Source organism: Kribbella sp. VKM Ac-2569, from assembly GCF_004216905.1.
Classification (GTDB): Bacteria; Actinomycetota; Actinomycetes; order Propionibacteriales; family Kribbellaceae; genus Kribbella.
Map to the genome: position 1 here is coordinate 1 of NZ_SGXJ01000002.1, position 111,139 is coordinate 111,139.

Sequence of the window (111,139 nt, forward strand, 5' to 3'; positions counted from 1 at the left end):
GAAGAAAATGCCCAATGCCTGTGAACGGGGATACTTCAATTTCGGCATTGACTTTCGGCACGCTGTTGAGTTCTCAAGAATCGGACGCACACCGCAGCTTGGCCTTACAGCCAGGCTCCCGGGGCAACCTGCGTTACTTTACCGGACCAGATCCACCGAGTCAAGACTCAATTTTTCTGACCCTCCACCCGCGTCCAGTCGACCGACCCGAGTCCGAGGACACGTTTCGGCTGCTCTAGCCTTGGGGGGTTCGGAGCGGCCGGCCGCTTTCGCGTCCCGCGCTTCGCTCCAACAAGAACAACATTACGTGGCCCGCAGGTGACCGGTCAAATCGGCTCCCGGTGTGCTGAATCACAGGCTTGTAATTTGCCTTCGGCAACCCGGTTGTGGGAGTGGAGCCCACTCCCACACCGCAGCCGTCAGCCCTGTGCCTGCGACACCAGAACCCCTGCAAATGAACGCTTCCCACGGCGCAGCACCAGCACGCCACCCGGCAGCAGGTCCTCCCCGGCCGGCACGTATTCCGCGTCCTTCACCTTCTCGTTGTTCAGGTACGCGCCGCCTTCGGCGACCGTCCGCCGTGCGGCCGACTTACTCGCCACCAGGCCCGACTTCACCAGCAGGTCGCCGTACGTCGGCATCGGTTCGCCGGCGCCCAGCTCCACATGCGGTGCTTCGCGTAGTGCTGCTACGAGCGTGGAGCCGTCCAGCGACCCGAGCTCCCCCTGGCCGAACAAGGCCTTCGATGCCTCCTGCACCCGCCGAGTCTCCTCGGCGCCATGGACCAAGGTCGTCACGTCCTCAGCCAGCACCCGTTGCGCTTCCCGAGCCTGTGGCCGTTCCGCGGTCGCCTGCTCAAGTGCGGCCATCTCCTCCGCCGTACGGAACGTGTAGAAGCGCACCAGCTGCATCACGTCGCGGTCGTCGCTGTTGAACCAGAACTGGTAGAACGCGTACGGCGTCGTCAGCTCCCGGTCCAGCCACACGGTCCCGGACTCGGTCTTCCCGAACTTCGTCCCGTCGGCCTTGGTCACCAGTGGCGTCGCCAGTGCATGTGCCTTGCCGGCGTCGGTACGACGGATGAGCTCAACACCCGCCGTCAGGTTCCCCCACTGGTCGCTGCCACCGGTCTGCAACGTGCAGTTGTGCCGCCGGTACAGCTCGAGGAAGTCCAGGGACTGCAGCAGCACGTAGCTGAACTCCGTGTAGCTGATCCCCTGCTCCAGCCGCGCCTTCACCACCTCGCGGCCGAGCATCCGGTTCACCGGGAAATGCTTCCCGATGTCCCGCAGGAAGTCGAGCGTGTTGAGGTCCTTGGTCCAGTCGTAGTTGTTGACGATCCGGGCCGGGTTCGGCAGCGACTGGTCGAAGTCGACGAACTTCTCTACCTGGCCGCGCACCCTCTCGACCCACTCGTGGACGATGTCCTTCGGGTTCAGCACCCGCTCGGACGTCTCCTTCGGGTCACCGATCAAGCCGGTGGCGCCGCCAACGAGCCCGATCGGGTTGTGGCCGGCCAGCTGGAGCCGCCGCAGCGTCAGCAGCTGCAGCAGGTTGCCCATGTGCAGGCTGGGCGCGGTGGGGTCGAAACCGACATAGGAGGTGATCGGTCCCGCCGCCATCGAGGCCCGGAGGGCATCCGGATCGGTGGAGTGGGCGATCAGGCCACGGCTCTCCAGGTCGTCAAGCACCTGAGTGCGGCGTTCGGTCACTAGTTCTCTCCTCGAGTACGTCGGTCAGTACTAGTGTCCTGTACGGCGAGGTGAGGCGACTCAGGTGGGTTCGGGACGCGTCAGCACAGAGCGGAGCTGTGGACGGAGCGCATGTCCGTCCGGACCTTGCACCGTCACGGCAGTCGGCCGGTGTGGGTCGTGGGCACCAGGGTCCGGGTTAGGGACCGGTAGACCGTGCGACAGGACCTGCTCGGCCGGGGTGAGCTGGCGGATGCCGATGGCGAGCACGTGGTCGGGGTGCGTCTGCGCGAAGTCGCCGTACAGCTGCGGGTCGTGCTGGCCGTCGTCACCGACCAGCACCCAGCGCACGTTGGGGAACTCACGCGCCAGCCGGCGCAGGGCGGTCCGCTTGTGCTCCTGGCCGCTGCGGAACCAGCCGGTGTTCGTCGGTCCCCAGTCCGTCATCAGCAACGGTCCCGGTGGGTACCCGTGCCGTGCGAGGAAGCGAGTCAGCGTCGGTGCGGTGTTCCACGCTCCGGTGGACAGGTAGAACATCGGCGCACCGGGGTGGTCCGCCAGCAACTCCTCGTACAGGCCGGCCATTCCTGGTACGACGCGGCGCGCCTGCTCGTCGCGGACGAACGTGTTCCAGGCCGCGATCATCGGACGCGGCAGCATCGTCAGGATCACCGTGTCGTCGATGTCGCTGACCAGACCGAACGTGGCCTCCGGATCCGGGACGAAGATCCGCGCCCGCGCCTGCCGGTCGCCATGGACGCCCAGGACGATCTCGTGCCAGCCCGGTGGCAGCACCACCGGCACGTTGAGGTCGATGAACCCGCCGCGATCGGTCACGGCGTCGAACGTCTGCCCGCCGACGATCACCGTCACCGGCACCTTGGTCGCGGGCGCGGTCACGAACACGCGCCAGCCACGCATCACCTGGTCCTCGTCGTACCGCGGCTGGTTGCGGGGGTCGCGCCCGAGCACAACGCGGGCCAGCACCCGGACGAACTCGGTATTGCCGTAACCGACCTGCGGGATGATCCGCTCCTGCCAGCCACGACGCCGAAGTACCGCCTGCACCCCGAGGTTGAACCAGTCCTCGAGACGGGACGAGTAGTGCGGACGGGCCATACCAGAAACCTACCCGCAGCACGGGCCGCTAGTCGCCCTCCCTCGCGGTCCACGGACACGTTTGACCCGTCCGTCACGAACTGTCGGTCCTCTCCCCTACCGTCTCCTCATGACCGCTCTAGGAATGTGCTTCCCGCGTACTTACCCGGCCGCGCTCGTCACGGACGTGGCTCGGCGGCTCGACCGTGGTGGCGCGGACGAACTGTGGATCATCGAGGACTGCTTCTTCACGGCTGGTCCCTCGCTGGTGTCGGCCGCGCTGACGTCGACCGAGCGGCTGACGGTCGGGCTCGGGATCGTGCCGGCGGTTGCCCGCACGGCCGCGGTGACCGCGATGGAGTTCGCGACGCTGGAGGCGCTCGGGCCGGGGCGGTTCCTGCCCGGCATCGGTCATGGCGTGCAGTCGTGGATGGGCCAGATGGGGGTCCGGCCGAAGTCTCCGCTGACGGCGCTCGAGGAAGTGACCACCAGCGTCACCCGGCTGCTCGCCGGCGAGGAGGTCAGCTTCGAGGGCAAGACGGTCTTCCTCGACAAGGTGAAGCTGGACGCGCCGCCGGCGGAGGCGCCGCCGATCCTGCTCGGTGTCCAGGGTCCGAAGTCGATGGCGCTCGCCGGGCGGGTCGCGGGCGGTGTCGTGCTGGCCGAGCCGGCGACCGCGCCGTACGTGCGTCAGTCGGTGGAGTACGCCGGATCGCCCGAGGGGTTCGTCGTCGCGGTGTTCGCCGCGATGTGCGTGCGCGAAGACCGCAAGACGGCGTACGAGTGGACCGCGCCGTGGCTCGGGTGGCGGATCGGTGAGCGGCCGCCGCAGCTGACCGCGCTGCCGTTCTTCGACGAGATGAAGAAGCTGTACGACGCCTCGGGCGAGGCGGGCCTGGTGGGGATGCCGAGCGACTGGTGGACCGCTATCGGGGCGATCGGCACGCTCGACGACGCGGCGGCGCATGTGGAGACGCTGGAGGCGGCCGGGGTGCACCACATCGGGCTGTTCCCGGATCCAGAGGTGGAGCACGGGCTGCCGCAGCTGGACTACGTGCTCGAGTTGGCGAACCGCTAGCGCCGCTTCTTCGGGACGTGGGGGCGGTACGGCGAGACGGTTGGGTCGTCGGGGATCCAGTAGCGCCATGGGCGGTCGGCTGCTTCGCGCAGACCGACGCGTGGGCCGGTGGCGGGTACGCCGTCGAAGCCGGGGCCGTCGAGCAGTTCGATGGGTGAGGTCTTCGCGAGGAGGTCGGCGCCGTTGCCTTCACGTCCGATGCCGAGGGCAACACACAACCGAGCCGGACCGCGCGCAAGATCGCGATCGGTTCGCTTCGAGGCGGGTTGGTTGCGGCGGAGGCGGGCCAGCTCGATGCCTTCGATCACCTCGCCGGCTCGGAGTAGGACAGCGGACGGCTGGCCTTCCGGGCCGGCGACGACGTTCATGCAGAAGTGCATGCCGTAGGTGAAGTACACGTACAGGAAGCCGGCCGGGCCGAACATCACCGCATTGCGGGGCGTTTGACCCCGGTACGCATGCGAGCCGGGGTCGGTCGGCCCGTCGTACGCCTCGACCTCGGTCAGCCGAACCGCGACAGTCCCCTCGGGGGTGGTGCTGCGCAGCACCATCCCCAGCAACCTGGGCGCCACCTCCAGCACAGGACCAGCAAGCAGCGAGCGGCGCATGCGCAGCACTTTAGGCGAGGCGGGTGCTGTGCTCCCCTGCCCGGGTCCGCAGTTCCGCGAGTTGTTCGGTGACCCGCTCCTGCGCCGTACCGCCGCGGGTGTTCCGCGACGCCAGCGAGCCTTCGACCGTCAGGACCGAGCGGACCTCCGGAGTCAGATCCGGCGAGATGGCGGCCAGGTCCTCGTCGGTCAGATCCCACAGTTCGATGCCGCGCTTCTCGCACTCCTGGACGCAGGCGCCGGCCAGTTCGTGCGCGACCCGGAACGGAACCTTCTGGCGGACCAGCCACTCGGCGATGTCGGTCGCCAGCGAGAAGCCCTGCGGTGCCAGCTCCTCCAGACGGTCCGCGTTGAAGCGCAGCGTGTGGATCATCCCGGTGAACGCGGGCAGCAGCACCTCGAGGGTGTCGATGGAGTCGAAGACCGGCTCCTTGTCCTCCTGCAGGTCCCGGTTGTACGCGAGCGGCTGCGCCTTCAGCGTCGCCAGCAGACCGCTCAGGTTCCCGATGAGCCGCCCGGCCTTGCCGCGGGCGAGCTCGGCGATGTCCGGGTTCTTCTTCTGCGGCATGATGCTCGACCCGGTCGAGAACGCGTCGTCCAGCTCGACGAACCCGAACTCCTTCGTCGCCCAGAGGATCACCTCTTCGGCCTGCCGGGACAGGTCGACGCCGATCTGCGCGGTGACGAACGCGAACTCCGCCACGAAGTCCCGCGACGACGTACCGTCGATCGAGTTCGCCGACGAGTTCGTGAACCCCAGCTCAACAGCGACGAACTGCGGATCCAGCCCCAGCGAGCTACCGGCCAGGGCTCCCGAGCCGTACGGCGAATCCTCGGCAACCCGCGCGTCCCAGTCGGCGAGGCGATCCAGGTCCCGGATCAGCGGCCAGGCGTGCGCGAGCAGATGATGCGACAGCAGAACGGGCTGCGCGTGCTGCAGATGCGTCCGCCCCGGCATCGCGACACCCAGATGCCGCTCGGCCTGATCCGCCAGCGTGTTCACCTGCGCCAGCAGCAACCGGCCGATGATCCGGCCGTGTTCGCGCAGGTAGCTCTTGAACAGCGTGGCGACCTGGTCGTTCCGCGACCGCCCCGCACGCAGCCGCCCACCCAGCTCGGCACCGAGCCGAACGAGCAGACCGTGCTCCAGCGCAGTGTGCACGTCCTCGTCCTCCGCAGCCGGAAGGAACTCTCCGGACAGTACGTCGGCCAGCAGCCCGTCGAGACCGTCCAGCATCGCAGCCAGATCGTCGTCCGTCAGCAGACCCGCGCGGTGCAGCACCTTGGCGTGGGCCTTCGACCCGGCAATGTCGTACGGCGCCAACCGCCAGTCGAAGTCCGTCGACTTACTCAACGCCGCCAACGCATCAGCGGGTCCGCCCGAGAACCGGGCTCCCCACAACGCCGATTCCCGGGCGCCGCTCTCTCCAGTACTCAAGACACTTCCTCTACTTCGGTTCGCGGGCTGCGAGGGACAGGAAACGGGCGGCCAGGGCCTCGCCTCCGATGGGGTTGCGGGAGACGACCATCACGGTGTCGTCGCCGGCGATGGTGCCGAGGACGTCGTCCAGTCCCACGTGGTCGATCGCCGACGCGAAGTACTGGGCCGCCCCCGGCGGGGTTCGCAGGATGACCAGGTTGGCGCTGCCCTCCGCCGACACGAGCAGCTCGGAAGCCACCCGGGCCAACCGGGCTTCGAACGCAGCAGCCTCTCCAGCACGCGGCGTACGGTCACCGCCCTCACCTGGTACGGCGTACACGAGCTGGCCGGACGAGTCGCGGACTTTCACCGCACCGATCTCGACCAGGTCCCGTGACAGCGTCGCCTGCCCGACCACCAGACCGGACGCGGCGAGCAGATCAGCCAGCTCGGTCTGCGAGCGCACCGGCTGCCGCCCGAGCAGATCGACGATCCGCTGCTGCCGCGCGGTCTTGGTGGTCGGTACGGCGATGCTCATTCGTGAAAACTCCTTGCCAACAGCCACGACAGCAGCGCCTTCTGCGCGTGCAGCCGGTTCTCGGCTTCGTCCCAGACGACCGACTGCGGTCCGTCGATCACGGCCGCCTCGATCTCCTTGCCACGATAGGCGGGCAGGCAGTGCAGGACGATCGCATCCGGCTTCGCCTTGCCGAGCAGTTGCTCCGTCACGGCGTACGGCACGAACGGCGCCTCACGGTCGGACGCCTCGGACTCCTGCCCCATCGACACCCAGGTGTCAGTGGCAATCACGTCCGCGCCGTCGGCCGCCGCGATCGCGTCCTCCGTCCAGGCGACGGATCCGCCGGTCTTCTCGGCGATCGCCGCTGCGCTCACGACCACGTCCGGATCCGGCTGGTAGTCGGCAGGCGATCCGATCACGACGTGCATGCCGGCGGTCGCGCCACCCAGCAGGTACGAGTGAGCCATGTTGTTGGCGCCGTCACCCAGGTAGACCAGCTTCAGCCCGGCCGTCGAACCCTTGTGCTGCCGCACGGTCTGCAGGTCGGCCAAAATCTGGCACGGGTGGAACTCGTCGGTCAGCGCGTTCACGACCGGCACCGACGAGGCGGCCGCCATCTCCTCGATCCGCGATTGACCGAACGTCCGCCACACGATCGCCGCGACCTGCCGGTCCAGCACCCGCGCGGTGTCCGCGATCGGCTCGCCCCGGCCGAGCTGCGAGGTCTGCGCGTCGATGATCAGCGGTACGCCGCCCAGCTCCGAGATCCCGACCGCGAACGAGATCCGCGTCCGCGTCGACGTCTTGTCGAAGATCACCGCGACGGTCTTCGGACCCTCGAGCGGCTTGTGCCCGTGCCGATCCCCCGCCAGCTGCGCAGCCAGCGTCAGTACTTCGTCCTGCTCGACCGGCGACAGGTCGTCGTCCCGCAGGAAGTGCCGCACTGTCATCACGCCTCCACCTTGTCGAGCAGCCCCGGGAGGGCCGCGACGAAACTGTCCGCGTCAGCCTTGCTGAGGATGTACGGCGGTGCCAGCCGCAACGCGTCCGGAATCGGATTGTTCACCACGAACCCGGCCTCGAGCGCCAGCGCCGCCACCTGGTCCGACACCGGCTTGGTCAGCTGGATCGCGAGCAGCAGCCCGCGACCGCGGACGCCGGCGATCAGCGGGTGGTCGAGCGCGATGATCGACGACGCGAGGTGGTTGCCGACGGCATTCACCTGGGCGAGCAGGCCGTCGCGCTCGATCACGGTCAGCACCGCCAGCCCGGCGATCGCCGCGACCGGGTTGCCGCCGAACGTGGTCCCGTGGTTCCCCGGCTGCAGCAGGTCGGCGGCCGCGCCGAGACCGATGCACGCACCGATCGGGATCCCGGCGCCGAGGCCCTTCGCGACAGTCACGAGGTCCGGCGTGATCCCGTCGGCCTCGTACGCGAACCAGGTCCCGGTCCGGCCGATCCCGGTCTGGATCTCGTCGATCCACAGCAGGGCGCCGTGCTCGGACGTGATCCGCCGCGCCGCCTGCAGGTATCCGGCCGGCGGTACGACGACGCCGTTCTCGCCCTGGATCGGCTCGAGCACCACGGCCGCGGTCTGGTCGTCGACCGCCGCGGCCAGCGCCTCTGCGTCGCCGTACGGGACGAACTCGACGTCGCCCGGCAGCGGCGCGAACGCCTCCCGGTACGCCGGCTTCCAGGTGATCGCGAGCGCGCCCATCGACCGCCCATGGAACGCGCCGACGGTCGAGACGATCTTGGTCCGGCCGGTACGCCGGGTGATCTTGAACGCGGCCTCGTTCGCCTCGGTGCCCGAGTTCGTGAAGAACACCTTGCCCGGGACGTCGAAGAGGCCGAGCAGCTTCTCGGCGAGCGCGATCTGCGGCGCGGAGGCGAAGAAGTTCGAGACGTGGCCGAGGGTGGCGAGCTGCGACGTCACCGCGGACACCACGAACGGGTGCGCGTGCCCGAGGCAGTTCACCGCGAGCCCGCCGAGCAGGTCGAGGTACTTGTTGCCGTCGGCATCCCACAGGTACGCGCCCTCGCCGCGGACCAGCACCCGCTTCGGCGCGCCGAACGTGTTCATCAGCGCGCTGGAGTACCGCTCGGTGAGTGCAGCCTGCGTGCCGTCGACAGTGAGCAGTTCGGTCATGACGGGATCACCTGGGTTCCAACTCCGGCATCGGTGAAGATTTCGAGGAGCAGCGAGTGCGGCACACGCCCGTCGATCACGGTGGCTCGGGAGACACCGGACTCGACCGCGCGCAGGCAGGCTTCCATCTTCGGCACCATGCCCGACGCCAGCGACGGCAGCAACTCGGCGAGCTCGGTGGTGTCGATCTGGGTGATGATCTCGTCGCTGTCCGGCCAGCTCCGGTAGAGCCCGGCAACGTCGGTCAGTACGACGAGCTTCTCCGCACCGAGCGCCGAGGCCAGCGCCGCGGCCGCGGTGTCCGCGTTCACGTTGTGCGCCTGGCCATCCTCGTCCGGCGCGATCGTCGACACCACCGGGATCCGGCCGGCGTCGATCAGGTCGACCACCGCCTCCGGCCGCACCTCGACCACGTCACCGACCAGCCCGATGTCGACCTGCTCGCCGTCGACCAGCGCCGTACGGCGTTCCGCGGTGAACAGGCCCGCGTCCTCACCGGACATCCCGACCGCGAACGGGCCGTGCGCGTTCAGCAGCCCGACCAGCTCCCGGCCGACCTTGCCGACGAGCACCATGCCGACGACGTCCATCGCCTCGGGCGTGGTGACCCGGAGCCCGCCGCGGAACTCGCTGTCGATGCCGAGCCGGCCGAGCATGTCGCTGATCTGCGGTCCGCCGCCGTGGACGACGACGACACGCACCCCGGCGTACCGGAGAAACACGATGTCCTCAGCAAACGCTCTCTTGAGTTTCTCGTCGACCATCGCGTTCCCGCCGTACTTCACCACGACGGTCTTCCCGTGGAACTGCTTCAGCCACGGCAGGGCCTCGGTCAGTACGGCGGCCTTCTCGACCGCTTCCGGGAAGATCATGACGAGTACGCCGAGTTCTCTTCGACGTACGCGTGCGAGAGGTCCGTGGTGAGGACGGTCGCCGACGCGGGCCCGGCGTGCAGGTCGATGACCACGTCGATCTCCAGACCGCTGAGGTCGGCCTCGGAGCGGTCCACGCCCTTGCCGCCGGCGACACAAATGGCAGCGCCGTTCAGGGTGATGTCGAGCAACGACGGATCGAACGCGGTGGGCGCGTTACCGACGGCCATCGCGATCCGGCCCCAGTTCGGGTCGGCGGCGAAGAACGCGGTCTTGCACAGGTTGTCTTCGGCAACGACCTTGGCGGCGGCCAGCGCCTCCGCCTCGGTCGCGGCGCCCTGCACCGTGATGCTCACGTGCTTGGTGACGCCCTCGGCGTCGGCCTGCAACTGCTTCACCAGGTCAGCAGCCAGGGCCGTGAGGGCCACCTCGAACGCCTCGGGGGTGACCGTGACACCGGACGCGCCCGAGCTGAGCAGCAGGACGGTGTCGTTGGTCGACGTACCGCCGTCGACGTCGAGCCGGTTGAAGGTCTTGCCGACCGCGTTCCGCAGTACGTGGTCGAGGTGCGGCTGGTCGAGGACGGCGTCGGTGGTGATCACGCTGAGCATCGTGGCCATGTTCGGCGCGCACATCCCGGCGCCCTTCGCGAACCCGCCGATGCTCCAGCCGTCCGGGTGCTTCAGCACGGCCTGCTTCGGCACGTTGTCGGTCGTCATGACCGCGGTCGCCGCTGCGAGACCTGCCGCGGTGTCATTGCCGAGTGCCGCGACGGCCGCGTCAATGCCCGGAAGCAGCTTGTCCATGGGGAGACGCTCGCCGATCAGGCCTGTCGAGCAGACGCCGATCTCGGCCGCCCCGACTCCGAGCACGGACGCCAGCTTCTCGGCGGTCTTGTGCGTGTCCTGGAAACCCTCGGGTCCGGTGCAGGCGTTCGCGCCACCGGAGTTCAGCACGACGGCCTTCAGCTTGCCGGGGGACAGGACCTGCTGCGACCAGAGCACCGGCGCGGCCTTCACCTTGTTCGTGGTGAAGACTCCGGCGGCGACGTCGTGCGGACCGTCGTTGACGACCACGGTGAGGTCCGGCGTACCGGCTGGTTTGATCCCGGCGATCACCCCGGCCGCGCGGAAGCCGGCCGGCGCGGTAACCCCGGCGCTCCGATCGACTTGGGTGGCTGGGGTAACTGCGACGGTCACGGGGCTACTCCTACGAGGGGCAGGGCCAGGGTCTCGTCGAGACCGGTGGCCAGGTTCATGCACTGCACGGCGGCGCCGGCAGTGCCCTTGGTGAGGTTGTCCATTGCGGCCACGACGACGGCGCGGCCGGTGCGCTGGTCCAGGGCAATCTGCAACTGCACGGTGTTCGCGCCGAGGGTGGCCTGCGTCTGCGGCCATTGCCCCTCGGGCAGCAGGTGGATGAACGGCTCGTCGGCGTACGCGTCCTCGTAGGCCTTCCGGAGCGCGGCGTAGTCGGTGCCGTCGGCAACCGGCGCGCTGCAGGTCGCGAGGATGCCGCGAGCCATCGGCGCGAGCACCGGCGTGAACGAGACGCTCACCGGCGCGTCGGCGTACGGCGTGAGGTTCTGCTCGATCTCCGGCGTATGGCGATGCACGCCGCCGACGCCGTACGCCGAGGCGGATCCCATTACCTCGGCGCCGAGCAGGTGTGCCTTCGGGGCCTTGCCCGCGCCCGACGTACCGCTGACGGCGACGACCACCAGCTGGGTGGCGTCGACGAGCCCGTTCTGCACGGCGGGGAGCAGGGCCAAGGTGGAGACGGTGGGGTAACACCCCGGTACGGCGACCCGGTTCGACCCGCGGAGCTTGTCTCGTTGACCGGGGAGCTCGGGGAGTCCGTACGGCCACGCGCCGGCGTGCTCGCCGCCGTAGAACTCGACCCACACCTCGGCCTCGGTCAACCGGAAGTCCGCGCCGCAGTCGATCACGGTGACCTCATCTCCGAGCTGCTCGGCAATGACGGCGGACTGTCCGTGTGGCAGGGCCAGGAACACCACGTTGTGACCGGCGAGGTTCTCCGCCGTGGTCTCGACCAGGATGCGCCCGGCCAGCGGCACGAGGTGCGGGTGGTGCACGCCGAGCGCCGTACCGGCGTTCCCGCCGGCGGTCAGCGCGCCGATCTCCACCTCGGGGTGGCTACTCAGCAACCGGAGCAGCTCGCCCCCCGCATACCCACTGGCACCGGCCACCGCCACCGTCACACTCATGTGAATGAGTATGCCACGAACCGGATGAATATCCAACCCTCGGCCAACTTGCCCGCCCACTGAAATACCCAATCCCAGTAGAACCACTCAGGCGCCGGCCCCTCCCACCGCACAGACTCAGGCGGTATGAGGTCACGGCAGGTGCGGAGCTTCGGGGTCTTCCTCGGGTGGATGGTCGTGACGGTGATCGGCTACGGAGTGTGGTACCTCGCAGCTCCGGACGTTCCGCCCTGGGGATGCCGTGGGATCTGCGCGACCGAGCGGGACAGGGTGGTGTTCCTGGGGTGGTTCGTCCTGGCGCCCTGCCTGCTGGTGCAGGCGCTGCTCGGGCTGCTGGTGAACGCGAGGTACAGCGAGGAGTACTGGGGTGAGTTCGCGACCGGGACCGCCGCGTTCTTCACCACCGTGCCGTTGCCGGTCTTCATGCTGCTCGTCGCCTTCCGGTGATGTGACACGGGTCATGTCACAGCTGCTGGGACGACGCGTGTCCAAGGGGTCGACGACGAACCTTGGAGGTTGAGATGGCGCGGGTCGGTATGGAGCATCGGCGGTCGTTGGTGGTGCGGCTGGTGGAGTGGGGCAGCCGGCGGAAGTTCCGGAAGGTGCCGGATCCGGTGAAGGTGGCGCTGCACAACCGGCGGGTGTTGCTGTCGACCACCTTGATGGAGGCGACTGCGGAGCGGTGGAATGCGCTGGATCCGGAGCTGAAGGCGCTGAGTGTGATGGTGGCGTCGGCGCGGATCGGATGCAGCTGGTGCATGGACTTCGGGTACTGGGAGTTCCACCACCAGGGGATTGACCCGGCGAAGCTGCACGATGTGCCAATGTGGCGGAACAGCGACGTCTACTCGGATCTGGAGCGCGCGGTGATGGACTACACCGAGGCGATGACGGCCACTCCGCCGGAGGTCACCGACGAGCAGGTCGAGCGGCTGCGGCAGGACCTGAGTGAGGAGCAGCTGGTCGAGCTGACCGCGATCGCGGCGCTGGAGAACTACCGCTCCCGGATCAACGCCGCCCTTGGACTCACCAGCCAGGGCTACAAGGAGTACTGCGAATTGAGGCCGGTGCAGTGACCGACGAGCAACTGGCCCGCGAGTTCGCCGAGCACCGGTCCGTTCTGGTCGGAGCGGCGTACCGGGTTGTCGGCAGTGTGAGCGACGCCGAGGACGTGGTCCAGGAGGCGTGGTTGCGCTGGGCCGCCATCGACCACGACGACATCCGCGACACCCGGGCGTACCTGATCCGCATCACCACGCGGCTGGCGCTGAACCGGTTGCGCGAGCAGAAGTCGCGGCGGGAGCAGTACGTCGGCCCGTGGCTGCCGGAACCGCTCGCGACCGACGACGACCCGGCGGCTGCGGTCGAGCTCGCGGACTCGGTCAGCATGGCGATGCTCGTCGTACTCGAGACCCTCTCCCCGCTCGAACGCGCCACGTTCGTCCTCCGCGAGGTCTTCGATCTGCCGTACGACGAGATCGCGGACACCCTCGGCCGGTCCGAGGCCGCCGTACGGCAGCTCGCACATCGGGCCCGCGGACATGTGCACGCGCGGCAGCCGCGACATCACGTCGACAAGGCGCGCCACGACGAGCTGACCATGCAGTTCATGCGGGCCGCCGGGTCCGGCGACTTCGACCAGGTGGTCGCGCTGCTCGCGCCGGACGCCGTACTGATCAGCGACGGCGGCGGGAAGAAGAAGGCCGCGCTCCGGCCGATCCACGGCGCGGAGAAGATCGCCCGCTGGCTGTTCGCGGTTCTCGCGGAAAACCCGGGGTTCGAGATCCGGATGGCGTCCCTGAACGACGAACTCGCCTACGTCGCGTACTACGACGACGAGCCGGACACGGTCACGTTCATGAAGAGCACCGACGGCCGGATCACCGAGCTGTACCTGATCCGCAACCCGGACAAGCTCACCACGATCCCGACGCGTCCCGCAGCCGACTGAGGAAGGGCCGGATCCGCGCGACCACCTCCTCGAGGTGCGTCTCGAGCAGCCAGTGGCCGCCGTCCTCGAACAGATGCAGGTCGGCGTCCGGTACGTCGGCCAGGTACGCCCGCGCCGACTCCGCGGGCATGTAGCCGTCCTTCGGGCCCCAGACGATCAGGGTCGGCGGCTGGTGCTCGCGCAGGTACGCCTGGTACTGCGGGAAGCGCCGTACGCTGTCCGCGATCTCGGCGAAGAACCCGATCATGACGTCGCGGTGCTCGCGCATCAGCGGCCAGGCGAGCTGCCAGAGATCGGGGCTGATCCGCGCAGCCACCTTGGGCGCGACCTCGCCGAGCACCTCCTCGCGGAGGCCGTCGAAGGTGACCGCCTGGGCGAGTTCGTCGCGGCGCTCGTCGGTCGGGTCGGTCCAGTACGCCTTCAAGGCGTCGTACTTCGGTCCGAGCGTCTCCTCGTACGCGTCACCGTTCTGGATGATCAGGGCGACGATGCGCTCGGGGTTCTTCAGCGCCAACTGGAATCCGGCCTGGGAGCCGTAGTCGAAGAGGTACAGCGCGAAGCGGTCGACGTTCAGCGCGGCCAGGAAGCCCTCCAGCAGCTCCGCATATCCACGGAAGCTGTAGTCGAACCCGTCCGGCGCGTCGCTGTAGCCGAACCCGGGGAAGTCGGGCGCGAGCAGCCGCCACTCGTCGGCGAGGGCGGGCATCAGCGCGCGGTACTGGAAGGACGACGACGGATATCCGTGCGGCAGGAGGACGACGGGAGCGTCGGGCGGACCGGCCTCGCGGTAGAAGATCTCGACGCCGCCGACGTCGACTGTGCGGTGTGTGACGGTGGCCATGTACGACGGTGTACCCAGCCTCTCCGGGCTTAGACTATCTGCAACTCAGTCGCAGATGGAGGTGCGTGTGAAGTACCTGGTGACGGAACCGGAGGAGGCGCTCGGTCCGGGGTTGCGGGCGGACCTGCTGGACACCTGGGTGGCGGCGACGAACGCGGGCGGCGCGGTCGGGTACACCGCGCCGGCGCCGGTCGAGCAGATCGCGGAGAACCTCGACGGCGCCCTCGGCCGGGTCGCGGCGGGGCTTGATCTGCTCGGCGTGCTCCACAACGGTGAGCGGTACGTCGGGATGGGCATGCTGGTGAACCGCGGCAGCGGGCTGCAGGCGCACTGGCGGACGGTGCTGCGGGTGATGGTCCACCCGCAGTGCCAGGGCACCGGCGCCGGCCGGATCCTGATGGAAGGTCTGCGCGGGTCCGCCGTCGACCTCGGCCTCGAGCAACTGCAGCTCACCATCCGCAGCGGCCTCGGCCTGGAGAAGTTCTACGTCCCCCTCGGGTACCGAGTAGTCGGCACCCACCCCCGCGCGATCCGCGTATCCCCGACCGACTACCGCGACGAAATCACCCTCGTGATGGACCTCTGATCAACTTTGGGCCCCCACCAACCGTTTTCGAGGCTCCGAGATGGTTGGTAGGGGCCCAAAGATGGTCACTTTCGGGTGCGGGCGAGGATTACGAGGGTTGCGCCGAGGGCGGCGAGGAGGGTGCCGAGGGTGAGGATGATGGGCGGGGGGCCACCGGTTGGGTGGAGTTCGGCGCGGTTGAGGGTGCGGGGGGTGTCGGTGGGCTCGGCGCCTACGGTGAACTTGACCGGCGCGGTGACCGTCTCGCCGGTTTCGTCGGTCCGCTCGTAGGTGACCTTCGCGGTCCCGGTGAAGGCGGCGACAGGCTTGAGTGTGACGGTGCCGTCCGTGCCGACCGACCAGGTTCCGGCGCCGTTCGTGACGCGCTTCGCGCAGGTGCCGGCCGGCGTACGCAGGCAGACCGAGCTCGGCTTGATCGTGCCGCTGTCGTTGAGCAACGGGTTCACCGCGACCGGGTTGCCCGGCGTACCGGTCGCCGTATCGGGTGCAGCCTTCGCGAGCAACGGTCCCGCGACCGTGACGTCGAGGAGCGCGGTGTCCGACGTACCGTTCGCGTCGGTGACGCGGTAGGCCAGCGCACGCGTCGTACCGACGAAATCCTTCGCCGGTGTAAACGTGACCGAGGTGCCGACCACGAACGTGCCTTCGTGCGGCACGGTCACGGACTTCTTCTCCTTGCCGTCCGCCGGATCCCGCAGTACGACGGAACTCGCCCGGAGCGGCGCCGACGGGTCACCGGCCTTGTCGTTGGCGAGCACGTTCACGTCGACCGCCGTACCGAACGCCGTCTCCGCGCTGTCGTCCGTGACAACCGGCCGCACCGGAACGACCGTGACGGTGATGGTCGCGCGGGCCGAGTTCTGATTGCTGTCCTTTACGTCGTACGCCGCCGGGCGCGCGGTGCCCGTGAACGTCGCGTCCGGGGTGAACGTGACCTTGCCGTCGTTAACGACGTACGTGCCCTGCCCGGCGATCGTGACTCGGTCGACCAGTGCGCCACCCGGCCCGACCAGCAGCACCGAAGCCGGGTCGAGCGTCGCGCCCGGGCCGGGCTTGTCGTTCGCGAGCGGGTCGATCGTCACCGCAACGTGCTGCTTGGTCCGCGCCTCATCCGGTACGGCGACCGGACGCGCCTGCACCGTGACCGTCAACGAACCGGAGCCGATCGTGCCGTTGCGGTCGGCAACCTGATACCCGACCGGCACCGCGACTCCGGCGAACCCGTCCACAGGCGCGAACCGGATCGCACCGGTCGGCTGCACGGTGAACGTCCCCTCCCCCGGCACAGCTAGCGCTGCTAGCGGATCGCCCTTCACCGGATCGATCAGCCGCACGCCGCCCGCGACGAGCGGCGCACTCGCATCCCCGGGCTTGTCGTTCATCAGTACGGCGACCGTGATCGCGGCCTCGTACGGCGTGGTCGCCACGTCGTCCTTGATCACCGGAACGACCGGCGCGACCGTGACCGTGACCGACGCGCTCGCCTTGTTCCCGGTCGTGTCGCTGACCCGGTACGCGACCGAAACGACCCCGCGGTACGCCGGCTCCGGGTCGAACATGATCTTCCCAGCCTTCACCCTGAACACGCCCTGCCCCGGGACCACCGCCTTCTGTCCCCACGTCCCGCCGTACACCTGGAGCGATGCCGGATCGAGCTGCGCGCCCGTCCCCGGCTCGTCGTTCGCCAGCGGATCGACGGTGACCGTCACGTTCTGCTTGGTGCCGACCGGATCCGCGACCGCCTTCGGGCCCTTGCCGACCGTCAACAGCAGCAGGCCTTCCGCGGTCGTCCCGTTAGCGTCGGCGATGCGGTACGTCGTCGGCGTCGTAACACCCTGGAATCCCATAGCCGGCGTGAACTTCACCGCGCCGTAAGCATCAACTGCGTACGTGCCTTCACCGACCCGCGTCATCGTCTTGCCGTACTGACCGGCCGCGTCCTTCACCACGACGCTCGCCGGTTTCAGCGGCGCCGACGCGTCACCGGGCTTGTCGTTCGCCGGCACGTTCACCGTGATCACATGCTCGTACGGCGTGATCGCCGAGTCGTTGACCGTGACCGGGTTGACCGGTGTCACGGTCATGCTCAACGTCGAGGTCGCGACAATGCCGTCCGAGTCCGCGACCCGATACTGCACCGGACTCGCCTTGCCCCGGAACGCCGGCAGCGGATCGAACTCGATCGAACCGCTCGGGAGCACCGCATACGTGCCCTGATAAGGAACCGTCACCTTCTTGGCGGACCCGTTCAGCCCGACGGAGCCCTTAGAAAGCTGCGCGTCGGTGCCCGGCCGGTCGTTGGACAGCACGTTCACCGTCACGGTCACGTTCTGCAGCGTCGAGGCGTTGTCGGCGATCGCGACCGGCGGCTCGCCGACAGCGACGGTCAACCGAGCGCTCGTCTTCGTCCCGTTGCTGTCGGCCACCTGGTACGTCAACGGCGTACCAGGCCCGCGGAACGTCGCCCCTGGGTCTACGCGAACCGCTCCCCCGGCCGCGGTGTAGACGCCCTCGTTCGGGATCCGCACCGATGCCTTCAACACCCCATCAGCCGGATCGACGAGCAGCAGACTGGCCGGCACGAGCGGCGCCGTCGGGTCGCCCGGCTTGTCGTTCGCGAGCACCTGCACCGTGACGCTCTTGTCGTACGGCGTCCGCGCGGCGTCGTCGGCCGCGACCGGAGTGATCGGCGTGATCGTGACCGTGATCGTCGATCGAGCCGTCTGACCGAACAGGTCGGCGATCCGGTACGTCACCTTGGTCGCCGTACCGGTGAAGCCCGGCAGCGGGTCGACGGCGACGGTGCCGTCCGGGTTGACCTGGTAGTCGGCCTGCCCCGGGATCTTCACGAGCTTCTTCAGCGAGCCGTCGGCCGGGTCCACGAGCGTGAGGCTGCGCGGATCGAGTGCTGTCCCGAGGCCGGCTTTGTCGTTGGCGAGCGGCATGACCCGAAGCGGGAGGTTCTGCTTGCCGGTCGCGATGTCGGGTGCGGTCGTCGGCGCGGGCGGTTTGGCGACCGTGACGGTCAGCGTTGCCGTGGCCGTCGTACCGTTCACATCCGAGACGCGGTACGTGACCGGCGTCGCGGCGCCGGTGAACTTGGGCAGCGGGTCGACCTCGACCTTCCCGTCCGCCTTCGTCGTGTACGTCGCCTGACCGGGGATCACGAGCGTCGCGGTCGGCAGCTTCGTGGTCGGGTCGATCATCCGCACGGTGCTCGGAACCAGCGGGACCGACGGGTCGCCGGCCGTGTCGTTCGCGAGCACTGGCACGCTCACGTTCGTGTCGTACGCCGTACCCGTGGTGTCGTCGGACGCGTCGGGCTGCACCTTGGTGACCCGCGCGGTCAACGTCGACTTCCCGATCGCATTGTTGCTATCGGCCACCTGGTAGCCGACCGCTGTCGCGGTGCCGCTGAACGTCGGCAGCGGCTCGAACAACACCCTGCCGTCGGCCTTCACCGAGTACTTGCCCTGACCCGCGATGACGAGCGAAAGCACAGGTTGCGTGGGTGTCACCAGGCGCACACTGCCGGTCTTCAGTGCGGCACCCGTCGGCCCCGGCTTGTCGTTGGCGAGGACCGCGGCCACCACGGGACGGCCCTGCACCGTGGTGATCGTGTCCGGGTTCGCCACCGGTGGGCCGGGTACGGCGACGGAGACGGTCAGCTCGGCGCGCGCCGCCGTGCCGTTCTTGTCGAGCACCTGATAGGGCACCGGCGTACCGACTCCGGTGAAGCCGTGCAGGGGCTGGAAGGTCACCTTGCCGGCGGCGACCAGGTACGTGCCTTGCCGGGCGATCGTCACCTTGTCGACGAGCTTCTTGCTGACCGGGTCGACGAGCCGCAACGTCGCGGGCACGAGCGGCGCGTCCGGCGAACCCGGGCGGTCGTTGTCGAGCACAGGTACGACGAGGTCGGTGTCGAACGCGGTCGAGACCGAGTCACCGTTGGCAGTCGGCGTCACCGGCGTGACCGTGACGGCGAGCGTGGATTCGGTGGTCTGGTGGGTGGTGTCGGTGACGCGGTAGCCGATCGACGTACCGACGCCGGTGAACTGCGGTTGCGGGACGAAGTCCACGCCGCCGTCAGGCTTCACGACGTACTCGCCCTCGCCCGCGATCACGACCTTCTTCTTGAACGCGGCATCGGCCGGATCACGCAGTACGACGGAACCGGGCACGAGCTGCACGCCCGCGGCCGCGTGGTCGTTGGCGAGCGGCTTGACGGGCACGCTGACGTTCTGCGGCGTGGTCGCCGTGTCGGGCGTTGCCACCGGGCGATCCGGGAGCGAAACGGTCACGGTCAGCTTGGCAAGCGCCGCCGTACCGTTGCTGTCGGCAACGCGGTAGCCGACCTGCTTGGCCGTCCCGACGAAGCCAGGCACCGGTTCGACGCGGACGGTGCCGTCGGGCTTGGCGACGTACTTCGCCTGGCCGACGACGTTCACCATCTGCACGCACTTGGCGCCGTCGACGAGGCACAGGGTCGCAGGCGCGAGCGGCGTACTCGGGTCGCCCGGCTTGTCGTTGCCGAGCACCGGTACGACGACTGCCGTGTTGAACCCGGTCGTCGCGGCGTCGTCGGTGAGGACCGGCGGTGGCGGCGGCGTGATCGCGAACGGGTAGTCCTCGACCTCGCCGGCATCGGACGCGCCGGTCGGCTTCTCGACCTGCGCACTGGTGTACCCGACCCGCACCCGTGCGTACGACGCCCCCGCCTTCGGAGCGAGCTCGGCCCACCGCAGCATGACTGTCGTCTGCTTGGCGGCGAACGGGGCGCAAGCCCGCTCGCCCGAGTCGAAGGTTCCGTTGCCGTTGACGTCGATCCACGCACACGCCCGCACGGCCTTCGACGTACCGGCCAGCTGCAGATCGGCCGTGTACGTCGTCTGGTTGGTGCGAAGCGGTTTGAAGACGACACCGTCATCGGCCTGATCCGGTGTGGCCGGCCCGGTCGTCCCATTCGCAACGCTCGCGTTGTCCTCGGTGACATCCTTGCCGAGCTGTACGTCGCTCAGCACCGACCATGCCGCGCCGTACGACGCCGGTGCGTCGCCGAAGTCCTCGGGCGCAGACGCGACGATCGAGAACGCGTCGCCGGACGATCCGTTGTTCAACGCGGGCAGCTTCGGATGCTTCGTGAACAACGCCGACACGTCGAAGCTGACCTTGGTGACAACACCGTTCACGCGAACCGATCCGCAGGCAGCGGGCGCGGAGGTGTCGAGACCCGACGGGGACTTGGTGTTCACGCAGTTCGGGCCGGTGTCGTGGTTCGCGGCGGTGATCGTGTCGCTGGTGACCGCGAGGTTGTTGCCCTGACCGAGCTTCGTGAGGCTGAGGCCGGCGGTGGTGAGCTTCAGGACCGAGTGCAGTTCGGACTGCGCGGTCGGCTTGCCGTTCACGGTCCGGGTGACGGATCCGCCGAGGCCGCCGAGGTGCAGGACGGGGTTGCGGACGGGCTGCGAGAACGCGATCGTCACCGTGCCGCGGTCGCCGCAACCGCCGGTGGACGCACAGTCGCCGGTGTTCACCACCACGTCCTGCGCCGGAGCGTCCTTGCCGATCGCGGGCTGGTAGGTGGTCGGCCCGGCAGTGCGGAAGCCGGCCGTCGTCGGGTCGCCGAGCTCGGTGAGCCCGCTCGCGGTGATCGTCTGCTGCAGGCCGGAGCCGGGCATCACGGTGGTGGCGCTGTCCGTGAAAGGTGCCGTTGGCACCTGATACGCGGTCGCGGTGACGGTCCCCAGGCTCAAGAGGCCGGTGGCAAGAAGAATGGCCCCCGGTCGGGTTGCCCGCATGTGTCCCGCCCTCCCGAGCAATTCAGGTGCATTGCTGCGGCCGCGTGGCGGGCGGGCCTGCGTAGACGTTAACGGCCTGCGCGGACCCAATGTTACGGGACAATCACTCTCCGAGGTCGTAGATCAGGACCTTGCCCACGCTGTGTCGTCGTACGGCGAGCTGGTCGAGCGCCGGCGACACGGGTCCGTTGCGTGCGTCGGCGTACAGCCAGCGAACGCCGTACTCGTCGCGCAGCCTTCGCAGCACCTCGGCGGTCGGTGCGGTGAGGGCCTGGTTGGTGAGAGCGACGCGGTCCGGCCACGGTGACGGCTGCTCGGTGTAGCGGCGGCCGCCGTCACCTTGCTTGGCCATCGCCTGGTTCGTGTACGCCCAGCCCTCGATCAGCGTGCGGCGTCCGGCGATCCCGCTGACCAGATACCCGCGGGCGTCGCATCCTGGCGCGGGCGGGCCCGCCGGACGGCACCAGGTGTTCGCCGCCACCACATCGGTCGGCGCTGAGTTCTGCCCGAGCCAGAGCGCGGCCTCGGCCTCGTCCGGGTACACCCACCACCGCGCGGCCCGGTACGTCGGCGCCTTCTCGGTGTCACCACGTAGTTCGCTCTGCAAGAAGGAGCTGATCGGCGCAGTCGAGAGCAGCACCAGTACGACGAACATGCCGCCACCGGCTTGTCGCAACGTCAGGCGCCATACGAGCAGGAGGAAGAGCGTGATGCCGAGGACAACGAGCAACATCCGGGTGCTCAGCCACAGCTGGCGACCGGTCGAGGCCGCCGGCACACCACGAGCCCAGACGATCAGACCGGCGTAACCGATCGACAGGACGAAGGCAGCGATCGCGATGGGGACTGGGCGACCAGAAGCGCGTGCACTGGTTGCTGCGAACCAGCCGGCTCCGGCCAGGCTGAACGGTGCGGCGGTGTAGACGAAGTACGACTCGCTCACCGACGGGTGGTCGATCAGCAGGTAGCCCGCCCATCCCGCGATCATCGCGCCGAGCAGGAACCACGCGACCGGGTCCTTCTGGCCGACGACGCCGAATCCGGCCCAGGACATCGCCTGCAGAGTCAGCAGCAGTCCGAGCAGCAGACTGAGCGTTCCGATCACCTCGCCGTGCGCCAGCGCCGGCAGGATCAGCCCGCCGTCCCCCGGCTGCGTCTTGTCACCAGTGGCTGCGGTGTAGACGGGCAGCGACTTCAGTACGGCGAGGAACTGCAGCCGCGACCCACTGGTGCTTCCGGCCACGGTCAGGAAGGTGATCGACCCGACAACCAGCAGCACCCCTGTCGTACCGATCAAACGCCACGGCAACCGCCGTGTCGTCACGAGTAGGTACAACGCCGCAAGCCCCACCCCTCCCACCAGCAACGGCAAGACGGTCGGCTTAGCCCCACCCCCGACCCCCGCGACGGCCACCGCCACAACCGCGCCCCACAACTCCTTACGTCTGAAGAAGTGTGTTCTTCGGAAGAGGAGGTCGATCAGGAGGGTGGCCGCTGTGACGGCGGCGACCATGCCGAAGGTTTGAGACGGGCTGAGGAGGCTGACGGGCGGTGCGAGGTTGACGCTCGTGTCTACGAGCAGGAACAGCTGTGGCGCAGCTAGCGCTAGTGCTGCGAGTACGCCGGTCCACCAGGTGCGGCTGACGACGCGGGCGAGTGTGGCGCAGACGAGCAGCGAAACGACCAGCCACGGCAGGACCCAGAGCCGGAACAGCACGACCATCGGCGTGAGTCGCGTGACATCGACAGCCGCGGCCATGTCGGCGTTCGCGAACCAGTGGTACTCGAGCCGCTCGTTGACGACCTGCGGGATCTCGGGCGGCACGGTGCGGGTCAGCTCCTGCACCATCGACAGGTGGTACAGGAGGTCGGGGTAGTACGCCTCGCCGTACGGCGGCATCGGGTGGTACGCCATCACGCCGAAAGTGGCTGCGCCGACCATCACCGCCGCGGACACCGCCAACCCGACCGTCCACGCGACCGGTAGCGGTCTGGGCTCGGCGATCCGGAAGTACTGCCTTCCTAGAAGAGCGAAGCCGACCAGGACGAGGACCGGCCACACGATCAGCCAGCGCTGCCAGCCGAGCGCGGTGAAGATCGCCCAGCCGATCAACTGCCACGTCGCGCCGACGACCGACCCGAGTCCGAGATCCTCGGCCCAGTTACCGGTACTGCGCCACGCGGCCCGCAGCAACAACGTGCCGGGCAGCGCGATCGCTCCGGCGAAGTAGACGGCGTACTTGACGAGCGGACCGAGTCCGACGTCGCCGAGCGATATGAACCCACCGACCGCCACCAGGATCGGCAGCAGCCACGGGGCAGCTCGCTTCATCTGCCAGAGGATGTCTTGGTCGGAGTGCTCTCGTGAACGGGCTCCTGATGCCCGTGGTCCGTGAGGCTGTCGTATCCGACGAGGAACTGCGGTCTGCGCTGGCTCGACTGGAACAAGCGGGCGACGTACTCACCCAGCAGGCCGAGGCACAACAGTTGAATCGCGCCGATCACGCTGACCGCGAGGACCGTCGACGTCCAGCCAGGGATGCTTCGCCCGGTCAGCTTGATCACGAGCGCGCCGACCACGAACAGCCCGGACATCCCGCCACCGAGCAACCCCAGCCATGTCGCGAGCCGCAGCGGGGCGGCCGAGAACGCGGTCACGCTGTCGAACGCGAGCCGGACCATCTTGGAGACGCTGTACTTCGTCGTACCGGCGGCCCGCTCCGCCCGGACGTACTTGACCTCGGCGCTCGGGAAGCCGAGCCACGGGATCACCAGACGAAAGACCCGGCCGTCGTCGGGGAGCGCGTTCACCGCGTCCACCACCCGACGGGTCACCAGCCGGAAGTCGGCCGCGTCGAACGGGATGTCCTTACCGACCAGGCGGCACATCAACCGGTAGTACAGCCGCGCCGACGTACGTTTCGCCCAGGAATCGCTCGAGCGGTCGGAGCGTACGCCGTACACGACATCGACGTCCTGCTCGCGGACGGCCTGCAGGAACTCGGCGATGACCTCCGGGGGATCCTGGAGGTCGGCGTCGATCGTGACGACGTACTTCCCGCGGGCGCGGCGGAAGCCGGCCGACTGGGCGGCCTGGTGACCGCTGTTGCGGAGCAGGCGGACGACGCGGAGCTGCGGCCAGTCCTTGGCGGCGTCGAGGAGCAGCGCAGCGGTCCGGTCCCGGCTGCCGTCGTCGACGACCAGCAGTTCGTAGGTGATCCCCAGGCCGTCGAGCAGCGGGTGCATCCGCTCGAAGAAGATCGGCAGCACCTCTTCCTCGTCGTACATCGGTACGACGACGGAGAGCTCGGGGTGGGTGTCCCGCATCGGCTGCCTTTCGGATCCTGGTGGCCTGACCTTACTAGCGTGATCAGGGGGAGATGGCCACGGCACCGGTTCGGCGCGGGTCGCCGACGGCGAGGAGGCCGTCGGCCGGGTCCCAGAGCGCGGCCGCGACGCCGCCGAAGTACATCGAGTGCGGCGGCATCGGGCGGGTCGGCAACGCGGTCGAGCCGGAAACCGGCAGGTCGTCCTCGTAGTCGACGACCACGTCCTCGCGGACGCGGACGTGCAGCCGCGGGTGCTCGACGGCCTCGCGGAGCCGCAGACCGCCGTGGGTGTAGAGCGCGTACACCTGGGCGAGCGCGGTCGGGATGCGGTCCGAGCCGGGTGAACTGATGGCGAGTACGGCGCCGTCGCTCTCACGGTGGGCGACGCTCGGGGCCATGTTCGAGGTGAGGCGGGTGCCCGGCGCGAGGCTGTGCGGGCCGCCGTGGAGAAGCTCCTGCTCGCCGAGCGCGTTGTTCAGCCAGATCCCGGTGCCGGGCGTGAGTACGCCGGACCCGTAGCCGGACGAGACCGTGATCGCGCACGCGTCGCCCTCGTCGTCGACGACCGAGACGGTCGCCGTACTCGGTGAGGTCAACGCGCGGAGGTCGCCGGCCGCGGCGAGGTCGAGCAGCTTCTGGCCTTCCAGCTTGCGCACGTTTTCCTCGTCGAGCTCGGCGAGCCGCTGGCCGAGTACGGCGTACTGGACCTCGATCAACCGTTCCAGCTCGGACTGGCTCCAGCTGCCGTCGGACGGTACGCCGTCCAGCAGCGCGAGCATCGCGGCGACGGCCACTCCCCCGACCGCGGGCGGTGGGTTGGTCGCCAGACGCCAGCCGTTCTGCTTGACGATAAGCGCCGGGCGTACGACGGCCTCGTACGCGGCCAGGTCCGCGGCGGTGAGGATGCCTTCGTTCGCGGCCATGTCGTGGATCAGGAGCTGGGCGAGCTGGCCCGTGTACATCGTCTCGGCGCCGTCGCGGGCGATGAGTTCGAGCGCTTCGGCGAGCTCCGGGATCACGATCGTGCTGCCGGCCTTGAGCACCACGCCGTCGTCGTCGTGCACGACAGCGTGGCTCGGCTGGTGCCAGCCGAAGATGATCTCGTGGGTGAAACCGAGGTAGTAGCCCGAGGTCCGGCTCAGCGGGAAGCCGTTGCGGGCGACATCGATCGCGGGCTGCACGACCTCGCGCCAAGGGGCCTTGCCGGAGCGGCGGTGGGCCAGGTCGAGGGCCTTCATCCCGCCGGGGGTTGCCACGGAGCCGTGGCCGACGGTGGTCGTCGTACCGCCGCCGTAGTCGGTGGTGATGTCCCAGACGCCGCGCCCGAACCGGTCCGTCGGCAGGCCGCGGCCGGGCATCTCCACCCAGCCGTCGATGGTGACCGCCTCACTACCCGCGGCCTGCAACGTGACGAACCCGCCCGAGGCCGGCGACACCACCCCGATCTCGTTCACCATCGTGACGAGCGTGGCGGCAATCGCGGCATCTACCGCGTTCCCACCCTCAGCAGCCACCCGCACCCCGGCCTCGGCAGCAGCCGCATTCGGCGCCGCCACCGCCACCCGCGGGTGACTGCCATTCATGGTTTTCAGCCGACCCGTTGGACTGCGCCGAAGCGGTCCACGGTGACCTGGACCGCTGCCTGGCGGGCGTCGGCGACCTCGTTCTCCTTCAGCGTCCGGTCGGGCGCCCGGAACCGCAGCGCGAACGCGAGCGACTTCTTGCCCTCGCCGATCTGCTCACCGGTGTACACGTCGAACAGCCGGACCGACTCCAGCAGCTCACCCGCGCCCTCGGCCAGCGCCGCCTGTACGTCGGCCGCCGCCACGTCGGCCGGGACGATCAGCGCCACGTCCTCCTTGGCCACCGGGTACGACGAGAACGGCTGCGCCGTGATCGACTCCGGACCCGCCGCGATCAGCGCGTCGAGATCCAGCTCGACCGCACTCGACCGAGCCGGCAGGCCGAACGCCTGACACACCTTCGGGTGCAGCTCACCCGCGTGCCCGATCACGGTGTTGTCGACCGAGAACTCCGCGCACCGCCCCGGATGCCACGGCGCGAGCTCCACGTTCTTCACGACCGGCTCGACACCGACCACCGACGCGATCAGCCGCGCGATCTGCACCGCGTCGGCCCATCCGGCCGGGCGACCCTTGCCCCACCAGCCGGCCGGGGCCAGCGCACCGGTCAGCACGACGCCGACGTGCAGCGGCTGGTCCGGGAGTGCGTCGTACAGCGACTGGACCTCGGCATCGCTCGGCCGCTGCGCGACCGACGGGAGCGGCGCGGGCTTCGTCTCCGCCTTCGGCAGGAACACCAGGCCGGTCTGGAAGATCGCCAGGTCGTTCGCGCCTCGGCCGACGTTGCGCTCGGCCGTCCGGAGCAGCGTCGCGAGCAGGGTCGTCTGCATCGACGGCTCTTCGTCGGAGATCGGGTTGACGAGCTTGACCGTCGCACGGCGTGCGTCGTCGGCCGGAAGACCCATCGCGTCGAAGTCGGCGGCACCCGTGAACGGGTACGACACGACCTCGGTCAGCCCCGCACCGACGAGCGCGGTCGCCACTCGGCGACGCCGACGCTGCGAGACCGTCAGCCCCTGCCCACCCGGCGCGGCCGGCAAGACCGACGGCACATTGTCGAACCCGAACAACCGGATGGCCTCTTCGGCAAAGTCGTTGGGATCACGAAGATCCGGCCGCCACGACGGCGGCGTGACCGTCAACAGATCGCCACCCTCGACGTGGGTGGACCCGACGGTGGTGGCGCCGACCTCGGCCAACCCAGGAGCGTGCGCACCCGCAGCCAACGGAGCCGCGACCGCATCCGTCGCTGCAGCCTCAATCGTGCAGCCCACTGAAGCCAGGTGCCGAACCGTCTCATCGAGCGTGATCACCGCACCCGCGACGCGGGCGGCGTGGTCGGCGCGGATCGTGACGGGAGCCGGCTTCGGGTGGGTGTCGACGACGGTCTCGTCCGGGAGGACCGTGCCGCCCGCGTACTCGGCCAGCAGGTCCGCGACGCGCTGGGCGGCGTACCGCGGCAGGTTCGGGTCGACCTCGCGCTCGAACCGGCGCGACGCCTCCGACGACAGCTTGTGCCGGCGCGACGCCCGCGCGATCACGATCGGGTCGAAGTGCGCGGCCTCGATCACCACGTCCGTGGTGGCGTCCGAGATCTCCGTCGACGCACCACCCATCACACCGGCGACACCGATCGGACCGGAGTCGTCGGTGATCAGCAGATCCTCGGCGTCCAGCTCACGCGTCTGGTCGTCCAGCGTCATCAACTTCTCGCCGGCGTTCGCCCGCCGTACGACGATCTCCCCGGACAGCCGCGCCTGGTCGTACCCGTGGATCGGCTGACCCAGCTCGAGCATCACGTAGTTCGTGACGTCGACCCCGATCGAGATCGGCCGCATCCCACTCGCGAGCAGCCGCTTCTGCATCCACCGCGGCGACAACGCCTTCGCGTCGATCCCGGTGACCGTCCGCGTCACGAAGACACTGCACGCCTTGGAGTCATCGACCCGCACCGGGTAGCCGTTGGAGCCGGAGCCGGTGAGCGCCAGATCGGCCGGGTCCTTCAGCGCGACGCCGTACGCCGTCGCCGCCTCGCGCGCGACGCCACGGATCGACAGGCAGTACCCACGATCCGGCGTCACCGCGATGTCGAGTACGTCGTCCCGCAGCGCCAGCAACTCGATCGCGTCGTCGCCCGGCGTGCCCTCGCCCGGCTCCAGGACGACGATGCCGTGCGTGCCGTCGTCACCGAGGCCGAGCTCGGCGCTCGAGCAGATCATGCCGTTCGACACGTGCCCGTAGGTCTTCCGCGCCGAGATCGCGAACCCGCCCGGCAGCACCGCACCCGGTAGCACGACGACCACGAGATCGCCGACCTCGAAGTTGTGCGCGCCGCAGACGACCCACTGCGGCTCGTCCTTGCCGATGTCCAGCGAGCACCAGCGGATCGTCTTGCCGTTCTTCTGCGGCTCGTTCTCGTACGTGAGCACCTTGCCGACCACGAGCGGGCCGGTCAGGTCGGACTCCTCGACGGTCTCCACCTCGAGGCCGGCCCGGATCAGCTGCTCCGCCATCTGGCGGCCGGTGACGTCACCCGGCAGGTCGACGTACTCACGAAGCCATGACAGTGGGACCCGCATCAGATCTCCATCCCGAACTGGCGGCTGAACCGCACGTCACCCTCGACCATGTCCCGCATGTCCTCGACGCCGTTGCGGAACATCAGCGTCCGCTCCAGACCCATGCCGAAGGCGAAACCGGAGTACCGGTCGGTGTCGATGCCGTTGGCCTGCAGGACCCGCGGGTTCACGACGCCGCAGCCGCCCCACTCGATCCAGCCCTCGCTGCCACAGGTCCGGCACGGCCGGTCCGGGTTGCCGACGGACGCGCCGCGGCAGACGAAACACTTCAGGTCCACCTCGGCCGACGGCTCGGTGAACGGGAAGAAGTTCGGCCGCAGCCGCGCCTCCAGGCCCTCACCGAACATCGAAACGACGAAGTGGTCGAGCGTGCCCTTCAGGTGCGCGAGCGTGATGCCCTCGTCCACGACCAGGCCCTCGACCTGGTAGAAGACCGGCGTGTGCGTCGCGTCCAGCTCGTCGGTGCGGAACACGCGGCCCGGGCAGATCACGTAGATCGGCGGCTTCCGGGTCAGCATCGACCGCGCCTGCACCGGCGACGTGTGCGTCCGCAGGACCTTGCCGGAGCCGGCCGGCTCGACGAAGAAGGTGTCCTGCATCTGCCGCGCCGGGTGGTCGGGCTGGAAGTTCAGGGCGTCGAAGTTCAGCCACTCGGCCTCGACCTCGGGGCCTTCGGCGACGTCCCAGCCGAGCGCGGTGAACACGTCCGCGACCTGCTCGGAGATCAGCGACAGCGGGTGCCGCGCGCCGAGCTGCGGGGCGTGCCACGGCAGCGTCACGTCGACACGCTCGGTGTCCAGCATCCGCTCCTCGTGCTCGGCCTCGAGCACCGCGAGCCGCGACGCGAACCCCTCGTTGATCGCTTTCCGGGCCGCGCCGATCCGCTGCCCGGCCTCTTTCCGGGCCTGCGGCGGCAGCGCGCCGATCTCCCGGTTGGCCAGCACGATCGGCGACTTGTCGCCGAGGTGCACGGTCTTGGCCTCCTGCAAGGCGGCCAGATCGGCCGCCCCGGTAAACGCCGTCAGCGCCTCGTCGCGGGTCCGCTCCACCTCTTCGGCATGCAGCGGCGTCACTTCGACCGGGTCGTAATCAGTGTTGGGACCGGACATGGCTCGCTCTCGGGTTGATACGTCTGCGGATTGCAGTCTAGAAACCCAACGCCCCAGACCGTGAATCGGCCGTCCACAACCGCCCGCGGATCAGCCCAGGCGGTGTCTGGCTCGGACTACTCCGACGAGGATCCCGGCGCCGGCGAGGAGGGCGCCGACGCCGATCGGGAGGAAGAACTCCGGGTAGTCCACGACCGCGGCAGGGTCGGCCCATGGTTCGTGGCCCGGCTCGGGCTCGGCGAGGAGCAGGTACACCGCGCCGGCCACGTCGTACGCGACCGCCAGGACGATCGTCAGGATCGCGAGACCGCGGGCGCACTTCAGCACGCGACGGTTCCCGCGCGAGCGGCCGAACAGCATGGTGCCGAGCGCGATCGGGAGCAGGATGAACAACGACATCAGGACCAGGTTCGCGACCCCCTGATCAGACACGAACCCTCCAGCGAAGCGCACGCACCGCCGAACGGTGGCGGATCTGGAACTCCGCCGACCAGAGGTGGATCCGGGTCGGCAGGTCGATCAGCCACCGTCGCGTCATACCGGCAATGCTGTCAGTGACCGGTGTCAGTGCACTGCGTCATCCACAGCCGGGGCCGTGTCCTGCACCTTCTTCTCGCCCTTCGGGAGGACCGCCAGCGCGACCACTGCCCCGGCGACCGCGCCGATCGCGCCGACCGTCATGGCGATCGACATCGCGTCGACGAAGGCGTGCTTCGCCGCGCCGAGGAAGTCCGGGCCGAGCGCGATGGTGTCGGCGATCGACTTGCGGGCCGCCTCCGGGACGGAGTCCGGCAGGGCCGACGAGTACGCCGCGGCGAGCACACTGCCCAGTACGGCGACCGACAGCGCGGCACCCGTCTGCTGGACGGTGTCGTTCATCGCCGAGCCGACACCGCGGTGCTCCGGCGGAACGGCCTGCATCAACAGCGTGTACGCCGCCGGACCGGCCAGGCCACCGCCGATCCCCATCACCAGCAGGCCGATGATCAACAGACCGTACCCGCTCGTGTCGGACACCTGCGTCAGGATGCCGAAGCTGCCCGCGATGATCAGCAGACCGAGCGAGATCAGCGTCCGGTCCGCGACCTTCTTCCCGAGCGTCGCCCCCAGGCCGTTGAACAGGGCAGCGGACAGCGCATACGGGATCAGCGCCAGGCCGGCCTTCAGCGGCGTGTACCCGAGCGCGAACTGCAGGTACTGCGTCAACGCCAGCAGCAATCCACCCGCGGTGAACGAGAGCAGCACGATCGAGAAACTCGTACCGCTGAACCGCCGGTCCTTGAACAGCGCCAGCGGCACCATCGGATGCGCACTGCGCTTCTCCCACAACGCGAACGCGGTCAACGCGACCACACCGACCGCGAGCGCGCCGAGCACCCGGCCGGAACCCCAGCCGTGCAGCGGGATCGAGACGATCGCCCAGACGATCGACGCCATACCGACGATCGTCAGAACGGCGCCCGCCGGGTCGACGTCGCGCGCCGGGCCCTTCGACTCCGGGATGATCGCGAGCGTGCCGATGATCGCCAGGATCGCGATCGGCACGTTCAGCCAGAAGATGGAGCCCCACCAGAAGTGGTTCAGCAGGACGCCGCCGACCGTCGGACCGGCCACCACGCCCACCATCGCGACCATCGACCAGCCCGCCATCGCCTTGCGCTGCTCCTCCGGCGGGAACACCGTGAACAGCAGCGACAGCGTGCTCGGCATCAGCAGCGAGCCGCCAACGCCCATCAGGCCGCGGCACGCGATCAGCTGCCACGGGTTCTCGGCCAGGGTCGCCAGCAGCGACGCCAGGCCGAACACCACCAGCCCGAGCAACAGCATCTTCCGCCGGCCGAACCGGTCGGACAGGCTTCCAGCGGTCAGCAGCAGGCCCGCGAACGCCAGGATGTAGGCGTCGATCACCCACTGGATGTCCGCGGGTGTCGCGCCCAGATCGCGCATCAGCGACGGGATCGCCAGGTTGAGGACGGTGTTGTCGACCACCAGCACCATCAGGCTCAGACACAGGATCAACAGGATCCACCAGCGCCGGGGATGCCCCTCGGTGGTGGACTCGAACGGTGTACTAGTCACTCGCACACTGTACGACGATCTCGTACGGTGTGCGAGTCCTTTGTAGGATGGACCTCATGAAGGACTGGATCTGGACCCGGGAACGCAAAGCGGCACCCGCGCGGGAAACGCTCAGCCGGGATCAGATCGTGGCTGCGGCGATCGCGATCCTCGACTCCGAGGGCGTCACAGGGCTGAGCATGCGGAAGCTGGCCACCCGGCTCGGCTCCGGCGCGACCAGCCTCTACTGGTACGTCGACACCAAGGACGACCTGATCGACCTGGTGATCGACGAGGTCTGGGGCGAGATCGACATACCCGAGCCGGAGCTGGCCGGATGGCGGGCGGGTGCGCTGCTGTTCGGCCACAGCCTGCGGTCCGCCGTACTGCGGCACCCGTGGCTGCCCGAGGTGATGTACACCCGCCCGAGCATCGGCCCGAACGCGATGTCGATGGGCTCCCGCGGTCTGGTCCTGTTCGGGGCGGCCGGCTTTTCCGAGCACGAGATCGACCTCGCGATGGGCAGCGTGATGTCGTATGTCCTCGGCACGGTCAGCGCCGAGGTCGCCACCCGCGAGATGGTCCGCAAGTCCGGCCGTACCGAGGAGAACTGGGTCACCGACATGCTCGAACAGGCCCAGGCCGTGGCCGGCGACTACCCGGAAATGCAGAAGTCCGTACGTCGCCGCACCTCGGTCGACCTGGACTCGGGCCTCACCGAAAACTTCGTCTTCGGCCTGGACGCCCTCCTCGACGGCCTCCAGACGCGCGTCAAGAAGAAGTAAGCCCGAACCACGGCCCCTTGGCGAACTCGGTCAGCAGCACCTCGCGATCGCCGTCCTCGGCGACCTCCTTCGTGAGCTCCTCGGCCCGGCGAAGCTCGGCCAGCGCCCGGTCACGTGAGCCGGTCGCCGCGAGCGCGCGGGCGAGCGCCTCCCGCGCGAACGGCTCATCCCAGTCGGCCATCTGATCCGCGTGCTCCTGAACCAGTTGCAGGCAGCGCCGGGCATGCCCGAGACCCAGCTCGGCGCGACCGATCCGGAGAGCGACCCGGGCGATCAAATGCTCACCGCGCGCGTGATTCGCCTCGTTCCCGGCTTCGAGCCAGTGCAGGCAGGCGGCGTACGCGCCGTACAGCAACCGCTCCTGGTCCTCCAGCGGACTCGACTCGTCGATCTGGTCGAGCAGGTCCCAGGTCTCGTTGTTCAGCTCCACACCGAAGTACCGGTGCAGTTCGCGGCCCTCGACAAGCTCGGTGGCCACCTTCTCCATCAACTCGGGCCAGCTCGCCAGCCCGTACTCCCGCGCAATCGTCAACTGCGCGTCCCGCAACGTAAAACTCGCCTCGTCGTACGCCGGGTGATGAACACGGGCCCGCTCGATCGCGTCCGGCCGTCCTTTGGTGACCGCCTTACGGAGTTCCTTCGCCCGGGCGCGCAACTGACTGAGACTCGCCTTCGCGGGCAGCGGCATGGTCGACATCGACAGTCCTTCCAGGACAACCCGCTCCGCTGAATCAGGCCGTCCCGAAGGGTCAACCGGCCGACACGAGTACTGCTCCCATCATCCAGGTGTACTCAGTACTTGCCGCGAAGAGGAGGCGCCCTGGCGCACGCTACGCAAACGCTGACACGCCACCCACCCCACCGTCAACCGCGGCCAAGGTGGATCGGGTTGGTCCAGGCGCGGTGGCCGGTTGCGTCCTCGGTGGTGATTCGGCAGTGGGTGTTGCGGAACAGGTGCAGGGGGAAGGTGCACTCGGTGAGGTTGGTGCCTTGGGCTACTTCGGCGCCGGGGCGGCCGCCGGTCAGGAGGATCTTCGCCGCGGGCGAGCAGTGGACGGTGATCTCGTCGCCTTCGATGCGTACGTCGTACAGCTCGGGGCCTGTGCTGGAGTAGAAGTGGCCGGCCTTCAACGCGGTCAGGAGCGCGTCCGGGGCGAGGGTTTCGGCGCGGACGTGGATCCAGGCCTGGCAGGGTGGCGGGTCCTGGGGTTGCAGGTGGGCGTCGTCGGCGGCGTACGTCGTCAGCCGGTGACCGCGGTTCAGGAGGACATCGGCGAGATGCCAGCTGTCGCCGCGGTTCTCGCGGTCGGCGAGGGCGTTGTAGACCTCGACCGAGTGGGCCGCGTCCAGGCTCTCGGCATCGACGGCCGTCAGGAGCGACGCCGACGGATGCGCCATCCCGATCCACGCCCCTGCGGCCCGCGCGCGACGCGCCAGCTCAGGACCGGTTTCGGTCTCCCCCGGCGCCGCGAAATCGAGCGGCAGTCCGACCGCGACGATGTGCCACGCCTGGCCCGCCTCGGTCCGCGGCGCGTGCAGCTCGGCGCCGATCAGCGTGGTGAACCCGTCCGAGCGCAACTCCCGCGTGTCCGTCATCGGGAACCCGTACTCCGCGCGGAAGTGATCGGTGATCGCCACGAAGTCGTACCCGGCGTCCCGATAGACCTCCGCGGTCTCGGCCGGCGACAACGCTCCGTCGGACAGGTTCGAGTGCGTGTGCAGGTTCCCGCGCCAGAACCGCCCCGGGAGATCGAAGATCACCGGCGCTGCGCCCGGGCCGAGGCGTACAGGCAGATGGCGGCGGCGGTGGCCAGGTTGAGGGACTCGGCGCGGCCGTAGATCGGGACCTTGACCGAGTGGTCGACGAGGGCGTTGATGCCGTCCGGCAGGCCGTGGGCCTCGTTGCCGAACAGCCAGACGGTCGGCTTCGCGAGCGTGCCGTCGTCGATGCAGGTGTCCAGGTCGGTCGCGCCGTACCCGTCGGCGGCGAGCACCTGCAGGCCGTGCTCACGCCAGGTCTCCACGGCCGCGACGATGTCGACGTCCGTGCTGATCGGCACGTGGAAGATGCTGCCGACACTGGCCCGGACCGCCTTCGGGTTGTGCGGGTCGACGGACTCCGTCGTCAGTACGACGGCATCGGCGCCGGCCGCGTCCGCCGTACGGATCAAGGTGCCGACGTTGCCGGGGTCACGGACCTGGACGCCGGCGGCGACGAGTTTGAACGAGCTGTCCGGCAGCGGAACGGTCACCAGTGAGCAGACCGCGACGACCCCTTGTGAGGTGACGGTCTCGCTCAAGCTCTCGACGGCGGCGCGGTCGACCTCGAACCACGGGACGCGGGCCGCCACGGCGAGGTCGTAGAGGTCACGATGCCGGGTCGCCAGCGCGGGTTCGGCGTACACCTCGACGACGAGCTCGCGATGTTCGAGGGCCTCCCGGACGGCCTGTGGGCCTTCGACCAGGAATCGTCCGGTCTTGCGCCGGAACGCACGAGTGGCGAGCCGCCGGGCCTGTTTGATCCGCGCGGATTGCGCGGTCAGCAGACCGGGACTCGCCACCTTGTGCAATCTGGGCTGCGGCTCAGGCCGCGGCGTCGCTCTTCGGCGCGTTCACGTCGGTCGGCAGGGCGGCCTTGGCCAGCTGCACGAGCGCGGAGAACGCGGCCGGGTCGTTGACGGCGAGGTCGGCGAGGATCTTGCGGTCCACCTCAACCTCGGCCAGGCGCAGACCCTGGATGAAGCGGTTGTAGGTCAGGTCCTCGGCGCGGACCGCGGCGTTGATGCGCTGGATCCACAGCTTCCGGAAGTCGCCCTTGCGCGCCTTGCGGTCACGGTAGGCGTAGACGAGCGAGTGGGTGACCTGCTCCTTGGCCTTGCGGTACAGCCGCGAGCGCTGGCCGCGGTAGCCGCTGGCCTGCTCGAGTACGACCCGGCGCTTCTTGTGGGCGTTGACTGCCCGCTTCACGCGTGCCATGAGGTGTTACTCCTTGTATTTCTGCGCCGGAGACAGGATTGCCCACGCGGCGGGGGATGTTCGGGAGGGGCGAGGCGGGGCCTCAGATGCCGAGAAGCTTCTTGGCCTTCTTGACGTACGCCGGGGCGACCTCGACGGTGCCGGACAGGCGGCGCTTGCGCTTCGAGGACTTCGCCTCGGCGAGGTGGCGGACACCGGTCTGCTCACGGCGGATCTTGCCCGACCCGGTGACCCGGACGCGCTTCTTCATCCCCGAGTGGGTCTTCATCTTCGGCATGGCTGTTGTGCTCCTGATTTTCTTCGTTGACTCGATCGTCGGTACGACGGGCTCCGGCTGCCTCGGGCGGCCGGAGCGTTCCGTCACTCCGGGTCGAGGTTGTCGGCCGGACCCTTCGGCTTCTTCGTGACTCCGGCGGCGCGTTCGGCCTCGTGGGCCTGGACCTGCTCGGCGCGCTCCTGGCGCTCGGCCTGCTCATCGGCCTCGCGCTCGGCCTTGCGCTGCGCCTTCTCGGCTTCCACGTCCACGCGCGCTTCGGACTTCTTCTTGTGCGGTCCGAGCACCATGATCATGTTCCGGCCGTCCTGACGCGGCGAGGACTCGACGAAGCCGAGCTCGGTGACGTCTTCGGCCAGCCGCTGCAGCAACCGGAAGCCGAGCTCCGGCCTGGACTGCTCACGACCGCGGAACATGATGGTGATCTTGACCTTGTCCCCGGCCTTCAGGAACCGAACGACGTGACCCTTCTTGGTCTCGTAGTCGTGCGGGTCGATCTTCGGCCGCAGCTTCATCTCTTTGATGACGGTGTTGGTCTGGTTCCGGCGGGACTCGCGCGCCTTCTGCGCGGTCTCGTACTTGTACTTGCCGAAATCCATCAACTTGCAGACCGGAGGCCGGGCAGTCGCAGCGACCTCGACCAGGTCGAGATCTGCTTCCTGGGCCAACCGAAGTGCGTCCTCGATCCGAACGATGCCTACCTGCTCACCGTTCGGTCCGACCAGCCGCACCTCGGGAACGCGGATGCGCTCATTGACGCGCAAATCAGTGGTGATGGGTCCTCCTGGGTTGAACTCGTACTGGGTGCCACCTCGCGATCACCGCGAGCCCCCTGAAAAACACGAAGGCCCTCGTGCGATCACACGAAGGCCCAATTCCCAGATGTACGACGGTCCAACCCTGCGGCTGGTACGCCGTACTGTCGCTGTGATCCTCCGGATGTCCTCCGGTGGCTCTCAGCGTGACCGGGACCCGACGACTGTTCATCGACTGGGTGGGAGGTGGCCCTCCGCTTAGACTCGAACCACTGGTGGTCCTGAACTATTCCGCTCAGGGGTCACCAATGGACCGGGTCGGTCGCCATGCAAGAGTAGCAGCATGACCGACGCAGATGCCACCTCACAGCCTGACCCCCTCTCGACCGCGTCCCGCGACATCGCCGAGGTCCCCGCCGTGGAGATCATTTCCACCGCCGCACTGCACCTGATGAGCGCTGCCGCCGTCAACCTCGGCCTGGCCGCGGACCTCCCGGACCACAAGGACCTCGACGAGGCCCGCTCCCTCATCGACTCCCTCGCCGGCCTCCTCGACGCCGCCGCACCGTCACTCGGCCACCACCACGCGGCGCCGTTGAAGGACGGCCTCCGTTCCCTCCAGCTCGCCTTCCGCGAAGCCAGCACCATCCAGGACGAGGCCGGCCAGGGCCCCGGCGAGAAGTACACCGGCGCCGTCTACCCGTCAGCCACGCAAAGGTCTTGAGCTGGAGCGCGGTCCAGCTCCTAGCGTCGGGGAGATGGACTACAAGAATCTCGGAACGACAGGTCTGAAGGTCAGTGAGCTCTGCCTGGGCGCGATGATGTTCGGCGACAAGACGGACGAGCAGGACAGCCGGAAGATCCTGCAGAAGTTCACCGACGTCGGCGGGACGTTCATCGACACCGCCGACGTGTACGGCGCCGGCGCGTCCGAGGAAGTGCTCGGACGATGGCTGAAGACGCAGCAACGCTCCGACTACGTCATCGCCACCAAGGTCTGGGGACGGGTCGGCCCGCGGCCGACGGACCAAGGACTGTCCCGCAAGCACATCCTCGACGCGATCGACGCGAGCCTGCGGCGCCTCGGCACCGACTACGTCGATCTCTACCAGCTCCATCTCTGGGACGACAGCGTGCCGCTCGCCGAGTCGCTGTCGACGCTGGACGGCCTCGTGCGCGCCGGCAAGGTCCGCTATATCGGGGTCAGCAACTTCCGCGGCTGGCAGCTGCAGAAGGCCGCCGACCTGTGCGCGCAGAACGGCTGGGAGCCGCTCTCCAGCCTCCAGCCGCTCTACACCTTGCTGGACCGATCGCCCGAGTGGGAACTGCTGCCGGTCTGCAGTAACGAGGGCCTCGGCGTCATCACCTGGTCGCCGCTACGTTCAGGCTGGTTGTCCGGCGCGTTCCGGCGCGGCATGACTGCGCCGCCCGCGGACAGCAAGGTCTCTACGCCTGGCACCCACGCGTGGGACCGCTATGCCAATGAGCACACGTGGCACGTGATCGACGAGCTGACGGCGGTCGCGGCCGAGACCGGTCGCACACTCCCCCAGGTCGCTGTCCGCTGGCTGATGCAGCGTCCGGGCGTGACCGCACCGATCATCGGTCCGCGGACGCCGGCGTACCTCGACGATCTCCTCGGCGCCGCCGAGTTCTCGCTCGCGCCGGAGCAACAGGAACGTCTCGAGGTCGCGAGCCGACCGGAGTCAGTCCCCTACCCCTACTTCTTCGACTGACCCGCTGCCTCGCGGTAGTGAGCGATCTTGCCGTCGAGCACGTCGAGCGCGACGCTCATCTTCGCGATCTCACCGTGGAGGCGGGACCGGTGCTCCTCGAGCAGCTCGACCACACCGGTCGAGCTGCCCGAGTCCCGCAACCGGCCCATCAACCGCTGGAGGTCGCTGATGCCCAGTCCGGCGTTGCGCAGGCACACCAGGAGCCCGACCCAGGCCACGTCGTGGTCGCTGTAGACGCGGCGCCCCGCGGTAGTTCGACGTACCGGACCGAACAGTCCGAGACGTTCGTAGTAGCGCAGGGTGTCCAAAGTCAGACCGGTGCGCTCGGACGCCTCGGCCGGTGCGTACGTAGTCATGAGGTCCATCCTGCGACCTGGAGTGCGCTCCAGGTCAACTACGGTCAGGCGTTATGACTCATGACGGCGTGCCGGCTCCGGTGGCGAAGCTTGATGCGCAGCAGTTGCTGCGGGAGGTCAATCAGGCGACCGGTGCCGGGCTGGAGTTCCTCGGGTACGCGGGCCTGGGCGAGGTCGGGGCCGCGTTCGTGCGGTGGCCGGACGGGCGGGACGGCGTACTGACGCGCGGATACGGTTCCCTCGCGGAACTTCGGCGTACGGCGGAAGTTCTCGAGGCAGCGCGGCGGGGAGGGCTGCCTGTCCCGCAGTACCAGCTGCTCGCGGACCTGCCGGACGGCATCGGCGTGGTGCAGGAGCGGCTGCCGGGCCGGCCACCGGAGACCGTCGACCGCGCGTTTCTGGAGTCGATGATCGCCCTGACCGACCACTTCGCCGGTCTGGCCCCCGACCTGCCGGTCCCGTCGATGTACCTGCTCGAGAGCGGTCCCGGCTTCTGCCTGCACGAGTCCCTCCAGCGGTACGACGACCGCACGCGGAGGCTCCTGGACTGGATCCACGAGGTCGGGCGGGACGAGCCGAGCGGCATGACCGGCGACGACCTGGTGCACCTCGACTTCCACGCCGGCAACGTGCTGACCGACGCCGGACGGATCACCGGGATCGTCGACTGGGACGGCATCGGCCGCGGCGACCGCCGGTTCGCGCTGGTCACCCTGCGGTTCGACGCCCACGTCCGTCTCGACGGCGCGGACCTGACCTGGTTCGACGAACTCCTGGAGAACACCCTCAATCCCGCCGTACTGCGCCTCTACTGGGCCCACATGTCCCTTCGCCAGGTCGACTGGTCCATCCGCCACCACACCCCCGCCGACACCACCCACTGGCTCGACTTCTCCGAAACTCGGATGCGCTGACAACCCATTTCGGGCCTGGCCGAAACGGGTTCGATCTGGGTTCCGGCGACCCGGCCCGTTGACTAGCTTCGGTGGTGGGTCTTCACTCGGGGGGCCCTTAAGGTTAAGGGGAAACCATGCGCAAGATTGCGATGAGCGTGGTCGGGATCGCCGCTGCTGTGATCGGTACAGGCGCGGCGCTGGCGCCGACGGCGAACGCTGCCACGACCGGGACGACGGCGTCCTGCCCGTCGGGGGCCGTGTGTCTGCGGGAGCCGAACGGCAGCATCCTGAGCAAGAACATCTGGTACAGCTACGGCGCGCACAACCTGTCGAACGTGACCGGCACCAAGGTCCTGATCAACAGCCAGACCGGCGGTGCGGGCTTCGCCATCTGCAAGGGCTACAACGGGACGAACTGCTACCCGGTGCAGCGCTACACCGGCGCGTACCTGCCGTACGACTTCACCCCGATCAACTCGATCGTGCTCGTGAAGTAGCCGAACAACAGGAACCGGCTCCGACTTTGCAGGGTCGGAGCCGGTTTCGTACGTCGTCAAGAAGCTAGCCCTTGACCGCGCCTTCCTCGACGCCCTTGAAGAAGAAGCGTTGCAGGGTGGCAAAGACGATCACGATCGGGATGAACGCGATCATCGTGCCCGCTGCGATCAGCCGCGGATTGTTGCTGAACGTGCCGGACAGGTACTGCAGGCCGACGGTCAGCGTGTAATTGTTCGGATCGGTCAGCACGATCAGCGGCCAGAGGAAGTCGTCCCACGCGCCGATGAACGCAAAGATCGCGACAACGCTGATCGTTCCGCGCACCGACGGCAGGCCGATGTACAGGAACCGTTGCCACGCGTTCGCCCCGTCCACGACCGCGGCCTGATCGACTTCGACCGGCAACGACCGGAACGCGTTGTACATCAGCAGCACGTTCAGCGCACCGATCATCCCGGGCAGCGCGACACCGAAGAGCGTGTTCGCCAGCCCGAACTCCCGGACCGTGACGTACTGCGAAATGATCGTGACCTCACCCGGCAGCACGAGGGTCGCCAGGAACAGCCCGAGGACGATCTTGCGGCCGCGGAACTGCAACCGGGACAACGCGAACCCGGCCAGCGACGCGCCGATCACGTTGCCACCGACAACCAGTACGGCGACCACGAGCGAGTTCCGCGCGTAGTCCCAGACCGGGATCGTGTCGGTGACCGCCTTGTAGTGGTCGAACGTCGGTTGCGCCGGCAGCAGCCGCGGGATCCGGGTGTAGATGTCCTCCCCGGATCCCTTCAGCGACGTCGACAGCTGCCAGAGGAACGGCCCGATCGTGATCAGCAGCACGAACACCAGCAGCACGTACCGCGCGACTTTCTCCCGCGGCGACACCGAATTGAACCCCGACGACCGACGCCGACGTACGGACTTCGGCGCCTCAGGCGCGACAGCCGGCCGCGCCGGATCGGTAACAACGCTCATGCTTCGGCTCCCCGGCGGTTGAGGCGGGCCAGCACCAGCATCGGTACGACGGTGACGAAGAACAGCACGATCGACAACGCCGACGCGTACCCGAGGTTGCCCTCGAAGCCCTGGCTGTACTGCTGGATCAGCATCACGACCGAGTTGTCCCGGCCACCCGGACCGCCCTTGCCGCCGCTGAGGATGAACAGTTCGGAGAACACCCGCAGCGCCGACACCGAGATCAGGATCGAGATCAGGATCATCGTTCCCCGTACGCCGGGCACGGTCACATGCACGAACCGCCGCAGCGGTCCCGCGCCGTCGACCGCGGCCGCCTCGTGCAGCTCACGCCCGACGTTCCCGAGGGCGGCCAGGTAGATGATCATGTAGTACCCGAGCCCCTTCCAGATCGTCAGACTGATTGCGCTGAGCAACAACAGCCACTGGTCGGACAGGAACGGCAGCGGCCCGGAGATGACCCCGAGCTTCTCGGCCAGCCCGTTGACCAGGCCGCGGTCGTCCAGGATCCACTGCCAGATCAGCGCCACCACGACCGCGGACGCCACCACCGGGGTGTAGAACGCGGTCCGGAAGAACGTGATCCCGGGCAGCTTCTTCTCCACCAGTACGGCGAGGAACAGCGGCAGGACGGTCAGGAACGGCAGACAGACCACCATGTAGATGACGCTGTTCAGCAGCGCCCACCGCAGCTGCTCGTCGTGCAGCAGCGTCTCGAAGTTCTTCAGCCCGACGAAGTGGCCGCCACCGATCGGCTTGGCGTTCGTGAACGACAGGATGACGGTGTTGATCGAGGGCCAGAGATTGAACACGAGCAACCACGTGAGTGCTGGAATGACCAGCACCCACGGGGTGAACCAACGGTTGTATCGCATTACTGAGTCAGCAGCTGGTTGGCCTTGGCCACCGCGGCGTCGAGGGCTGCCTGGGACGAGATCTTGCCGGAGATCGCCAGCGAGATCTGCTGCCCGATGAAGTCGTTGGTCGCGCCGCTGATCACCGGCGGCTGCAGGTTCTTCGCCTTGGCCAGCGACTGGAACGCGAGCACCTTGGCGTCACTCTCCGGCGTACCGTCGGACTTCGAGAAGTACGGGTCGGAGGCGGAGGCCTTGGTGGACGGGAAGATGTTCACGATCTTCGCGAACGCGGCCTGGTTCTCGGCGTTGGTGACGAACCGGGCGAGGGCGATCGCCGCGGCCTGGTTCTTGGTCTTGGCCGAGACCGACAGACCCTGCACGTACAGCGGCGGGGTGTCCAGCGCGGGCGACGGGACGACCTTGCCCTTCAGCGACGGGTTGTCCTTCATGAAGTCCTGGATCGCGTTGCCGCCGCCGGTGGTCCAGGCGACCTTGCCCTGGGTGAAGAGCTTGGAGTTGCCCAGGTACTCGTTGGTCAGGATGTCGCGCGGCATGTAGCCGGCCTTGTAGGCGTCGCGGTACTTGTCCAGCAGCGCCGCGGCCTCAGGAGTGTTGAAGGTGAACTTCTTGCCGTCGTCGGAGAGGATCTTGATCCCGGCGTTGGTGAAGTCGCCGATGCCCGGCAGCCGGCTCATCAGGTATTCCTTGCCGCCGGTCTTGTCGTGCATCACCTTCGCGGCCGCGAGCAGCTCGTCGAAGGTCTTCGGCGGGTTCTTCACGTCCAGGCCGGCCGCGGCGAACTTGGTCGCGTTCCAGTAGTCGATGTCGGTGTTCAGATACCACGGGTAGCCGAACGTGCCGTCCATCCCCTGGTACTGGTACGCCTGCACGCCGCCCTCGACGTACTCCTCGTTCAGCTTCGGGTCCGCGGCGGCGACGTCGAGCAGCATGTTCTGCTTGGCGAGGCTCAGGGCGAAGTCGGGCGGCAGATTCGTGACGTCGGGCAGCGAGCCGGCCGACGCCTGGCTCAGTACCTTCTTGTCGTAGCCGTCGCCGGGCTGGTCCAGCCAGGTGACGTGCGTGCCCGGGTACTTCGCCTCGAACGCCTTGATGACGCCTTCGACGTACGACGTGAACTTGGGCTTCAGCGCCCAGGTCTGGAAGCTGACCTCACCGGTCACCTGGGCGTTGGCGTCGACGGTCGGCTTGGCGCCGCCGCTGCCGCCCGAATCCTCGGAACCGAGGCCGCAACCTGCGAGGGTGAGGGCGGCGGCGGCAAGACTTGCCACCAGCGCCGGACGGCGTCTACGCATGGGATCTCCTGGAATTGATAAACCGGTATAGCTCCCGAACTATCCACATCGTAGAATCCGCTGTCAAGGGCAGGAGGTATCACGATGGCGAGACCGACGATCGCTGACATCGCGACCAGGGCCGGGGTGTCCAAGGGTGCGGTGTCGTTCGCGCTGAACGGGCGGCCGGGGGTCAGCGACGCGACCCGCGAGCGGATCCTGAAGATCGCCGAGCAGATGAGCTGGCGGCCGCACAGTGCGGCGCGCGCGCTCGGGGCGTCGCGGGTCGACTCGGTCGGCATGGTGATCGCACGGCCGGCCCGGACGCTCGGGGTCGAGCCGTTCTTCGCGCACCTGCTGTCCGGCGTGCAGTCGGGGCTGTCGGCGGAGTCGATCTCACTGCAGCTGCTGATCGTCGAGGACACCGCGGCCGAGATCGAGGTGTACCGACGGTGGGCGTCGGAGCACCGGGTCGACGGTGTGATCCTGGTCGACCTGACCGTGAAGGACCCGCGGGTCGACGAGCTCAAGGCACTCGAACTGCCGGCCGTGGTGATCGGCGGCCGCGGCGGCAAGGGCGCGCTCGCCTCGGTCTGGGCCGACGACCGCGACGCGATGCTCTCGATCGTCGAATACCTGGCCGCCCTCGGCCATCGCCGGATCGCCCACGTCGCCGGTACGCCGAACTTCCAGCACACGCAGCGCCGGATCCGTGCCCTCCGCGACGCCGCGCCCCGGCTCGGCCTGGTCGACGCCCCCTCGCTGACCACGGACTTCAGCGACGCGGAGGGCGCCGCGATCACCCGCAAGCTGCTGTCCCAGTCCGATCGCCCGACCGCGATCGTCTACGACAGCGACGTGATGGCGGTCGCCGGCCTCGGCGTCGCGATGGAGATGGGCGTCTCGGTGCCCGGCGACCTGTCGATCGTCGCGTTCGACGACTCGATCCTCACCCAGCTCATGCATCCCGCGCTGACGGCCCTGTCCCGCGACACGTTCGACTTCGGCCGCCAGGCCGCCGAGGTCCTTCTCGAGACCATCGCCGACCCCGCCACCGTCGTGAACCGCCGCACCCCCGACCCGGTCCTCACGGTCCGCGAGTCCACCGCGCCTCCCCGCTGACCCGGACCGCAGTTGCTCTTCTGGCCTAAACCGATTTAGCATCCTCGGCATGGCTTCGGAGACCGTCACGCCCCGGTTCGGTGCGAACTATGTTCCCTCGGCGGGATGGTTCTACAGCTGGCTGGACTACGACGGCGACGCGGTACGGCGGGACTTCGCGGACCTGGCCGGGATGGGTCTGGACCACGTCCGGGTGTTCCCCGTCTGGCCGTGGATCCAGCCGAACCGGGCGATCATCCGCGAGCAGGCGATCGCCAACCTGCTGGACACGATCGACGCCGCCGCGGAGCACGGCCTGACCGTCGCGGTCGACCTGATCCAGGGACACCTGTCCAGCTTCGACTTCCTCCCGTCGTGGGTGCTGACCTGGCACAAGAGCAGCCTGTTCGAGGGCAGCGCGGTCCGCGACGGTCTCACGGCGTACGTCGATGCCGTGGCGCGCGCGGTCGCGACGAAGCCGAACGTCTTCGCGATCACGCTCGGCAACGAGGTCAACAACCTCTGGCCGGACAGCTCGACCACGCCCGAGACCTCGGCCGCGTGGGCGCAGGAACTGTTGACCACGCTGAAGAAGGCGGCACCCGACGTACTCGCCCTGCACTCGGTCTTCGACGACGCCTGGTACAAGGGCGACCATCCGTTCCACCCCGTCGACGCGGTGGACCTGGGTGATCTGACCACTGTCCACTCGTGGGTTTTCAACGGGGTCTCACGAGTGGACGGTCCCCTGGGTCCGGCCACCCTCACCCACGCCGACTACCTGATCGAGCTCGCGAGGGCCACGGCCCTCGAGCACGACCGCCTCGTCTGGCTGCAGGAGATCGGCGTACCGGGACCCGATATCCCCGTCGATCTGCAGGCCGAGTTCACCCGGCGGACCGTCGAGACCGTCCTGCCGAACCCGGCCCTGTACGGCGTGACGTGGTGGTCCTCGCACGACATCGACCGGCGGCTGCTCGACTTCCCGGACCGCGAGTACGACCTCGGCCTGTTCACGGTCGATCACCAGCGCAAACCGGCCGCGCAGGCGCTCGCCGACGTGATCGCCGAGGTGCGGGCGAACGGCGTGATGCAGCAGGAAGCCACCACGCTGACCGCGCCGATCAACCTCCGCACCGAGCCGGGACGTCGCGCGGAAGTTGCCCCCGGCAGCGAATTCCACCTGCAGTGGGTCGAGGCCCGCGGCAACGGACCGGTGCGAATCGCCCTGCCCTGAACACGATCTACACGTGACCGGTCTTGCAGCTCGACAGTACGTATAGATCCACCGCACTATCAATTGCGAGTCCGCTGAGCGTGCGGCATGCCAGCGGGTCACGACACCTCCTGTCGAGCTGCCGACCAAGCGTCTACCGACGCGCCGCGCTCCTCCCCAAACCAGTTTGGGGAGCGTCTGCGAAGAAACCGGGGAGTCCTACCTCCCCGATTTGGGTGGCAAGACTCCCCAAACCGGTTTGGGGATCACGAGCCGACCGATTCTTGATGGGGCACTAGTGCTGCTTGGCGATCAGTACGTCGATGCCGTCGAGGATGCGGGCGAGCCCGAACTCGAGGTCGTCGTCGAGTTCGTCCTCGTACTCCTGGTTGAGGTAGAGCGACACCAACGTCGGATACCCGCCCTCCATCAGCCGCGGGACGAGGAACTGGCCGACCTGCTCCGCCTGCACCGGCGTGCGGTCGCTCGCCCCCAGCTGCCGCGCCAGGCCGGCGTAGTTCCGCGCGTACCCGTCCAGCAGCACCAGGCATCCGAGGTTGTCGTGCTGACTGAGCCCGGTCTCCGCCAGCGCCGCTAGCATCACCTCGACCCAGCGCAGCAGGTTCGGAGTGACAGGCGCGCCACGGACCGGTACGTCGAGCAGCCACGGGCGGTCCTCGTACAACTTGACCTGCGCATCCACCCACGCGATCGCCGCGGCACGCCAGCCGGACGGCAGTTCCGGCGGCAGCCCGACCGCCTTGTCGTGGACCAGAACGATCAGTTCTTCCTTGGACCGGACGTAGCGGTACATCGCGTTCGTCGTGACGCCGAGCTGCGCCGCGATCCGCTGCAGCGAGACCGCCTCGAACCCGTACCGGTCGCCGAACTCGATGCCGGTGGCCACGATCTGCTCGATCGACAGCGCCGGCTTCGGCCCGCGCCGCTGCACCGGCAGCACGCCCCACGAGAGGGCGAGCCCCGGCGGCAGGTCCGCGCGGTCGTCGGTCATACCTCCATCCTGACGCACGCCGTACGCCGCCGAACAGGGGAGCTAGGTCCACCTCGGAAACGGGTCCTGAGCACCGGGACCCGAAACTGTTCAACCCATACGCTGTTTCACATCGGAACCCCGCACCAGGACTTAGCCGAAAGGAACAGCTCTCATGAACACGATCCTCGAACCCCTGTTGACGCCCGACCAGGTCCAGCTCTCCGGCGCCGACCGCCGAGCCGCGATCAGCAAGCTCGAAAGCGCCGTACGGCAGGCCGCACTCACCCCGTCACAGGCGAGCGACCGCCAGGACCAGGTCCTCGCGGCCCGGACCCGCGGCGAACTGCGCACCATCCTGTCCGGTGTCGCGAACGCGGCCCCGCCCCGCGGGCTGACTGTGGCGCTCCAGGCCATCACCGGTGTCTGGCTGGTCGCCTGCGTGGTCCAGTTCGTGGTCTGGCTGGCGCTGGCGGTCTTCGGTCACTTCGACGGCCCGTGGTGGCTCTGGTCGGACCTCGGCCTCGGCGCGATCGTGGCGATCCTGTGGTGGACCAACGAGTCGTACCACCGCAAGTCCGACGTACTGGTCGCCCAGTGAACGCGCCCGTACGACTGACTGAGGTCCGTAAGGTCTACGGCACCGGCCCCGGCGCGGTCGACGCGCTGGCCGGTGTGACCTACGACTTCGCCTCCGGCACCTTCACCGCGGTGATGGGCCCGTCCGGCTCCGGCAAGAGCACACTGCTGCACTGCGCTGCCGGCCTCGACACCCCGACGACCGGTGACGTCCAACTGGCCGGCCGGTCGCTGCACGGACTCGACGAGACGTCGCTGACCGAGCTGCGCCGCGAGCACGTCGCCTTCGTCTTCCAGTCCTTCAACCTGATGCCGGCGCTGACGGTGCGGCAGAACGTCGTACTCCCGATGACGCTGGCCGGCAAGCAGCCGGACGACGCCTGGGTGACCGAGGTCATCCAGGCGGTCGGTCTCGGCGAGCGCGTCAAGCATCGGCCGAGCGAGTTGTCCGGCGGTCAGCAGCAGCGGGTGGCGATCGCCCGGGCCCTCGCCGGACGGACCGCGATCACGTTCGCCGACGAGCCGACCGGCGCGCTGGACACCACCACCGCGCTCGAGGTCCTCACGCTGCTCCGCGACCAGTCCCGCCGGCTCGGTCAAACGATCGTGATGGTCACCCACGACCCGGTCGCAGCGTCGTACGCCGATCGTGTCGTCTTCCTCGTCGACGGCCGGATCGTGTCCGAAGCCATCCACCCCACCGCCGAGGCCGTTGCCGCTGAGCTCGCCCAGCTGAGCACCGGCCGCCTCTCACCCACGGAGAGCTGACCCATGTTCCGCCTCGCCGTCACCACCCTGCGGTACCGGACCGCCGCCTTCCTCGCGATCTTCGTCGCGGTCGTGCTCGGCGGGGCGCTGCTCAGCGCCGCCGGCGGCCTGCTCGAGACCGGGCTGCGCCTGAACGCCCCACCCCAACGACTGTCCGCGGCCCCGATCGTGGTCACCGGCGACCCGGCGTACCACCCACCGAACGGCAGCGGCTCCGCCGCCTTCCCGGAACGCCACCGCGTCGACCCGGCCCTGCTCACCAAGCTCACCACCACACCTGGCGTCGCCAAGGCCGTCCCCGACCGCTCCTTCCCCGCCGTCATCACGTCACGCGGCACGTCTGGTACGACGCTTGCGGGGCACGGCTGGACGTCCGCGGCGTTGACGCCGTACCAGTTGACTGCCGGCCATGCTCCTCGCAGTGGGCAGGTAGTGCTCGACCAGCGACTGGCCGGCACCGCGAAGCCGGGCGACCGGGTAACGGTCACCGTCAGCGGGACGCCCCGCACCTACACCCTGGCGGGTATCGCGGTCGCCCAGCACCAGGTCGACGTACCGCCGGTGTTCTTCGCCGACGCGGACGTCCCGGAGGGTCTGGATGCGATCGGGGTGTTCCCCGCGGACGGAACCTCGGTACGAGATCTCGCGAAGCGGCTCGACCTGCCGACGGGTGTGAAGGCGTTCACGGGAGACGAGCGTGGCGTCGCGGAGTTCTCCGGGATCGCGACCGGTCTGCCGCTGATCATCATGTCCGGCGTCTTCGGTGGGATGGTGGCTGTGGTGATGGCGCTCGTGGTCTCGGCCACGATCGGGCTGTCGGTGCGCCAGCGGCGCCGCGAACTGGCGTTGCTCCGGGCCAGCGGTGCGACCCCGCGCCAGGTCGCCAAGATGGTGATTGCCGAGACGATGGTGGTTGGTCTGATCGGGCTCGTGCTCGGGCTGCTGTGCGGCCGGATCGCCGGCACCTGGATCTTCGGGATGCTGGCCGACGGCGGGATCGTGCCGTCACAGTTGCGGCTCGACCAAGGTCCGCTGCCGTTCGCCGGCGCTGCCGTCCTCACGTTCGCCGTACTGCGGGTGACCGTCGGTTTCGCCGCCGGACGGGCCGCCCGGATCCGCCCGATCCAGGCGCTGGCCGAGGCCGCCGTACCGCAGGTGGCGCTGAGCCGGGTGCGGATCCTCATCGGTCTCGTCTTCGCAGGTGCGACGGCGGCGATCGCCTTGTCCACACCGTTCATGGGCCCGGCCAACGCTGCGGCGATCGGTGGACCGGCCGGCCTGACCGGATCGATCGCGGTCGCGGTCCTCGCGCCGCTGGTGATCCAGCGGGCGCTGATCCCCCGCATCACGCGGCTGGTCGAGAAGCGCGGGACCAGCGGAACGCTCGCGGTGATCAACCTGCGGGTCCGTGCGGTCCAGTTCGGCGCGATCCTGATCCCGATCACCATCGCCACGGCGATTGCCCTCGGCAACATCTACTCGCAGACCACACAGCAGCAGGCCGCCGTCGACGCGTTCACCAAGAACCTGTCCGGCGACGTGGTGATCACGTCCACCGCGGGCGGCATCCCGGCGTCGCTGACCGACTCGGCCCGGTCGATGCCGGGTGTCACCGCTGTGTCGGAGGTGGTCCGCAGCAAGGGCTGGATCGAGGAGCCGTACGACAAGTCGCACACCAGCGACGCCTGGCCGCTGCTCGGCCTGAGCGGTCCGGTCTACACGGGCAAGGTGAAGAAGGGGTCGCTGGACGACCTGACTGGTGACACCGTCGCGCTCCCGCCGGGTACGGCGAAGAAGCTCAAGGTCGGCGTCGGCTCGGAGATCGGCCTGCGTCTCGGCGACAACGCCCTGGTCAAGGTCAAGGTGGTCGCCCTCGCCGAGGGTCCTTCCGGCTACGAGTCTCTCCTGCTGCCCGCGCAACTGCTCGCCGCGCACACGACCAGCGGCCTGCCCAGCCAGCTCCTGCTGAAGACCGACAACAAGCTGCACCCAGACCTGTCGAAGTGGCCGGGTACGACGATCGGTGGACGCGAACTGCTCAGTGAAGGCTTGGACACCGGGCTCGGCGTGGACGCGTGGATCGGCTATCTGCTCGCCGCCATCGCAGTCGCGTACACAGCCATCGCGTCGATCAACACGATCGCCGTCGCGGTGCTGGACCGGCGGCGCGAGTTCGGGCTGCAGCGACTGACCGGGTCGACGCGGCGCGAAGTGTCCCGGATGCTCCGCTTGGAGGGCGTGCTCATCGCGGCGCTCGGACTGGTCGCCGGGCTGGTCACCGCAGCGTTCACCGTGTTCCCGATCGCGCTGGCGACCCGCGGCTGGCCGATCCCCTCCGGACCGGTCTGGATCGTGCTGATCTGGGTGGCCGTCGTCCTGCTCCTGGTCCTGCCGACGACCGCGATCACCGGCCGGATCGCGATGCGCTCCAAGCCGATGGACGCCCTCGCCTCACCCGTCGGCTGACTCGATCCACGCGTAGCCGCCGTCTTCCAGTCGGATCACCTGGAAGCCGGCGGCCAAACGCCGTACGTCGTCGGTCTCGATCACGCCCGCGGCCGGGCCGGCGACGTCCAGCACGATCGCAGCCGCGCCTTCCTGGATCGCCGCGGTGGCGACCAGCCGCGCCTGGGCCGGCATCGGGCGCGCCTCCGGACTCCAGCGGGCCAGGGCCTCGGTGCCCGTGAACGCGAGCAGCGCGTTCCGCCCGTCCTGTCCCTGGAGCAGCGCGACGGCCATGTCCGACGTCTTGTCGTGCGCCAGCCCGTTCTCGTCGTACTCCACCTCGCCCAGCATCGCGACCACCGGCACCAGCAGCCGTGCCTTGGTCAGCGCCGCCAGCACCGCTCCCCCGTCGCCGTCGGCGAGCGCCTGAGCCAGCGCCGGGTCCGCCGACCCATCGTCGTTGTCGAATCCGGTGAAAGCCAAACGCCGCTCTGGTGGTTGCACGGCGCTCATTCTCCCCGGACTACGGTTTCAGGGGTGCGTCAGGGCTGTTCCCCTCTTGGATCACGCGCCAACTGTGCGAGCCTGGGTATGTGCCTGACTTCAACGATTTGACGCTGCTGCCGTTCTGCGTAGGCCTCACGCTGCTCGGTCTGATCGGCTCGTGGTTCGCCTGGCGGCGACGCGGGATCGCGGCCGGCACGCGCGGTGTGGCCTGGTCCCTGCTGCCGGTCTCGCTGTACCTGACCGGCCTGCTGGAACTGGTCTGGGACGTGGTCCGCTCCTCCGTGAGCTGGGTCACCCACCTGATCTTCTCGCCGACCGTGTGGGCCGGAGCCGCGCTGTTCGGCGTCTCGGTCGTGCTGTACGTCGTTTCCGGCGTCGCCCGCGGCCGCACTCCGAAGGCACCGAAGGAAAAGAAACCCGCCTCGCCCGCGGGTGAGCTCACCGCGACAGGTCCCGCACCTGCCTCGGCCGCTCCCGCCAAAGCTGCCAAGCCGTCAAAGGGGAAGGCGAAGCAGCCGGAATCGTCGGAGTTCGACGAGATCGAGGACATCCTGAAGCGCCATGGAATCAACTGACAAGGCCCTTGACCAAGGCCCGAACCCCCTGACCATCGACTCGCTGCTGGACAACGTCCAGGCCGGCGCACCCCGCCTCGGCCGGACCAGGCTGATCGGTATCGACGGCCCCGCCGGATCCGGCAAGACGACCGTCGCCGCCGCCCTCGAGGCCCGGGCCAAGGCCCGCGACCTGAACACCTACGTCATCCACATGGACGACCTGTACGACGGCTGGGCCGGAGCCGAGCGTGGATTCGCCCTGCTCCGCGACCACGTCCTGCAACGGCTCGCCGACGGCCGCGAAGGACGTTACCGCCGATACGACTGGTACCAGCGCGCGTACGCCGAGCTGCACGTCGTACCGAACACCGTGGACCTGCTGATCGTCGAAGGTGTCACCGCCTGCGACCGGGACGCGGCGCACTGGCAGTCGCTGCGGCTCTGGGTCGAGACGTCGAACGAGGTCCGCCTGGACCGCGGCATCGAACGCGACGGCGAGGCCCTCCGCGACCACTGGCTGGAATGGATGCGCTGGGAACGCGACCACTTCGCCGACCAGGCCACCCGCTCTCGCGCCCACGTGATCGTCGACGGCGCCCCGTCAACGCCCTTCGACCCCGCGCTCGAACTCGTCACGAAGTCAGTGGCACTACCCCCTCACGACTCAGCTGCTTCCTAGTCCGTCCCACGACCACTGCGGGACGGACTGGTCGTCGGCGATGTCGTCGGTGTGGTGGCGGTACATCGTGTTGAAGGTCGCCCAGGCGAAGTAGTCGTGCAGCACGGACCGGGTGCGTTCGTCACCGATACCGGCCGCGATCACCGCCTCGTCGAAGCACGCGATCGCGCGGTGGTTCATTTCGTCGTGTTCGCCGTTCCCGGCGTGCCGGCGCTGCACCGACGCCTCGTCGCCGTACGCCTCGGTGTAGGCAGGCGGTCCGCCCAGGGCTTCACCCCAGTACGCCGCCAGCCGCTCGGTGTGATCCGGCCGCGCCCCACCGTGGAACGCGTGACTGACGACCTCGTCCGCCATCACCCGCTCGTGCCACTCGGCCGCCAGCCGCAACATGCCTTCGGCCCCACCCGCCGCTTCGTAAACGGTCTCCATGCGGCCCAACAGTGCCGTAATCGCCACGACCTGACAATGGCCGTCCTCAGATGTCCTCGAGACGGCGGCGGACGAGGTCGCGTTCGGGTTCGGAGCCGGCCAGGGTGAGGGCCTGTTCGTAGGCGGTGATTGCCTCGGGCAAACGTCCGAGGCGCTGCAGCAGGTCGGCGCGGGCCAGCGCGAACGGGTGGTAGTCCTGGAGCCGGGGTTCGGCGGCCATCTCGTCGAGGAGTTCGAGGCCCGCCTCGGGGCCGTCGCGGAGCGCGATCGCCGCGGCGCGGTTCAGTGCGATCACCGGGGAAGGGTCGAGGTCCAGTAATACGTCGTACAGCTGGACGATCTGGGGCCAGTCGGTGCTCTCGAACTCGGAGGCCTCGTCGTGGACCGCGTTGATCGCGGCCTGGACGGCGTACGGTCCGGGCGGGCCGCCGGTGAGCGCGGTGACGACCAGTTCGCGGCCCTCGGCGATCATCTCGTGGTCCCAGCGGCTGCGGTCCTGGTCCTCGAGCAGGACGATCTCGCCGTCCGGACCGGTGCGGGCCTCGCGGCGGGCGTGGATCAGCAGCATCAGCGCGAGCAGGCCGGTGACCTCGCGCGCGTCGGGGAGCAGGCGGTGCAGGATCCGGGCCAGGCGGATCGCTTCCTCGGCCAGGTCCAGGCGTTGCAGGTACGGTCCGGAGCTGGCGGCGTACCCCTCGGTGAAGACCGAATAGACCACCTGCAGTACGCCGGGCAGTCGCTCCGGCAGCTCGTCCGGACCGGGGACGCGGAACGGGATCCGCGCCTCCCGGATCTTCTTCTTCGCACGGACGATCCGCTTCGCCATCGTCGCGGTCGGTACCAGGAACGCCCGCGCGACCTCCGGCGTCGTCAGCCCGGCGAGGCACCGCAGCGTCAGCGCTCCGCGGTCCTCGGCGGCCAGCGCCGGGTGGGTGCAGGTGAAGAACAACTGCAGCCGCTCGTCGGGCAGTTCGTCCCCGGTCGCCTGCGGCGTGGAGCGGTCCGCCTCGACCTGGAGGATCGCGAGTTTGGCGGCGTACACCTGGTCCCGGCGGAGCCGGTCGACCGCCTTGCGCCGGGCGGTGGTCATCAACCAGCCGCCCGGGTTCGGCGGTACGCCGTCGACCGGCCAGTGCGTGAGCGCCGCCTCGATCGCCTCCGACGTGACCTCCTCGGCCAGGTCGAGGTCCCCGAACCGCCGGGCTAGCGCTGCTAGCAAACGGCCGCGCTCCTCCCGGAAGACCGCCTCGACCTGCTCCATCAGAAGTCGGCGACCGGCCGGACGATCACCGAGCCGCCGCCGCGCGATCCCGGGCAACGCGCGGCCCAGTCGAGCGCGACATCCAGGTCCGGTACGTCGATCACGTAGAACCCGCCGAGCACCTCCCGGGTCTCCGCGAACGGCCCGTCGGTCACGGTCCGCTTGCCGTCGTTCGCGACCTCGACCCGAGTCGCAGTGACGAGGTCGGCCAGCGACTCGGACGCGACCACCACACCCGCGTCGGTGATCTCCTTGTCGAACCGCATCCAGTCCTCCGGCTCACACCCCACCGGCGTGTCCTGCAGGTCCAGCTCGCCGGCATTGATCAGCAACATGTACTTCACGTCGTACCTCCTGTCAGCGTGTCTACAGCATCACCACGAACGGGGTCGCCTCAGATGGACAGCGCTAAGGACAGGAAGTAGTCCTCTCCAGCTGGCTACCACCGCAGCAGCCAGGCGAGGAAGGGTCCCCCACCGCGGACTACTTCCTGTCGTTAGCGTCGTATCGGTGAGGATAGGGACATGAGCGTTCTACCTTCAGGTGAGCAGTGGGTCCTTCGCGGCGGCGGGTACGAGGGGACGGTGGTGAGTGTCGGCGGCGGACTCCGTGAGCTCACGTACGACGGGCGCCCGGTCCTGCTCGCGTACGGCGAGGACGAGGCGGCGCATGCCGGACTCGGCCAGCACCTGTTCCCGTGGCCGAACCGCATCACGGACGGGCAGTACACGTTCGAGGGCGTCGACCAGCAGCTCTACCTGACCGAGCCGGCCCGCCAGAACGCGATCCACGGCCTCACCCGCTGGGCGAACTGGCAGCGCATCGACGACGGGTCCGATCCGTCGACGGTGGTCGCCGGGCACCAACTGTTCGGCCAGCCCGGGTACCCGCACCAGCTCGAGCTACGCCTGACCTACCACCTCACCGACCGCCTGACCGTCACCGCCACGGCCACCAACATCGGCCGGACGTCAGCGCCGTACGGCTATGGAGCGCACCCCTACCTCAGCGTCGGCCGCCCGATCGACGACTGCATCCTCGAGTTCACCGCAGCGCAGCGCCTCGAGGTATCCGCGGACCGGATGGCCCCGACGGGCCTGACACCGGTCGACGGAACGCCGTACGACTTCCGCGACGCCCGGCTGATCGGCTCGACCTCGATCGACAACGCGTTCACCGGTCTGAATGGCGAGTGGTCGGTGTCGCTCACCGACCCGGACAGCGGCGCGAGGTCGGTACTGACGAGTGACACGCCGTGGATGCAGCTGTTCACCGGCGAGGCGGTCGGACGTACGGCGCTCGCGGTCGAGCCGATGACCTGCCCGCCAGACGCGTTCCGCACCGGTCAGGACCTCGTCGTACTCCAGCCCGGCGACTCACACGCAACTAGCTTTCAGGTATCCGTTTAGGACCGGCGCCGTGTTCGCGGGCGACCGCTGCCAGCTGCTTGGCGGCACGGCTCGCCCGCGCACCCTCGGCGGCCTGGACCGCGAGAATGCCGATCCGGTTGTCATCGGCATCGAACAGCTGCAGCCACGCGTCGCCCGGCCGGAACCGCAGCGCGGTGACCTCCGACCACTTCAGCGTGTACGACTTGAACACGTTCCGGATCCGCAGCCGATCCGCGTACGCCGTGACGCGCAGCGTCGTCATCCGGTACAGGATCCACAGAATCGCCCCGAAGAACGCCAGCAGGGTGAGCCGCTGGAACCAGTCGAACGACCCACGATCCTCCGGCGACAACCGGAACCAGATCACCCCGAACACGGCGATCAGCGACAACCCCATGCCCGCCGCCATACCCGCCACGATCCGCGGGTGGAACACGAACAAGCGGTCCCCTGGTTTCGTTCCGGACATGGCGGCGGCGGGTTTCAGATCCGGCAGGCGTGGATGTCGGTGGTGAGGATCGCGCGGGCGCCGACGTCCCAGAGCTGGTCCATCAGGCGTTGCGCCTCGGCCCGCTGGACCATGACGCGGACGGCGACCCAGCCCTGCCGGTGCAGCGGCGAGACGGTCGGTGACTCCAGGCCGGGCGCGACCGCGGTGGCGGCATCGACGTCCTCGGCGCGGATGTCGTAGTCCATCATCACGTACGTCCGCGCGATCAGGACGCCCTCGAGCCGGCGGACCAGCTGCTGCAGGCCGTTCGCCGGGACCTCGACACCGTGCCGCTTGATCAGCACCGCCTCGGACTGCAGGATCGGCTCCCCGAACACCTCGAGCCCCGCCTGGCGCAACGTCGTACCGGTCTCGACGACGTCCGCGATGACATCCGCGACGCCCAGCTGTACGGCCGACTCCACGGCACCCTCCAAGCGCACGACCGCAGCGTCGACACCGTTCTCGGCCAGGTGGTCCTGCAGTACGCCGGCGTACGACGTGGCGATCCGCTTCCCGGCGAGGTCCTTCACGGAGTCCGCGACCCCGGGCCGCCCGGCGAACCGGAACGTGGACGAGCCGAACCCGAGGCCCATGATCACGTCCGCGTCCGCGTGCGAGTCCAGCACCAGGTCGCGGCCGGAGATGCCGACGTCGAGCGTGCCGGCGCCGACGTACACGGCGATGTCACGCGGGCGGAGGTAGTAGAACTCGACCTCGTTGGCCGCGTCGGTGAGGGTGAGGTCCTTTGTGGTCCGGCGCTGCTTGTAGCCGGCTTCGACGAGCATCTCGGTGGCGGCTTCGCTCAGCGAGCCCTTGTTCGGTACTGCGACGCGCAGCATGGTGACTGCCCTTTCTGGGAGGTGTGAACCGGTGATCTGTGGGATGGGCTCCTACAGATGTCGGTACACGTCCTCGAGGTCCAGGCCGAGCGCGTGCATCATCACCTGGGCGTGGTACAGAAGCTGCGACAGCTCCTCCGCGGCCCGGTCCTTGCTCTCGTACTCGGCAGCCATCCAGGACTCGGCGGCCTCCTCGACCAGCTTCTTACCGATCGAGTGCACGCCGGCGTCCAGCGCCGCCACGGTCCCGGAACCTTCCGGCCGTGTCGCCGCCTTCTCACCCAGCTCGGCAAACAGCTCCTCAAAACTCTTCATCGCCCGCCCAGCCTACGGGTCCCGCCCGCGCGCTCCGTCCCCAGGTCCGCTACCCGGACTGCGTGAGCGCCTCGGAGAGTTGCCGCGGAGCCGAGTGTGCGTCGACGTACCAGTTGTGGCGCTCGGTGAGGAGGCGCTTGACCATCGCGTAGTCGGCGGTGTCGTCCGGGGTGCGGAGGTGGTACGGCGGTGGGTAGAAGGCGTCTCCCAGGAGGGCGACGCCGTCGGCGAGGACGATGACGGAGTCCGGGGCGTGATTTCCGCCGACGTGCCGCAGTACGACGTCGGTCGGGAGCGTGAGCGTGTCGTCGAAGGTCTGGTCCGGGAGAACGATCCGGAAGTCGGTCCAGTCGGGGACGGCGAGAGCGCGGGCGCGGAAGCTGGGGGCGAGCTTCGGGTTGGCCTCGACCTGGTCGTGGAGGTAGCGGTGGCTCCAGGGGCGGTCGGCCTCGGTTTTCAGCAGGTCGACGGCTGTGGAGTGGGCGAGCACGGTGACGTCGGGCCAGGCGCAGGCGCCCCAGGTGTGGTCCCAGTGGTGGTGGGTGTAGACGAGCCACTTCGGGGCGGGCAGGCCGGCCGCGCCAATCGCCGTACCGACGGCTCTTGCGTGCTCGGGGCTGTTGCCTGCGTCTACGAGGACGCTGCCGCGGTCGTCCGCGATCACGGCGACGGACGGGCGGATCGCGTCGGGATCGGGGTCGTGCGGGTAGATCCAGACCCGGCCGGCCAGGTGCTGCAGCATGTGGCCGACCATAGCTGGATGCAGAGTCCTCGGAGAGTTCGTGAACTGGGTGTTGTCGTCGGAACGCTGCCCACGGGGCCGCTCAACTCGATCACCGACGTACCTGGGGTGCGGGTCGGGCAGACGACAATCACCGGTGACGGACTGAACACCGGGGTGACGGCGATCGTCCCGGACGGCTGGGCGCAGACGCTGCCGGCCGCCGTTGCTGTTGGCAACGGGTACGGGAAGCTGGTCGGTTCGACGCAGGTGGACGAACTGGGCGTCATCGAAACCCCCATCCTGCTGACCGGGACGCTCAGCACGTTCCGCGTCGCCGACGCGTTGCTCACCTGGCTCCTCGACCGCGACCCACAAGCGACCAGCCTGAACCCGATCGTCGGCGAGACCAACGACGGCTACCTCTCCGACATCTGCCGCCGCCCAATCACCCCCGAGCACGTCCACGCCGCGCTGGACACCGCCTCGGCCGACCTCCCCGCCGAAGGCTGCGTGGGAGCCGGCACCGGCACCTGCGCACTCGGTTTCAAGGCAGGAATCGGCACAGCATCCCGTACCGGCGATCACACGGTGGGCGTTCTGGTGCAGGCGAACTTCTCCGGCCTGCTGACCGTCCTCGGGCGGCCGGTTCCCGCCCAACCGATCGATGCGGACGGCAACTCCTGCATGATCGTGGTCGCGACCGACCTCCCGCTCGACTCCCGGCAACTTGGGCGGCTCGCACGCCGAGCGATCTTCGCGATGGGCCGAGTCGGCTCCGACTACGCCCCCGGCAGCGGCGACTACGCGATCGCCTTCACCACCGCCCGTACGCCGAACTTCCCGGACCGCGACCTCCGCACACCGTTCCAAGCAGTCACCGAATCAGTAGAGGAAGCCCTCCTCAACTCCCTCACCATGGCCCGAACCACCACCGGCCCCCAAACCCACACCGCCCACGCCGTATCCCACGCCCTCATCGCGAAGCCTCAACTTTGAGAAGCCACCAACCACTTTCGTGGCCGAGATTTGGTTGGTGGGTTCTCAAAGACGGCGGAGGCGGTCAGGGTGCCGAAGGCGAGTAGTGCGGCGGCGGTCCGGATCAGATGCGCGAGCTGCCAACGATCGCGTACGGCGGCCCAGTCGGCCGGCGGGTTCTGCACCGACCACGCGGACTGGTCCGAGTTGATCGGCAGGTTGATCGCCAGCGTCGTCGCGAAGACGACGACGAGCAACGCGACCGCGACGAGCACCACCCTCCGATCGTTGCCCCGGGCCCAGATCGCCAGCACCACGGTGGTGACGATCGCCGGGATCAACGTCACCGAGGCGAGCCGGTCCAGCGAGTCCAGCTCAACCATCCGGACCTGCGTGTAAACCGACGCCCCGAACCCACGCAACGAGTTCTCCAGCACCAGCACACACACCAGGAACCCGGCAAAGACCCCGCTGAAGAGCAGGCTCAGTCCACGAACGACCCGGGACATCAGTACGCCACCCCAACCGGCTGGCAGACCGTCGCCGAAATATCTAGCGCCGCTAGCATCAGGTGCGCGACGTCCGCCCGCGAGATCGTGTACCCGCGCGCCACCGTGCCGCCGACCGCCGTCCGATAGGTCCCGGTCAGCGCCTTGTTCGTGAGTTTCGGCGGCCGCACGATCGTCCACTCCGTCGTACTGCTCATGATGTCCGCCTCCATCACCCGCAGATCGGCGTACACGTCCGCGGCGAACGCGTTGATCATCGGATAGAGCAGCCGCCGATTGAGGAAGCTCTCGTCCACCGGCACCGGCCCGAGCGGCGCGGCACTCACCGGGACAAAGCGCCGTACCCCGGCGGCTTCCATCGCCGCCAGCATGGACCGCGTGCTCTCCGACGCGACCGGCCCGTCCTTCCGCCCGCGGGCGCCTACCCCGGAGATCACTGCCTCGCTCCCGTCCACCGCGTCCCGCAGCGGCTCCGCCTCGGCCAGGCCGGGCACCCGGATCACCTCCAGCGCCGGGTGTTCCAGCTCGTACGCCGACGACGTACGCACCACTGCCGTCACCTTGTGCCCCGCATCGAGCGCCTGCCGTACGACGTGACCGCCGATCCCGCCCGTCGCCCCGAACACCGTGATCCTCATCCCGACCGCCTCCCTGAAATCTTCTCTGTGATTCATATAGTATGGAATCCGTAAGATACGGAACAGATACAGGGAGGTGACATGCGCCACCGTCGGCGGACCGGGAACGAGATCAAGGCGGCGCTCCGCGACCTGCGGATCCGGCTCGCCCTGCTCAACCACCAGGTCGGCGGCAAGCTGGCGCTGAAGGACGTCGACCTCGACTGCCTCGACGTACTCGCCCGCAGCGGCCCGCTGACGCCGAGCGCCCTGGCGCGTCAGGCCGGACTACACCCGGCGACGCTGACCGGCATTCTCGACCGGCTCGAACGCGCCGGCTGGATCGCCCGCGACCGCGCCGGGGCAGACCGCCGCAGTGTCACCATCCGCGCCCTGCCGGACCGCGGGATGGAGGTGTTCCGCCTGTACCAGCCGATGATCGGCGCGATGGACGACGTACTGGCCGGCTACACCGAGGCCGAACTCGACCTGATCGCCACGTTCCTGCGGCGAAGTGCCGAAGCGGGCGAGAAGGCCAACGACCAGTTGGCTCAGGAGTAGAGGTCTGACAGTGTGCGGCCGAGGTTCGCCAACTCGGTCCGCAACTCCGCGGGCTCCAGCACCTCGACCGCGTTCCCGAATCGGCAGAGGGAGGCGGCCGCGTTCGGGATCGACTCGATCGGGATCGTCACCACGACACTCCCGCCGGCGTCGGGTTCGGTGGCGGCGACGGCTTTGACGAGCGCCGGGTACGAGACGTCGTACATCTTCGCGGCCAACCGTGCGGACACCCGGACGACGGCCTCCGCGGTGTAGCGGACCTGGTCGAAGCCCTCCAAGTGCTCCTGCCAGAACCGTTGCAGCTCGAATCCGTCGTCCCGCTCGAACGTCTCCTGGGTGGGCGTCAGTTCGAGGATGTTGGAGACGCGGTACGTGCGCAGTCCGCCGGGGGTGGACGCCACGACGTACCAGCTGCCGTTCTTCAGCACGAGTCCGTACGGTTCGAGGACCCGCTCGACTTCGCGCGGTTCCTCCCAGCGGCGGTACAGGACCTTGATGCGACGGTCGTGGAGTACGGCGTCGGCGACGGCGGAGAGCTGTGGTGAGGCCTCGGCGTCCTGGTACCAGGCGGGCAGGTCGAGGTGGAAGCGGTTCTTCAACCGGCCGGCGCGGTCCCGCTGATCGGGCGCTAGCGCTGCTAGTAGTTTGAGTTCGGCCGCGCTCGTCTCCGCGGTCAGCCCGAGTGCGGCGGCCGCGCCCGGCATACCGACGAGGAAGAGCGCGGCGGCCTCCTGTTCGGTGAGGCCGGTCAGGCGGGTGCGGTAGCCCTCGACCAGGCGGTACCCGCCTGCTCGGCCTTGGTCGGCGTACACCGGGACTCCGGCTGCGGCGAGCGCCTCGACGTCGCGGTAGATCGTCCGCAGCGACACCTCGAGCTCGTCGGCGAGCTCGCGCGCGGTCAACTGCCGACGCGTCTGCAGCAACAGCAGGATCGACAGCAGCCGGCTCGAACGCATGCTCCGAGGTTAGCCGCAAACACTGCCAGCGGTTGTCAGGTTTCACTCGCAAGCTGGGCGGTATGACGACATGGACCAAGGTGACCGGCGACTTCGACTTCCTCAACGGGTACTTCGACGTCCACCACCGAACCCTGAAACAGGCCTTCGTGGGCTGCGACGAATGGCTCGAGGACGACGGAACGACGACTGCGCGCACGTACTTCGACGGGCAGATCAGCATCGACGAGATGCGGTTCCCGACGAAAGGGTCGTACGGGCTGTCGCTGCGCCTGTTCGACCCGGTGAGCGAGCAATGGAGCATCTGGTGGGTCAGCAGCGCCACGATGCAGCTGTACCCGCCGGTGCACGGCGGCTGGGCTGCCGACGGTTCACGTTGCCGGTTGGTCGGCGAGGACTCGCACGAAGGGCGGCCCATCCTTTGCAGCTACGAGTGGTCCGACATCACGTCGGACACCGCGCATTGGGAGCAGGCCTACTCCGACGACGGCGGCGAGACCTGGGAGACCAACTGGACCATGGACTTCACCCGGCGGCACACTCCCCCGCCCGCGCTCGACATACCGAAGCTCACCGACGACTTCGACTTCCTCGCCGGCCGCTGGTCCTTCCACAACCGCCGCCGGCGCCCGGTCCTCGGCGAGCCGTTCGAGTGGTACGAACACGACGCGACGATGGAAGCCACGACGTACTTCGACGGCGCGATCAGCTTCGACGAAGGCTGGTTCCCGAGCGAAGGGTTCCGCGGCGCGACGTTCCGCCTCTATAACCCCGAGGCCAAGAGCTGGTCCATCCACTGGATCAACAGCCAACGCGGCCGCCTCGAAACCCCCGTCATCGGTTCATTTGTGAACGGCACCGGCACCTTCGAAGGCCCGGACGTTTGGGACGGCCAACCCATCGACGTCCGCTTTCTCTGGACCCCCGGCACCGACAAAGCCGCCTGGGAACAAGCCTTCTCCACCGACCACGGCAAAACCTGGACCACCAACTGGCTGATGGAACACACCCGCACCGAATGACTCCGCGCTGTTTCGGCGATCAGCGTTCCTTCAGAAGAGCCGCAGCCACATCGTAGGTTCCACATTCTGCCGTGATCTCGGCCGTCGCTTGCGCCGCGGTGAAGAAGTCGTCGGCCAGCGGCGAGGTGCGCGATGCCGCCATCGCAAGGCACACCTGATCGGGCGGGAGTTCCGGGATGGGGACGTAGCTGATGTCCGGACGTGAGTAGAACACAGTCTCCGAACGCCCCACGAACGAGATGCCCCGGCCGGCTGCGACGTGCTCGAGCTTCTCCTCCACGCCGCGGACCCGGAGCCCGGAGTCGGACAGCGGGCGCCTGGTGGGCTGCGTGCTCGGGTCGGTATGCCAGACCAGCGGCTCACCGGCCAGGTCGGCCTCGGTGACCTCCTCCTTGCCGGCCAACCGGTGGCCTGCGGGCAGCACCACCATGAGCGGCTCGGTGTACAGCGGGGTCACGCGCAGGCCGGTCTCGTCGATGGGCAGCCGCACATAGCCGACGTCGATGCGGCCGTCGAGCAGCATCGAGGCCTGGTCGTCCCATTCGATCCGCTGCACGTCCACGACCACGTCCGGATGTCGGGCCTCGAACGCCTGGGCCGCCGGGATGACCGGGATGCCGGTCCGGAAACCGACCGCCAGTCGCCGGCTGCCGCGGGCAGCCACGGTCACCCGGCGGCGGACCGCGTCCGCGGAGGCGAGCAGCGGACCGGCGTCGGCCAGCAGTTGCCGGCCGGCGTCGGTCAGCACCACGCCGTGGCGATCCCTGATGAACAGCGAGGCGCCGAGATCCTGTTCCAGCACGCGGATCTGCCGACTGAGCACCGGCTGCGCGATATGCAGCTCTTCAGCGGCGCGGCCGAAGTGCAGCCCGTCGGCGACGGCGCGGAAGTAGCGCAGTTTGCGCAGATCCAGATCCATGGAACCTCCCGGTCTGGTGATGCCTCCAGGGTATCACCATGGCTGAAAGAGGTCTTGGAAAAACAGTGCGGCGCCTGACAGCCTTAAGAGGTAAATGAATTTTCAATATCAGCTCCAGAAAGCAGGCACACTATGAGTAGCGTCAGCATTATCGGCGTGGGAAATATGGCCAGTGCTTTGGCCGCCCGGGCGGTTGCCGGCGGCAACATTGTCGAGATCATCGGCCGCGACCCGGCCAAAACCAAGGAAGTGGCCGCCGCGCTCGGCGGCGCCACTGTCGGGACGGCCGGCACCGCCCCGGCCGGAGACATCGTCATCCTCGCCGTACCGTACGCCAGCGCGGCGGCGGTGGTCAGCGAGTACGGGGACGCACTGGCCGGCAAGGTCATCATCGACATCTCCAACACCTTCAACGCCGACGCCACCGGGCTGGTCACTCCTGATGGCACTTCCGGAGCGCAGGAGATCGCCAAGGCCGTCCCAGCGAGCGCGCACGTCGTGAAGGCGTTCAACACCGTCTTCGGTCACGTCCTGGCCCAGGGACGCCCGCTGGACGTGTTCTTCGCCGGAGATGACGCGCGGTCCAAAGCCACCGTGTCGGCGTTCATCGAGAGCCTCGGACTGCGTCCGCTCGATGTCGGCGGCCTGGAGATGGCCCGCTGGCTGGAAGGCGTGGGGCCGCTGCTGATGGGTCTGGCCCGTCATGGTGCGGGGACCTTCAACCTCGCCCTCGGAGTCGATCTCCGCGGCTGAGCGCCATTTCTCGCGCCACATCATTCACAAGGAGCAGTAGCGTGCGCGTTTTCGTCACTGGCGGGACCGGCCATACCGGTTCGTACATCATCCCCGAGCTCGTCGCCGCCGGACACGAGGTCACCGGCCTGGCCCGGTCGGACACGGCCGCGGCGGCGCTGTCCGCACTCGGCGCGAAGGTGCGTCGCGGCGACCTCGAGGATCTCGACGGGCTCAAGGAGGCGGCCGCGGATTCCGACGGCGTCATCCACGTCGCGCACCGGCAAGACCTGCTTCCGTCCGGCGGGCTCGACGCCGTGGCCGCCGCGGAACTCCCGATCATGCTCGCGTACGGCGAGGCACTCGCGGGAACCGGCAAGCCGCTGGTCGCGGCGGGGAGCATTGGCTCGCCCGGGAACCTGGGCCGGCCGGCCACCGAGGAGGACCCGGCCCTTCCCGGCGGCGATGAGTACAAGGGCACCCTGCGGGTTCGTAACGTCGTGGAATCCGCCGTAGTCGGCCTCGCCGACCGCGGAGTGCGGTCTTCGGTCGTGCGGATTGCCAACATCGCGCACAGCACGACCGATCGTGTCGGCTTCCTCGTGCAGCTGATCGCGCTCGCGAAAGAGAAGGGCTTCGCCGGCTACCCCGGAGACGGCGCGAACCTGTGGAACGCCGTGCACGTCCGCGATGTCGCCTCCTTGTTCCGCTTGGCGCTGGAGGAGGGGCCGGCCGGCAAATACTGGCACGCGGTTCGGGACGGGGGCGTCCCGCTCCGCGAGATCGCCGAGGCCATCGGCAGCCGCCTGGGTCTGCCCGCCGTGAGCATTCCCTTGGACGAACTGATGGTGCCGGGATACTTCGGGTTCCTCGCGAACGTAGTCACGCAGAACTACCCGGCGTCCAACCTCATCACCCGCCGGACCCTCGGCTGGGAACCCGCTCAGCCCGGCCTGCTCGCCGATCTGGACAACGGCCACTACTTCTGACGACTACACCTTCAGTTGGCGGACGGCGGCCAGGGTTGAGAGGGCGGCTTGGGTCGCTTCGTAGCCTTTGTCTTCGCGGCTGTCGGGGAGGCCGGCTCGGTCGAGGGCCTGGGGGTCGTTGTCGCAGGTGAGTACGCCGAAGCCGATCGGGACGCCGGTGGTGACGCCGACCTGCATGAGGCCGTCCGTCGCGGCCTGGCAGACGTATTCGAAGTGGGGAGTATCGCCCCGGATCACCACGCCGAGTGCGACCACCGCGTCGTACCCGGACTTCGCCGCATGCAACGACGCGACCGGGAGCTCGAACGAGCCGGGGACGCGGATGACGGTGTGGTCGGTGACGCCGGAGTCCTCCAGCGCGCGGAGGGCTCCGGCGAGCAGGCCGTCGGTGACCTTCGGGTGCCACTGGGCGGCGACGATCGCGACCCGGGCGTCTTCCACGCGGGTTACCTCGATGGTGGGTGCTCCACTGCCCGACATCAGCCGGCTCCGTTCTCTTCGGTCAGCAGGCCGCCCGGCAGGTGATGGCCCATTCGATCGCGCTTGGTGCGCAGGTACCGCAGGTTGTGCTCGGTCGGGTCGATGGAGATGCCCCGGCGCTCGACCACATCGATGCCGTACCCCTGCACGCCCGCGAGCTTGTCGGGGTTGTTGGTCAGCAACCGCACTTCCTTCACGCCCAGGTCGGCCAGGATCTGCGCACCGGTCCCGTAGTCGCGCGCATCCGCCGGCAACCCGAGGTCCAGGTTCGCGTCCACCGTGTCCCGGCCGGCGTCCTGCAGCTCGTACGCCTGCAGCTTGTGCAGCAGCCCGATCCCGCGCCCCTCATGACCGCGCAGGTACACCACGACACCGCCCTCGGCCGCGACCTGCCGCATCGCCTCGTCCAGCTGCGGCCCGCAATCACAGCGCAGCGACCCGAACACATCACCGGTCAGGCACTCCGAGTGCAGGCGCACCAGCGTCGGCCCGTTCCCGATCTCGCCGCGCACCAGTGCGAGCTGCTCCGACCCGTCCACCGTGTTGCGGTAGCCGTGGGCAACGAAATCGCCGTACTGCGTCGGCAGCAAAGTGGTCGCGACCCGCTGGATCTGGGACTCGGTACGGCGCCGGTACCGGATCAGGTCGTCGATCGACACCAGGACCAGCCCGTGCTCGTCCGCGAACGTCCGCAGTTCGAGCCCGCGCTTCATCGTCCCGTCGTCGTTCACCAACTCCGAGATCACCGCAGCCGGCGTCAACCCGGCCATCCGCGCCAGGTCGATCGACGCCTCGGTGTGCCCGGGGCGGACCAGTACGCCGCCCTCGCGACCGCGCAACGGGAACACGTGCCCCGGCTGGACAAGGTCGTACGACTCCGAGGCCGAGTCGGTCAGCACCCGGATCGTCCGCGCCCGATCAACAGCCGAGATCCCGGTCGCGATGCCGTCGCGGGCATCGACCGAAATCGTGTACGCCGTGCGCATCTTCTCCCGGTTGTGCGGCGTCATCAACGGGATCCCGAGCCGGTCGAGCTCCGAGCCCTCCATCGGCACGCACACCACACCGGAGCTGTACCGGATCAGGAACGCCAGCAGCTCCGGCGTCGCCTTGGACGCGGCGAAGATCAGGTCGCCCTCGTTCTCGCGGTCCTCGTCGTCGACCACGATCACCGGCCGGCCGGCGCGGATCTCGTCGATCGCGTGCTCGATCGTGTCGAGCTTCAGCACGTCACCCATCTAACCCACCACCACAGGCTCAGGAGCTTGGACCCGCTCACGGTTCTGGATCTTCCACCACGACACGAACCCGACGACGCAGAACAGCCCGTACACGATGTACATCGTCGCCGACGGGTAGAACTTCGCCTGCACCAGCAGCGGTACGCCGACCACGTCGACGGCGATCCAGATCAGCCAGAACTCGACGAAGCCACGCGCCATCCCGTACGTCGCCAGGATCGACCCGGTGAGGATCCACGCGTCCCACTGCGGGCCCCACGATCCGAGCTCGCGCAGAACGAAGTACGAGATCGCGTACAGGACCACCGCGATGCCGCCGAGCTCGAGCCGCTCGCGGGCGGTCGCCCAACGCGGCTGCACGCCCGTGGCGGCGCCGCCGTGGCGGGTCTGGTACCAGCGGTACCAGCCGTAGAGGCTGACAATCGCGAAGAACACCTGGCGGCCGGCCTGGCCCCAGAGGTCCTTGTCCTGCGGGGTGTCGAAGATCCCGCCGACGAAGACCGTGAACAGCAAAACGTTGCCGACGATGCCGACCGGCCACGCCGACACCAGCCGGCGCATACCGAACAGCGCGCTGGCCAGACCGAACACGTTGCCGACGATCTCCCGGACCAGGACCTCCGACCCGGCGATCGTCACCGTGGAGTGCAACAGCCAGTCGATCGGGTTCACCGCACGCCTCCGTTGTCCTTCACATTGCCTGCCGTAAGAAGTCTTTCCACGTACTTCGCGATCACGTCGACCTCGAGGTTGACGGTGTCGCCCACCTTGTTCGCACCCAGCACGGTCAGCTCCAGCGTGGTCGGGATCAGGCTGACCCCGAACGTCCCGGACGCGTCGTCGACGTCGGTCACGGTCAGCGAGACGCCGTCGATCGCGATCGAGCCCTTCTCGGCGACGTACTTGAGGATCTCGGGTGCGGTCGCGATCCGGACGTCTTCCCAATGCTCGCCGGGGGTCCGCGCCGCGATCGTGCCGGTGCCGTCGACGTGGCCCTGGACGATGTGCCCGCCGAGCCGCTCGTGCGCCGCGACGGCCCGCTCGAGGTTGACCGGCGAGCCCTTCTGCAGACCGCCGAGGCTGGTCCGCTGCAGCGACTCGCGCATCACGTCCGCGGTGAACGCGCCGCCGCCGTACTCCACCACTGTCAGGCAACAGCCGTTGACCGCGATCGAGTCGCCGTAGCCGGCGTCCTCGGTCACCTTCGGGCCGCGGATGGTGAGCCGCGCGGCGTCGCCGTCGAGCAGGTCCAGGGACTCGACGGTGCCGAGTTCTTCGATGATGCCGGTGAACATCTACTTTCCTCCCAGAGGAACCAGGGTCAGCCGGACGTCGTCGCCGAGGCGGGTGACGTCCGCTAGCTTGAACCGCCGCAGGTGGTCGATCGATTCCGCGCCGAGGTCGCCGACCGCGCCGTACCCGGATCCGAGCACGGCCGGAGCGACGTACGCGACGATCTGGTCGACGAGCCCGGCGCGCAGGAACGCGGCGGCCAGGGTCGGTCCGCCTTCGAGCCAGAGGTGCCGGATCTGCCGGTCGTCCAGCTGCCGGAGCACCTCGGCGGGATCGTGGGTCGGCAGCAGCAATGTCTCCGCGCGGTCGTTGCGGACCCGCGCGGTGGGTGGGATCTCACGGTCGCCGACGACCACCCGCAGCGGCTGCCGCGCCGCGGGTACGTCGTTCTCGTCGCGGACCGTCAGCTCGGGGTCGTCGTCCAGCACCGTCTGGGTGCCGACGGCAATCGCATCGCACTCGGCCCGCTGCCGGTGGACGTCGGCGCGCGCGATCGGCCCGGTGATCCACTTACTGGTCCCGTCCGGGGCCGCGGACCGTCCGTCGAGCGTGGTCGCAAACTTCCAGGTGACGAACGGCCGGCCCACTCGGACGCTGTGCAACCAGACGTGGTTGACCGCCTCGGCCTCCGTCTGCAGAACGCCCCGTACGACGTCGATGTTCTTGTTCCGCAGCTTGTCGGCGCCGCCGGAAGCGGTCCGGTTCGGATCGGGTACGGCGTACACGACCCGCGCGACCTCGGCCTCGATCAGGGCGTCCGCGCACGGACCGGTCCGGCCGGTGTGGTTGCACGGTTCGAGCGTGACGTACGCCGTACCGCCACGGGCTCGTGCCCCGGCCATCCGGAGCGCCTCGACTTCGGCATGCGGGCCGCCGGCAACGGCATGGAAGCCCTCGCCCACCGGATGCCCGTCGCGGCCGGTGATCACACACCCAACCACCGGGTTCGGATGAGTGCTGCCGGTACCTTTCGCAGCCAACTCGACAGCACGCCGCATCCAGGCGATGTCGATCGGCGACGCGTCGTTCACTACTCGGGCCCCTCGTCGTCACGGACGCACTCCGGGGCCTCGACCGGCACGTCTGCTCCGTCGCCCTCACCGAACCGTTTGTCCGGTGCCGCGATCCGTTACCGGACCTCTCGCCGCCGCGTCCCGTGGGCTTGTGCAGTCCACGCTCCGCGCCGTCGGGCGCCAGAGCACACCCGCCGACCGCGTGCGCCTCCCATCCGGACTTTCACCGTCGGTCCTGGAATTCCACCAGGTCAACCGATCGCCAAACCGCAGCGACCGGGTCGCGGACTGTTACCGCCGGCTCGGAATTACACCGACCCCGGAGCACGCGAGTGGGTTCACTCGTGCTTCAAGTATGCCCCTCCCCGCAACCCGCACCACGACCCAGGTCACATCGTGAGCCGTCCCCGGACGCAACTGCCACGCGGCCGCGCTGCGGGAGCCGGTCGGGGAGTCCGGGGACCCTGTACCTTCTTGCCGGTGGAGGCGTTTGCTGGGCGGTATCGGCTGATCGACCTGATCGGAACCGGCGGCATGGGTTCGGTCTGGCGCGCCTGGGACCTGCGGCGCTCGGCCTACGTGGCAGCCAAGGTCCTCGGGCAGCACGACGCCGGCACGCTGCTGCGGTTCGTCCGGGAACAGTCGCTGCGGATCCAGCACCCGCACGTCGTCGCCCCGCACGGCTGGGCGGCGGACGACGACAAGGTCGTGTTCGCGATGGACCTGGTCCGCGGCGGGTCAGTCGCCACGCTCCTCGGGGACCACGGGCCGCTCCCGCCGTCGTACGTCGCCGTACTGCTCGACCAGCTCCTGCACGCCCTGTCCGCGGTGCACGCGGCGGGCGTCGTACACCGCGATCTCAAACCGGCGAACCTGCTCCTCGACGCGACCGGCACCGGCCGTCCCCATCTGCGCCTGTCGGACTTCGGTGTCGCCGGCCTGATCGACGAGCCACGAATGACGCGCAACAGCACGATCCTCGGCACCCCGGGCTACCTCGCTCCCGAGCAGCTGTCCGGCGCGGACCCCGACCCCCGCCAGGACCTGTACGCCGTCGGCGCCGTCGCCCACGAACTCCTCACCGGCGACCGCCCCACCCCCAGCGGCCCCCTCCCACCCGCAGCCGGTCCCTTGGCCGATTTCATCCACACCTGTACGGCGACCAACCCGTCCGACCGCCCCGCCTCCGCCCACGAGGCCGGCCGCCTACTGGCCGAGTCCGGCGCACTCCCACCCGCCGACTCCCACCCCTGGGCCACCCACCCCGACGCCCCCGAAGTCTTCGACCAACTCCCACCCCTCCCACCCACCTGGACCCCCACCGGCCCAACCCACCCCACCGGTCCGGCGCGGCCCGATGGAGTCGGTCAGGTCGCGCGGCCTCAGGGTGCGGGGTCCTCGCGGCCGCAGGTGACCCAGCAGCTCCCCGCGGCGGACGCGCCGGTTCCGCGGGCTGCTGAGGCGGGGCGTGCGGTGGAAGCGCCCGGGCGGAGGCGGGGGCTGGTGTGGTTGGCGGTGGTTAGTTTTGTGGGGGCTGCGGGGCTGATCGGCAGTGCTGTTTGGATCTTGGTGCGCTGAAAGTCACGACTGCGGCCACTGTGTGGGGGCCGGCTTCTTCCGCAGCCGCGCGACGATCAGCCCACCGATCAGCAGGAGCACAACGCCACCCCCACCAAGCCCGGCGACCAACGCCACCGGCGTCCCGTCATCCGAGTCGGAGCGCCCCTGCACCGGCTCACCGGCCCGGTTCTTGTCACCGGAGTCCCCAGGCTCCGACGGCGTCGTACTCGCCGTCGCATTCGGAGTCTCGGTCGGCGACGGTGTCACGGACTCACCCGACACCGGCGTCGCGCCGTCGACGTACTCCGGCTTACCCGCCCCCGCCGTACCGACCACGCCGACCGTCAGATTGAGCGGGATCGTGAACGCCTTGTCGCTGGCCTTCCGGGACAGCGACACAGCCAAGTAGTACTCGCCGGGCGTCGACGTTCCGGTGTCCTGGTTGTTGGCACCGTTGCGGTTCAGATACCGGATCTCCTTGGTGGTAAGCCCCTTCACCAGCCCGCGCTTGGTCAGCACAGCCTTCGTGTACGAGCCGCCCGGCACGTTCTTGGCGAAGACCGCGAACACGTCCTCACCGGTCGGTGAGATCAGCGCGGTGTCGAGATAGCGGATCCCGTCCAAGGCCTCGCCCGCGGCGCCGGCCATCTCCGGGACCGTCATCTGCGCCTGGATCCGCTGGCCCCAGTCGGCCTTCACCCGGTACAGCTGGAGTTCGCCCGGCATCAGCGTCGTCTTGTAGGTGCCTGGCTGCAGCAGCGGCGCGTCCGGGAAGCTCGAACCAGGCACGATCTCGCGCGGCGTCGACCCGGACATCTGCGTCCAGACCGGGTCAGCAGCCGCCGCCGGCAGGTTCGCGATCGAGTCGACCGGCGGCTCCTCGTCGATCCGCAGCTCGTACGGCACGCCCTTGAGCTCCCGGTAAGCCTTCCCAGGGTTCACGGTGAGCACCAGCTGATCGGAGTCGGCGCATTCGTCGTTCTTCTTCTCGTACTTCGACCAACTGGCAGCCGTGCCGGTCGCCAACCCCTGGTCTCCGTCGAACCCCCGCGGGTAGCTCCAGCCGCACTGCTCACCGGCGAGCGTGTTGAGCCGCACCTCGGACTGGATCACGAGGCTCCCGCCGGCCGGACGCCGGAAGCTCACCCCCGCGCGCAGCGTCGAGCCCTTGATGGTCCGCTTGATCAGGTAGTGCTTCGAGGTGTTGTCCACACCGAACGTGTCGGAGTAGTGGCCCGGGGCAAGCACCGGTGCGCCTTCCTGCTGCGGCGCACCGTGCACCGGCGTACCCGAGATCCGGAACGGGCGGAAGGCTCGGGTCGACAACCTGCCCAGACCGCCTCGAGATCGATGGTCGAGTCGGCGTCGTAGTAGTCGCCGCGCCCTTCGCGAGCCACGCACTGCAGCTGCGTGCGCGCCTTCCCGCCGACGCGGAAGCCGACCACGTCGATCTTCAGATCGATGCCCTGCTGGGCGATCGAACGCGCCACCGCACACGGCTCCGGCGCACAGGTGGCCTCGCCGTCCGAGACCAGCACGATCGTGCGCTGACCGACCGGACCGAGATCCTTCGCGGCCTGCTGGAGGGCGTAGCCGATCGGAGTCTCGCCGTACGGCTTGTACTTGGCGATCGCCGTCTGCAGCTGGGGCCGGTTACCGGTCCCGATCGGGACGGTCAACTGGGTATCGGTGCAGGCGCCCGCCTGAGTGCGTTTGAACACGGTGGCGCCGTACACCCGGAGGCCGACCTCGGCCGCCTCGGGAAGCTTGGTCACCACACTCGACAGGGCCGTGCGGGCGGCGGCGATCTTGGTGTGCCCGTCGCCGGCCGGCTCCGCCATCGAGCCGGACGAGTCGAGGACCAGAACGAGTTTGCCGCCGCTCGGTGCAGGGTCCGCGAGCGCGGTCGGGGCGGTCAGGCCACCCAGGACCGCGGCCAGCGTGACCGCGAGGAGCGCCCACACCACGGGCCGGCGGCGGTGTGCCTGGTGAGTCGTCATCGTTCATCCTCCGGTGAGATTCGCTGCCGCAAACTTTTGCAGTTTGCGATCGCAAATGTCAAGTCCGTTTCAGGCTGGAATTTCAGGTTCGCAAGTGCGAAGATCTTTGCATGGAGCAGACGGCACACAATCTGCAGCAGCAGGTCGAGCTGTACGGCGAGCCCCTGGGCGAGGTCGTACGGCGGATCACCGGCGGGCTCGGCCTGACCCAGGGCGGGCTCGCCCAGGTGATCGGCCTGTCCGCGCCGATGCTCTCGCAGCTGGTCAGCGCGCACCGGGTCAAGATCGGCAATCCCGCGGTGGTGTCTCGTCTGCGGGCCGTGTCCGAGCTCACCGACCTGGCGGTGTCGGGCGGGATCGAGCCCGAGCACATCGCCCACGAGCTCGACGGGATCCGCGCCGCCACCGGCGCCTATACCCGGCCGACCACAGCCCAGCTGGCGCGGTCAGCCGCGCCGGGCCAACCCACCACAGGACAGACCACCGATCCGCCGGCCCGTTTCCTTCGTCCCACTACTTACCCCGGCGAGCTGCCCCCGTCCCCGTCCGCGCGCAGCGTCGTACGGGAGATCCAGGATCTGTTCAGGGCCGTCGCTTCGGCCGAGGAGATCCAGCAGGCGGCGGCCGCCGTGGACTCGCCGGCGATCGCCGAGTTGCTGCTTGCCTACGGCACCGGCAGGACGGCAGATGCACTGGCGCACTACGAGCAGCATCACGGCTGATATAGCACAACCTGAGTAGACATTCGGCGCTGTCTCACGCCTCGTCGGAGCGGAATGCGCGTCGCGCGGCTGATGTTGGCTTGCTCCGGCGGGGCGAACCGTCCTGCTTTCGTTGACGTTGTGAGGAGACAGTTGTGCGCGCGTTCGGCGCTTTTCGGCGGGTTGTCGCAGTGGTCGGGTCCATCACCTTGGCGAGCGCGATGGTTGCCTGTGGCAGCAATCAGGACGATGCGGCGGGTGGTCCGGATCTGGGCCTGATGAAGGCGGGGACGCTGCGGATCGGGACGCTCACCGACGCGCCGCCGAACGTCTACGTGAAGGACGGGAAGTTCACCGGTTTCGACAACGACCTGATCACCGCGGTCGCGGCGAAGCTGAACCTGAAGCCGGAGTTCGTCGGGACCGACTTCTCCGCGCTGCTGTCGCAGGTGAACGGCGGCCAGTTCGACCTCGGCAGCTCGTCGATCACGGTCACCGAGGCCCGCAAGAAGACGGTTGCATTCAGCAACGGCTACGACTTCGGCTACCTCGGCCTGAACACCACCGAGGATTCCGGGATCACCTCGTTCGACCAGCTCACCGGCAAGCGCGTCGTGGTCGTCCAGGGCACCGTCCAGGACGACTACGCCACACAGAAGAACCTGAACCCGGTCCGCGTCCCGAACTACAACGCCGCGCTCGGCCAGCTCAAGGCCGGTACGGCGGACGCCTGGGTGAGCCCGGCCGAGATCGGCGAGAAGATGGCGAAGGAGCAGGGCGGCGGCACGGTGATCCTGGCCGCGAAGGAGCTCAGTGACGCGCCGATGGCGTTCGCGGTGGCGAAGAGCAACGACAAGCTCCGCGAGGCCGTGGACAAGGCGCTCGACGAGGTGATTGCCGACGGCACCTGGACCAAGCTGGTGGAGCAGTACTACCCGGGTCGCGCCGTACCGGCGAACTTCAAGCCGGGCAGCGGATCGGTCAAGTTCACGGCTCCCAAAGCCTGATGGACATCTGGTCCACCCTGAGTGACACCTTCCTCGACTGGGAGTCGATGAAGGCTGTCCTGCCGGAGATGCTGAAGGTAGGACTGGTCAACACTCTGATTCTGGCGGCCGCCTCGGTCGTGCTGGGCACTTTGCTCGGCATGGTCGTGGCGGTCCTCGCCCTGTCCAGCAAGCGCTGGCTGCGCTGGCCGGCGAAGATCTACACCGATATCTTCCGCGGCCTGCCCGCGATCCTGACCATCCTGCTGATCGGCCAGGGCCTGTCTCCGATCACCCGGCACTGGTGGGGCCCGAACCCGTACCCGCTCGGCATCCTCGCGCTCTCGCTGATCGCCGCGGCGTACATCGGCGAGATCTTCCGTTCCGGCATCCAGAGCGTGGAGAAGGGTCAGCTCGAGGCCGCCCGTGCGTTGGGCTTCAGTTACACGAGCGGCATGCGGCTGGTCGTCATCCCGCAAGGGGTACGGCGGGTGCTGCCGGCGCTGGTGAACCAGTTCATCGCGCTCGTGAAGGAGTCGAGCCTGGTCTACTTCCTCGGCCTGCTGGCGAGCCAGCGCGAACTGTTCCGGATCGGCCAGGACGCGGCCGCGACCAACGGCAACCTGTCCCCGTTGCTGCTCGCAGGCATCTTCTACCTGGTGATCACGGTCCCGCTGACGCACTTCGTGAACCACTTCGACAAGCGGCTACGCGAAGGACGGCCGGTCGAGTTGGAGGACGTAGAACTGAAGGAGCTCGCGCATGCGAACCGTTGAGGCAGCGAGCCTGGAGGTGAGCGGTGTCGAGCTCGCGTTCGGCAGCAACAAGGTGCTGCGGGGCGTCGATCTCGTCGTACCGGCCGGGCAGACCGCGTGCGTGATCGGCCCGTCAGGGTCCGGGAAGTCGACGCTGCTGCGTGCGATCAACCGTCTGCTCGAACCCGACGCGGGTGATGTGAAGCTCGGCGGCGAGTCGGTACTGCGAGGCGATGCCGACGTACTGCGGCGACGCATCGGCATGGTGTTCCAGCACTTCAACCTGTTCCCGCACAAGAGCGTGCTCGACAACATCACGCTCCCGCTGCGCAAGATCAAGAAGCTCGACGCCGAGGCCGCACAGGCGGCGGCCCGCGCGCAGCTCGATCTCGTCGGCCTTGCGCACAAGGCCGGAGCGCGACCCGGGAACCTGTCTGGCGGTCAGCAGCAGCGGGTCGCGATCGCGCGGGCGCTGGCGATGGAGCCCGAGGTGATGCTGTTCGACGAGGCGACATCGGCGCTCGATCCCGAGCTGGTCAAGGGCGTGCTGTCGCTGATGGCGGACCTCGCCGAGGCCGGCATGACGATGGTTGTGGTCACCCACGAGATGGGGTTCGCCCGCGAGGTCGCCGACCAGGTGGCCTTCATGGACCACGGCGTCGTGGTCGAGTCCGGCGTACCCGAGCAGATCTTCGACTCAGCCGACTCGCCGAGGCTGCGACAGTTCCTGTCCCAGGTGCTCTGAGACGGTCCCGCCCTGGCAGAAACGGCTGCCAGGGCGCACGATGGAAGGTGGTCCCGCTCTGGGGCTGAGCTACACCTGGGGGTAGCCGTGTCGTTCCGATTCACGATCGCAGCAGTTGCCGTCGGATTGATCACCACATCCGGGCTCGCGGCAACCGCCGCGCCCACGACCGGCACAACCAGCACGGTCAGTACGGTGGCGGCCGCGCCGGCCCGTGCCAAGTACGTCTATCTCACGTTCGACGACGGCCCGAGTACGCCGTACACCGCGCAGATACTGAAGATTCTTCGGGCCTACGGGGCACGGGCAACCTTCTTCGAGATCGGCCGGAATGTGGCGCGCTACCCGTCCTTGACCCGCCGCGTCGACCAAATGGGCAACAGCGTGCAGAACCACACCTGGTCGCACCCGAATCTCCGGAAGGTCTCCTCGGCAACGTTCAGGTCCCAGGTCCAGAAGACGGACCGATACATCCGGGCCCAGACGGGGTACACCCCGCGCTGTCTCCGGCCGCCGTACGGCGCGACGAACAAACTGGTCTCCCGGCGGGCCGCCGCCCTCGGCAAGAGCATCCGCTTGTGGACCATCGACACCCGCGACTGGTCCCGCCCGGGAACGTCGGTGATCGTGCGTCGGGCACTGGCGAACGTGCACAGCGGTTCGGTGATCCTGATGCACGACGGCGGCGGCAACCGCAGCCAGACAGTCGCCGCGCTGCCGAAGATCCTGCGGACCCTGAAGGCCAGAGGCTACGGCTTCACCACCATGTCCTGCACCTGACACTTGGCGCGGGGCCGCGCGGTTACGTCAATTCCTGTCACAAGTGCCTTAGCGTGGGCCCTGAGGATTCAGTGAGGACGTGAACCACCCACCGCCCTGGGGGGACAATGGACGTTCGCTTGACGCGTGCGGGGAACCGCGCCGTCGGCCTGGCGATGATGATGCTGGTGAGCGCGGTGATCGGCTCGGTCGTGGTCGCGGCCGCGAAGTCGCCGGCCAAACCAGCCATGCCCTCGCCGTCCGCAGCAGCACCGGTCACGCCGACGAAAACGCCGCTGCCGACCAAGTACGTCGTACTGACGTTCGACGACGGGCCCGATGTCGAGTACACCCCGAAGGTGCTCGACATCCTCGCGCAGTACGGCGCCAAGGCGACGTTCTTCGAGATCGGGCAGAACGTCCGGAAACATCCCGAGCTGACCAAGCGGGTCCACGAATCCGGTCACAGCGTGCAGAACCACACCTGGACGCACGCCGACCTCCGCCCCCTCAGCGCGACCGCGTTCCGGCAGCAGGTGATGTCGACGGACCAGGCCATCCGGGCTCAGATCGGCAGTACGCCGGGCTGCCTGCGACCGCCGTACGGCGGGGTGAACCCGACCGTCCGGCAACGGGCGAGGGCGCTCGGCAAGGACCTCGTGGTGTGGACCGTGGACTCGCGGGACTGGACCAAACCCGGCACGACGGCGATCGTGCAACGCGTGCTGAAGAACGTGCACAGCGGCTCGGTGATCCTGATGCACGACGGCGGCGGCAACCGCGCTCAGACCGTGGCGGCATTGCCCACGATTCTCAAGACCCTCAAGGCGCAGGGCTACGGCTTCCGCGTCTTGACCTGCTAGGACAGCGCGGTCACCAGTGGTACGACGTCGGCGATCGACCGGACCACGCGGGTCGGGCGGTACGGGAAGCGCTCGACCTCGTGCTCGCCGGTCGATCCGGACAGCACGAGCACGCTCCGCAGACCCGCCTCGAGACCGCTGATGATGTCGGTGTCCATCCGATCGCCGATCATCACGGTGGTTTCGGAATGTCCCTCGATCCGGTTCAGCGCGCTGCGCATCATCAGCGGGTTCGGCTTGCCGACGAAGTACGGTGCGACGCCGGTGGCCCGGGTGATCAGCGCGGCCACCGAGCCGGTTGCCGGCAGCGGGCCCTCTTGTGACGGGCCGGTCGGGTCCGGGTTGGTCGCGATGAAGCGGGCGCCTTCGGCGATCAGCCGGATCGCCTTGGTGATGGCCTCGAACGAGTACGTCCGGGTCTCGCCGAGGACGACGTAGTCCGGGTCGCGTTCGGTCAGTACGTACCCGATCTCGTGCAGCGCGGTGGTCAGTCCCGCCTCGCCGATCACGTACGCCGTCCCGCGCGGGCGCTGGTCGTCGAGGAACTGGGCGGTGGCGAGCGCGCTGGTCCAGATCGACCGCTCCGGGATGTCGATGCCCGCGGCAAGCAGGCGGGCGCGGAGGTCACGCGGCGTGAAGATCGAGTTGTTCGTGAGGACCAGGAACTTCTTGCCGGACGCCTGCAGAGCCGCGATGAACTCACTGGCTCCGGGGATGGCGCGCTCCTCGTGCACCAGCACGCCGTCCATGTCGGTCAGCCAGGTATCCACCGGTTTGTGCTCGCTCACCCGCTCATCGTAGAGGCCCGACCGGCTGGGGCACGGAAACTGTCGGCGGCGGGGGCAAGAATGCGGGCATGGAATTGGCTGGGTACCGCGAGTTGTGGCGAGCGCACGGTGTGATGACGCTGCTGGTGTCTTCACTGCTCGCCCGGCTGCCCATGCTCGCGACGATGGTGCCGATCGCGTTCCTCGCCAAGGATGCGAGCGGCTCGTTCCGGTGGGCAGGCGTTGTTGCCGGCGCCTATTCGGTCGGTGCGGCGGTTGCGGGACCGCTCTGGTCGCGCGCGGCCGACCGGCGCGGGCCTCGTGGCGTGTTGCTCGCGACCGGGATCGCCTGGAGCCTCGCGCTGTTCACGATCGCCCTTCTGCCGACCGGGCTGCATCGATTGCTGCCGTTGCTGGCTCTGCTCGCCGGCGCCCTGGTGCCGCCGGTCATGCAGACGTTGCGCGCCGCGTGGCCGCGGGTCGTCTCCGGCCCGGCGCTGCGGACGGCGTACTCGGTGGATGCGACAGCGCAGGAGCTGTTGTTCATGGTCGGGCCGATGCTCGGGGCAACCGCGGTGAGCGTGGCGAGCCCGCGGGCCGGCGTACTGCTCGCGGCGGTGATGTCAGCCGTCTTCATCTGGTGGTATGCGCTCCGACAACCCGAGCCGCTCCCCCGCGACCAGCACACCACGGTGCCGCTGACCGCGCGGCAGCTGCTGTGGCATCGACACCGGTTGCCGCTGATCCTCGCGTTCGGCCTGTGGGTCATGTCGTTCAACGGGATCTCGCTGGCCATCGTCGCGTTCGCCGACGACCACGGGCAGCGGCTGATCGCCGGGATCCTCGAGGCCGTATGGGCGTTCGGCAGCCTCGTCGGCGGGGCTGTCGCGGGTGCGTTGCCCGGTCGGCGTACGTCGTACCTGTGGCGGCGGGCTGCTCTCGTCGCGGTCGGGATGCTGTTGTGCGTGTTTGCGACCTGGTCGTCGGTGTCGCTGGGGATCGCGTTGACGGTGTCGGGGCTGACGTTGGCGCCGGCGATCGGTGCGCTGTACGGGCGGCTGGGTTCGTTGACACCGGACGTCGCGCGGACCGAGGTCTTCGGATGGATGGGCAGCGCGGCGACCGGCGGTGCGGCGATCGGGGCTGCGGTGGCGGGTGCGGTGATCGAAGGCTTCGGCGTGCGGTACGTGTGGCTGTTGGCCGCCGTACTCGCGGTGGTGTCGACGGTGTTGCTGCTGCGGGTGCCGCCGGAGGTCGAGCCGGAGCCGAGCGAGCCTGACTTACCGGCCGGCGGACTGCTCGGCGAGACCGCGTAGCTGCTCGACCATCGCGTTCGGGTCGTCGGCGGCGTACACCGCCGAGCCGGCCACAAACACGTCCGCGCCGGCTTCGGCGCAGCGCTCGATGGTGTCGGCCGAGACACCGCCGTCGATCTCGATCCACAGGTCCAGGCCGTGCTTGTCGAGCAGTTGGCGGGTGCGGCGGATCTTCGGTACGCAGACGTCGAGGAACTTCTGGCCACCGAACCCGGGCTCGACGGTCATGATCAGGATCATGTCGAGCTCGGCCAGCAGGTCCTCGTACGGTTCGATCGCAGTTGCGGGCCTGAGTGCCATCGCGGCCCGCGCGCCCTTGGCCCGGATCTCCCGCGCGGTCCGGATCGGCGCCCGGCAGGCCTCGACGTGGAACGTGACGCTCGACGCACCCGCCTCGACGTACCCAGGCGCCCAGCGGTCCGGGTCCTCGATCATCAGGTGACAGTCGAGCGGCATGTCGGTCGCCTTGGCCAGTGACTCGACCACCGGCATCCCGAGAGTCAGATTCGGCACGAAGTGGTTGTCCATCACGTCGACATGCAGCCAGTCCGCATTCGACACAGCGGCCGCCTCGTCAGACAGCCGCGAGAAGTCGGCGGCCAGGATGCTCGGCGCGATCTGAATCCCCATGGCGTCAATCTATCGACCCACCCGCCGCCGATCGTCAGCGCATGCCGCGCAGTGGGCGGGACTCGTCGGACGTGCTCTACGCGGTGAGCTCGGCGGCGAGTACTTCGCGGAGGGTCGTGGCCGGGCGGCCGAGGAGTGCCGGCAGCGTGGGGTCGACGACGGCGAACTCGCCGCGCCGGGCGGCTGCGAAGATGCCCAGCGTCAGGTCGGCCAGGAACCCCGGCATCCCGCGGCCGAGTGCCGCCCGCCTCCACTCCTCGTCCGGCACCGTGATCCGGGTGATCTTCCGCCCGACGAGGTCCGAGGCGATCGCGGCGATGTCCGCGTAGTCGAACAGTTCCGGCCCGGTCAGCGCGGGCGTGATGCCGTCGAGACGCCCGGGCTCGGTCAGCGCGAGCACCGCCGCGTCAGCCAGATCTCGGTGCGCTGTCCAGGAGAACGGCCCGTCCTCCGGCAGGATCAGCTCGCCCGTCTCCAGCGCGGATCGCAGCAGGAAGACCGGCGTACTCGCATAGAAACCGTTGCGCAGCGCCGTGAACGGTACGCCGGAATTCACCAGGTCCTGTTCGGTCGCGGCGTGGCCTCGGGTCGCGAGGAACAGGGAGTCCGGGTTCGCGGCCTGGTGGCTGGTGTAGAGGATGCGCTCGGCGCCGGCGGTCTTGGCGAGGTCGATCGCGACGTGGTGCGGCTCCGGGTCGGCCGGGCCGGAAACGATCAGCACCTGGGTGGCGCCTTCGAATGCGTGCGCGAGCGAGTCCGGGTCGCCGAAGTCTCCGCGCCGTACCCGGACGCCACGGGCGGCTAGGTCCGCGGCCTTCTCCGGGTCACGCACGCTGACGCCGAGCTGACTGGTGGGAAGACGGTCCGCGAGGCGGTCGACAACAGCACGGCCGAGACGGCCGGTCGCTCCGGTGACGATGATCATGCACAGCTCCTCGTTATCAGTGGATACAGATTGACGCTATCACTGTTAACAACATGAGCCAACCGCTACCGTTGGCGCGTGGACGAGCTGCAAACCGACGAGACGCCAGGCGACCCGATCACCAGCGGCGACGGTGTAAGTGGGCGGGATCGGATGCGGGCGCACATCGTCGAGGTTGCTGCCAGGCTGCTCGCGGCGGGTGGGCGGGACGCTGTATCGACGCGGGCGGTCGCGACTGCGGCGGGTACGCAGGCGCCGACGATCTACCGGCTGTTCGGCGACAAGGACGGGCTGCTCGCGGCGGTGCTCGAGTACGGGTTCTCGACGTACCTCGCGGACAAACCACCGCTCGATCCGACGGCAGACCCGATCACGGACCTCCGCGCGGGATGGGACCTGCACATCGGGTTCGGGCTGGCGAATCCGGCACTCTTCCTGCTGATGCATGCCGACACGCAGCCGGGCCGGCGCCCCGCTGCAGCCGAGGCCGGGTTGGCGATCCTGCGAACCCGGATCCGCAATATCGCGGCCGCCGGACGGTTGCGCGTCGACGAGGGCCTGGCCGCGGAACTGGTACAGGCGGCCGGTTCAGGCGCCGTACTAGCACTGCTAGCCGTCCCGGAGGAGAGCCGGGATCCACGGCTGGCAGATGCCATGTTCAACGCCTTGATCACGGCAATCACAACAGACCCAGCACACCACGAGACCGCGGATGACAGGGCGCGGGCGGATGCGGGGGTGGTGACGGCTGCGAATGCGCTGCGGGCGCGGTTGCCGGAGCTTGAGATGCTGACCGAAGGCGAGCGTCACGTGCTCGGTGAGTGGCTCGCTCGCATTACCCACTGAACGGCCTCCGCGACCGTCTCGACCACCTCAGGCCCCGCGGGTAGGGCTGGGCGGTGGATCACTACTACAGGGATTGCGAGTCGGCGGGCTGCGGTGAGTTTGGCGGTTGTGGCGGGGCCGCCACTGTCCTTGGTGACCAGTACGTCGATGCCGTGGTCGCGGAGGATCGTCTCCTCGTCGGCGACAGTGAAGGGGCCGCGGGCAAGGATCAGCGTGCACCAGGTGGGACGAGGCTCGGGCGGATCGACGCACCGAGCGAGCGTCCTCAGCCCGGTACCAGCGAAGGCATCGAGCCCCTGCCGGCCGACCGTGAGAAACACCCGAGTCCCCAGCCCCGGCAGCAACTCAGCAGCACCGGAAGCGCTGTCGACCCAATGCCAATTGTCGCCAGGCTCCGGGGCCCATCCCGGTCGCCGCAGCACGAGCAGCGGCGTACCGACCTCCCGCGTCGCAGCGACCGCATTAGCGGTGATGTTCGCCGCGAACGGATGCGTCGCATCGATCACCGCATCAACCCGATGCTCCCGCAACCAGCCCGCAAGCCCGCCCACCCCACCGAACCCACCAACCCGAACCTCACCAACCGGCACCCGCGCATCGGCGGTCCGCCCGGCAAGCGACGACACCACCTCGACCCCAGCCTTAGCCAGCAGACCCGCCAGCTCGCGAGCCTCCCCCGTCCCGCCGAGCAGCAGAACCTTCATCGCGAGCGATCGGCCGAATAGAGATGACTGTCCCGAAAGGCCGTTGCCGACAGCACCTTTCCGACGATGATGACGGCGGTACGGCGAACGCCCGCAGACTTCACCTGCTCCGCGATATCGGCGAGCGTGCCGCGCAGGACGACCTCGTCGTCGCGAGAAGCACGCGCGACCACCGCGACCGGGCAGTCCGCGCCGTAGTTCGGGACGAGTTCCGCGACGACGCGGTCGATCTGCTGCACCGCAAGATGCAGAACGATCGTCGCCTGACTCGCGCCGAGGGTCGCGAGGTCTTCACCGGCCGGCATCGCGCTGGCGCTGCCGCCGATCCGGGTGAGGACGACGGTCTGCCCGACCTCGGGGACGGTCAGCTCACGGCGGAGAGTGGCGGCGGCCGCGGCGTACGCCGGTACGCCGGGCGTCACGTCGTACGGGATCTCGAGGGTGTCGAGGCGGCGCATCTGTTCGGCCATCGCGCTGAAGACGGACGGGTCGCCGGAGTGCAGGCGGGCGACGTCGAGGCCGGCGGCGTGGGCGGTGGCGAGTTCGGCGACGATCTCGTCGAGGGTCAGGTTCGCGGTGTCGACCTTGCGGGCGCCGGGCGGGCAGTGGTCAAGGAGCTCGGCCGGGACGAGTGCACCGGCGTACAGACAGACAGGTGAAGAAGCGATCAGGTCGCGGCCGCGGACGGTGATCAGGTCGGCGGCGCCTGGTCCGGCACCGATGAAGTGAACCGTCACTTCGTCACGCTCCAGATGGTTACAGGCATGGCTGGGCGCCAGCCGGTCATGGTGCCGATGGCGGAAGCGCGTTGTACGTCGAGGCGGATGAGGTCGCCGCCGACGGCCTTGTACCACTGGGCGATCAGGGATTCGGTCTCCAACGTGACGCCGTTCGCGACCAGGCGACCGCCCGGGCGGAGTGCGTTCCAGCAGGCGTCGAACATGCCGGCGGCTGTCGCTCCCCCGCCGATGAAGATCGCGTCCGGCGATTCGAGACCGTCGAGCGCTGCCGGGGCTGCACCTTCTACGGTCTCCACCGCCGCACCAAGCGCGGCAACGTTGCGTTCCAGGCGTTTCGCGCGGTCAGGGTCGCGCTCGACGGCGATCGCACGGCAGGACGGATGGTGCCGGGACCACTCGATCGCGATGCTTCCCGCGCCGCCGCCGATGTCCCAGAGCAGTTGCCCGGGGACGGGCGCGAGGCGGGACAGGGTGACTGCGCGGACTTCGCGCTTGGTCAGTTGACCGTCGTTCTCGTATGCGTCGTCGGGCAGGCCGGGTGCTGTCGAGAGGACGGGGGCGTCGGGCGGGCAGAGTACGGCGATGACGTTGAGCGGGGCGACGTCGTCGGACCAGTCGGTGGCGTTCGTCGTACGGACGCGTTCGGCTGGGCCGCCGAGCTGTTCGAGGACGGTGAACTCGCTTGAACCGTAGCCGCGGGCAACCAATAGGTCCGCGACCTCGGCCGGGGTCTGGGCGCCTCGACTGAGGATCAGGACTCGTCGACCGGGCTGGAGGTGCGGGTGGAGTCGCTCGACCGGGTTGGTCACCAGGCTCACCACTTGCACCTGATCCTGTGCCCAGCCGAGCCGCGCACACGCCAACGAGACGCTCGACGACTGCGGGATCACGCGTACGGCGTCAGCGCCGAGCAACCGGACCAACGTCGTACCGATGCCGTGGAACGTCGGGTCACCACTGGCCAACACACAGATCCGCCGACCCCGGTGCTCTTCCAGCAACCGCGGAAGCGCCTCCGACAAAGGCGACGGCCAAGGAACCTGCAAGACATCTCGTTCAGGAATGAGAGCGAGTTGGCGGGGGCTGCCTAGGAGGATGTCGGCTTGCTCGATGGCTGTGCGGGCTGGGGTCGACAGGCCGTTCCAGCCGTCGGCGCCCAGGCCTACGACGGTGATGGGGTCAGGCATTGCCGAGGACCTTTGTCACGGTGATCTCGATGACTACGCGTTGTGGGTTGACCCGTGGCTCCTTGTAGCGCTTGGCGTACCGCCGTTCGGCCTCGTGTACCCGCGCAGGGTCGTCGCTGACCACGGCACGCCCCTCGATCGTGCTCCAGCGCCGGCCGTCCACCTGAGTCACCGCGACAGCCGCCTCCCCGAGCCGCCGGATCGCTCGGGCCTTGTACGACGTACCGGAGCAAATCACCCGCAGCAACCCCACCTCGGCGTCCAAGGTCGCCCCGACCGGCGTCGCGTGCACCGTCCCGTCTGCTCGGACAGTACTCAGCACACAAAGGTGCCGCTCGCTCCAGAACCCAACCAGCTGCTCACTGAACACCCAGCGATCGTAGACAGGCCCGCCCGGTGAGGCACCGGGCGGGCCTGTGAGCGCTGGACCCCTCAGACCAGCGCTGATCATGGTCAGCCGAAACGTCAGCCGATGTCGCGGCGACGGAACGTGGCGAAGCCGGTGATCGTGAGCGCTGCGGCGATCGCAGTCAGCCAGAGCACCGGTGCGACGGAGAAGTCACCGCCCGGCAGCCGCGGCGTGTGGCCGTACGGGCTGAGGTTGATCATCCACTGCGGCAGGTTGAAGATCTCGCCGAACTGACCGATCAGCAGGAACACGCCGTACAGCGCCCACCCGCCGGTCACCAGCTTGGGCGCGAACCCGAACAGGATGACGACCAGCGCGGTCACCAACCAGATCGCAGGCAGCTGTACGGCGGCTGCGGCGAGCATCCGCGGCACCTGACGGCCGACGTTGCCGAGCGACGCACCACTCGAGATCCCGGAGCCCAGTCCGGCGACCAGGATCAGTACGCCCGTGCCGAGCAGCGCCATCAGCACATGACTCGCCAGCCACTGCGCTCGAGAGACACCGGTCGCCAGCAACGGCTCGGCCCGCAGCGCGGTCTCCTCCGACCGCAGTCGCAACGCCGCCTGAATCCCGAACGCCGACGCCAGCAGCCCGACCATGCCCATCTCGGTCGCCAGGAACGCATCCGTGATGCCCTCCACTCCACCGAGCTTCTGCACCATCTCCTTCGCGCTGTCACTGGTGACGAACCCGTCGACGTTGCTGGCGATGTTGCCGACCAGCAGACCCAGCAGCAGGAACGCGAAACCCCAGGCGAGTAACGAGCCCCGGTGCAGCCGCCAGGCCAACGCGAGCGGGGAGCGCAATGACTTGGCCGCCCGGGGCGGTCCGGGACGTGGCCGCACCAGACCAGCCCCCAGGTCGCGCCGGCCGATCAGTGCGGTCGCTGCTGCGATCAGTACGGCGAGGAACACCAGCGGCACCAGTAGTACGGCCCAGCGGTCACCGGCGTACGCACGGACCTGCTGCGACCAGCCGATCGGTGACAGCCACGAGACCCACTGCGTGCTGCCGTCTGCGGACGAGTCGCCGATGGCGCGCAGTACGTACGCCATGCCCAGCACGACTGCTGTCAGTCCGTTCGCAGCCCTCGCACTCTCAGTGACCTGCGAGGTCACCGCAGCCACACCGGCGAACGACAGTCCGGCTGCCGCCCACATCAACCCGAATGCGAACGACCCCTTCGTGTCCAAGCCACTGCCCATCAGCGACAGCGCGGTCAGCAGCCCGAGCACGATCACAGTCGCCCCGGACACGATCAGTGCGGAGGTCAGAGCGGCGTACCGACCGAGTACGCCGGCACTCAGCAGCTCGAGCCGCCCGGACTCCTCCTCGCTGCGGGTGTGCCGTACGACGAGCATTCCGCCGAGCAACGCGACCAGGAGCGCGCCGAATGCGGTGAGCTTGAACAGCGAGACCTCCCCGAGCGAGGACTCGTCGAAGATCCGCCCGTACAGCGAGACCAGCGCGGGTGACGCGTTGGACGTCCGAGCCGCGTCGACCAGCGCCTTGGGGTCCGTGTACAGGTCCATCGTCGCCTTGGCCGAGCCGGCGGCCGTCATCACGAACACGACGATCCAGATCGGGATCAGGATCCGGTCCCGGCGTAGCGCGAGCCGCACCAGCGTCCCGGTACCGACGAAGTCGTTCATCGGACGGCCGCCTCAGGCTCCTGTGAATCCTGGGCAGGTACGTCGTCCTCGTAGTGCCGCAGGAACAGCTCCTCGAGCGTCGGCGGCTGCGCCACCAGGCTCGTGATCCCGCTCGCGGACAGCTGCCGCATCACGGCCTCGAGCTGGGCGGTGTCCACCTCGAGGCGGACCCGGTTGCCCTGGACGTCGAGGTCGTGGATCCCCGGCAGCTGCGCGAGGCCGTTCGGCGACCCGGCCAGCTCCGCGTGGATCGACGTACGCGTGAGGTGGCGCAGGTCGGCCAGCGTGCCGGTCTCGACCACCTTGCCGCGGCGGATGATGCTGATCCGGTCACACAGGGCCTCGACCTCGGACAGGATGTGGCTCGACAGCAGCACGGTGCGGTCGCGCTGACGCTCCTCCTCGATGCACTGCCGGAACACCTCCTCCATCAGCGGGTCCAGACCGGACGTGGGCTCGTCCAGGATCAGCAGCTCGACGTCACTCGCGAGAGCGGCGACCAGGGCGACCTTCTGCCGGTTGCCCTTGGAGTACGTCCGGCCCTTCTTGGTCGGGTCGAGGTCGAACCTGCGCAGCAGCTCGTCGCGCTTCTTCTCGTCCAGCCCGCCACGGAGCCGGCCGAGCAGGTCGATCACCTCGCCGCCGGTCAGGTTCGGCCACAGGTTCACGTCGCCCGGGACGTACGCCAGCCGCCGGTGCAGCTTCGCGGCGTCGCCCCACGGGTCCCCGCCGAGCAGCGAGACATCACCGGCGTCACCGCGCAGCAGTCCGAGCAGGACGCGGATGGTGGTGGACTTCCCGGCGCCGTTCGGCCCGAGGAAGCCATGCACCTCACCGGTCGCGACCTCAAGGTCGAGACCGTCGAGGGCGTGCGTACTTCCGTACGACTTGTGCAGTCCAGAGACCACGATGGCTGATGTCATGATTCATAACGTACACTTCATTCAGAAGTTTGTGAATCTTGCTAACACGTTTCTCACAAGTCAGGTAATCGAGTGACCCAAAGGGGATGATGGGGCGGTGAGTGCACTTCGAGACGACGACGCGGTCCGGCGATACACCGAGCAGTTCGGCAACCTGCTGGCCGAGACCGGCTGGCCGCGGATGGCCGCCCGGGTGTTCGCCGCGATCCTGTCCAGCGTGGACGGTCGGATGACGGCCGCCGAACTGTCCGACCAGCTGCAGGCGAGCCCCGCCGCGGTCTCCGGCGCGGTCAACTATCTGCTGCAGCTGCGCCTGGCGACCCGTGAGCGCGAGCCCGGCAGTCGCCGCGATGTGTACGTCGTGCAGGACGACGCCTGGTACCAGACGATGATGAGCGAGGACGCCTCGCTGGTGCGCTGGTCCGAATCCCTCCGCAAGGTCCTCGACGCCGCCGGCGAAGGCACCGACGCCCACCACCGCATCCGCATCTCCCTGGCCTTCATCGACTTCATCAGCGAAGAGGTGAAAGGCCTCACCGAACGCTGGGTAAAACGCAAAGCCGAACTGGACGCCGAAATCGCCGCGGAGTACGACACGCCCGACCGCTGAGCGCCGTACTGCGCACAGGCAACGGGGACCTTGCACAGGCTATTGCTTGTCCAAGGCCCCCATTGGGTGTCTCCGGTCAGCGGAGAGTGCTGTTCGCCACCGCGTCGAGGCTCTGCTGCAGGATCGGGTTCACCCGCGGCTGCTTCGACTTCGGCAGGTGTACGGCGTTGCCGTCGACCGGGCCGTCGACCGGGTAGACCGACAGCTCGGCGGGTAGCGGTGACGTCCCGCAGACCTGGTCCTTGCCGGGTAGCTCGCCGGCGAACACGAACCGGTCGCCGATCTCCTCCACACAGGCCGACGGCGAGCCGACGTACTGCCCGTGCTGACCTTCGTCGTCGATGGCAACGAACCGGGTCGCCTTGGCGGTGCCCTCATGGGTCCGCAGCGCACCCTCGTACGCCGTCGCCGGGTCCAGCTCGTCCTGCACCATCAGGATTCGCGGCGAGCCCACAAGGTCGACCTTGCGGTCCTGCGGCGGGTACGGCCAGAACGCGCACATCGGTACGCCGTTCAGATAGCCGAAGAAGCTGTACTTGCGCGCCATCTTGTCGGCCTCGCGCAGGTAGTACCCCGGGTCGTGGCTGAACGCGGTGTCGTTGCAGCGGACCGTCGTACTGATCGCGCCGAGGTTGACGGTCGCGTCACCGCTCGACCTGGCCGCAGTCGCCCAGGCGTCCGCAATGACCGACCGGGCCGAGTCGACACGCACCGCGGCGGCTGCCGCGGACGTGGCCGCGGGTGTCACGCCGTACCGGGCGCGAATCGCGGCGAGAGTGTCGAAGGCCTGCAGTTCAGGCGAGATCCGGGCCCACGCGCGGTCGACGTGCCGCAGCTCGACCTCACCGGACGCCGACGGGTCCTTCACGTACTCGTCGTGCACGAGGATGTCGACGGTGGCCCGGATGAAGCGCACGTTGCCGTACTGCGCGCTGTAGATCATGCCGTCCAGGTTGTCGCCGCGGACACTACTGGCGCCGGCCTTCACCAGCTTCACCAGGTCGGCTCGGACCTGGTCGTACTTCGCGGTCACCTGCTTCGGCGTCGACCCGAGCCCCTGGATCATGTCGGCGTGCCGGGCGATCCACGGGATGAGCTGGGTGTCCCGCCGCCGCTGGCCGGAGAACGGGTCGAAGTTCATGTTCTCCCACTGCGTGTGGGTCCAGTCCATGTTCGAGTCGAGCACGAACCGGCCGACCCGCTCCGGGTACGCGTCGGCGTACCAGCCGCCGAGCCAGGTCCCGTAGCTGTAGCCGATGAAGTTCAGCTGGCGGGCCTTCAGCAGCGCCCGCAGGAACTCCATGTCGTACACGGTCTGCTGGCTGCTGACGAACCGGCCGAACTCGGTCGCCGCGCACGCCTCGGCCTGCAGCTTCGCCTCGGCCACCTCGACCTGATGGGTCAGCTTGGTGCGCTCCTTGTAGTCCGGCGTCACCGGCAACGCGTTCAGCTTCTCGGTCGTGGTAATGCACTGCAGCGGCGTGCTCTGACCGAAGCCGCGCGGGTCGAACCCGAGCAGGTCGAAGTCGCTGAACAGCTGCGGCTTCTCGACCGCGAGCGACGCGGACAGCGTCAGGCCCGCGCCACCCGGTCCGCCCGGGTTCGTGGTCATCAGGCCCTTCGAGGTACCGGTGGCCTTGCTGTAGGAGATCGCCACCTTAACGTCCGGGTGCGCGTCCGGGTGCGCCCAGTCCATCGGGACGGTGACCGTAGCGCAGTTGGTGGTCGGCGCTTGCGGGTACAGGCGCTTGACCGCGGCGTCGAACGAGCAGACCGACCAGTTGACCGGCTGGTCGAGGTACTTCTGCGGAATGGCGGGCACCGGCGGATCCACCGGTCCCCTCGACGGGTGCACCGCGTCGGCGGTGCCGACGGCCAGCTGCGGTACGACGAGCAGCGTGGCGAGGGCCAGGGCGATCGTGCGAGATCTCATCATCTGCGAACTCCGTGTATCCGGGCGGGGATCAGGAATGCAGGCAAACCTATCGTCAGAGCTCGTACGCGGTGAAGATCGTGCAGAAGATCGGTGGTGACTCGAGGCCCGGGTAGTAGAGCCGACCGGCTGCGTCGGTGATCTTGAAGTACGCCGTCGACGCGCCGACCTGGGACGGCGCCCGCAAGGTCATCCGCACCGTCACGACGTCGCCCGGCCCGGCGTCGGGCACCCGCTCGCGCGCCGGTGACCTCAGCCATCCCGGCGCGCCGGCGGCGCCTTGGCGGGTGAGGTAGCGGTTGTGCCACGGGCGTTCGCCGCTGTTGCGGAGCTCCCAGGTCTTCTCGAACACCTGCTCCCGGCACACCCGCGTACCGTCAGGCACCGTCTCCCCCACCAGTTCGGCCCGGTCGTCGGGGTGATGATCGATCGGCACGGATCCACCGAGCAGCACCGGTTGCACATGCCGGCGCATGTCCCGCTGCGACATGTCCCGGCCGGCACGTACGGCGGCGTCGAGTTCCATCAGCTGGTTGACCAGCGCCTGGTTCGCTCCGAACGAGTCGTCGTACCACTCGATCAGCTCGCGGCTCGGCTTGGTGTGGCCGCGCTCGACCCGGGACAGATGCCCCTTGTCCCAGCCGGATTCGGAGGCGGCACGGGTCAAGGCCACCCCGGCGGCCTCGCGCAGCTCGCGCATGCGCGCTCCGATCACGTACCGAGCCTGGGCTGGGCGCACGGCGCACTCTCCGCTCTCGCCGTCACTTATCTACATAAAGTACCAAACCGCAGTGAATCAGCTCCGTTGCCCACTGCGACAACGCCGTCACTTTTTGGTTCCCTGCGAGTACAACTCCAGAAGGGAACACCACCATGCGTACCGCCCTCATGCGCATCACGTCCCGTCTCACTGCCGTCGCCCTGCTCAGCGGCGCCGCCCTCGTCGGCACCGGTGTCCTCCCGGCCAGTGCCGCCACCGGAACCGTTGTCACCGACAGCGGCGCCGGCGTCACCATCCGGTCCGGCAACGCGACCAGCTTCGGCTCGGTCGGCACCCAGCCGGACGGAGCCGTCGAGATCGACTGCCAGATCTACGGCGAGCCGGTGACCGGCAAGTTCGGCCGCAGCCTGATCTGGGACCACATCCCCGGCAAGGGCTTCATCACCGACGCCTACGTCAACACCGGCAGCAGCGGCCTGGTCGCGCCGCTGTGCACGAGCAACCCGCGCGCCGACAAGGCCGTCGCCTGGTACGCCGCACGCAGCGGGTCGACCGCCTTCCAGGGGTACTGCGAGATGGCCGCCGAGAACTCGTACGGGAAGACCGGTATCTGGGCCTCGGCCATCGCCGACTGGAACGACGCCGTGGCCCGTGGCGCCGCACACCGCGGCGATCTGAACCCGCCGAAGGGCGCCCTGGTCTTCTGGAACATCAGCGCCTACGGCCATGTCGGAGTAGCCAAGGGCGACGGCACGTTCTGGGCCACCAGCGTCAGCGGCGCGATCGGCACCCGCGCGCTGCCCTACTTCAACAACTACCTCGGCTGGGCCTGGCCGAACTTCTGACCCTCCCCTAGACGAGCGCCCGGACGCGCGTTCCGCCCCTCACGCGTCCGGGTGCTCGATCCTTTCCAGCCAGTCAGCCACGAGCGCGCGATACAGACCCACCCGTTGCACCGGCAGGTCGTGGCCCTCCTGGTCCAGGACGGCGTACGTGGCCCGGGGATAGTCCTCGAGGATCGGCCAGGCGTCGGCATAGCCCGTCATCGTGTCCTGCCGGCCGGTCACGATCAGCGTCGGCCCTTCGAAGCGCGCGGCCGGGTCCTCGCGCAGCGCGTACGTCGCGACGTCGCCCTGGATGCGGCCCAGGAACTCGAGGTCCGCCTGCGCTTCGGCCGGGTCGTAGTAGCGGCGCTGCTTGTCCGTCCAGGCTTCTTGGTACGCCGCCGTCTTGATCAGGTCCTCCTCCGTCGGCAACGTCCGCTTCGTGCGGTCGACGACGATTCCCGGCACGCGCAACAGCAGACCGAGAACGCGGGCCGGGTCGCGCTTCACGATGCCGCGGGCGTGCAGTCCGCCGGCCGACGTACCCGCGAGAGCGAACGGTTCATCGTCGACCAGTTCGTCGATCAGTTCCGCGATCGCCGAGAGCATGCCGTCCTGGTCGGTGATCGACGGTACGGCGGGCGACTGCCCGGTGCCCGGCGGGTCGATGTAGATCCGGCGCCATCCCGGACGTCCCTCGAACACCGGCTCGTGGACGTCGCGGCCTTCGCCGTTCGCGCCGCCCCAGCCGGGCAGGAAGACGATCGGCCGTCCCGTACCGAAGGATTCGTAGTGCACGCGGCGACCCTACCCGCGCGGCCGGCCGTCAACGACTGCTTCTCTTCCCAGCAGAACCCGGCGGCCGCTCCCCCGATCCGCGCTCGATCAGTGCGCACGGCAGCACGATCCGTTGCGGCGGACGGGTGTCCGCACCCGACGCGCGATCGAGCAACAGCCGCGCCGCACTACGGCCGAGCTCGGCGATGTCGGAGGCAACGACCGTGACCGGCGTCGGCAGCATGTCGGCGAGCCGGAAGTCGTCGAACCCAACCACTGCGGGCTCCCGGCCGAGCTCACCAAGAGCACGCAGCACACCTTCGGTGAGGAAGTTCGTCGAGGAGAAGATCGCGGTGGGTGGATCGGTCCGCAGCATCACCTCGCGGGTCGCCTTCTCCGCGGCCTCCGCGTTGCCCTCGGGGAGCTGGATGACCAGCGACTCGTCGACCTCGATCCCCGCGGCCCGATGTGCGCGCCGGAACCCGCGCAGGCGACGCCCGATCGTGTAGTACGACGGGGCAAGGATGATCGCGATCCGCTCGTGGCCCTGCTCCAGCAGGTGTTCGGCCGCGATCCGGCCGCCGCCCTCGTTGTCGACCATCACGATGTCCGCGTCGATCCCGGTCGCCGGGCGGTCGACGAACACGACCGGTACGCCGGCGCCCTGCAGGAACGCGTGATCGCCCTGGTCGGGCACGATCATCAGACCGGCCACCTGCCGGCTGACCAGCTCCTGGATGGCCCGCTTCTCGCCCTCCGGGTCCTCGTCCACACTGCCCAGTACGACGGCGAAGCCGGACTGCCCGGCGACTTCGAGCGACGCCTTCGCGATGCTCGCGTAGAACGGGTTGGTCAGGTCGCCGAGCACCAGCGCGAGACTGGTCGACTTCTTGCCCGGCCGGAGCGCCCGGGCCACCTCGTTGCGCTGGAACCCGAGCTCGTCGATCGCGGCCCGGACTCGCTGCGCGGTCTCGTCGCGGACGCCATGGCCACCGTTCACCACACGCGACACCGTGCCGAGGCCCACACCGGCCCGCCGGGCGACGTCGATCATCGTCGGCCGGCTGACCTCTGGCTGGCTTGGAAACGTTTCGGACACGGGGTTGACTTCCTTTTCACGACACGGCATCGTCACCCAACAGTAAAACGTTGGAAACGTTACCGTCCAGGAGGCCGGATGAATTCAGTCTCTTTAGGCGGATCGACCACCAAGAGGCGAAGCCGCCGGGGTGGGATGAGCCGGAACGCCGGCTCCGACGTGAAGGCGGCGTACCTGTTCATCGCACCCGCGGTGATCGGGTTCCTGGTCTTCGTGGGGTATCCGCTGATTCGATCGTTCTATCTCGCGCTGACGAAGTACAACGGGTTGACCGACCCGGTGTTCGTTGGCCTCGGCAACTTCCGGAGGCTGTTCACCACCGACCCGGCGTTCTGGCCGGCGTTGCGGGCGACCGGCTACCTGGTGTTGCTCTATGTCCCGTTGTCGCTGATCCTCGGCCTGGCGCTCGCGATGTTCTGCAACCAGCGCTTCGCCGGCGTACGGATCGTCCGCACCCTGGCGTACCTGCCGGTCGTGCTGCCGGCCGTCGCGACGATCACGCTCTGGAAGTTCATGCTCGATCCACAGGTCGGGTTGCTGAACACGATCCTCGACCGGCTCGGCCTGCCGACGAGCCTGTGGTTGCAAGGCCCGAGTACGGCGATGCCCTCCGTGGTGCTGGTGATGCTGTGGGGCGTCGGCGGGACGATGATCATCTTCCTGGCCGCGCTGCAGTCGGTGCCGACCGAACTGTACGAGGCGGCTCGGGTGGACGGTGCCGGCCCGTGGTCGGTGTTCTTCCGGATCACGTTGCCGATGATCAGCCCGATCGTGCTCCTGCAGGTGATCCTGCAGACCACGGCCGCGTTGCAGACGTTCAACCAGCCGAAGATCCTGACCGGCGGTGGACCGGGATTCAGCACCAACGTGCTGATGCTCTCGATCTACAACAACGGCTTCCCCACCCTGGGCCGGATCCCGCAGCTCGGGTACGCGTCCGCGCAGGTGTGGGTGCTGTTCATCATCATCATCGCCGTGATCGCCCTGACCGCGAAGTTCTCCTCGCTCTGGACATACAGTGACAGCACTTCAGACTGAAGCCGCCTTGCCCGATACGGCGCAGATCGTGCCCCCGCCGAAGAAGAAGTCGCGTCTGGTCGGTACGACGTCGTGGTACGTCGTCGCGTTGTTCATCTGCGCGGTGATGGTCGTACCGCTGCTGTGGATGATCACGATCGGCCTGAAGAGCCGGACCGCGGTGTTCGACATCCCGCCCAAGCTGCTGCCGCACGAGTTCCACTGGAGCAACTTCATCAAGGGCCCGGAGACGATCCACTTCCCGCGGCTGTTCCTGAATTCGATGATCATCACCACGCTCAGCGTGCTCGGCGGCGTGATGACCGCGATGATGGCCGGCTACGCGCTGGCCCGGTTGCGGTTCCCCGGGCGCAAGCTGTGGTTCTACCTGTTCGTCGGCAGCATGCTGCTGCCGGGTGTGGTCGGGCTGATCCCGTTGTTCCAGATGTACAAGAGCATCGGCTGGTACGACACCTGGCTGCCGCTGATCGTCCCGGCGTTCCTCGGCGGGAACCCGTTGTTCATCTTCCTGGCCAGGCAGTACTTCCTGGCCATCCCGTACTCCATCGACGAGGCGGCGAAGATCGACGGCGCCGGGCACCTGCGGATCTTCGTCAGCGTGATGCTGCCGTTGACCCGGCCGGCCTGGCTGACAATGGCGATCCTGGCCTTCCAGGCGTCCTGGAACGACTTCCTGAACCCCCTGGTCTACCTGTACTCGTCCGGCAAGTGGCCGTTGTCGGTGGGTATGGCGTCGTTCATCTCCCCGTTCGCCGGCAAGACGCCGGACTGGAGCTACTACATGGCCACCAACCTGCTCTACATGCTGCCGCCGCTCATCATCTTCTTCGCCGCGCAGCGCTACTTCATCCAGGGCCTCGGCGCTCTCGGCAGCACGAACCAGAAATAGAGGGGACATTCCTGTGAAGAGAACATCAGTTGTGACGGCCCTGGCGTGTGCCGGGTTGCTGACGGCAACAGCCTGCAGCGGCGGCGGCTCCGACTCCGGCGGCTCCAGCGGCGGGCCGGTCACCGTCACCGTGATGACGTGGGAGTCGGCGGAGACCAACGCCGCGATCAAGAAGGCGCTGGCCGACTTCAAGGACGACAACATCACCGTCCAGCTACTCGACACCCCGGCCGGCAACTTCGGCGACAAGCTCGCCTCGCTGACCCAGGCGAAGAAGCTGCCGGACCTGTTCTGGTGCGGCAACGACACCGAGCAGCAGTACACCTCCCAGGGTTTGCTGGTCGACTGGGCCGACAAGATCAAGAACGCCGACGGCGACTTCACGGCCGACAAGTTCGTCCCGTCCGCGATGGAGAACTGGAAGACCGCCGACGGCCAGATGGGCGGTCTGCCGTCGCTGATGAACACGTACGGCGTCTGGTACAACGCCGACGCCTTCACCGCGGCCGGCCTGCCGCTGCCGAAGGCCGGCTGGACGTGGGACGAGATGTACGCCGACGCCGCCAAGCTGGCCGGAAAGAACGGCGCGAAGTACGGACTCGTCGCCGATCAGCTGACGTCCGCCGACGGACCGTTCACGATGAGCATGTACTCCGTGTCGGCGGGTGGCGCGCCGTTCACCGACAACGTCAACCACCCGACGAAGGCCGAGGCCGACGAGAAGTACACGGAAGGCGTCGAGAAGCTGGTCGCCGCGATCAAGAACGGGTCGGTGGCGCCGCCCGGGTACGACGCGGCGAACGTGCAGTCGCTGTTCTCGGCCGGCAAGGTGCCGATGACGTTCGGCGGGCAGTGGCTGGCGGCCGGATTCCAGACCGACAAGCCGAAGATCAAGTACGGGTTCGCGCCGTTCCCGCAGGTGCAGACGCCGACCACTATTGCCGACTCGGTCGGGATCTGCACGCCGCAGTACACCAAGGACCAGGACGCGACGTTCAAGGTGCTCGAGTACATCAACACCAAGGTCTGGGACGCCGTACTGCCGGCCTCCCCGGTCGCGCCGCCGGCGTACACGCCCGCCCAGACGAGCTACTTCGACGCCCTCACCAAGGCGCAGCAGACCACCGTCGTCGACACGGTCAAGGCTGACCTGGCGGCCGAGAAGACGGTCGGCAACCGCTTCACCACCCAGTGGGCGCAGCAGGTCGGCGACCTGACGACCGCCAACTACCAACCGATCCTGAGCGGCAAGAAGCCGATCAGCGACCTCCCGGCGTACATCGACAAGATCAACGGACTGATCAAGCAAGGCGGCTGAGTCAGAACACCGCACCCGCCAAGCGGCGGGTGCGGTGGCCGGGTTAGACGGCTTGCCAGAGTGACAGGGCGAAGCGGGCTTCATCGTCGGTCCACCACGCGGCCGGGGTGAAGCCCGCTTTGTCGAGTTCGGCTTCGACGCCGGAGCGGTGGAACTTGGCGGAGATCTCGGTGCTGATCTCCTCGCCCTCTTCGAACGTGATCTCCAGGTGGATCTCCGGGATCAGCACCCGCATCGCGCGGGTGGCGCGCAGATGCATCTCGATCCACTCGTTGTCTTCGTCCCAGAGCGCGACGTGCTCGAACGCGTCCACGTCGAAGTCCGCGCCGAGCTGCCGGTTGATCACCCGCAGCACGTTCTTGTTGAACTCGGCGGTGACGCCCGCGGAGTCGTCGTACGCCGCGACCAGCGTGGCGGGGTCCTTCACGAGATCGGTGCCGAGCAGCAACCACTCGCCGTGCTCGAGGACCTCGCGAACGGAACGGTAGAACGCCTCCCGCTCGGCTGGGATCAGGTTGCCGATCGTGCCGCCGAGGAACGCGACGACCCGCGGCGGATCACCCGGGAGCTTGTCGAGGTGCGCGGTGAAGTCGCCGACCACACCATGTACGTCGAGACTCGGGTAGTCGGCGTTGATGGCGTCGGACGCGTCCCGCAGCGCGGACTCCGACACGTCGAGCGGCACGAACGACGTGAGCGTGCCGTGGGCGCGGAGCCCGTCGAGCAGCAGGCGGGTCTTCTCCGACGACCCGGACCCGAGCTCGACCAGCGTGTGCGCATTGGTGATCGACGCGATCTCACCGGCCCGCGCATGCAGGATCTCCCGCTCGGCCCGCGTCGGGTAGTACTCCGGCAGCCGCGTGATCTCCTCGAACAGCTCACTGCCCCGCGCGTCGTAGAACCACTTCGGCGGCAGCCACTTGGGCGTCGCCGCCAATCCCGCCCGAACATCCTCCCGCAATGCCCGAGCCGCATAGTCCGGCGTGAGATGTACGTCGATGAGGGTCACTCTCGTCCTTCCATCGGGGTGATCTGCAATGTGGTGGCGGTGGCCACGAGCAGCGAACGATCGGGTACTTCGTCCCAGTCGGCGGACCCGAACGGTTCCGAGCTGACGGTCACCGAGTCGGCGGTCTGCCGGACCCGGAGCGAATGTGTCCAGGAGGTGGCGACGATCTGCTCCCCGTCCGTCAGTAGCAGGTTCAACCGCGAGCCGGGCGCGACCGACTCCACCTCCCGGACGACGGACGCGACCGCATCGGCGGGCGTGATCCCGTCGCGCAGCCGGTTGGAGACGAGCGCGAACAGCAGCGCGGAGTCGACCGGTGCGTCGAGCTTCAGCAACTCGGCGACCGGCAACTGCTCAGCCAACTTCACAGTCGACTCCGGGTAGCCCGGGAGCCTTCCGTTGTGACTGAACAGCCAGTTCCCGACCTTGAACGGCGACACCGAGGATTCGGTATGAGGCATGCCGTCGGTCCCGTTGCGGACGGCGGCGATCACGGCGCCGGATCGGATCGAGCCGGCCAGCTCCGGGAAGTTGTCGTCGGTCCAGATCGGCACGTTGCGCCGGTACCGGACCGAGTTGCCGTCGACGTACCAGCCGAGGCCGAAGCCGTCGGCGTTGACCGAGCCGCCGCCGCGCATGTCGCGCGGCGACCAGCTCTGCTCGAACAGCGAGTGGGAGGGCTCCTGGACGAGGGACGCCAGCGTGACCGCCGGTCCCAGGTAGGCGAGGTGGCGGCACATCAGGTGTGCAGCTCCCCGGCCTGCAGTTCGTCGGGGCGCGGGTCCCTGGCGCAGCGGAAGCCGGCGAAGATCTGCCGGCGGATCGGGTAGTCCCAGTTCCGGAAGGTGCCGCGGGCAACGACATCGTCGGTGCCGAACGAGCCGCCGCGGAGCACCTTGTAGTCGGGCCCGAAGAACACCAGCGAGTACTCGTCGTACGGCCACGCGCGGAACCCCGGGTACGGGCGGAAGTCGCTCGACGTCCACTCCCACAGATCCCCGATCAGCTGCTCCACGCCGAGTGGCGAGGCGCCCGCCGGATATGCCCCGACCGGTGCCGGCCGGAGGTGCCGCTGGCCCAGGTTCGCGTGCTGCGGACCGGGCGACTCGTCACCCCACGGGAACCGCCGCGTCCGGCCGCTCGACGGGTCGTACCGCGCCGCGAACTCCCATTCCTCCTCGGTCGGCAGTCGCTTGCCGGCCCACTTCGCGTACGCCTCCGCCTCGTAGAAGCAGACGTGCATCACCGGCTCGTCGAGCGGCAACAGCTCCCGGTGCGCGAACCGCAGCCGCCACCACTCGCCGTCGACCTGCGACCAGAACCGCGGCGCGACCAGCGAGGCCTTCTGGACATGCGCCCACCCGGCCTCGGACCACCACTGCGGATCCTGATACCCGCCGCCGAGCACGAACCGCAGGTAGTCCCCGTTCGTCACCGGCACGGTGTCGATCACGTACGGCCTCACGTGGACGCCGTGCGCGGGCCGCTCGTTGTCCAACGCCCACGGCTCGATCGACGTACCCATCTCGAACACGCCACCCGGCACGAACACCTCGGCCGACGGCAGCGGCCGACCCGCAGGCGGCGGGGGCGCGTCGAGCACCGGCGCACCCTCCCGCAACTGGTGCGTCGCCAGCATCGTCTCGTCGTGCTGCTGCTCGTGCTGCGTGATCATCCCGAACGCGAACGCGTTGTCCACCAGCTCACGCCCTGCATCGAACTTCACGTGGTCCAGGACATCCAGCACCTTGTCCCGTACCTCGGTCACATAGCTACGCGTTTCCACCGGACCGAGCAGCGGCAGCGAAGGACGGTCCGCGCGCGGGTGCTGGAACGCGTCGTACAGCTCGTCGATGTCCTGGCGCAGGGGCTCGCGGCCGCCGACGTCGCGGACCAGCCAGAGCTCCTCCTGGTTGCCGATGTGCGCGTAGTCCCAGACCAGCGGCGACATCAGTTTGGAGTGCTGCTTGACCAGGTCTTTGGTGTCGACCGCATCGGTCAACTGGACCGTCCGTGCCCTGGACCGTTCGAGCTGCTCACCGACGAACGCCCGCAGGCCCTCCGGCGACAGATCGGACAGTTGGTGATTCATGAAGCTCGCCTTCCGTGGGTGTTGTCGACGACGCGCTGCAGCCGGGTTACGACGGCAGCGATGTGTTCGGGATCCGCACCGGTCCGGTCCATGACCTCGGTACCCAGCGCGACCACATCGCGCGCCGCACGCAGTACCAAGGTGTCGTTGAGCCCCTCGCGAGCTGCCGGGAACCAGCGGCCGGCAGCAGGCTCGGCCGCGGCCAGCACCTGGTCGATCGGAGCGGACATCAGTGCGGTGAGCAGCAGGGTCGGGGCGATCCACCCGTCCCCCGGCTGCGCGTCGAGGTAGCGCACCTCGAGATACCCGCGCGGCCGGACCGGCGGGAACAGCGTGGACAGGTGGTAGTCGAGATCGTCGTACGTCGGTCTGTCGCCGGGCAGCTGTCCGTCCGCCCAGGCCCCGAACGTCAGCCCGGTGGGTGCATCCCACGTGTCGCCCCGCCGCATGCAGAGCACCGGCGCCTCCATCGCCGTCCGGGCCCAGGCAGCGGCCGGGTCGGTGTCGAGCGGCGGTGGCTCGGTGAAGGGGGCACAGGTGCCGAACGTCGCCTCTGTGCGGGCCGAGGCCCAACCTGTGTCCGCACCGGCGCGGCGGCGGGAGTTGGCGAACAGGCCGACCAGAGCGGGACCGAGGTCGTGCAGTGCTCTCCAGCGGAGAGCGGTCTGGTCCGTTTCGCCGGCGTCGAGGCAGATCTGCAGGCCGGCGGTGCTGCACATCATCCGCGGCCCGTGCGGTCCGAGGCGCCGGAAGGCGTGTTCCATCGCGGCGTACCGCGGGACGGTGAGGATGCGGCGGGGTGTGCGGAAGGGGTCGAGGCCGTAGTCGCCTGGGACCAGGTCCGCATCCAGCAGCAGAGCCGTCAGCTCGGCCGCGTCGGCGGCGGTGTCGTCGATCAGCTGCGGGATCGAGTCCGACGCGGGGCCGGAGATCTCTACCTGGCCACCCGGCTCCACGGTGACCAGCGCGCCCCGGCTCAGCGGCAGTTGCGGACTGCCTCGGACCAGGGTCGCGGGGGCGTGCACGCCCAGGGCTTCGCTCAGTCGGCCGGCGTCGAGGGGCCGGTGCGGATCATCCGCATGATGCACGGTCCACTCGAGCTCGACGCCGTACAGCCGAGGTGGACCGTGCTTGAAACAGACCATCGCGACGTAGCCCTCCGCCTCGGCCCGGGAGCCGATCGGAGTCGTCGCCGGAGAACCACCGGACGAGGTCACGTCAGCGAACCTAGCTCCGGGCCAGGGGCTGGACAACCGACCAGAAATTACCTGCCGGTGACGTCTGGGGTGTGTGTCGACTCATGCCGACCATGCTTCCCGAGGCCACCGACAGTTTCCGGCCGGATCCGGACGAACCCAGCGCTGGTTCAGCTCTGAGCGAAATCGGGTCAGCGGAAGCGCGGACAGGTGGTGCAGGCGGCCACGTTCGGCAGCACGTAGAAGTAGCAGCAGGATGTGCGCAACTTCTCCTCCAGCGACACCCCGAATGCCGTCGCCGCGCGGTCGGCGTACGGCGCATCCTCCGACAGCCGGATCGCCGCCCGCACCTCGTCGTCCACGGCACCGAATCGCTGCAGCGACCCCAGCTTCACACCAGGTTGGTAGCCGTCCAGAAACGCCTTGGTGTGGTCCTTGAGCTGTACCGCCGCCGTAGCCAGTGGCACGACCTCGTCCGACAGCAGCGCGACCTCTGCCGGGTAGTGCGCGACCGGGTGCCGCTTGAACGCCAATGACGACGGCGACACGTCCGGAGACATCCCGGTGACTGCACTGGTCACACCCGCGACCAGCGACGGCACCTGGACGTACCACATGAGCGTGAACATGGCCGCGACCTGCACCGGCGGCTCGATCGAGTAGTCCCGTGCGTAGTCAGCCGCTGCGGCCGCGCGCCACGAGTACGTCGGGTCGCCACCGGCCTGCTGTTCCGCGATCAGGTCCGCACACGAGACCCAGTCCGGTCCGGGCACCGCATCCGCCGTACGCACAGACATCCAGCTGACCGAGTCAGCCAGGACCTCCGCCAGACGGCTCACGGTGTAGCTCATCCAGCCAGCCTACGATCCGGTACGACGACCGGTGCGCCGCCGACCTCCACCACCGTGGCCTTCAGCCCGAACACCTCGTCCAGCAACGTCGCTGTCAGTACGTCGACCGGGCGGCCCTGCGCAGCGATCTGCCCGTCCCCCATCACGACCAGGTGGTCGGCGTACTGCGCTGCCAGCGTCAGGTCATGCAGCACCGCCACGACGGTCCGCCCCGTCGTTGCCGCCGCGTGGACCACGTTCATCACGTCTACCGCGTGTGCGAGGTCCAGGTACGTCGTTGGCTCGTCCAGCAACAGGTGCTGTGTCCCCTGGGCCAGCACCATCGCAATCCACACCCGCTGCCGCTGGCCGCCGGACAGCTGGTCAACTGGCCGGTCGCGGAGCTCTGTCAGCTCTACTGCCTGCAGCGCCTCGTTGATCGCGGCATCGTCCTCGCCCGTCAGCCGCCCGAACAGACCGCGATGCGGGTGCCGTCCCCGCGACACCAACTCGGCTGCCGTGATCCCCTCCGGCGTCACTGGCCCCTGCGGCAGAACACCGAGCTTGCGGGCCAGTTCACGCGCCGGCAACTCGTGAATGTCCTTGCCGTCCAGCAGCACTCGCCCACTCTTCGGAGCGAGCAGTCTGCTCATCCCACGCAGCAGTGTGGACTTGCCGGACCCGTTCGGCCCGACAACCGCAGTCAGCTGACCGGACGGCACCTCCAGCGTCAGTCCGTCGACCACCGGCACAGCAGCGTCGTACGCGAGGGTCAGGTTCTCGACGTGCACGGTTCAGCGTCCCTTCTGCTGACGGCCGATGAGGTGAAGCAGGTACGGCGCTCCGCACGCGGCCGTGAGCACTCCGACAGGTAACTCGTACGGGCCGACCTGCGCCCACTGCAGCCCGTTCCGCGCCAACAGGTCAGCCAGTACGACGAACAGCGCGCCCAGCATCGCAGTGGTCAGCAACGGCGGTCGTTCCATCCGGGTCAGGCGCAGCGCGACCTGTGGCGCGACCAACGCAACGAACGCGATCGGTCCGGCTCCGGCGGTCGCCATCGCGGCCAGCACCGTCGCGATCACCAGCAGCACCAGCCGGATCCGCGCCACCCTGACGCCGAGCGACGACGCCACGTCGTCACCGAGCACCAGCGCGGACAGGTCCCGGTTGAACATCATTGCTACCGGCAACAGCAGCACAACGGCGATCAAGACTGGGATCGCATCACTCCAGGCCCGGGAGTTCAACGAGCCCGCCAGCCAGGCGGCCGCCCGGCCGGCGTCGTTGACGTCGCCGATCACCAACAGCCAGGCGACCAGCGAGTTCGCCGCGGCCGCGATCCCGACGCCGATCAGCACCACCTTGCCCGCGTCCACCACGCCGCGCTGGATCGACAACGCACCGACGATCAGCGTGGCCAGCAGCCCGCCGAGGACCGCGGCCAACGGGATCCCGACCTTGGCCGCGACGCCCGAGATGTTGCCGCCGCCGGTGCCGGCGAGCACGATCACCGCGACGGCGCCCGCGGACGCACCGGAGTTCACACCCACGATGTCCGGGCTGGCGAGCGGGTTGCGGGACAGCGTCTGCAGCAGCGCACCGGACACGGCGAAGGCGATACCGACGAGCAGTCCGGTCGCGATTCGCGGCAGGCGCAGTTCCAGTACGACGAGCCGGGTGCCACGACGGCCGCCGCCGAGCAGTACCTCGACCACGTCCGCCAGCGGGAGTTTCGTCGTACCGACGCTCAAAGAGACCAGCGCGACGACGATCGCGAGGGCCGCGAACAAGATGCTGAGGACGACCGTCCGCGATCTCATAGGGCCACCGCCCGGCGACGTACGACGAGCACGAACATCGGGGCGCCGACGATGCCGAGGACGACACCCGCCTGTACTTCGCCCGCGCCGCCGACGAGGCGCCCGACGAGATCCGCGAGTACCAACGCGGTCGCTCCGATGACGCCCGCGGCCGGGATCAGCCAGGTGTTGCGGGCACCGAAGATCCGTCGCGCGACGTGGCCGGACAGCAGGCCCAGGAACCCGATCGGGCCGCACGCGGCCACGCCGGCCGCGGTGAGCAGACCGATCGCGCCCAGCCCGAGCAACCGAGCCCGGCGGATCGACAGCCCGAGGCCCGCAGCCACATCGTCGCCCAGAGCAAGCATGTCGAGATCACGGGCGTTGACCGCGGCGAGCAGCAAACCGATCACCGCGAAGGGCAGGACCTGGCCGGCGACATCCATCCCGCGGCCGGCAACGGACCCGACCGCCCAGAACCGGTAGCTGTCCAAAGTGTCCGCATCGAGGAGCACGATCGCCGACGTCAGCGCACCGAGGAGCGCCGCGACGGCCGCGCCCGTGAGCGCGAGGCCGACCGGAGTCGAGCCGGTCCCCCGCGATGCCAGTTGCTGTACGGCGAACGTCGCGATCAACGCGCCCAGCAAGGCGACCCAGACCGTCGACGAGACGGACTCGACCACTCCGAGCTGGAGCCCGAGGACGACCGCGAACGCCGCGCCGGAACTCACACCGAAGATGCCCGGCTCGGCCAGCGCGTTGCGGGTGTGCCCCTGCATCAACGTGCCGGCGATCCCGAGACAGAGCCCGATCAGGACCGCGACGACCGTCCGCGGGAACCGCAGGCTGCGCACGATCACGTCCGGGTCCGAGCCGGTGTTCGAAGTCAGCGCGTGCCACAAGGCGCCCGGTCCGAGCCAGCGCGAGCCGAGCGCGAGGCTGGCGGCGAACGCGAGCACCAGGACTACTACCAGGGCGAGGAGTGCGGCGGCACGGCGTACCGGTCGACTCGCAGTGGGAGTGGCGGAGCACATATGGTTAGGTTTGCCTTACTTCGCTGAGGTCGTGAGTCACCTTATCCCGTTGCTTGGAGACACCTGTGCGCCTGCCCCGCATCACCGCCCTGCTCGCTGTCGCGGCCCTCGCCCTGTCGGCCTGCGGGTCCTCGGACCCTGGCGATTCCGGAGATTCCGCCGATTCGGCCGCCGCGAGCGCCGGGTACCCGCGGACGATCGAGCACGCGATGGGCAAGACCGAGATCAAGACCAAGCCGAAGCGGGTGGTCGCGCTCGACACCAGCTACGTGGACGCGACGCTGATCCTGGACACCCCGGTCGTCGGGTACACCGACTACCGCACGATCAACGGGAAGCTGCCGGACTACCTCGGCGACGACCGGACGACGTACGGCTCCGAGGCCCAGTCGGTCGGCACCCTCGCCGAGCCGAACCTGGAGAAGATCGCCGCGCTGAACCCGGACCTGATCATCAGCGCGAAGGTCCGGCACGAGAAGCTGTACGACCAGCTCTCCGCGATCGCGCCGACGATCATGTCCGAGACCACCGGGGCGACCTGGAAGGACAACATCCGGCTCGAGGCGAAGGCGGTCGGCGCCGAGGACTTGGCCGAGAAGGAGATCTCGTCGTACGAGCAGGCCGCGAAGACGGTCGGCGCCGCGATCAACGCCAAGGCCGGTGATCCGACCATCTCCGTGGTGCGGTTCGTCGACGGCCCGACCCGGCTGTACCAGAACGCGAGCTACTCCGGGATCGTGCTCAAGGACGCCGGCCTGAAGCGGCCGAAGTCGCAGGACGTCGCCGGCTTCGCGCTCGAGATCAGCCCGGAACGGATCAAGGACGCCGACGCCGACGCGATCTTCGTGGCGACATACGCCGACGACAAGGGCCTCAGCAAGAAGACCGAAGCCCAGTTCAAGGCCAACCCCCTGTGGAAGCCGCTGGCCACCAAGGTCCACGACGTCCCCGACCTCACCTGGATGACCGCCGTCGGCCTCCAAGGCGCCTGGTCCATCCTCACCGACCTCGCCAAGACCTTCGACGTACCGGCACCCGTCAAGCCCGCCTGATCAGCTCACCTTGAAGTCCTCGGTCTTCGTGCCCTTGGCCCCGGCCTCGGTCACGACGGACACCGTCAGGCTATAGACGCCCCGAACCTCCAGCGAGTCGCGGGACAAGTAGAAACTCTGGCCGCAAGACTCACCACGCGCGGTTTTGATGACGACGGATCCCCGTTTGAGCACCCAGGTCGGATAGCAGCCGGTGGCCGGGTAGTTGCCGGTCTCATCCAGCACCTGGGCGCTGGCGGTCGGCAGCGAGCCGGCGCGATACTCGCCCGGTCCGATCCTGCCGCTGGCGCCCATCCGGATGGTGATGGCCAACGTGCCGGGCGACAAGGTCTGCGGTGTGCTGGAGCTCCCTGGACCAGTGATCTGGGCGACCGGCGTCTCCGTCACGGTCTCGGTGACCGTGCTGGTGGCGGTCGTGGTTGCAGTCGCGGTGGTGGTCGACAGGATGGTGGTCCGCGGTGGGGCCGGATTGATGGCGGCCGGTAGTACGCCAGACTGGCCGAGGACGATGGTCAGGATGCTGCCGATCAGCGCGAAGACCGCGGGAATCGCGGCGATCAGCGCCGGATGCCGGTGCCAGGCGTACTGCTTCTTCTGGTCCGGGTCCCCGGCAGGCGTGACTGTCTTGCTCTTGTGCACAGTGGTTCCCCCCACGTGACATGTCCGATGGCCCCCGGCCACGGTGTGATGCTCAACCATGGACCAAAACCGTGCGAGCGTCCACTGCGGAGAGTGACGGAGTTTAGGGTTCGGGGTATGACGGCTCTGACGCGATGGCATGTCGGTCCGTGGACGACGCGTGGGACGCAGGTTGGGGAAGCGTCCGAGCCGGGGCGGAAGCGGACGCCGGACGAGTTGAACTTCGATGTCGTCGGGCTGGCGCGGATTCTCGGGCGGCGGTTGTCGGGGCGGGACGAGCTGCAGGTGCGGCTGTGGCAGAACGAGCTGCGGCCGACGCACACGCGACAGTGCGGGGTGCACACACTGGCGGATCCGGACAACGCCCGACTGCTTCGCGAGACCGCGCAGGAGGCCCTTGCCTGGTTGGGCGAGCGCGCGCCGAGCGGTTACGAGTTCGTCCTCACGGACGCGGTCGAGCTCCGTCCGCTCCTCGACCTGTCCGCCCCGGTGGTCGCCGTCGACGCCGTCGTACAACTCGCTGGTTTCCCGCTCCCTGCTGCTCGTTTGGCAACAGCACATGTACGTCGTTCCGCCACAGGTGACTGGTACGCCGGGGACGCGGTGTGCAACTGGTCCGGCCCGCACACCACGCCTGCCGAGGCGGTAGCCGCCGTACGCCGTGCCCGCCACGAGCTCGTAGACCAACTACGCACCGCGGGCCGTGACGACCTCGCCAACACCGCGCCCCGATGGCCGGATGTCCCGATCGAGTCCGGCTAACCGGTGGTTTCCGGAAGGTTTTCGGCAGCAGGTGACTGTTTGTTTCCGGAAAGCGCCAGGTGACGGTTGAGGAAGGTGAGTTCTGCGTCGACCACCTGTTCGTGTGCGTCGAGGAAGGGCGCGTAGTGGTTGCCGGGGACCTGGAGTACGTCGGCGTTCGGTGTGCTGGCGGCGGCCTTGAGAGTCGGGGCTGCTAGAGCGGACTGGTCGTCCTCGCAGACGACGTACAGGATCGGGCAGCGGACCTGCGACGCGTACTTGGCCGGGCGGAAGCGCGCAGCGGGGAAGACGGAACGGGCCGCGATCGCCTGTTGCCATTCGGGGTAGCGGTTGCCGGGGTTGAGGGTCGCGTTGCTCAGCTGAGCGTCAGGGGTGTTGAGCAGCGCCACCGTCCCGGGCGGGCCGGCGAGATCCACCAGTCGAGGCGGACGGCCGACGAGGCTCCCGGCCAGGTCGAGCAGGCTGCGGCCGATCAGGCGGAGCGCGCTGCCGGGCGTCTGGTAGCGGGAGGCGTTGCGGGTCACGGTCGGACCGTCGACGTTGGCTGACTGGGCGATCGCCGCCGAGATGCCGAGGCCTTCCGCGGCGAGCTGCACGATGTATCCGCCGGGCAGCGAGAACGCCCAGATCGCCACCCGTTCGACGCCCGGGAGCGTGTTGGCGTAGGCGATTGCGGCCCGCCAGTCAGCCAGTTGATCGGAGACGCGCGCGACCTGCCGCGGTTCGCCCTCGCTCTCGCCGAGGTTGCGGTAGTCGAAGGCCAACACACTGAAGCCGGCCGCGGCGAACCGCTCCGCGAACCGGTCCGTCCCCGGCTCCTTCGTGACCCCGAAGCCGCCGGTCATCACCACGCACCCGCCGTTGGTCCCCGGGTAGTGCCAGGCCGCGCACGCGACGCCGCCACTCGTGAAGCTCACCTTCTCGCGCATCCTGAAAGTGAACCACGTGGTTCGCAAAACTGTCTAGGCCTGCTCCTCGCGCTCCAGCGCCCGCAGCAGCGCCGCGAACCCGGCCTCGATCCCGGCCGCGTCCCCGCTCGTCCGCCACTCGATCAGGAATCCGCGCAGTGTCGCCAGGATCAGCTCCGCGACCTCGGTCTTGCGCTGGTCCTCCCACCCGTCCGGGCACAGCGACAGCAACGCCGGCAAGTACTGGCGCGACGCCGACCGCGCGAGGTCGGCGTACCGCCCGGCGTCGTACATCGCGAGCCCGATCGCCTGGTCCAGCACCCCCGACTCGACGCCGATCAGGGTCGGCCACATCGACCGCACCCGGTCCGCCAACGGCCTGTCCGGCCCCTCGCCAGCGGCAGCCATCGCCCGGGTGATCCGACGTTCGCGCAGTTGCAGGACCGCCTGCGTGAGCAGGTCCTCGGGTCCGTCGAAGTGGTACAGCAGCACCTTGTGCGTCGTACCGGCCGCGCGCGCCGCCCGCCGGAGCGAGAAGTCGACCAGCCCGTTGACCCCGAGCTCGTCCGCCACCTTGTCCAGCAACTCGCGCCGCCGCGCCTCACCCCGCGGCGACTTCGCCGACCGCCGATACCCCGTCCGTTCCTCAGTCACCCGGCCAGTATCTCTAGCTGAAGCTCGCGACGAAGTATCCGACGCCGTACGGCGCTGCTTCGTAGGTCAGGTCGCCGGAGAGCGACGTACCTTCGAGGGCTCCGGCGAGCACCTGCCACGGCGCGCGCCCCGCGGCCTGCAGTTCGTCGGCGAGGTCTGGATCGAGGGCCTTGAGTACGTCGAGATCCCTGTGCTGCAAGGCGTTTGCGACCGTGGTGTCGAAGATCTCTGCGCGCGGATGGAGGTGTACGGGCGAGTGCTCGCTGCGGCGGGCCGAGCCGTCGCCCATCACCAGCAGGCCGACGCGGTCGTTGCTGTCAGCAATCTCTCGTCCGAGTTGTACGCACAGGTCAGGCGCGGTGTCGGCCAGGATCGCGCGATAGGTGCGCGGCAGCTGCGCGGCCTTGGTCTGCTCAAGCAACCAGCCGCCGATCGCCAGCGACAACGGGAGGACCGCTGGACCGGAACCGACCCGGACACCAGGCGCACCGTAGGCAACGAACGCGCCACCTGCCTCGGCTTCGTAAGTGCGCGGAGAGCCGGCGCCGATCACCACTACGTGCGCTGCGGTGGCGAGTGATTCGACGGCTGCCAGGCAGGCGGCGCGCAGGTCGTCGAGCTCGGATGCGGCGCCGGACGCGACCTCAGGCACGAGCAGCGGCGGATGCGGGCAGACCGCGGCAGCAACGACAGGCACGCCTCAGGCCTCCCGGACGTAGCGGAAGAAGAAATAGTCGTCCCCCGCGGACAGAGCCGTCTCGAGCTTCATCCGCCGGGTGAGAGTCGACGGGGCCCCGGCGATGATCCGGCTGGATCCCGGTCCCGCCAGCAGCGGCGCCAGCGCGAGACACAGTTCGTCGACCAGATCGGCCGCGGTCAACGCACCAAGGAGATGCGGCCCGCCCTCGGACAGGATCTGCGTCAGCTCGCGCGCGGCGAACTCGTCGACGACCGCCTTCAGGTCGACTTCGGCCTCCCCTAGTACGAGCACCTCGGCAACCTCCGCCAGCGCCTCCCGGCGGTCCTCCGGTGAGCTCGCATGCGTGACGACGATCGGCCGTACGGCGGACTTGAACACCGGATTCACCGGACTCAGCTCGAGCCGCGACGACACGATCGCGAGCGTCGGGTTCTCGGCGAGCCCGGCCGCCGTACGCCATTCGCGTGCCTTCGCGGACAGCTTCAGCGGGTTGTAGCCCTCGTCCCGGATCGTCCCTGCGCCGACCAGGACGACGTCCGCCAACCGCCGGATCACGCTGAAAACCCGGCTGTCGGAGTCGCTCGACAGCGCCTTCGACTGACCGTCGATCTCGACCGCCCCGTCCAGGCTGCTGACGAAGTTGGCGCGCAGGTGCGGCACCGCTCGGTCCGCGACCTCGTAGGCCGCGATCAGTTCCTCGTCGCTCAGATCGTCCAGGCGGCGCATCAAGCCAGGCTCCTTCGGGTTCCAGCGGGCTGCGCGGTGCCACGCAGTACGGCGATGAAGTCGAGGGCCTGCCGCGCGGCCGGTACGTCGTGCACGCGGAAGACGCGGGCGCCCAACCAGGCCGAGACACTGAGCGCCGCGAGGGTACCGTTGCCGCGCTGCCCCGGTGGCAGTTCGAGGGTCTCGCCGATGAAGTCCTTGTTCGACACCGCGACCAATACCGGCCAGCCGGTGGCGGCGAGTTCGTCGAGGCGGCGGGTCAGCTCCAGCGACTGCAACGTGTTCTTGCCGAAGTCGTGCGTCGGGTCGATCAAGATCCCGTCCGGCCGGACGCCGGCGGCGAGCGCGCGGTCCGCGAGGGCGGTGGTCGTGCGGATCACGTCCGCGACCACGTCGTCGTACGCCATCCGGTGCGGATCGGTGCGCGGTGAGAGACCGCCGACGTGACTGCAGACCAGCCCGGTGCCGGCCTCGGCGGCGGCGTTCACCAGGTCGGGATCGGCGCCGGCCCAGGTGTCGTTGATGAGGTCGGCGCCGGCCTCTGCGACCTGCCGCGCGACACCGCTGCGGTACGTGTCCACGCTGATCACCAGGTCCGGGTGCCGGGCGCGGATCGCGGCCACGAAGTCCACGGTCCGGCGGAGCTCCTCGGACTCGCTGACCGGTTCGCCGTACCCGGCTTTCACGCCACCGATATCGACCAGGTCGGCCCCCTCGGCGACGGCCTTGTCGATCGCCGCGAACGCCGCGTCGGTCGCGTACGTCGCCCCGCGGTCGAAGAACGAGTCCGGCGTCCGGTTGACGATCGCCATCAGCGCGAATTCGCCCGGCCCGAAGGACCGGCTACCCAGCCGCAGCACCCCGTCGCCTGTGTTCACGGGACCGACTGTACGGGGGCGGACCGACCGGTCCACCTATCGCCATAGCCCCATATCCTATAGGATTCGTCCCGACAGTCCGCCCACGCAGCAGATCGGGTCCTCGATGCCACGATTCACCGAGTTCGAGACGTACGACGTCCGCTTCCCCACGTCGCTCGACCTGGACGGCTCCGACGCGATGAACACCGACCCGGACTACTCCGCGGCGTACGTGATCCTGCGGACCGATGCCGGCGACGGGCTCGAGGGGCACGGGTTCGCGTTCACGATCGGTCGCGGCAACGACATCCAGACGACCGCGATCGAGGCGCTCCGCGACCACGTCATCGGGCTCGACCTGGACTCCACGCTGAACGACCTCGGCGGGTTCTGGAAGTCGCTCGTGCACGACTCGCAGCTGCGCTGGCTGGGCCCCGAGAAGGGCGTCATGCACATGGCGATCGGCGCGGTCGTCAACGCGGTGTGGGACCTGGCCGCCAAGCGCGCCGGCGTACCGCTGTGGAAGTTGCTGTCCGACCTGACCCCGGAGCAGATCGTCGGCCTGGTCGACTTCCGGTACCTGACCGACGCGCTGACGCCGGACGAGGCGCTGGACATCCTGCGCAAGGCCGAGGCCGGTCGCCCCGAGCGGGAAGCGGTACTGCGCGAGCGCGGCTACCCGGCGTACACGACGAC

116 protein-coding genes and 1 riboswitch (1 of these 117 cut by a window edge) are annotated in these 111,139 nt (G+C 68.7%); of the genes, 40 read left to right on the top strand and 76 right to left on the bottom strand.

The genetic code is table 11. From position 1 onward, the window contains the following. Positions 1–419 precede the first annotated feature (419 nt). Positions 420–1,712 (bottom strand): tyrosine--tRNA ligase, encoded by a 1,293-nt coding sequence (gene tyrS, locus EV649_RS12905; RefSeq protein ID WP_130383687.1) that lies wholly within the window; start codon positions 1,710–1,712, stop codon positions 420–422. A 60-nt stretch (positions 1,713–1,772) separates the two neighbouring features. Further along, positions 1,773–2,810, bottom strand: coding sequence for a phosphatase domain-containing protein (locus EV649_RS12910; protein WP_130383688.1), 1,038 nt, complete (start codon positions 2,808–2,810; stop codon positions 1,773–1,775). A 109-nt stretch (positions 2,811–2,919) separates the two neighbouring features. Between EV649_RS12910 and EV649_RS12915 the strand changes: the two genes are divergently transcribed. After that, a complete protein-coding gene (locus tag EV649_RS12915) occupies positions 2,920–3,867 on the top strand; it encodes an LLM class flavin-dependent oxidoreductase (protein WP_241998140.1) in 948 nt (315 codons plus the stop codon). Here the strand turns inward: EV649_RS12915 and EV649_RS12920 are convergent. Genes EV649_RS12920 through argC form a run of 8 tightly spaced genes read right to left on the bottom strand, consistent with a single transcriptional unit; the run spans position 3,864 to position 11,663 of the window. Continuing rightward, positions 3,864–4,475 (bottom strand): DNA-3-methyladenine glycosylase, encoded by a 612-nt coding sequence (locus EV649_RS12920; RefSeq protein ID WP_130383689.1) that lies wholly within the window; start codon positions 4,473–4,475, stop codon positions 3,864–3,866. The genes EV649_RS12915 and EV649_RS12920 overlap by 4 nt on opposite strands. A 10-nt stretch (positions 4,476–4,485) precedes the next feature. Next, positions 4,486–5,913, bottom strand: a complete 1,428-nt coding sequence (gene argH, locus EV649_RS12925) for an argininosuccinate lyase (protein ID WP_130383690.1) — start codon at positions 5,911–5,913, stop codon at positions 4,486–4,488. A 10-nt stretch (positions 5,914–5,923) separates the two neighbouring features. Beyond that, positions 5,924–6,433, bottom strand: coding sequence for an arginine repressor (locus EV649_RS12930; protein ID WP_130383691.1), 510 nt, complete (start codon positions 6,431–6,433; stop codon positions 5,924–5,926). After that, entirely contained in the window at positions 6,430–7,365 is a 936-nt protein-coding gene (gene argF / locus EV649_RS12935) for an ornithine carbamoyltransferase (protein ID WP_130383692.1), read from the bottom strand. The genes EV649_RS12930 and argF overlap by 4 nt, the downstream gene beginning before the upstream one ends. Next, positions 7,365–8,564, bottom strand: a complete 1,200-nt coding sequence (locus tag EV649_RS12940; protein ID WP_130383693.1) for an acetylornithine transaminase — start codon at positions 8,562–8,564, stop codon at positions 7,365–7,367. Before EV649_RS12940 ends, argF begins: the two co-directional genes overlap by 1 nt. After that, positions 8,561–9,436, bottom strand: coding sequence for an acetylglutamate kinase (gene argB, locus EV649_RS12945; protein ID WP_130383694.1), 876 nt, complete (start codon positions 9,434–9,436; stop codon positions 8,561–8,563). The genes EV649_RS12940 and argB overlap by 4 nt, the downstream gene beginning before the upstream one ends. Then, complete coding sequence (argJ, locus tag EV649_RS12950; protein ID WP_130383695.1) at positions 9,433–10,635, bottom strand: bifunctional glutamate N-acetyltransferase/amino-acid acetyltransferase ArgJ; 1,203 nt, start codon at positions 10,633–10,635, stop codon at positions 9,433–9,435. Before argJ ends, argB begins: the two co-directional genes overlap by 4 nt. Next, entirely contained in the window at positions 10,632–11,663 is a 1,032-nt protein-coding gene (gene argC, locus EV649_RS12955; RefSeq protein WP_130383696.1) for an N-acetyl-gamma-glutamyl-phosphate reductase, read from the bottom strand. Before argC ends, argJ begins: the two co-directional genes overlap by 4 nt. A 126-nt stretch (positions 11,664–11,789) precedes the next feature. Between argC and EV649_RS12960 the strand changes: the two genes are divergently transcribed. The 3 genes from EV649_RS12960 (at position 11,790) to EV649_RS12970 (ending at position 13,614) form a co-directional block, all read left to right on the top strand. Then, the gene (locus EV649_RS12960; RefSeq protein WP_130383697.1) at positions 11,790–12,110 is read left to right on the top strand and encodes a hypothetical protein; all 321 of its coding nucleotides are present in this window, start codon (positions 11,790–11,792) and stop codon (positions 12,108–12,110) included. Between the two features lie 74 nt (positions 12,111–12,184). Further along, positions 12,185–12,739 (top strand): carboxymuconolactone decarboxylase family protein, encoded by a 555-nt coding sequence (locus EV649_RS12965; protein WP_130383698.1) that lies wholly within the window; start codon positions 12,185–12,187, stop codon positions 12,737–12,739. Next, positions 12,736–13,614: an RNA polymerase sigma-70 factor gene (locus EV649_RS12970; RefSeq protein WP_130383699.1), complete on the top strand. Its 879-nt coding sequence runs from the start codon at positions 12,736–12,738 to the stop codon at positions 13,612–13,614. The genes EV649_RS12965 and EV649_RS12970 overlap by 4 nt, the downstream gene beginning before the upstream one ends. On the opposite strand, the gene EV649_RS12975 is transcribed toward EV649_RS12970, so the two are convergent. Next, positions 13,580–14,455 carry an alpha/beta hydrolase gene (locus EV649_RS12975; RefSeq protein ID WP_130383700.1) on the bottom strand — a complete coding sequence of 292 codons (876 nt, stop codon included), beginning with the start codon at positions 14,453–14,455 and terminating at the stop codon, positions 13,580–13,582. The two genes, EV649_RS12970 and EV649_RS12975, sit on opposite strands and share 35 nt — an antisense overlap. Positions 14,456–14,510: 55 nt before the next feature. On the opposite strand from EV649_RS12975, the gene EV649_RS12980 reads away from it, so the two are divergent. Continuing rightward, a complete protein-coding gene (locus tag EV649_RS12980) occupies positions 14,511–15,041 on the top strand; it encodes a GNAT family N-acetyltransferase (RefSeq protein WP_241998142.1) in 531 nt (176 codons plus the stop codon). A 65-nt stretch (positions 15,042–15,106) separates the two neighbouring features. On the opposite strand, the gene EV649_RS12985 is transcribed toward EV649_RS12980, so the two are convergent. The 8 genes from EV649_RS12985 to EV649_RS13020 all read right to left on the bottom strand — a co-directional run bounded on the left by EV649_RS12985 (position 15,107) and on the right by EV649_RS13020 (position 31,518). Next, positions 15,107–20,758, bottom strand: coding sequence for an Ig-like domain-containing protein (locus EV649_RS12985; protein ID WP_241998144.1), 5,652 nt, complete (start codon positions 20,756–20,758; stop codon positions 15,107–15,109). 184 nt (positions 20,759–20,942) lie between these two features. Then, complete coding sequence (locus EV649_RS12990; RefSeq protein ID WP_198682487.1) at positions 20,943–23,171, bottom strand: hypothetical protein; 2,229 nt, start codon at positions 23,169–23,171, stop codon at positions 20,943–20,945. Next, positions 23,168–24,166 carry a glycosyltransferase family 2 protein gene (locus EV649_RS12995; protein ID WP_130383703.1) on the bottom strand — a complete coding sequence of 333 codons (999 nt, stop codon included), beginning with the start codon at positions 24,164–24,166 and terminating at the stop codon, positions 23,168–23,170. The genes EV649_RS12990 and EV649_RS12995 overlap by 4 nt, the downstream gene beginning before the upstream one ends. A gap of 43 nt (positions 24,167–24,209) precedes the next feature. Further along, positions 24,210–25,751 carry a gamma-glutamyltransferase gene (locus EV649_RS13000; RefSeq protein WP_130383704.1) on the bottom strand — a complete coding sequence of 514 codons (1,542 nt, stop codon included), beginning with the start codon at positions 25,749–25,751 and terminating at the stop codon, positions 24,210–24,212. Between the two features lie 5 nt (positions 25,752–25,756). Continuing rightward, a complete protein-coding gene (gene pheT, locus EV649_RS13005; protein ID WP_130383705.1) occupies positions 25,757–28,330 on the bottom strand; it encodes a phenylalanine--tRNA ligase subunit beta in 2,574 nt (857 codons plus the stop codon). Further along, the gene (gene pheS, locus EV649_RS13010; protein WP_130383706.1) at positions 28,330–29,439 is read right to left on the bottom strand and encodes a phenylalanine--tRNA ligase subunit alpha; all 1,110 of its coding nucleotides are present in this window, start codon (positions 29,437–29,439) and stop codon (positions 28,330–28,332) included. The genes pheT and pheS overlap by 1 nt, the downstream gene beginning before the upstream one ends. Positions 29,440–29,529: 90 nt before the next feature. After that, positions 29,530–29,871 (bottom strand): hypothetical protein, encoded by a 342-nt coding sequence (locus EV649_RS13015; RefSeq protein ID WP_130383707.1) that lies wholly within the window; start codon positions 29,869–29,871, stop codon positions 29,530–29,532. Positions 29,872–30,003: 132 nt separating this feature from the next. After that, positions 30,004–31,518 (bottom strand): MFS transporter, encoded by a 1,515-nt coding sequence (locus EV649_RS13020; RefSeq protein WP_241998146.1) that lies wholly within the window; start codon positions 31,516–31,518, stop codon positions 30,004–30,006. Between the two features lie 56 nt (positions 31,519–31,574). Here EV649_RS13020 and EV649_RS13025 point away from each other — a divergent pair, with 56 nt between their 5' ends. Next, on the top strand, positions 31,575–32,282 hold the full coding sequence (locus tag EV649_RS13025) for a TetR/AcrR family transcriptional regulator (RefSeq protein ID WP_130383709.1): 708 nt from the start codon (positions 31,575–31,577) through the stop codon (positions 32,280–32,282). Here the strand turns inward: EV649_RS13025 and EV649_RS13030 are convergent. The 6 genes from EV649_RS13030 to infC form a co-directional block, all read right to left on the bottom strand. Next, the gene (locus EV649_RS13030; protein ID WP_130383710.1) at positions 32,269–32,979 is read right to left on the bottom strand and encodes a hypothetical protein; all 711 of its coding nucleotides are present in this window, start codon (positions 32,977–32,979) and stop codon (positions 32,269–32,271) included. The two genes, EV649_RS13025 and EV649_RS13030, sit on opposite strands and share 14 nt — an antisense overlap. A 167-nt stretch (positions 32,980–33,146) precedes the next feature. Continuing rightward, entirely contained in the window at positions 33,147–34,043 is an 897-nt protein-coding gene (locus EV649_RS13035) for a CehA/McbA family metallohydrolase (protein ID WP_241998148.1), read from the bottom strand. Beyond that, positions 34,040–34,843 (bottom strand): RNA methyltransferase, encoded by an 804-nt coding sequence (locus EV649_RS13040; protein WP_130383711.1) that lies wholly within the window; start codon positions 34,841–34,843, stop codon positions 34,040–34,042. The genes EV649_RS13035 and EV649_RS13040 overlap by 4 nt, the downstream gene beginning before the upstream one ends. A gap of 22 nt (positions 34,844–34,865) precedes the next feature. Continuing rightward, positions 34,866–35,258 carry a 50S ribosomal protein L20 gene (gene rplT / locus EV649_RS13045; protein WP_130383712.1) on the bottom strand — a complete coding sequence of 131 codons (393 nt, stop codon included), beginning with the start codon at positions 35,256–35,258 and terminating at the stop codon, positions 34,866–34,868. Between the two features lie 82 nt (positions 35,259–35,340). Continuing rightward, positions 35,341–35,535: a 50S ribosomal protein L35 gene (rpmI, locus tag EV649_RS13050; RefSeq protein ID WP_130383713.1), complete on the bottom strand. Its 195-nt coding sequence runs from the start codon at positions 35,533–35,535 to the stop codon at positions 35,341–35,343. An 83-nt stretch (positions 35,536–35,618) separates the two neighbouring features. Beyond that, positions 35,619–36,296, bottom strand: coding sequence for a translation initiation factor IF-3 (infC, locus tag EV649_RS13055; RefSeq protein WP_198682488.1), 678 nt, complete (start codon positions 36,294–36,296; stop codon positions 35,619–35,621). A 334-nt stretch (positions 36,297–36,630) separates the two neighbouring features. Here infC and EV649_RS13060 point away from each other — a divergent pair, with 334 nt between their 5' ends. Then, the gene (locus EV649_RS13060; RefSeq protein WP_130383715.1) at positions 36,631–37,011 is read left to right on the top strand and encodes a DUF1844 domain-containing protein; all 381 of its coding nucleotides are present in this window, start codon (positions 36,631–36,633) and stop codon (positions 37,009–37,011) included. A 34-nt stretch (positions 37,012–37,045) separates the two neighbouring features. Continuing rightward, positions 37,046–38,023 (top strand): aldo/keto reductase, encoded by a 978-nt coding sequence (locus EV649_RS13065; RefSeq protein WP_130383716.1) that lies wholly within the window; start codon positions 37,046–37,048, stop codon positions 38,021–38,023. Here the strand turns inward: EV649_RS13065 and EV649_RS13070 are convergent. Beyond that, positions 38,008–38,379, bottom strand: a complete 372-nt coding sequence (locus EV649_RS13070; protein ID WP_130383717.1) for a MerR family transcriptional regulator — start codon at positions 38,377–38,379, stop codon at positions 38,008–38,010. The two genes, EV649_RS13065 and EV649_RS13070, sit on opposite strands and share 16 nt — an antisense overlap. 53 nt (positions 38,380–38,432) lie before the next feature. Here EV649_RS13070 and EV649_RS13075 point away from each other — a divergent pair, with 53 nt between their 5' ends. Together EV649_RS13075 and EV649_RS13080 are read left to right on the top strand one after the other, a co-directional pair. Continuing rightward, positions 38,433–39,293 (top strand): phosphotransferase, encoded by an 861-nt coding sequence (locus tag EV649_RS13075; protein ID WP_241998150.1) that lies wholly within the window; start codon positions 38,433–38,435, stop codon positions 39,291–39,293. Positions 39,294–39,409: 116 nt separating this feature from the next. Then, positions 39,410–39,772 (top strand): hypothetical protein, encoded by a 363-nt coding sequence (locus EV649_RS13080; protein WP_130383718.1) that lies wholly within the window; start codon positions 39,410–39,412, stop codon positions 39,770–39,772. Positions 39,773–39,836: 64 nt separating this feature from the next. On the opposite strand, the gene EV649_RS13085 is transcribed toward EV649_RS13080, so the two are convergent. From EV649_RS13085 to EV649_RS13095, 3 genes are read right to left on the bottom strand one after another with little or no spacing between them, the layout of a single operon-like run. Then, positions 39,837–40,748: a carbohydrate ABC transporter permease gene (locus EV649_RS13085; RefSeq protein WP_130383719.1), complete on the bottom strand. Its 912-nt coding sequence runs from the start codon at positions 40,746–40,748 to the stop codon at positions 39,837–39,839. Continuing rightward, complete coding sequence (locus tag EV649_RS13090) at positions 40,745–41,623, bottom strand: sugar ABC transporter permease (RefSeq protein WP_130383720.1); 879 nt, start codon at positions 41,621–41,623, stop codon at positions 40,745–40,747. Before EV649_RS13090 ends, EV649_RS13085 begins: the two co-directional genes overlap by 4 nt. Then, positions 41,623–42,918 carry a sugar ABC transporter substrate-binding protein gene (locus tag EV649_RS13095; RefSeq protein ID WP_130383721.1) on the bottom strand — a complete coding sequence of 432 codons (1,296 nt, stop codon included), beginning with the start codon at positions 42,916–42,918 and terminating at the stop codon, positions 41,623–41,625. The genes EV649_RS13090 and EV649_RS13095 overlap by 1 nt, the downstream gene beginning before the upstream one ends. Positions 42,919–43,002: 84 nt before the next feature. Here EV649_RS13095 and EV649_RS13100 point away from each other — a divergent pair, with 84 nt between their 5' ends. Continuing rightward, a complete protein-coding gene (locus EV649_RS13100; protein ID WP_130383722.1) occupies positions 43,003–44,019 on the top strand; it encodes a LacI family DNA-binding transcriptional regulator in 1,017 nt (338 codons plus the stop codon). 49 nt (positions 44,020–44,068) lie between these two features. Beyond that, complete coding sequence (locus tag EV649_RS13105) at positions 44,069–45,235, top strand: glycosyl hydrolase (protein WP_130383723.1); 1,167 nt, start codon at positions 44,069–44,071, stop codon at positions 45,233–45,235. A 274-nt stretch (positions 45,236–45,509) separates the two neighbouring features. Here EV649_RS13105 and EV649_RS13110 read toward each other — a convergent pair whose 3' ends face one another. Further along, positions 45,510–46,226 (bottom strand): TetR/AcrR family transcriptional regulator, encoded by a 717-nt coding sequence (locus EV649_RS13110; RefSeq protein WP_130383724.1) that lies wholly within the window; start codon positions 46,224–46,226, stop codon positions 45,510–45,512. A 154-nt stretch (positions 46,227–46,380) separates the two neighbouring features. Here EV649_RS13110 and EV649_RS13115 point away from each other — a divergent pair, with 154 nt between their 5' ends. From EV649_RS13115 to EV649_RS13125, 3 genes are read left to right on the top strand one after another with little or no spacing between them, the layout of a single operon-like run. Further along, positions 46,381–46,806, top strand: a complete 426-nt coding sequence (locus EV649_RS13115) for a DUF1707 domain-containing protein (protein WP_130383725.1) — start codon at positions 46,381–46,383, stop codon at positions 46,804–46,806. After that, a complete protein-coding gene (locus tag EV649_RS13120; protein ID WP_130383726.1) occupies positions 46,803–47,552 on the top strand; it encodes an ABC transporter ATP-binding protein in 750 nt (249 codons plus the stop codon). The genes EV649_RS13115 and EV649_RS13120 overlap by 4 nt, the downstream gene beginning before the upstream one ends. A gap of 3 nt (positions 47,553–47,555) precedes the next feature. Continuing rightward, positions 47,556–50,018, top strand: coding sequence for an FtsX-like permease family protein (locus tag EV649_RS13125; RefSeq protein ID WP_130383727.1), 2,463 nt, complete (start codon positions 47,556–47,558; stop codon positions 50,016–50,018). On the opposite strand, the gene EV649_RS13130 is transcribed toward EV649_RS13125, so the two are convergent. Beyond that, complete coding sequence (locus EV649_RS13130; protein ID WP_130383728.1) at positions 50,004–50,510, bottom strand: SseB family protein; 507 nt, start codon at positions 50,508–50,510, stop codon at positions 50,004–50,006. The two genes, EV649_RS13125 and EV649_RS13130, sit on opposite strands and share 15 nt — an antisense overlap. A gap of 80 nt (positions 50,511–50,590) precedes the next feature. Here EV649_RS13130 and EV649_RS13135 point away from each other — a divergent pair, with 80 nt between their 5' ends. Next, positions 50,591–51,079, top strand: coding sequence for a hypothetical protein (locus EV649_RS13135; RefSeq protein WP_130383729.1), 489 nt, complete (start codon positions 50,591–50,593; stop codon positions 51,077–51,079). Beyond that, positions 51,066–51,740 (top strand): hypothetical protein, encoded by a 675-nt coding sequence (locus EV649_RS13140; RefSeq protein ID WP_130383730.1) that lies wholly within the window; start codon positions 51,066–51,068, stop codon positions 51,738–51,740. The genes EV649_RS13135 and EV649_RS13140 overlap by 14 nt, the downstream gene beginning before the upstream one ends. Here EV649_RS13140 and EV649_RS13145 read toward each other — a convergent pair. Genes EV649_RS13145 through EV649_RS13155 form a run of 3 tightly spaced genes read right to left on the bottom strand, consistent with a single transcriptional unit; the run spans position 51,726 to position 53,765 of the window. Continuing rightward, positions 51,726–52,169 (bottom strand): oxidoreductase, encoded by a 444-nt coding sequence (locus tag EV649_RS13145; RefSeq protein WP_130383731.1) that lies wholly within the window; start codon positions 52,167–52,169, stop codon positions 51,726–51,728. The genes EV649_RS13140 and EV649_RS13145 overlap by 15 nt on opposite strands. Before the next feature lie 46 nt (positions 52,170–52,215). After that, positions 52,216–53,430: an RNA polymerase sigma factor gene (locus EV649_RS13150; RefSeq protein WP_130383732.1), complete on the bottom strand. Its 1,215-nt coding sequence runs from the start codon at positions 53,428–53,430 to the stop codon at positions 52,216–52,218. Then, on the bottom strand, positions 53,430–53,765 hold the full coding sequence (locus EV649_RS13155; RefSeq protein WP_241998420.1) for a YciI family protein: 336 nt from the start codon (positions 53,763–53,765) through the stop codon (positions 53,430–53,432). Before EV649_RS13155 ends, EV649_RS13150 begins: the two co-directional genes overlap by 1 nt. 189 nt (positions 53,766–53,954) lie before the next feature. Here EV649_RS13155 and EV649_RS13160 point away from each other — a divergent pair, with 189 nt between their 5' ends. Continuing rightward, positions 53,955–54,839, top strand: coding sequence for an aldose 1-epimerase family protein (locus EV649_RS13160; RefSeq protein WP_130383734.1), 885 nt, complete (start codon positions 53,955–53,957; stop codon positions 54,837–54,839). Here the strand turns inward: EV649_RS13160 and EV649_RS13165 are convergent. From EV649_RS13165 to EV649_RS13180, 4 genes are read right to left on the bottom strand one after another with little or no spacing between them, the layout of a single operon-like run. Beyond that, positions 54,817–55,257: a PH domain-containing protein gene (locus tag EV649_RS13165; protein ID WP_241998421.1), complete on the bottom strand. Its 441-nt coding sequence runs from the start codon at positions 55,255–55,257 to the stop codon at positions 54,817–54,819. The genes EV649_RS13160 and EV649_RS13165 overlap by 23 nt on opposite strands. A 47-nt stretch (positions 55,258–55,304) precedes the next feature. Further along, positions 55,305–56,153 (bottom strand): ATP phosphoribosyltransferase, encoded by an 849-nt coding sequence (gene hisG, locus EV649_RS13170; RefSeq protein ID WP_130383736.1) that lies wholly within the window; start codon positions 56,151–56,153, stop codon positions 55,305–55,307. 51 nt (positions 56,154–56,204) lie between these two features. Continuing rightward, positions 56,205–56,468: a phosphoribosyl-ATP diphosphatase gene (locus tag EV649_RS13175; protein WP_130383737.1), complete on the bottom strand. Its 264-nt coding sequence runs from the start codon at positions 56,466–56,468 to the stop codon at positions 56,205–56,207. Positions 56,469–56,517: 49 nt separating this feature from the next. Continuing rightward, on the bottom strand, positions 56,518–57,210 hold the full coding sequence (locus tag EV649_RS13180; protein ID WP_241998152.1) for an MBL fold metallo-hydrolase: 693 nt from the start codon (positions 57,208–57,210) through the stop codon (positions 56,518–56,520). A gap of 18 nt (positions 57,211–57,228) precedes the next feature. Here EV649_RS13180 and EV649_RS13185 point away from each other — a divergent pair, with 18 nt between their 5' ends. Further along, positions 57,229–58,188, top strand: a complete 960-nt coding sequence (locus EV649_RS13185) for a P1 family peptidase (RefSeq protein WP_130383739.1) — start codon at positions 57,229–57,231, stop codon at positions 58,186–58,188. Here the strand turns inward: EV649_RS13185 and EV649_RS13190 are convergent. Both EV649_RS13190 and EV649_RS13195 read right to left on the bottom strand, forming a co-directional pair. After that, entirely contained in the window at positions 58,179–58,676 is a 498-nt protein-coding gene (locus EV649_RS13190; protein ID WP_130383740.1) for an anthrone oxygenase family protein, read from the bottom strand. The genes EV649_RS13185 and EV649_RS13190 overlap by 10 nt on opposite strands. Further along, entirely contained in the window at positions 58,676–59,314 is a 639-nt protein-coding gene (locus tag EV649_RS13195) for an NAD(P)-binding oxidoreductase (RefSeq protein ID WP_130383741.1), read from the bottom strand. Before EV649_RS13195 ends, EV649_RS13190 begins: the two co-directional genes overlap by 1 nt. An 81-nt stretch (positions 59,315–59,395) precedes the next feature. On the opposite strand from EV649_RS13195, the gene EV649_RS13200 reads away from it, so the two are divergent. Beyond that, entirely contained in the window at positions 59,396–59,854 is a 459-nt protein-coding gene (locus tag EV649_RS13200) for a MarR family transcriptional regulator (protein ID WP_130383742.1), read from the top strand. On the opposite strand, the gene EV649_RS13205 is transcribed toward EV649_RS13200, so the two are convergent. Beyond that, positions 59,845–60,810, bottom strand: coding sequence for a WYL domain-containing protein (locus tag EV649_RS13205; RefSeq protein WP_130383743.1), 966 nt, complete (start codon positions 60,808–60,810; stop codon positions 59,845–59,847). The genes EV649_RS13200 and EV649_RS13205 overlap by 10 nt on opposite strands. A gap of 62 nt (positions 60,811–60,872) precedes the next feature. Here EV649_RS13205 and EV649_RS41120 point away from each other — a divergent pair, with 62 nt between their 5' ends. Then, entirely contained in the window at positions 60,873–61,832 is a 960-nt protein-coding gene (locus EV649_RS41120; RefSeq protein ID WP_198682489.1) for a hypothetical protein, read from the top strand. A 19-nt stretch (positions 61,833–61,851) separates the two neighbouring features. Here EV649_RS41120 and EV649_RS13215 read toward each other — a convergent pair whose 3' ends face one another. Further along, positions 61,852–62,751 carry a LysR substrate-binding domain-containing protein gene (locus EV649_RS13215; protein WP_130383744.1) on the bottom strand — a complete coding sequence of 300 codons (900 nt, stop codon included), beginning with the start codon at positions 62,749–62,751 and terminating at the stop codon, positions 61,852–61,854. 132 nt (positions 62,752–62,883) lie between these two features. Between EV649_RS13215 and EV649_RS13220 the strand changes: the two genes are divergently transcribed. Together EV649_RS13220 and EV649_RS13225 are read left to right on the top strand one after the other, a co-directional pair. Further along, positions 62,884–63,504 (top strand): NAD(P)-binding domain-containing protein, encoded by a 621-nt coding sequence (locus EV649_RS13220; protein ID WP_130383745.1) that lies wholly within the window; start codon positions 62,884–62,886, stop codon positions 63,502–63,504. A 41-nt stretch (positions 63,505–63,545) separates the two neighbouring features. After that, the gene (locus EV649_RS13225; RefSeq protein ID WP_130383746.1) at positions 63,546–64,472 is read left to right on the top strand and encodes an SDR family oxidoreductase; all 927 of its coding nucleotides are present in this window, start codon (positions 63,546–63,548) and stop codon (positions 64,470–64,472) included. A gap of 3 nt (positions 64,473–64,475) precedes the next feature. Here the strand turns inward: EV649_RS13225 and ribH are convergent, their stop codons facing one another. Genes ribH through ribD form a run of 5 tightly spaced genes read right to left on the bottom strand, consistent with a single transcriptional unit; the run spans position 64,476 to position 68,517 of the window. After that, on the bottom strand, positions 64,476–64,952 hold the full coding sequence (gene ribH / locus EV649_RS13230; RefSeq protein WP_130383747.1) for a 6,7-dimethyl-8-ribityllumazine synthase: 477 nt from the start codon (positions 64,950–64,952) through the stop codon (positions 64,476–64,478). After that, positions 64,952–66,190 carry a bifunctional 3,4-dihydroxy-2-butanone-4-phosphate synthase/GTP cyclohydrolase II gene (locus EV649_RS13235; RefSeq protein ID WP_130383748.1) on the bottom strand — a complete coding sequence of 413 codons (1,239 nt, stop codon included), beginning with the start codon at positions 66,188–66,190 and terminating at the stop codon, positions 64,952–64,954. The genes ribH and EV649_RS13235 overlap by 1 nt, the downstream gene beginning before the upstream one ends. After that, positions 66,191–66,865 carry a nicotinamide riboside transporter PnuC gene (gene pnuC / locus EV649_RS13240; RefSeq protein WP_130383749.1) on the bottom strand — a complete coding sequence of 225 codons (675 nt, stop codon included), beginning with the start codon at positions 66,863–66,865 and terminating at the stop codon, positions 66,191–66,193. Then, positions 66,862–67,488: a riboflavin synthase gene (locus tag EV649_RS13245; RefSeq protein ID WP_130383750.1), complete on the bottom strand. Its 627-nt coding sequence runs from the start codon at positions 67,486–67,488 to the stop codon at positions 66,862–66,864. Before EV649_RS13245 ends, pnuC begins: the two co-directional genes overlap by 4 nt. Further along, positions 67,489–68,517 carry a bifunctional diaminohydroxyphosphoribosylaminopyrimidine deaminase/5-amino-6-(5-phosphoribosylamino)uracil reductase RibD gene (ribD, locus tag EV649_RS13250; RefSeq protein WP_198682490.1) on the bottom strand — a complete coding sequence of 343 codons (1,029 nt, stop codon included), beginning with the start codon at positions 68,515–68,517 and terminating at the stop codon, positions 67,489–67,491. Positions 68,518–68,697: 180 nt separating this feature from the next. Continuing rightward, a riboswitch (FMN riboswitch) is annotated at positions 68,698–68,831 on the bottom strand. A gap of 148 nt (positions 68,832–68,979) precedes the next feature. On the opposite strand from ribD, the gene EV649_RS13255 reads away from it, so the two are divergent. Further along, the gene (locus tag EV649_RS13255) at positions 68,980–70,077 is read left to right on the top strand and encodes a serine/threonine-protein kinase (protein ID WP_241998154.1); all 1,098 of its coding nucleotides are present in this window, start codon (positions 68,980–68,982) and stop codon (positions 70,075–70,077) included. A 3-nt stretch (positions 70,078–70,080) separates the two neighbouring features. Here EV649_RS13255 and EV649_RS41605 read toward each other — a convergent pair whose 3' ends face one another. Together EV649_RS41605 and EV649_RS41610 are read right to left on the bottom strand one after the other, a co-directional pair. Continuing rightward, a complete protein-coding gene (locus tag EV649_RS41605; protein WP_241998156.1) occupies positions 70,081–71,307 on the bottom strand; it encodes a hypothetical protein in 1,227 nt (408 codons plus the stop codon). Beyond that, positions 71,244–72,059, bottom strand: coding sequence for a VWA domain-containing protein (locus EV649_RS41610; RefSeq protein ID WP_241998158.1), 816 nt, complete (start codon positions 72,057–72,059; stop codon positions 71,244–71,246). Before EV649_RS41610 ends, EV649_RS41605 begins: the two co-directional genes overlap by 64 nt. A gap of 110 nt (positions 72,060–72,169) precedes the next feature. Between EV649_RS41610 and EV649_RS13265 the strand changes: the two genes are divergently transcribed. The 6 genes from EV649_RS13265 to EV649_RS13290 all read left to right on the top strand — a co-directional run bounded on the left by EV649_RS13265 (position 72,170) and on the right by EV649_RS13290 (position 76,868). Then, entirely contained in the window at positions 72,170–72,781 is a 612-nt protein-coding gene (locus tag EV649_RS13265) for a DNA-binding protein (RefSeq protein ID WP_130383751.1), read from the top strand. A 134-nt stretch (positions 72,782–72,915) separates the two neighbouring features. Next, complete coding sequence (locus tag EV649_RS13270) at positions 72,916–73,767, top strand: ABC transporter substrate-binding protein (protein ID WP_198682491.1); 852 nt, start codon at positions 72,916–72,918, stop codon at positions 73,765–73,767. Then, positions 73,767–74,522: an amino acid ABC transporter permease gene (locus EV649_RS13275; protein WP_130383752.1), complete on the top strand. Its 756-nt coding sequence runs from the start codon at positions 73,767–73,769 to the stop codon at positions 74,520–74,522. Before EV649_RS13270 ends, EV649_RS13275 begins: the two co-directional genes overlap by 1 nt. After that, the gene (locus EV649_RS13280; RefSeq protein ID WP_130383753.1) at positions 74,509–75,246 is read left to right on the top strand and encodes an amino acid ABC transporter ATP-binding protein; all 738 of its coding nucleotides are present in this window, start codon (positions 74,509–74,511) and stop codon (positions 75,244–75,246) included. Before EV649_RS13275 ends, EV649_RS13280 begins: the two co-directional genes overlap by 14 nt. Positions 75,247–75,333: 87 nt before the next feature. Next, the gene (locus EV649_RS13285) at positions 75,334–76,026 is read left to right on the top strand and encodes a polysaccharide deacetylase family protein (RefSeq protein ID WP_130383754.1); all 693 of its coding nucleotides are present in this window, start codon (positions 75,334–75,336) and stop codon (positions 76,024–76,026) included. Between the two features lie 107 nt (positions 76,027–76,133). Then, complete coding sequence (locus EV649_RS13290; protein ID WP_241998159.1) at positions 76,134–76,868, top strand: polysaccharide deacetylase family protein; 735 nt, start codon at positions 76,134–76,136, stop codon at positions 76,866–76,868. Here EV649_RS13290 and EV649_RS13295 read toward each other — a convergent pair. Continuing rightward, positions 76,865–77,617, bottom strand: coding sequence for an HAD-IIA family hydrolase (locus tag EV649_RS13295; RefSeq protein ID WP_241998422.1), 753 nt, complete (start codon positions 77,615–77,617; stop codon positions 76,865–76,867). The two genes, EV649_RS13290 and EV649_RS13295, sit on opposite strands and share 4 nt — an antisense overlap. A gap of 107 nt (positions 77,618–77,724) precedes the next feature. Between EV649_RS13295 and EV649_RS13300 the strand changes: the two genes are divergently transcribed. Further along, positions 77,725–78,951 (top strand): MFS transporter, encoded by a 1,227-nt coding sequence (locus tag EV649_RS13300; RefSeq protein WP_130383756.1) that lies wholly within the window; start codon positions 77,725–77,727, stop codon positions 78,949–78,951. Here EV649_RS13300 and rpe read toward each other — a convergent pair. Together rpe and EV649_RS13310 are read right to left on the bottom strand one after the other, a co-directional pair. After that, positions 78,916–79,581, bottom strand: coding sequence for a ribulose-phosphate 3-epimerase (gene rpe, locus EV649_RS13305; protein ID WP_130383757.1), 666 nt, complete (start codon positions 79,579–79,581; stop codon positions 78,916–78,918). The two genes, EV649_RS13300 and rpe, sit on opposite strands and share 36 nt — an antisense overlap. Before the next feature lie 76 nt (positions 79,582–79,657). Then, on the bottom strand, positions 79,658–80,506 hold the full coding sequence (locus EV649_RS13310; protein ID WP_130383758.1) for an SDR family oxidoreductase: 849 nt from the start codon (positions 80,504–80,506) through the stop codon (positions 79,658–79,660). A 78-nt stretch (positions 80,507–80,584) separates the two neighbouring features. On the opposite strand from EV649_RS13310, the gene EV649_RS13315 reads away from it, so the two are divergent. Next, positions 80,585–81,352, top strand: a complete 768-nt coding sequence (locus EV649_RS13315) for a TetR/AcrR family transcriptional regulator (RefSeq protein WP_241998161.1) — start codon at positions 80,585–80,587, stop codon at positions 81,350–81,352. Here EV649_RS13315 and EV649_RS13320 read toward each other — a convergent pair. The 6 genes from EV649_RS13320 to EV649_RS13345 form a co-directional block, all read right to left on the bottom strand. Further along, entirely contained in the window at positions 81,313–82,056 is a 744-nt protein-coding gene (locus tag EV649_RS13320; RefSeq protein ID WP_130383759.1) for a cobalt-precorrin-6A reductase, read from the bottom strand. The genes EV649_RS13315 and EV649_RS13320 overlap by 40 nt on opposite strands. After that, positions 82,053–82,793, bottom strand: a complete 741-nt coding sequence (cobM, locus tag EV649_RS13325) for a precorrin-4 C(11)-methyltransferase (protein ID WP_130383760.1) — start codon at positions 82,791–82,793, stop codon at positions 82,053–82,055. The genes EV649_RS13320 and cobM overlap by 4 nt, the downstream gene beginning before the upstream one ends. Beyond that, on the bottom strand, positions 82,790–83,983 hold the full coding sequence (gene cbiE / locus EV649_RS13330) for a precorrin-6y C5,15-methyltransferase (decarboxylating) subunit CbiE (protein ID WP_130383761.1): 1,194 nt from the start codon (positions 83,981–83,983) through the stop codon (positions 82,790–82,792). The genes cobM and cbiE overlap by 4 nt, the downstream gene beginning before the upstream one ends. After that, positions 83,976–84,353 carry a PPOX class F420-dependent oxidoreductase gene (locus EV649_RS13335; protein WP_241998163.1) on the bottom strand — a complete coding sequence of 126 codons (378 nt, stop codon included), beginning with the start codon at positions 84,351–84,353 and terminating at the stop codon, positions 83,976–83,978. Before EV649_RS13335 ends, cbiE begins: the two co-directional genes overlap by 8 nt. Positions 84,354–84,448: 95 nt before the next feature. Continuing rightward, complete coding sequence (locus tag EV649_RS13340) at positions 84,449–86,047, bottom strand: ABC transporter permease (RefSeq protein ID WP_130383763.1); 1,599 nt, start codon at positions 86,045–86,047, stop codon at positions 84,449–84,451. After that, positions 86,044–86,970 (bottom strand): ABC transporter ATP-binding protein, encoded by a 927-nt coding sequence (locus tag EV649_RS13345; RefSeq protein WP_130383764.1) that lies wholly within the window; start codon positions 86,968–86,970, stop codon positions 86,044–86,046. Before EV649_RS13345 ends, EV649_RS13340 begins: the two co-directional genes overlap by 4 nt. A gap of 97 nt (positions 86,971–87,067) precedes the next feature. On the opposite strand from EV649_RS13345, the gene EV649_RS13350 reads away from it, so the two are divergent. Further along, complete coding sequence (locus tag EV649_RS13350) at positions 87,068–87,580, top strand: MarR family transcriptional regulator (protein WP_130383765.1); 513 nt, start codon at positions 87,068–87,070, stop codon at positions 87,578–87,580. Positions 87,581–87,656: 76 nt separating this feature from the next. Here EV649_RS13350 and EV649_RS13355 read toward each other — a convergent pair whose 3' ends face one another. Then, positions 87,657–89,516: an alpha/beta hydrolase gene (locus tag EV649_RS13355; protein WP_130383766.1), complete on the bottom strand. Its 1,860-nt coding sequence runs from the start codon at positions 89,514–89,516 to the stop codon at positions 87,657–87,659. Positions 89,517–89,568: 52 nt separating this feature from the next. After that, positions 89,569–90,228, bottom strand: coding sequence for an NBR1-Ig-like domain-containing protein (locus EV649_RS13360; RefSeq protein ID WP_241998165.1), 660 nt, complete (start codon positions 90,226–90,228; stop codon positions 89,569–89,571). Positions 90,229–90,386: 158 nt separating this feature from the next. Here EV649_RS13360 and EV649_RS13365 point away from each other — a divergent pair, with 158 nt between their 5' ends. Beyond that, the gene (locus tag EV649_RS13365; protein ID WP_130383768.1) at positions 90,387–91,079 is read left to right on the top strand and encodes a CHAP domain-containing protein; all 693 of its coding nucleotides are present in this window, start codon (positions 90,387–90,389) and stop codon (positions 91,077–91,079) included. A 39-nt stretch (positions 91,080–91,118) separates the two neighbouring features. Here EV649_RS13365 and EV649_RS13370 read toward each other — a convergent pair whose 3' ends face one another. Further along, positions 91,119–91,856: an alpha/beta hydrolase gene (locus EV649_RS13370; RefSeq protein ID WP_130383769.1), complete on the bottom strand. Its 738-nt coding sequence runs from the start codon at positions 91,854–91,856 to the stop codon at positions 91,119–91,121. Positions 91,857–91,884: 28 nt separating this feature from the next. Next, complete coding sequence (locus tag EV649_RS13375) at positions 91,885–92,934, bottom strand: LacI family DNA-binding transcriptional regulator (protein WP_241998166.1); 1,050 nt, start codon at positions 92,932–92,934, stop codon at positions 91,885–91,887. A gap of 135 nt (positions 92,935–93,069) precedes the next feature. Here EV649_RS13375 and EV649_RS13380 point away from each other — a divergent pair, with 135 nt between their 5' ends. The 3 genes from EV649_RS13380 to EV649_RS13390 are packed head-to-tail and all read left to right on the top strand — an operon-like array spanning position 93,070 to position 96,179. Continuing rightward, entirely contained in the window at positions 93,070–93,972 is a 903-nt protein-coding gene (locus EV649_RS13380) for a sugar ABC transporter permease (protein ID WP_241998172.1), read from the top strand. Continuing rightward, positions 93,953–94,861: a carbohydrate ABC transporter permease gene (locus EV649_RS13385; RefSeq protein WP_241998173.1), complete on the top strand. Its 909-nt coding sequence runs from the start codon at positions 93,953–93,955 to the stop codon at positions 94,859–94,861. Before EV649_RS13380 ends, EV649_RS13385 begins: the two co-directional genes overlap by 20 nt. A 13-nt stretch (positions 94,862–94,874) precedes the next feature. Next, positions 94,875–96,179 carry an extracellular solute-binding protein gene (locus EV649_RS13390; protein WP_130383770.1) on the top strand — a complete coding sequence of 435 codons (1,305 nt, stop codon included), beginning with the start codon at positions 94,875–94,877 and terminating at the stop codon, positions 96,177–96,179. A gap of 43 nt (positions 96,180–96,222) precedes the next feature. Here the strand turns inward: EV649_RS13390 and egtD are convergent, their stop codons facing one another. The 8 genes from egtD to EV649_RS13430 all read right to left on the bottom strand — a co-directional run bounded on the left by egtD (position 96,223) and on the right by EV649_RS13430 (position 104,142). Continuing rightward, positions 96,223–97,188 (bottom strand): L-histidine N(alpha)-methyltransferase, encoded by a 966-nt coding sequence (egtD, locus tag EV649_RS13395; RefSeq protein ID WP_130383771.1) that lies wholly within the window; start codon positions 97,186–97,188, stop codon positions 96,223–96,225. After that, a complete protein-coding gene (egtC, locus tag EV649_RS13400; protein ID WP_130383772.1) occupies positions 97,185–97,928 on the bottom strand; it encodes an ergothioneine biosynthesis protein EgtC in 744 nt (247 codons plus the stop codon). Before egtC ends, egtD begins: the two co-directional genes overlap by 4 nt. Beyond that, positions 97,928–99,280: an ergothioneine biosynthesis protein EgtB gene (gene egtB / locus EV649_RS13405; protein ID WP_130383773.1), complete on the bottom strand. Its 1,353-nt coding sequence runs from the start codon at positions 99,278–99,280 to the stop codon at positions 97,928–97,930. Before egtB ends, egtC begins: the two co-directional genes overlap by 1 nt. Continuing rightward, positions 99,277–100,497 carry a glutamate-cysteine ligase family protein gene (locus EV649_RS13410; RefSeq protein ID WP_130383774.1) on the bottom strand — a complete coding sequence of 407 codons (1,221 nt, stop codon included), beginning with the start codon at positions 100,495–100,497 and terminating at the stop codon, positions 99,277–99,279. Before EV649_RS13410 ends, egtB begins: the two co-directional genes overlap by 4 nt. 170 nt (positions 100,498–100,667) lie before the next feature. Then, positions 100,668–101,327, bottom strand: a complete 660-nt coding sequence (locus EV649_RS13415; RefSeq protein ID WP_130383775.1) for a (2Fe-2S)-binding protein — start codon at positions 101,325–101,327, stop codon at positions 100,668–100,670. Next, a complete protein-coding gene (locus tag EV649_RS13420) occupies positions 101,324–102,097 on the bottom strand; it encodes an ABC transporter ATP-binding protein (RefSeq protein WP_130383776.1) in 774 nt (257 codons plus the stop codon). Before EV649_RS13420 ends, EV649_RS13415 begins: the two co-directional genes overlap by 4 nt. A 3-nt stretch (positions 102,098–102,100) precedes the next feature. Then, positions 102,101–103,129 (bottom strand): iron chelate uptake ABC transporter family permease subunit, encoded by a 1,029-nt coding sequence (locus EV649_RS13425; RefSeq protein WP_130383777.1) that lies wholly within the window; start codon positions 103,127–103,129, stop codon positions 102,101–102,103. Then, entirely contained in the window at positions 103,126–104,142 is a 1,017-nt protein-coding gene (locus EV649_RS13430) for an iron ABC transporter permease (protein WP_130383778.1), read from the bottom strand. The genes EV649_RS13425 and EV649_RS13430 overlap by 4 nt, the downstream gene beginning before the upstream one ends. A gap of 65 nt (positions 104,143–104,207) precedes the next feature. Here EV649_RS13430 and EV649_RS13435 point away from each other — a divergent pair, with 65 nt between their 5' ends. Further along, entirely contained in the window at positions 104,208–105,194 is a 987-nt protein-coding gene (locus tag EV649_RS13435; protein ID WP_130383779.1) for an iron-siderophore ABC transporter substrate-binding protein, read from the top strand. Here EV649_RS13435 and EV649_RS13440 read toward each other — a convergent pair whose 3' ends face one another. Then, entirely contained in the window at positions 105,195–105,833 is a 639-nt protein-coding gene (locus EV649_RS13440) for a hypothetical protein (RefSeq protein ID WP_130383780.1), read from the bottom strand. 117 nt (positions 105,834–105,950) lie between these two features. On the opposite strand from EV649_RS13440, the gene EV649_RS13445 reads away from it, so the two are divergent. Then, entirely contained in the window at positions 105,951–106,595 is a 645-nt protein-coding gene (locus EV649_RS13445; protein WP_130383781.1) for a hypothetical protein, read from the top strand. Here the strand turns inward: EV649_RS13445 and EV649_RS13450 are convergent. The 5 genes from EV649_RS13450 to folP are packed head-to-tail and all read right to left on the bottom strand — an operon-like array spanning position 106,592 to position 110,395. Further along, positions 106,592–107,524: an alpha/beta hydrolase gene (locus EV649_RS13450; RefSeq protein ID WP_130383782.1), complete on the bottom strand. Its 933-nt coding sequence runs from the start codon at positions 107,522–107,524 to the stop codon at positions 106,592–106,594. The genes EV649_RS13445 and EV649_RS13450 overlap by 4 nt on opposite strands. A gap of 33 nt (positions 107,525–107,557) precedes the next feature. Then, on the bottom strand, positions 107,558–108,157 hold the full coding sequence (locus EV649_RS13455; protein WP_130383783.1) for a TetR/AcrR family transcriptional regulator: 600 nt from the start codon (positions 108,155–108,157) through the stop codon (positions 107,558–107,560). Between the two features lie 13 nt (positions 108,158–108,170). Further along, entirely contained in the window at positions 108,171–108,854 is a 684-nt protein-coding gene (locus EV649_RS13460; protein ID WP_130383784.1) for a class III extradiol dioxygenase subunit B-like domain-containing protein, read from the bottom strand. Between the two features lie 3 nt (positions 108,855–108,857). After that, positions 108,858–109,583 carry a pyrimidine reductase family protein gene (locus EV649_RS13465; RefSeq protein WP_130383785.1) on the bottom strand — a complete coding sequence of 242 codons (726 nt, stop codon included), beginning with the start codon at positions 109,581–109,583 and terminating at the stop codon, positions 108,858–108,860. Then, positions 109,583–110,395: a dihydropteroate synthase gene (folP, locus tag EV649_RS13470; protein ID WP_130385007.1), complete on the bottom strand. Its 813-nt coding sequence runs from the start codon at positions 110,393–110,395 to the stop codon at positions 109,583–109,585. The genes EV649_RS13465 and folP overlap by 1 nt, the downstream gene beginning before the upstream one ends. A gap of 172 nt (positions 110,396–110,567) precedes the next feature. Here folP and EV649_RS13475 point away from each other — a divergent pair, with 172 nt between their 5' ends. Then, positions 110,568–111,139, top strand: the 5' end (the start) of a protein-coding gene (locus tag EV649_RS13475; RefSeq protein ID WP_130383786.1) for an L-fuconate dehydratase. It continues 745 nt past the right edge of the window; 572 of the gene's 1,317 nt are visible here — the first part of the coding sequence; its start codon is at positions 110,568–110,570; its stop codon lies beyond the right edge, outside the window.

Excerpts from the sequence above, each read along its gene's own strand:
- EV649_RS12910 (WP_130383688.1), bottom strand. The coding sequence starts at position 2,810 with ATGGCCCGTCCGCACTACTCGTCCCGTCTCGAGGACTGGTTCAACCTC.
- EV649_RS12915 (WP_241998140.1), top strand. The coding sequence starts at position 2,920 with ATGACCGCTCTAGGAATGTGCTTCCCGCGTACTTACCCGGCCGCGCTC.
- EV649_RS12920 (WP_130383689.1), bottom strand. The coding sequence starts at position 4,475 with ATGCGCCGCTCGCTGCTTGCTGGTCCTGTGCTGGAGGTGGCGCCCAGG.
- EV649_RS12930 (WP_130383691.1), bottom strand. The coding sequence starts at position 6,433 with ATGAGCATCGCCGTACCGACCACCAAGACCGCGCGGCAGCAGCGGATC.
- argF (WP_130383692.1), bottom strand. The coding sequence starts at position 7,365 with ATGACAGTGCGGCACTTCCTGCGGGACGACGACCTGTCGCCGGTCGAG.
- EV649_RS12940 (WP_130383693.1), bottom strand. The coding sequence starts at position 8,564 with ATGACCGAACTGCTCACTGTCGACGGCACGCAGGCTGCACTCACCGAG.
- argB (WP_130383694.1), bottom strand. The coding sequence starts at position 9,436 with ATGATCTTCCCGGAAGCGGTCGAGAAGGCCGCCGTACTGACCGAGGCC.
- argC (WP_130383696.1), bottom strand. The coding sequence starts at position 11,663 with ATGAGTGTGACGGTGGCGGTGGCCGGTGCCAGTGGGTATGCGGGGGGC.
- EV649_RS12960 (WP_130383697.1), top strand. The coding sequence starts at position 11,790 with ATGAGGTCACGGCAGGTGCGGAGCTTCGGGGTCTTCCTCGGGTGGATG.
- EV649_RS12965 (WP_130383698.1), top strand. The coding sequence starts at position 12,185 with ATGGCGCGGGTCGGTATGGAGCATCGGCGGTCGTTGGTGGTGCGGCTG.
- EV649_RS12975 (WP_130383700.1), bottom strand. The coding sequence starts at position 14,455 with ATGGCCACCGTCACACACCGCACAGTCGACGTCGGCGGCGTCGAGATC.
- EV649_RS12980 (WP_241998142.1), top strand. The coding sequence starts at position 14,511 with ATGGAGGTGCGTGTGAAGTACCTGGTGACGGAACCGGAGGAGGCGCTC.
- EV649_RS12990 (WP_198682487.1), bottom strand. The coding sequence starts at position 23,171 with ATGAAGCGAGCTGCCCCGTGGCTGCTGCCGATCCTGGTGGCGGTCGGT.
- EV649_RS12995 (WP_130383703.1), bottom strand. The coding sequence starts at position 24,166 with ATGCGGGACACCCACCCCGAGCTCTCCGTCGTCGTACCGATGTACGAC.
- EV649_RS13000 (WP_130383704.1), bottom strand. The coding sequence starts at position 25,751 with ATGAATGGCAGTCACCCGCGGGTGGCGGTGGCGGCGCCGAATGCGGCT.
- pheT (WP_130383705.1), bottom strand. The coding sequence starts at position 28,330 with ATGCGGGTCCCACTGTCATGGCTTCGTGAGTACGTCGACCTGCCGGGT.
- pheS (WP_130383706.1), bottom strand. The coding sequence starts at position 29,439 with ATGTCCGGTCCCAACACTGATTACGACCCGGTCGAAGTGACGCCGCTG.
- EV649_RS13025 (WP_130383709.1), top strand. The coding sequence starts at position 31,575 with ATGAAGGACTGGATCTGGACCCGGGAACGCAAAGCGGCACCCGCGCGG.
- EV649_RS13030 (WP_130383710.1), bottom strand. The coding sequence starts at position 32,979 with ATGTCGACCATGCCGCTGCCCGCGAAGGCGAGTCTCAGTCAGTTGCGC.
- rplT (WP_130383712.1), bottom strand. The coding sequence starts at position 35,258 with ATGGCACGCGTGAAGCGGGCAGTCAACGCCCACAAGAAGCGCCGGGTC.
- rpmI (WP_130383713.1), bottom strand. The coding sequence starts at position 35,535 with ATGCCGAAGATGAAGACCCACTCGGGGATGAAGAAGCGCGTCCGGGTC.
- EV649_RS13060 (WP_130383715.1), top strand. The coding sequence starts at position 36,631 with ATGACCGACGCAGATGCCACCTCACAGCCTGACCCCCTCTCGACCGCG.
- EV649_RS13065 (WP_130383716.1), top strand. The coding sequence starts at position 37,046 with ATGGACTACAAGAATCTCGGAACGACAGGTCTGAAGGTCAGTGAGCTC.
- EV649_RS13070 (WP_130383717.1), bottom strand. The coding sequence starts at position 38,379 with ATGACTACGTACGCACCGGCCGAGGCGTCCGAGCGCACCGGTCTGACT.
- EV649_RS13075 (WP_241998150.1), top strand. The coding sequence starts at position 38,433 with ATGACTCATGACGGCGTGCCGGCTCCGGTGGCGAAGCTTGATGCGCAG.
- EV649_RS13080 (WP_130383718.1), top strand. The coding sequence starts at position 39,410 with ATGCGCAAGATTGCGATGAGCGTGGTCGGGATCGCCGCTGCTGTGATC.
- EV649_RS13085 (WP_130383719.1), bottom strand. The coding sequence starts at position 40,748 with ATGAGCGTTGTTACCGATCCGGCGCGGCCGGCTGTCGCGCCTGAGGCG.
- EV649_RS13090 (WP_130383720.1), bottom strand. The coding sequence starts at position 41,623 with ATGCGATACAACCGTTGGTTCACCCCGTGGGTGCTGGTCATTCCAGCA.
- EV649_RS13095 (WP_130383721.1), bottom strand. The coding sequence starts at position 42,918 with ATGCGTAGACGCCGTCCGGCGCTGGTGGCAAGTCTTGCCGCCGCCGCC.
- EV649_RS13100 (WP_130383722.1), top strand. The coding sequence starts at position 43,003 with ATGGCGAGACCGACGATCGCTGACATCGCGACCAGGGCCGGGGTGTCC.
- EV649_RS13105 (WP_130383723.1), top strand. The coding sequence starts at position 44,069 with ATGGCTTCGGAGACCGTCACGCCCCGGTTCGGTGCGAACTATGTTCCC.
- EV649_RS13110 (WP_130383724.1), bottom strand. The coding sequence starts at position 46,226 with ATGACCGACGACCGCGCGGACCTGCCGCCGGGGCTCGCCCTCTCGTGG.
- EV649_RS13115 (WP_130383725.1), top strand. The coding sequence starts at position 46,381 with ATGAACACGATCCTCGAACCCCTGTTGACGCCCGACCAGGTCCAGCTC.
- EV649_RS13125 (WP_130383727.1), top strand. The coding sequence starts at position 47,556 with ATGTTCCGCCTCGCCGTCACCACCCTGCGGTACCGGACCGCCGCCTTC.
- EV649_RS13130 (WP_130383728.1), bottom strand. The coding sequence starts at position 50,510 with ATGAGCGCCGTGCAACCACCAGAGCGGCGTTTGGCTTTCACCGGATTC.
- EV649_RS13140 (WP_130383730.1), top strand. The coding sequence starts at position 51,066 with ATGGAATCAACTGACAAGGCCCTTGACCAAGGCCCGAACCCCCTGACC.
- EV649_RS13145 (WP_130383731.1), bottom strand. The coding sequence starts at position 52,169 with ATGGAGACCGTTTACGAAGCGGCGGGTGGGGCCGAAGGCATGTTGCGG.
- EV649_RS13150 (WP_130383732.1), bottom strand. The coding sequence starts at position 53,430 with ATGGAGCAGGTCGAGGCGGTCTTCCGGGAGGAGCGCGGCCGTTTGCTA.
- EV649_RS13155 (WP_241998420.1), bottom strand. The coding sequence starts at position 53,765 with ATGTTGCTGATCAATGCCGGCGAGCTGGACCTGCAGGACACGCCGGTG.
- EV649_RS13160 (WP_130383734.1), top strand. The coding sequence starts at position 53,955 with ATGAGCGTTCTACCTTCAGGTGAGCAGTGGGTCCTTCGCGGCGGCGGG.
- hisG (WP_130383736.1), bottom strand. The coding sequence starts at position 56,153 with ATGCTGCGCGTCGCAGTACCGAACAAGGGCTCGCTGAGCGAAGCCGCC.
- EV649_RS13175 (WP_130383737.1), bottom strand. The coding sequence starts at position 56,468 with ATGAAGAGTTTTGAGGAGCTGTTTGCCGAGCTGGGTGAGAAGGCGGCG.
- EV649_RS13180 (WP_241998152.1), bottom strand. The coding sequence starts at position 57,210 with ATGCTGCAGCACCTGGCCGGCCGGGTCTGGATCTACCCGCACGACCCC.
- EV649_RS13185 (WP_130383739.1), top strand. The coding sequence starts at position 57,229 with ATGCAGAGTCCTCGGAGAGTTCGTGAACTGGGTGTTGTCGTCGGAACG.
- EV649_RS13190 (WP_130383740.1), bottom strand. The coding sequence starts at position 58,676 with ATGTCCCGGGTCGTTCGTGGACTGAGCCTGCTCTTCAGCGGGGTCTTT.
- EV649_RS13195 (WP_130383741.1), bottom strand. The coding sequence starts at position 59,314 with ATGAGGATCACGGTGTTCGGGGCGACGGGCGGGATCGGCGGTCACGTC.
- EV649_RS13200 (WP_130383742.1), top strand. The coding sequence starts at position 59,396 with ATGCGCCACCGTCGGCGGACCGGGAACGAGATCAAGGCGGCGCTCCGC.
- EV649_RS13205 (WP_130383743.1), bottom strand. The coding sequence starts at position 60,810 with ATGCGTTCGAGCCGGCTGCTGTCGATCCTGCTGTTGCTGCAGACGCGT.
- EV649_RS41120 (WP_198682489.1), top strand. The coding sequence starts at position 60,873 with ATGACGACATGGACCAAGGTGACCGGCGACTTCGACTTCCTCAACGGG.
- EV649_RS13215 (WP_130383744.1), bottom strand. The coding sequence starts at position 62,751 with ATGGATCTGGATCTGCGCAAACTGCGCTACTTCCGCGCCGTCGCCGAC.
- EV649_RS13220 (WP_130383745.1), top strand. The coding sequence starts at position 62,884 with ATGAGTAGCGTCAGCATTATCGGCGTGGGAAATATGGCCAGTGCTTTG.
- ribH (WP_130383747.1), bottom strand. The coding sequence starts at position 64,952 with ATGTCGGGCAGTGGAGCACCCACCATCGAGGTAACCCGCGTGGAAGAC.
- EV649_RS13235 (WP_130383748.1), bottom strand. The coding sequence starts at position 66,190 with ATGGGTGACGTGCTGAAGCTCGACACGATCGAGCACGCGATCGACGAG.
- EV649_RS13245 (WP_130383750.1), bottom strand. The coding sequence starts at position 67,488 with ATGTTCACCGGCATCATCGAAGAACTCGGCACCGTCGAGTCCCTGGAC.
- EV649_RS41610 (WP_241998158.1), bottom strand. The coding sequence starts at position 72,059 with ATGACGACTCACCAGGCACACCGCCGCCGGCCCGTGGTGTGGGCGCTC.
- EV649_RS13265 (WP_130383751.1), top strand. The coding sequence starts at position 72,170 with ATGGAGCAGACGGCACACAATCTGCAGCAGCAGGTCGAGCTGTACGGC.
- EV649_RS13275 (WP_130383752.1), top strand. The coding sequence starts at position 73,767 with ATGGACATCTGGTCCACCCTGAGTGACACCTTCCTCGACTGGGAGTCG.
- EV649_RS13280 (WP_130383753.1), top strand. The coding sequence starts at position 74,509 with ATGCGAACCGTTGAGGCAGCGAGCCTGGAGGTGAGCGGTGTCGAGCTC.
- EV649_RS13290 (WP_241998159.1), top strand. The coding sequence starts at position 76,134 with ATGGACGTTCGCTTGACGCGTGCGGGGAACCGCGCCGTCGGCCTGGCG.
- EV649_RS13295 (WP_241998422.1), bottom strand. The coding sequence starts at position 77,617 with ATGGACGGCGTGCTGGTGCACGAGGAGCGCGCCATCCCCGGAGCCAGT.
- EV649_RS13300 (WP_130383756.1), top strand. The coding sequence starts at position 77,725 with ATGGAATTGGCTGGGTACCGCGAGTTGTGGCGAGCGCACGGTGTGATG.
- rpe (WP_130383757.1), bottom strand. The coding sequence starts at position 79,581 with ATGGGGATTCAGATCGCGCCGAGCATCCTGGCCGCCGACTTCTCGCGG.
- EV649_RS13310 (WP_130383758.1), bottom strand. The coding sequence starts at position 80,506 with ATGATCATCGTCACCGGAGCGACCGGCCGTCTCGGCCGTGCTGTTGTC.
- EV649_RS13320 (WP_130383759.1), bottom strand. The coding sequence starts at position 82,056 with ATGAAGGTTCTGCTGCTCGGCGGGACGGGGGAGGCTCGCGAGCTGGCG.
- cbiE (WP_130383761.1), bottom strand. The coding sequence starts at position 83,983 with ATGCCTGACCCCATCACCGTCGTAGGCCTGGGCGCCGACGGCTGGAAC.
- EV649_RS13340 (WP_130383763.1), bottom strand. The coding sequence starts at position 86,047 with ATGAACGACTTCGTCGGTACCGGGACGCTGGTGCGGCTCGCGCTACGC.
- EV649_RS13345 (WP_130383764.1), bottom strand. The coding sequence starts at position 86,970 with ATGACATCAGCCATCGTGGTCTCTGGACTGCACAAGTCGTACGGAAGT.
- EV649_RS13355 (WP_130383766.1), bottom strand. The coding sequence starts at position 89,516 with ATGATGAGATCTCGCACGATCGCCCTGGCCCTCGCCACGCTGCTCGTC.
- EV649_RS13365 (WP_130383768.1), top strand. The coding sequence starts at position 90,387 with ATGCGTACCGCCCTCATGCGCATCACGTCCCGTCTCACTGCCGTCGCC.
- EV649_RS13380 (WP_241998172.1), top strand. The coding sequence starts at position 93,070 with ATGAGCCGGAACGCCGGCTCCGACGTGAAGGCGGCGTACCTGTTCATC.
- egtC (WP_130383772.1), bottom strand. The coding sequence starts at position 97,928 with ATGTGCCGCCACCTCGCCTACCTGGGACCGGCGGTCACGCTGGCGTCC.
- egtB (WP_130383773.1), bottom strand. The coding sequence starts at position 99,280 with ATGAATCACCAACTGTCCGATCTGTCGCCGGAGGGCCTGCGGGCGTTC.
- EV649_RS13415 (WP_130383775.1), bottom strand. The coding sequence starts at position 101,327 with ATGAGCTACACCGTGAGCCGTCTGGCGGAGGTCCTGGCTGACTCGGTC.
- EV649_RS13425 (WP_130383777.1), bottom strand. The coding sequence starts at position 103,129 with ATGAGATCGCGGACGGTCGTCCTCAGCATCTTGTTCGCGGCCCTCGCG.
- EV649_RS13430 (WP_130383778.1), bottom strand. The coding sequence starts at position 104,142 with ATGTGCTCCGCCACTCCCACTGCGAGTCGACCGGTACGCCGTGCCGCC.
- EV649_RS13445 (WP_130383781.1), top strand. The coding sequence starts at position 105,951 with ATGACGGCTCTGACGCGATGGCATGTCGGTCCGTGGACGACGCGTGGG.
- EV649_RS13450 (WP_130383782.1), bottom strand. The coding sequence starts at position 107,524 with ATGCGCGAGAAGGTGAGCTTCACGAGTGGCGGCGTCGCGTGCGCGGCC.
- EV649_RS13465 (WP_130383785.1), bottom strand. The coding sequence starts at position 109,583 with ATGCGCCGCCTGGACGATCTGAGCGACGAGGAACTGATCGCGGCCTAC.
- folP (WP_130385007.1), bottom strand. The coding sequence starts at position 110,395 with ATGGCGATCGTCAACCGGACGCCGGACTCGTTCTTCGACCGCGGGGCG.